Below are 115343 nucleotides of genomic sequence, written 5' to 3'. Positions count from 1 at the left end.
ATTCTTGAATTCTGGATTGGAAGAATAGGTGTATGGCCAATACTACTTGTTGTGGTATATGAGATAAATAAATTAAATTCAGTTATTTCAAAAAGAAATAGTAATTAGATGATAAATTATACAAATCACCACCCCACTAAAAACTTTATTTTTTTTATTTTTTTTATTATTAATTTTAATTAATTTTAGATACAATATTTATCAATATTTAATCAATATCATAGATTATATCAAAGTATAAATTCATTTAAATACATATCATAACTATTTTTATTAAAAATTAAAAACTACAGCTACATGTACTTAAATTATTATTTGAAAAAATAAAGAATTAAAAAAAAAGAAGAGGAAGATTAGGAAAAAAAAATATTTTTATTCTTCAGAGTATGTTTCTCCAGGATCAAGAATTACAGTATATGTACCTGCAGCTTTTTCTGAAACCATATCAGCAAACAATTCAGGATCTTGTGCTATTGCATCGAATGTATTATAATGCATAGGAATTACAATACGTACATTTAACCATTTAGCTGCAATTGCTGCATCTTCAGGTCCCATTGTAAATCTATCACCAATTGGAAGCAATGCAATGTCAGGTTTGTAAATATCACCAATAACTGTTTTCATATCACCAAAAAGTCCTGTATCTCCTGCAAAGTAGATTTTCTTTCCATTTTCAAGTGTTATTATATATCCTATTGCAGATCCTCCTACTTCTGCATTTTCTGTAAAGTCAAGTGAAGATGTATGTTTTGCATCTACCATTGAAATATTTACAAGATCATTAATTGATACAGTTCCACCAATATTCATTCCTATAGCTTCAAGTCCCTGTTTTTGTATGAAGTTTGCAATTTCATGTGTTCCTATGATAAGTGCTGATGAATTATTTGCAATTTCCATTGCATCACCAAAGTGGTCTGAATGTCCATGTGTTATTAGTATTACATCAGGATTTATTAGCTCTACTGGTGTTAAACATTTTTCATTTCCACTTATAAATGGGTCTATTAATATTTTAAGTCCTTCTTGTGTTGTTATCTGGAATGCTGAATGTCCATAATATTTAATATCCATAATAAATCACCTAATATTTTATATTATAATTATTTTTTTCATTATTTTGTTTTATATGTTGTTTTCTTCTATTATTTTTAATGTATTTTGACAGCCATCATATTTCATAAATTCTTTGTGTTGTTTTTCATCTACTTTTATTGTATCTAGTTTTTTTAGTGTTTCATTTATTGTTGTTTTTAGTTGATCTTTATTATTTATATCTAGTGTTTGTGTTATATTATATGGCTTTATTCTTTCTATATTTTTTTGTTGTTCTATATGATTTTTTAGTGGTATTAGTATGTTGGGTTTTGCTATTGATATTAATTCCATTGTTGTTGTGTGTCCTGCAAGTGCAACTGTTAAATCAGAAAGTTTCATCCATTCAACTAAGTTGTATGTAAACTGTTTTATTATAACATTATTACTCCTAACTTTACATTTAAATTCATCAGGATTTATTTCAAAACCAGTGAACATGTAAATATAATCAACATCAAGTGTGTGGGCTATATCACACATATTTTCTATTAATATTTTACCAAAATCACTTCCACCAATTGTTACAACAATAACTTTAGCATCAACACCAACACCATATTTACGACGTAAATCATCTTTTGTGAGTGTTTCATCATGATATATGAGTGATCCTATAAAATGTGTTTTATCTTCAAGTTTCCTGGGTACATCAACAGATCCTGGAATGTCAGGTATTAGTATTGCATCTGCTAGTTTTGAAATTCCCAGGATTAGTTTTTTAATAAATTTTTCAAGGTATTTTATGTATCTTTTATCTGTTGAATTTGAAAATCCAAATTCCAGGTCATTTGTTATAATATAGCATGGCTTTTTTAGTATTTTTGAAACAAATACAGCTCCATAGTCTGAATCTGTAATAATAATGTCAGGGTTTGTTTTTTTAATTATCTTATATTCTTCAATTAAGGATTTTATAAAGGTAAATGGTATGTCTTTTGATTTTGATACTGTTTTTTCAATATCAATTTCCCCATCTTCTCCTTGGAAGTTCATTGCAGGAATTGGATATACTTCTTCATTGTTTTTATGTATGAAATGCAAGCCTGCATTATAGCTTGCAAATATTGTTTCATGTCCATGTTTTTTTAGAATCTTTGATAGTGTAAGACTTCTTGATGCATGTCCTATTCCTACCCCACATGTTATTATTAGTATCTTCATTGACTATTTTTCCTTGAAATTATTGTTTTAATATTATTATATTTTTGTTTTTTATTTACTAAATAGATTTTATTTATATACTAAAAAAATAAGTAATACTTTTATGTGGATTTTAAGCTAAATTGTAATACTTTATATAAAAAGTAATACTAAATATAATATTAGTAATACAAAATAGGAGGTGTAAAAAAGATGAACATAATAAAAGATCAAAAAGGACAATCAGCAGCAGAATACATACTACTATTTGGAGGAGTAATAATAATAGCATTAGTAGCACTACAAATATATTCAAACTACTTCAGCCAATCACAAAACTTCACAGCAAAAGAAGATGCACAACAAATACGAAACAACCTAACAAACAAAACAACAACACCATGAAAATAATAAAAGACCAAAAAGCACAAATAAGCATAGAAGTAATACTAATAGTTACAACAGTACTTATTATAATACTAGTAGTTGCAAACTTCACAATAAACTACTACACAACAATAGCAACAAATACAAAAACAATACTAAATACAACACACAATTCAATCATAAATAAAATATAAAAAAAAAGTAATAGTAGATAAAAAAAGGGAATTAAAAAAAAAGAAGATAAAAAAAAATCCTAGTCTGATATAATAACACCATCTTGTGTAATTTCACCTTTACGAATACGAGTAGATGAAATAGGAATATTATCATCAGCTAAAACCCATTTAATAACAACAATATCAAGTAACTTAAGACCATTTTCATGACGAATCTTATTAATATAAACAGCAGATTCCTCAGTCTCCTCACTTACAACAATAGCATCAAGATTTGCATCAATATCAGCAGTACCCATAGCATCATTAATTTCAATAATAGTATAATTATTATCATAATCTTTGATAGCTTCTTTTACATTTTTAATTCTTTTTTCACAACACTCAACATTATGTGACTTTCTTGATGCAAATGCATCAGATGAAACGCCTATTAAGACATTTTCTGCCATGTCAAAAGCTGTTTTAATTAACTGTTCATGTCCCTTGTGAAACTTATCAAAAGTTCCACCAACTGCAATCTTATTGTAAGTATAATCCATATAATAATCCTCAAATTTTACATAATTATTTTTCCTAAATATAATATCTCTTTTTAATATAATAAAAAAACTATCCCTAAAAAAAGTGTAAAAATTAATAAAAAAAATAAAAAAATTAGAAAAAGAAAAAGAAAATTCCCATTAGCATGCACCACAACCATAGCATTTATCCTCCTCACACCATGGAGTAATCTGGGAATTTAACATCTTATCATATTCACGTCTTAAATACTTATCTGTAATTCCAACATCTATTTCATGCCATGGAAGCTTACCATTATCTTTAGCTTTCACCTCATTAATCTTAGATGCAAGCTTATACCAATCCTTAAATTTAAGCTGATCTCCTATTTTAAGAATCTTATTCATCTCAGCACCACCATTTGATAGAACATACTGCATTGTAGCTTTCCTGAGTGACTCCTTCTTATATCTATATTTTAGACGTGATGAATATCTTTTATATTTTTCAAAAATATCATCATAATCAAAGCCCATATACTGCAGTGGAGTATGAGGCTTTGGAATAAGAGGATTAACACTAGTTTTAATAGTATTATATCTGACACCACGACCTACAATATTACGAAGGAAATTAACAAGATCCATAACATCCTCTGTTGTCTCACCAGGAGTACCTAAAAGAAGATACATCTTCACCTTAAATTTAAGATCAATAGCACGATCAACAGTTGAAATAATTTCCTCATCACTCATTGGCTTATTAAGCTTTAATCTCTGAGACATAGTAGTTTCAGGTGCAATGGTAATAGTTTTAAGACCATTACTTTTTAGTATTTCAAGAAGCTCATCAGATACTGATTCCACACGAAGAGAAGGTGTAACAACATTAAATCCTTCCTCAGAAAGATTCCATACAAGATCCTCAATACGACTATAATCACTTACAGCCTCACCAAGAAGTGCTACTCTATTTTGTCCCGTTGCATGACGACACTTAAGTGCTGTGTCAATGAGTGTATCCATGTCAACTTCACGACGTGGCCTGTACATACATCCACTCATACAAAAACGACATCCACGACTACATCCACGTGATACTTCAAGAAGAAATGTATCACTACCAAATGCTGGTGTGAATTTATCATTGTCTGTTTTTGTTACAATCTGATATATTGGCCTCCATGCATCCTTCATTGATTTTATCTGCTGTTTTTTTGCAGGATAGCCTGGCTTATATACACCAGGAATGTCAAGAAGATCAAAAATATCAGCCCTTGGATCGTTTGTATCACTACATACATCGATCACATTATCAAGGACAACTTCTGCATCACCTACTATGAATATGTCAACAAATTCAGAGATAGGAAGTGGATTTGATGTAGCACATGGTCCACCTGCAATTACAAGTGGATCTTTAGCTCTTCTATTTTTTGATTCTAGAGGAATATTACTTCGCTTTAACATGTCAATCATGTTAAGATAGTCTTCTTCAAATTGTAGTGTGAAACTTACAATGTCAAATTCTGATAAGTTTGATCTTGTCTCAATACTTTTTGTCTGTGGATATATTACACGTTCACAATAGATATCCTCACGTGCATTAAGAAAGTCATATATTATCTGATATCCCATTGATGACATTGCAACACGATATACATTTGGATAACATGATGCAAAGCGTGTTATTACCTTTCTTGGATTTTTAATAACAGTATTATATTCTTCTATCAAAAATTAAATCCTCCACTCATTTTTTGTATTCTAAATTATTTTATTATATCTTTTATTTTAAATGATTTTAATGCTATTTTTTTTAATATTTTCTTTAAGTTTTCTTTTTCAGTTGTATCAAGTTCACGTATTACTTCTGCTTCCCATTTTTCCTCTAAGTCTTGCATAAATATTGCAACTTCATGTCCTCTGGGTGTTAGTGATACATATTTTTTTCGTCTGTTGTTATCATCAACTTCTCTTTGTATAAATCCTTTATCTTCCAGTTTTCGTACACTTCTTGCTATTGTTCCTTCTGTTAGGTAGAATTCTCCGGCAAGTTCATGTTGTGTTATGTTACCATCAAAGTGTAGTTTCATAAGTAGTGGAAATTCACTTGCTGATAGATTATATGGCTTTAGTACTTGATTCATCCATATGTTATGTTGTCTTATTGTTGTTGAAAAAAGAAAACTTACATGTAGGTTATTTTCATCTTTTTCATTTATATTTTTCATTTTATCACTTTAAAGAAAATTTTTGGTTATTATATTATTTATATATTAAAACACCACTTTTTTAGATAAAAAATATTCATTATTATTTTTATATTTATATTTTTTCTATCTTTTATTTTATTGTAATATTTTATTTTCTACTACTAATGTGTAATTTATTAAATTATCTATAACTTAGTAAAAAATAGTAGTTTTTTTTAAAAAAATAAAAAGAGTGGATTTGGGTGGTTAAATTGAGTTATTTAGCATTCATCTGGTGCTTTTCCTTCAAATTTTTGAAGTTTATTCATGTAGTATTTAAAGAGTATTGCTGCTACTACTGATCCGAGTACTCCTGCCATACCCATTGATAGATATGCTCCTATTTGTCCCATTCCAAGTACGAATACAAATAAGTATAAAAATACTAGTACAAATACTGCTTCTCTTAGAATTGTAAGTATGAGTGATATTGTTCCTTTTCCTATTCCTTGGAATGTAAATGCACAGCATAATCCTACAGGTACACCAATTAAAAATACAAGTAATACACGTAGTGCTTCAGTTACTAGTGCATTGAGTGATGCTGTTGCTGCTGAATAACTAAATAGCATTGCAATTTGTGGTGCAAAGATTGCCATTAATGCTACAATTACTATTACTATAGACATTGATAGTTTTATTGCATATTTACATACAAATTCAACTCTTTTAAAGTCACGTGCTCCATATGCTACTCCTGCAACTGTAATTGCTGCTGTTGCAATTCCTACTGGGAACATCATTCCTACCTGTATTATACTAAATGCTGCTGTGAATGCTGCAATTACATCTGTTGATGCTACCATTGCAAGTACTGCATTCATTACAATTGATATGAGTGAGATAATTACTTGTTCTACACTTCCTGGTACTGCTACTGCAATGATTTCTTTGATAATTTTTGGACTGAATTTAAATTGGTCACGTCCTACATCAACATATGTATCTTTTTTAACTAAAATCCAGTAAAGCATTAGGACTGTTGCAACAAGTGCTGATAATACTGTTGCTATTGCTGCTCCTGCTACTCCTAGATTTAGTACATATATGAATATTGGATCTATTATTATGTTTAATATACCTGTTATTACAAGTGCTTTTGTTGCACGATTTACATCTCCTTCTGCTCTTAGTTGACTTGAAAGTACTCCATTGAATATGAGTGTAAATCCTCCAATAATGATGATTGTTGCATAGTCTGTTGCAAGTTTAAGTACACTTTCTGCTCCCATAAGAAGTAGTAATTGTTTTAGTAGTGGCATGAGTATTATTGGTATTATTATTGATAGTGCCAGGGCTATTAGTATTGAATGTATTGCACTATTTGATGCGTTTTGTTTATCTTTTGCTCCGATGTATCGTGATATGAGGGAGTTTGCTCCTGCTCCAAATCCATTTCCTATTCCACCTATTATGATAAATATTGGTGCTACAAATCCTATTGCAGCTAGTGGATCTGCTCCTAGTCCTGCTACCCATACTCTATCTACCATGTTATATATCATGTTTAGTACAAGTGTAAATATCATAGGCCATGCTATGGTTTTTAGTGCTACTTTTGGATCTCCTCGTATTACATCTACTTTAGTTGTGTCATCATTTTCATTTTGATGCAATCTTTCACCTCTCCTTTTGTTTTATATTTTGTTGTGTTTTTCTCTTTTTTTGTTAAAATAAAAAAAATTATTAGTATTGTAAATATATTTTATTTAATTTGTTTTTTGAAAAATTTCAATATTTATTTAAAATTACTTAAAATAATTATAATTGTAAATACAATTATTTAATATGTAAATAGTTGCATATGCAACTGTTGTTAGTAATAGTTAATTAAGTTATAATATATAAAAGTTACTACTAAAAAAAATATAAAAAAAAGAAGAAAAAAATTAAATTGAAGCTCCCTCAAAGGCTTCAATTTTTCTGATATAATACTTAAATGCTACAATTGCAACAATACCACCCATAAGACCACCAAGAGTCATACAAAGATAAACACCAATAGCACCAAGATGCATCACATCAACAAGAATAAATAATGCAATAAGAACAAATACAACCTCACGAAGAATTGTTAAGATAAGTGAAATCATACCACGTCCAATAGCCTGAAATACAAATGCACAACAAATACCTGCAGGAACAGTTAATATAAACAATGCAAGAATTCTTAAAACATCACAAACTAATCCATTAAATGCACCAGGAGATGAATATGAAAAGATCATTGCAATTTGAGGTGCAAAAATTTCAATAACAATAAATACAACAACCACAAGAATCATTGAAAGCTTTATTGAATAATTACACACAAAATCAACACGCCTAATATCACGTGCACCATATGCAACACCTGCAACAGTAATTGCTGCAGTAGCAATACCAAGAGGAATCATCATAGCAATATCAACAATACTCCAAGCTGCAGTATATGCTGCAATAACCTCAGTTGTAGCAATTACTGCAAGAGTAGCATTAATCATAATAGCAACACTTGACATTATAACTTCCTCAACAGTACCAGGAATTGCAACAGAAATAATTTCACGTATAATTGTAGGTGAAAACTTAAAATAACTACCCTCCACATTAACATATGTATCTTTTTTAACTAAAATCCAGTAAAACATAAGAACTGTTGCAACAAGTGCAGATAATATCGTTGCAATAGCAGCACCACGAACTCCAAGATTAAAAGTATAGATAAAAATAGGATCAATAGCCATATTAAGAACACCAGTAATTATAAGAGCACGTGATGCACGCTTAATATCACCTTCAGCCCTTAGCTGACTTGAAAGAATACCATTAAGTACCAATGTAAATGAACCTAAAATAATAATAGTTGCATAATCTGATGCATAAGATAAAACATTACCTGCACCCATCATAACAAGTAAATCACCAAGAAATGGCAAAAGCAAAAGTGGAATTAATATTGATATAACAATACCAATAAGAATCGAATGAATTGCACTATTTGATGCATTATCCTTATCTTTTGCACCAATATATCGTGAAATAACAGAATTTGCACCAGATCCAAAACCATTACCAATACCACTAATCATCATAAAGATAGGTAAAATAAAACCAATAGCAGCAAGAGGACCTGCACCAAGACCTGCAACCCATATTCTATCAACAAGATTATAAACCATGTTAAGAACAAGTGTAAAAATTAATGGCCAGGCAAGCTTTTTAAGTGCAACTTTAGGATCACCACGTATCATTTCAATATTTGAATTACTAGCTTCTACATTCTCCAATATATCACCTGAAAAATAATAGTTTTATAATTTTATAAACTTTTTTTGTGTTTTTAATTTATATCTTTAAGTTAACATTAAAATAATTTTATATATAATTGAAGAAAAAATAAATCTATTTTTATGTAAAAATAAACAAATATAATACTATATTGATTTTAAGAAAAAAAACTATTAAAAAGGAATATAATAAATTTTAAGGAAAGGAATATAACATGCAATATGGAGCACAAAGAGTATCTGATATAAACTTATCACAAGTAAGAAAAATGTTTGAACAAGCATCACCAACAGCAATAAATCTTGCACTTGGAGAACCAGACTTTGACACACCAAAACACATAATAGATGCACTAAAAAATGCACTAGATGAAGGATATACACATTATTCACAAAACAAAGGAGAAGTAAAACTAAGAGAAACAATTGTAGATAAACTAAAAAAAGACAATAACATCAACACAACAGCAGATAATGTAATACTAACAGTAGGTGCAAGTGAAGCATTATATTCAACAGTAAATGCACTCATAGATCCAAAAGATGATGTGCTAATACCAGATCCAGGATTTCTATCATACAGGGAAGTTGTAAAAATAGCAGGAGCAAATCCAGTAGCACTAAAAACAAGTGCAGAAAATGGATTTAACACAACACTTGATGATGTAGAAAATACAGTAACAGAAAATACAAAAGCAATGATTATCAACTCACCAGCAAATCCAACAGGATCTGTAATGCCAAAAGATGAAATAAAAGCAATAGCAGAATTTGCAGATGAAAATGATATTATAATAATATCAGATGAAATCTATGAAAAAATCATATATGATAAAAAACACTACAGCTTCCAAGCATATACAGACAATGCAGTTACAATAAATGGATTTTCAAAAGCATATGCAATGACAGGACTAAGAGTAGGATATTTATCTGCATGTAGTGAAATAATAGATGAAGTACTTAAAGTACATCAATATAACGTTGCATGTATTGACACAGCAACACAAATTGCAGCAACAGAAGCATTAACAGGTCCACAACAATGTGTATCTGATATGACAAGTGAGTTTAGAAAAAGACGTGATCTTGTTGTTGATTCATTATATGATATGGGTGTTGAATGTATTCGTCCTGATGGTGCATTTTATGTATTTTTCAAACAAGACAATCCTGATGAATTCATACAAAAAGCATTAAAAGAAGATGTTGTACTTGTAAATGGTAATGCATTTGGAGAAATGGGTGAAGGATATATAAGATTATCCTATGCACAAAGCTATGAAAACCTACAAACTGCAATGGAACGTCTTGCAAAAATAGCATAGATAATCCATACACACCTTTTTTTCTATTTTTTTTACTCTTTTTTTTAATTCCATCCTACAAGCTTATCTGATATTTCACCAAGTTTATGTATTATATCATCTGTAAGAGCTATATTTTCATTGTATGTATCTATTTTATCTTGATATAATGCAACTAGTGGCATACATTCATCAAAAAAGTCACTGTCTATGTATTGTGATCTGTAGAATTTAAGTGTTCTCTGATTTGATGCTAATTGTTTTTTAATATGGGAGATGTACTGGCTTAATGCATCAATTTCTGCTATTGCATCAGATCTTATTTGTACATAGTTCTGGTATACCTCATCAATGTTTTCTTTGAAATAATCTGATAGTTCATCTTCTGTTACTTCAAAATCTTCCATACTTTCTTTGAAGAAATGTACTAGGTTTTCATAAAAATCTGCATATCCCTGTTTTGCTCTTTGAAGTTCTTGTTGTTCTTTTTTTATTAATTCTAGTTGTTTGGTTTCTTCTGCTATTTTTTGTTTAATTTCTTCTTTTGCTTTTAGTAAAAATGTATTTTGATCTGACACTTTAATTTCTCCCCTTTTTTATTGTTTTAGTTTTTAAATTTTATTTTATTCTAATTATTATGTTTATAGTATTGTAAATAAAAAAATTTTCATAAAAATTGTTTGGAAAATAAAATTTATTATTAAGAAATTAAAGTGTAATATTTATATAAAAATTAAAATTAAAAATTAGTTAAAAGTTTTTTAAGCGCCGAGGCCGGGATTCGAACCCGGGTGGAGATCTCTCCAGTGGCTTAGCAGGCCACCGCCGTACCAGGCTGGGCCACCTCGACATTTACAATTGAAAACAAGTATATAATAGTTTATCTATTTTAGTATATATATTTTATGGTTTTAATAATAAAAATACTACCATTTTTTTTAGTAGCATGTAAATGGATGGACATACCTTATAAAGATAAGTTATCTAAATTCGTAACTCCACCCCGCTGATCCCTGAACATCAGCTGTCTAAAACAGAGCTGCTTCTTTCCAGACCTGACCCGTTCAATTAGTTAAGATAGTTGAATTTAACCCTCCAGTTAAACTCCTACCACCACTAATCCCAGGGGACGAAACTTCTACATTACAAAAATAGGCTTAAAATTACTTAATATGCCTCTCCAAATACTTCGGTCGCTCCGTATAGAGGATTTGAGCTTACAAGAGACCACTAACCTCCCGACCTAGCTTATTAGTAATATATATGTTAATATTTATATACTTTGTTGTTATTAACAACATATAAAAAAATTATGAAATCGAATAATAACTGAAAATAATTGCTATAAATCATTAAAAATAGTTAATAAATAATTAAAGAGGTGATTAAGTAAAAAAAGAGGAAAATATGTTTAAAGGTGAGATTATATTAATTAATCTCTATTTAGATCTTTAACCTCTTTAATAAACAATTCTAGAACTTCATCTCTTAAACCTTCAACAAATTTTAGAGAACCTGCAACTTCGTGTCCTCCACCATCAGCTCCTGCCTGTGGAAGTTCTTGTTGTATTTTTGTAATTACATTGTTTAAGTTAAAGTCAAAATCATTTTTAATAACTTCTGTTGCTCTAAGTACAGCAAAATCAGGACCATTTGCAAGTGTCATGATAGGCTGATCTTCACCTTTTTGTTGTACAATCTTATCATGTACATAACCTGTTGTTTTACCAGGTGCAGGATATGTGAATTTATGAGCATATTTTTCAACATCTAATCTGTTAAGTTGAATACCATTATCAAAGAATACTGTTTCAACATTAGGGAATGCTGCTTTAAGTTGAGTGTCAACTCTTTTATCTGATTCTGCCATTAATATGTCAACTAACTCTTCTTGACGTTCTTTTTCTTCAAGACCAAGTAGAGTATTCATAATTCCACGACCATTATTAAATCTTAGGAAGTATGCTTCAAAGTCAACACATGTTGCTATACGATCTAAATCATCACGTGAATAACCTTCTTCTTTTGCAATTTCAAGATACTGGTCAACTTCACTACATTCTGCATGATCACCAACTGCTGCTATTGCAGGGAAATGTCTGATTTTATCACGAATATCAGGATTTATCATACCTGCAAGTTCTACTGCTAGTGCTCCTGCTGTAAGTTGTGAATCTCCACCTACAAGGTATGGATTTACATGTATATCTACATAATCATCAATAAGTGCACGTCCATCTTCAACTTCACCAGGATAGTGATGATCTACAACAACAGATTCAATTCCAAATACTTTTGAATGTCTTAATGCTGCTACATCTTCTTCTGTTGAACCATTATCAAGTAGTACAAGAAGTGGTAGTTTTTGTCCGTGACGTTCTTGATCTTCAAGTGCAAATGATAAATCTTTTACAACATCTTCAAGTTCATAAAATGGTGCTTTACTTGGTGATCTTTTAAAGAAGTGCCATTCTGCATCTGCATCATTACTTTCTTCGCGTAATAATGGAAGTACAGCTTGTTCTACTGCAATACCAGAACATATACCATCAGCATCAGCATGGTGGCGTACAAGAATTGATCTTCCATCATAGATTGCACGTCTAATTGCCTTTGCAGCTTTTGCAAGTTTTGGTCTTAGTTTATCTAGTACTTCACTTTCAATCATTACAGATGTATCTGGTGATTCAGATTTCTTATCTACTGCAAGATCTATAGATTTTCTAAGTTCTTCAGCTTCATCATCATCAAGTTTTTCAATGGATTCTGATTCTATCTGAATTTTACCACTGTGTAGTGATACTTCACCTAGAATTTCTACAACATCATCTACTTCAAGTTCAGGATACATTCTTACACCAGGCTCATTAAATGCTGCAGCCCATGTAATGTCTGTTTCATCACGTACTGTAAAGATTGTAGGTCCACTTGTTTGTTGAATCTGGATGATTTCACCATTAATTGCTATGTTACGACCTATTATATCTTCTGATAAGTCTTCAATTTTTGTCTTTTTAATGTTACGTTTTACTGTAATTGTTTCATAGTCATTACCATATTTGGTTTTGGAATATCCAAGATCTACATCCATCTTACCTTTGTGTGGCTTGATTTCTGATATTTTTACAACAACCTTGTCTCCAACTTTTTCTTTTGGATTACGGGTTCTTAGAAGTCCATATACACTTTTACTTAGACTTACAAAAAATCCATATTTTTCCACTCTAGTAATGACTCCTTCATAGTCACTTCCAATTTCAAGATCTTCAATTTGACATGAAGGATTTAATACATACACGATAGGCTTTGTATATGTATCGTTAGATTTACTCATATTTTAACTCCCGTGTGGTTTGAAATTATTCATTAGATAAAAAAAAAGAATTTTTTCCCAATTTTTTTTATCTTCTATAATTTTACCATTGATTTTAATTATATGTATATGAAAATTTTTTTTTATCTCCATCTAGTATTAAATTAAACTATTTTAAGAGTATTTCTTTTAATTTTCATATAAACTTTTATTTTAAATATTAATTAAAACATTTATTATTTATGTTTCTTTTAATTAAAATAATTAAATAAAATATTTATAAAAACAATTAACTATTAAAAAACTATTAAAATATACTTTAATTGCTAAAAAGAGTTAAAAGGAGGTTATTTTAGTTTTAAAATAAAAAAAATAATAGAAAAAAAGAAAGATGTGAAGAAAATTTGAAAAATTTATTCCTCACACATTTTATGAATTATATAATTTACAAATATCTGTAAATGGACACATATCATGTCTTGGTGATATAGGTTTGCAGATATTCTGACCAAACTGTACCATTAAATCATTAATAGGAATCCAGTACTCCTGGGGTATCATCTCACATAGTACTGCCTCTGTAAGTTCTGGTTCATCAGTTTTAACAAGACCTAGACGATTTGATATTCTGTGAACATGTACATCTACAGGTATTGCATCTTTTTGAAATCCAAATACAAGAACACAGTTTGCAGTTTTACGTCCTACACCTGGAAGTTTAATAAGTTCATCAACAGTATCTGGTACTATACCATCATAGTCTTCAAGTAATATCTGTGATACTTCCTTGATACGTTTTGCTTTTACATTATAGAAACCTGCTGATTTTATGAGTTTTGCAATTTCATCAACTGGTGCATTTGCTATATCTTCCATTGTAGGATATATACTTAGAAGTTCTTCTGTTGCCTTATCTGTATTTTCATCACGTGTTCTCTGGGATAGTATGGTTCGAACAAGTACTTCATATGCTGAAAGATGAGAAAATGTACGTCTTTGAAAGATAGATTCAAGTGTATCTATGATACGTTTTATATCATCAACTGTGAAGTCTCCCATATATTTTTCATAAGTCATTAATTAACACAACCTCTTTATTGTGATATTTTATGCATTACTTCAAGGAAGTTAGGGAATGATATATCATAGCATGCTGCATCTTTTATTGTGATATTTCCAATTTTAAGTCCCAGTACATAAAATGCCATTACCATACGATGATCAAGGTGTGAGTTAACAACTCCTCCTGTTGGATTTCCTTTAATTATTATTCCATCCTGGAATTCCTCTACTTCAACTCCTACATTTTCAAGTTCTATTGCACAGTTATGTACACGGTCTGTTTCTTTAAATCTTGCATGTTCTACACCACTAATTTTTGATGTTCCATCTGCTGCTGCCATTAGTATTGCAACTGTAGGAAGAAGATCTGGTGCATTAGATAGGTTTATGTCAAATGCTCTGAGATTTCCATTACTTTTTATGTGAATGTCCATTTCATTAACATCTACTGTTGCACCCATTTTCTTGATTATGTCAACTATTAGTTTATCTCCCTGCATTGAGTTTTTGTAGAGATTTTTAATTGTTATATCTGACTTCATTAGTGCTGCTGCTGCAATTATGTATGATGCTGATGAGTAATCTCCTTCAATTGTATAGTCTGTACATTCATATTTTTGTGGTTCTATGTAGTATGATGAGTATTCTGGCTCATTTGATGTGTCATATTCAAATTGTATTCCGAACTTTGCCATTACAGAGAGTGTCATTTTAACGTATGGTTTTGATACAAATTTTCCACGTACATTTAATGTTACAGGATTTTTAGAGTATGCTGCTGCCATTAGTATTGATGATATAAATTGACTACTTACATCACCTTTTATGTCTGTTTCTCCACCATCAAATCCACCTTTTACAATTATTGGTGGTGTTCCATTGTTTTGTGCTGAGTATATCATTACACCTAGATTTTCTAGTGCATCTATAAGATCTGCCATTGGTCTTTTTCTTAGTGATTCATCACCTGTAAATACTGTGAAGTTTGCTCTTGGTGCTATTGCTGCAATACTACTTAGTATTCTTATTGATGTTCCTGAGTTTTTAACATCTATTATATCATCTGGTGTTCTTATATATCCTGCTGTTCCTTGTACTATACATTTATCTGGAAATCTCTGGAAAAGTGCTCCAAGTTTTTCACATGCTTCAAGGGTTGCAAGAGTATCTTCTGAATATAGGGGATCACGTAGTACTGATTCACCTTCTGCTAGTGCTGCTGCAATAAAGGCTCTGTGTGAGTAGCTTTTTGATGCTGGTGCTTTTATTGTACCTGTTATTTGGTCAACTTTTTTTACTTCTAAATCCATAACTATCTAAACTCCTAATTATTTATTTATGTTGGATTTTTATTAAAATTATTTTTTTATTAGTGGAAAAATAGAAAAAAATTTTAATTCCTAAAAAAAAGAGAAAAGTTTGAAAAAAAGGGGAAATATGATGTGTATTTGTATTATATTTTTATTTGAAGTTTAATGCTTCAGTTTATATAATACTATTTCCCATTTTTTATTGTTTATTTTTGTACTTCAAGTATTACATTCATGTTTGGTGTTTTTAGTATATCTACAACTTCTCCTGTTTCACTGAGAAGTTCTGATTTTTTGGTGATATGCTCATCTGTAAATCTTATACCATCTACATCTACATATCCATTATCTTCAAGTTGTTGTGCAATAACTGATGCATCAGTTGATTGGATGTAGCTGATAATTTTCTTAGCATCACCTTTAAATTCTGGTCCTATAACACTCATAACAGGTTCTACTTCTATAACTTTCTCTTGTAGGTCTGGTTTTCCTTCAAATACAGCCATATTTTCTACACGATTTGTATTTTTAATATCATCAACTGTAGCTTCTACTTTATCAATATCTTGTGTGTAGATATTTACAGTTGTAAGTGGCTGATTTAGTGCTATTCCATGTGATGATTTATAACGTCTAAGTTCATCTATAATATCAATTGCATAGCTTCCAATAAGTTCTATATCATCTGATATTAATTCTTCATTAATTTCTGGCCATCCACCTATATGAAGATCTTCAGAAGTATTTCCAAGATATCCATTTACACTATCTGCAAAGAACGGTGTAATTGGTGCCATAAGTTTTAGTACTGTTTCTATTGTATGTTTGAGTGTGTATTTTGCATCTGCTGTTGTGTCAAGTTCATCATATAATCTGTATTTTACAGCTTCTATGTATTCATCACAGAAGTCATGCCATACAAAGTCATATATTGCCTGTTCTGCTTTTGCAAAGTTGTATTCTTCAAATGCATTTGTTACTGTTTTATTTAAACGGTTAAGTTTTGAAAGTAGCCATCTGTCTATGATATTATTTGATGTAAGTTCATCTGGTGTTTCATCATCAAGGTTCATGCTGATAAATCTGAATGCATTCCAGAATTTACGTAGGAATTTATATGCATGTTTTATATCTTTCCATCCAAATGGTACATCAGATCCAGGTGTACTGTTTGCAGCCCAGAGTCTTAGTGCATCTGCACCATATTCTTCTATTACTTCCTCTGGTGCAATTACATTTCCTAGTGATTTACTCATTTTATGTCCATCTTCACCAAATACCATACCATTTACCATGATTTCATCAAATGGTTTTTCATCAGTTAATGCATAACATCTAAGAATAGTATAAAATGCCCATGTTCTTATAATGTCATGTCCTTGTGGTCTTAGTGTTGCAGGGTAGATATTTTCCCATCCAGGATTTGGCCAGTCTGCAATTGTAAGTGGTGTAATTGAGCTGTCCATCCATGTATCTAGTACATCTTCTTCTGGTGTGAAGTGTGTACATCCACAGCTACATGCATGATCTGGCTGATCTACTGTTGGATCTACAGGTAGTTGTTCTTCACTTGGAAGTACAACATTGTGACAATCATCACAGTACCATACAGGTATAGGGGTTGCAAAGATTCTTTGTCTTGATATACACCAGTCCCAGTCCATGGAGTTTGTCCAGTTTTCAAGTCTTTGATACATATGTTCTGGTACCCAACGCATAGCTTTTGCCTGTTCTATGATGTCTTCACTCATCTTACTTGCTGCTACAAACCATTGTTTTTTGGTCATTATTTCAATTGGAGTTTTACATCTCCAACATAGTCCTACATTTTGATCTACATCTTCTTGTTTTATTAGATATCCTAGATCTGTAAGATCTTCAATTATTGCAGCACGACATTCTTTTATTGCCATTCCTGAGTATTTTCCTGCAACTTCTTCCATGTTTCCTTTTTCATCAATTGCATTGATAACATCAAGATCATAACGTGTTACCCATTCAACGTCTGTTTTATCCCCAAATGTACAGATCATTACAGCACCTGTACCATATTCTGGGTCTACTGATTCATCAGTTATTACTTTTACTTGACGTTCATATATTGGAAGTGTTAGTGTTTTTCCATGAAGATAGGTGTATCTTTCATCGTCAGGATGTACAACTACTGCTACACATGCACAGAGTAGTTCTGGTCTTGTTGTTGCAATTGTTACATTTCCATCTCCATCTGTTGATGGGAAGTTTACATAGTTTAGTTTTGTTGTATTATCTGAATATTCTACTTCTGCAAATGCTATTGCTGTTTCACAACGTGGACACCAGTTAATTGGGTGAATATCCTGGTATATCATGTCTTGATCATATAATTTAAGGAATGATAGTTGTGTTCTCATCTTATTTTCATCAAGCATGGTGATGTATTCATGATCCCAGTCCTGGGAGTACCCCATTTTCTGCATTTGTATTTGCATTTTTTCAATGTTTTCATGTGTTAGGTCAATACAGTATTTTCTGAATGTTTCACGTGATACATCGTTCTTTTTGATGTCATGTATTTCTTCTACTTTTACCTCAGTTGGTAGTCCATGACAGTCCCATCCTTGTGGAAATAGTACATCATAGTTGTTCATACGTTTATATCTTGCAATTATATCCATGTAAACCCAGTTTAGTACGTGTCCCATGTGAAGTTTACCTGTTGGATATGGTGGTGGTGTATCTATGATGTATGTTGGTTTTGTTCCATCACCAATAAATCTGTAAAGATTCTTTTTCTGCCATAAAGTTTGTAATTCATCTTCCTGACTATGATCATAGTCTTTTGGAATCTCATTATTACTCATTTAATGTATGTCTCCTAAATTATATTGTATAAAAAAGAAAAAGTTGTAATTTTTTTTATGTTTCTTTTTTTGTAAAAAAATTTTAATTATAATATTATTAAAAAATACTACAATTTTATTGTTTTTATTATCTAAGTATTATTTATGTTAAAAATAGAATATAATTTTTTTACTTTTTTTTATTAATTTAAAATAAAAAAAGGTCGTTTATAATATATAAATATTATTTAAACAATTTTTAAATGTGATTAAATTATTTTTTATTTTTATTAGTTTTAACTAAATTTTAGTATGAAAGCTATGAAACATATATAAAGAATGTATTATAATATAATAATTAATAAATTATGTGAAACTAGTAATTTACTAAAATAACTTTAAATATATTATTTTACTTAAATTACTTTTTTTTGATTAATTTATACACTAGATTTGAATTTAAATATGAAAGAAATAAATTTTCTTTTATTTATCATATAATATCATAGCATGAAAAATGCTAATAAATTACGTTATTATGAAAAAATGAGTTAAATTAATAACAAAACAATAATATTCAACTAGTAACATCAGTAAATACAATTTAAACTCAAAAATTAATAATAAAATTGTAATTTATAAAATTTTTTTTGATTTGAATGAAAAATAGTAGTTAAGATACAATCCTAGAGTGATAACTGGGACGTATTTTAATAGTTTATCATCCTATTAGAAAATACTTATTTAAAATTTTAGAATAATACTTAAAAAAATTAAAGGAAAAAAAATATGGAAATCTTTTTCACTACTTTTTAAAGATTTTAACCATATTTTTCTTATTATTTTTTTTAAATACTGGTTTTTTTAAATATAATCTACTTTTTTTTGAATTTTCCAACTTTTAATACTATTTAAACATGAAAACTTTCAAGATTTATATAATCTACATTTTTTTAGTAAATAATTTACAACTACAGCTATTTACTTGTTTTAAATTAAATTAAAGAAATACTAGAAGACCTTTTTTTAAATAGAAATGTTGTTTTATCTTAATTTTTAATATAAAATTACAAATCATATAAATAAAATTATTCAAAAAATTAAACTCCTTTTATTTTTATAAAAATAGAAAATACCCCCCCATTAGTGTTTAAATAAGAATCAATTAGTTATAAATTTAAATAATTAATCTACTTTTAATAAATTTGTTTTTAAAATAAAATTGATAGATAAAAAATAGTATTTTTAAAAAGTAATTGATTAATATTAATATAAAACTAAAAATAAATTATATTATATTATATTAAAATTTTTTTCAATGTATTTAATCTAAAGAAAATTAAGTATTTAATTTGAGCAAAAAATTTTTTTATATGAAAAAATTATTTAATTGGAATGTTAAATATTATGAAACTTGATAGAAGAAGTTTTATTTCTTTTATCTGCATATTATTATTTTTCATAACAATTACAGCAGTAAATGCTCAAAATATAGATAATATTCAAGATGATACAATTTCACATCAAAACAACAGTAGTTATCAAATAAATACAAATGCTGATGTGAAAAACACTACTTTATCATCTGATAAAATTAATAAACAACAGATAAGAGAGATAAAACAAAACAAAAAAGGAGGACATGATGTATCAAGCTATGATGAACTATATAATACGATTGAAGATATAAAAATAAATTCAAATGAAAATGCAGAAACAATAAATCTTAATCCTGGTAATTATAATATTACAAAGACAATTAACTGGGGAAACACTACACACACAACAAAGACACTTACAATAAATGCAAACAATATAATACTAGATGGTAATAAAGCATACAGATTTATAACAGTTACAAATGGATATACACTACATCTTGAAAATATCACAGTAAATAACTGTAGAGCAGAAAATGGTTCTGTAATAATAAATCATGGAAATACAACAATTAACAATTCAAATTTCACAGATAATATCATTGAAAACAGTGAACGCTATGGTAGTGGTATGGTTATAATCAATACAGGATGTATGAATGTTACAAATTCAAATTTCAGAAATAACACAGAATATTGCAATGGTGGAAGTAGTCAGCAATTTGGTGGAGGAGTAGCATATAATCTTGGAAATATGTCTTATAAATCCTCAAATTTCACAGATAATACTGGTCTTACAGGTGGAGTAAACTTCAACTATGGATATATGCTTATTGTTGATTGTAACTTTGATAGAAATAAGGCAATTGTAAATAAAACCTTAAAACGTGGTGGAGAAGGTGGAGTAAACTTTAATCATGGATTTTCAACTATGATAATAAAATCATCAAACTTCACAAATAACCAGGCACGTAGTGGTGGTGTAAATCATAATACTGGAAATATGACAATAATTACTTCAAACTTCCATGGAAATTCTGTAACACGTGAAGGTGGAGTAAACTATAATGATATATCATTAAGTAGTAATGGAACATTAAATATTACAGATTCAAACTTCACAAACAACAATGCAACAACAAGTGGTGGAGTAAACTTTATAATGCGAAATTCAACAGCAATAATTACAAATTCAAACTTCACAAATAACACAGCTATAAAATATGGTGGAGTATTATACATACAAAATGCCACAGTAGATGTGATAAATTCAACATTTACATCAAATGCACAAAATGCTGGTGTTATATATGATTTTCTTGACAAGAAATGTAATATAATAAATTCAACATTTAAAAATAATACTGCAGAAAAATATGGAAGTGCAATTTACAACTATGATAATAATCTTATAATTAATGGATCTACATTTATTGACAACTTTGATTGTTTTAATACAACAATATTTTCAGCAGAACATATTACAATAATAAATACCACAATTAACAATACAATAAAACTTGACTATCCATTTGATATGCTGACAATACACTCACCAATAGTACTTAAAAAAATAGATATGTCTGAACTTGTATCATTCTATCCTGAAGAAAGTAAAATTATTGGAACAATTAATGAAACTAGTAAAGTAGTATCAATAAATTATACATTTAAAACTGCAGGTAGAAATACTGTGAAAATTGAATATCCATCATATAATACATGTGATATTAATGTAGTATATACAACTAAATCTGATGATCTTAAGATCAATATTGATGAAATAGGACAACTTAAAAGATATAGTGATGAAAATATAATAGTTTCAGGAAATATTACAAACAATGGACAACTACTAGATCATGAAATAGAAGCTACAATATTTATTGATGATGGTGCATATGAAAATGTGAAAGTTATAGATGGAAAATTTAATACATCACTTAATATATCATTTTTTGATCCTTCAGAATATAAAATTAGTGTAGTTATTAACAATTTAGATCAAAAGATATGTGAAGATACATACTTTGAGATAATAAGACGTGATTTAACAATTAATATTACACCTAATAGTCCAAAGGTAATGAATATAGTTGACATAAAAGTTGACCTTATTGATGAAGATGGAGGAAAAATAAAAGAAGATGGTGGATTTGTAATTTATAAAATTAATGGTAAAACAATAAAAGATGAAAATGGAAATACATTAAAAACTGAGGTTATAAATTCATCAAGCCGATATAAATATCAACTACCAAACAATATAGGATGTGGAGTATATGATATTGTTGTAACATATATTGGTGATAGATGCTATAATACAACAAAATCAACAGAACAATTTACACTAAAAAGATTAACAATTGAGGATATAAAACTTACAGATATTACAACAAAAGCATATGACATGACAAATATTAACATAGTAGTTAATGATATTAAAGCAAAACAATTAGTTGGAAATACTAAGGTTGTCATTAAGTTAAATAATAAAACATTTACAGATTATACAATGCAAAATGGAGTACTTAATGTTACACTTAATACTGCTAAATTACAGCTTAAAAACTATACATTAACATTTAAATTTGCAAAAAATTCATTCTATGACTATAAAGAGCAAAATATTAATCTTTGCATTGTTGAACGTAATATTAAAATGAATATTGATGTAAATAATCCTAAAACAACACAGAATTTATCTTTAAATGTAACAATTGATGATGCAGGACGTACATTAAATGAGGGATTTGTAATATTTAAAATTAATGGTAAAACATTAAAAGATGAAAATGGTAGAACAATCACAGTTGATGTTAAAAACAATACTGCACAACTAAATTACATTCTAACATCAGCATATAATGCAGGTAGTGTAAATATAAGTGCTCATTACAGGGCTAAAAATTACATCCAGGAAAATCAGACAGTTAAAACAAGTATCATAAAATCAGACCTTGATGATGTTTCAATACAAATTGATACACCAAAAGGTGAAAATACAACACTTAACATTACATTATGTGATGAAGTTGGAAAACAAATTACAACAAACAGTAAAATTGCCATAAAAATTAATGGTAAAACACAAAATACAACAACAATAGTTGATGGTAAAATAAGACTCAACCTTAATACATGTAATATGAAGTCTGGAAATCATACAATTTCCTTAATTGTTGGTGAAAACAGGCTTTATAATATGAAAAGATTTGAAATACCATTAACAATAAAATAATATAAAAAAAAATAGTAGTAGATGAGGGGATTCTATTATGGAATTTCCTCTAATAAATACTCCTCCCCCCCTAATTTAAGTTCTTTATTTTTTTCCTATCTGACAACACTTTCAATAGTATTGCGTATAATTTCTAGTGTTTCATTATTTGGTGTTGGTTTATAGTTTTCTTCAATATTTTGGGCATAGATGTGTGTGTTGTCTATGAAGTTGTCAAGAATTTCCTGTGTTATCTTATTGTGATGTTCTCCATATCCTAGCTTGTCAAGATAGATTGCATTTAGTATTTGTTCAAATTGTTTATTTACAGGTATGCTGAGAACTGGCTTTTTAAGTGTTAATGCTTCTGTTATAAATGAAAATCCACCATTTGTTATTACACACCTTGCATCTTTAAGATCATTAAATAATACTTCTTCTGAAAATGATCTGAAGATTAAATTTTCATCTTCTTCATCTTTATGGAAGCCATAGATTATGAATTTTCTATTTTTATTTTTCTTTAGAAGTTCTATAAGTTCATGATTTGAATCACTTGTCTGATATACAAGGATATGATCTTTAATTTCAGGCTTTAATGATGAAATTTCCTCACGTACTAATGGTTGTATATACTGTACATCTCCACTGTCATCTTTTAGTGGGGGATAGAAGTATGAATAGATTAGTGTTTTATTTGCATTTTGAATAAATGCATGAACTACAGCTTCTGCAAATATACGATCTTTCATGTAACGTTTAGGTACTGAATATTTAGCCTCAGTTAGCACATGCATATTATCTACACTAACAAGTGGAATGTGTAGTATGTGTGAGAGCATATTTGCATAGAATTCAAAGTCTGATACTACAACATCTGGTTTAAATATATGTGCAAGTTTATACATTTTATTCATATTTTCTTGAAGATCTGATGGTACATCTTTCATGTTATATGCAAATGTCTTCTTATTTCGCACAGTATTATTTTCATATACTGTGTTAAATCCATTAATTTCATAGACATTTTCAAATTTAGAGTCAAGGTATTTATATGCTCTATCACTTGCAAATACAATAAGATCATATCCCTCCATTATAAGGTATTTTATCACTATTGCACTTCGTATTGCATGTCCTAGTCCTTCACCACAAAGTGAATATAGTATGCGTGGTTTTCTTGTAAGTTTCTTTTCATGATCAAAGCTATAATCTAGTTCTTCTAATGTCACTTTTTCACCTATTAATTGTTTTGTTGTACTTTTTGCATATTTTAGTGTTAAACTTTTTATTCCTTCCTCTTCAAGTCTTCGTGTTGAAACAAGCAATCTTGGATTTGAAAGTACCTTGAAATTTCCCATCTGTGCAATTCTTTCAATATAATCTGTATCTTCTCCAAAATCAATACTTTCATCAAATCCATCTGCTTTTTTATGTAATGATTTATATGTTAATATTCCATAACATCCTGCACCATGTGGTTTTATCTCTGATATTGCACGTGTCATATAATTTGCAAGAGAATGTGATAGTTCATTTATAAATCCCTTCTCAAGTGGTACAATTTGTGTTATTGCAATTGCAAGATCATCTTCTATAAATTCATCTATTGCCTGTGTTATATAGTTATCTGTTAGTACTGAATCTGCATCTAGAAATATTAGAAATTCTCCAGTTGCAACTTCAGCTCCCCTGTTTCGTCCTACTGCTGGAAGTCCTCCATCTACAACAATACAATCATATTGTTTTGCAATTTCTACTGTTTTATCTGATGAAAATGCATCTGCTACTATTACTTCTATGTCATCGTTATAGTCTTGTCTTTTTATACTTTTAAGTAGATTTTCAATGTAGTCTTCTTCATTGTATGTTGGAATTATTATACTCACATTCATTGTTAAATCACCCATAAAGAAAAATAAGAAATGAAATATATCTTTTTGTTTTTTAATTTGTTTATCTAATTTATAAGTATGTTATTTTTAATTATAAAATATTAATATTTACAATTAATACTTTTTTTATGAAAACAAAAGTATAATGTTTAAAAATATAAATTTATAGTAAAATATTAAATATAAAAGCTTAAATAAAAATAATAAAGTTGTATTTTATTAAAAAAGATTATGAAAGAATTTAAAAGTTAATTATAATTTAATTAAAACTTTTTATTTTAAAATAAAAAAAAATATTAATTAATTTCAAAATAAAAACAAAATTATTCAATTAAATATATATTATAGCTTTTATATATTATAGATATAATAAGAAATTTTAAGGAGGATAATAATTTATGTCAGAATTACCAATCGCACCAGTTGGAAGAATAATCAAAAATGCAGGTGCTGTAAGAGTAAGTGAAGATGCTAAAGTAGAATTAAAAAAAATACTTGAAGAAATTGGAGAAAAAATAAGTGAAGACGCTGTAGCTTTAACAAAACATGCTGGAAGAAAAACAGTGAAAGCTAGCGACATAGAACTTGCTTTATAAGCCTTTTTCAATAGTAAATTTTAAAATTAAAAAATACACTACTTTTTCTTTTTTTATCTTTTTTAAATTTAACATGGCTTTTACCCCCCCCCCCGAGTTTATAAACCTTATTTTAAAAATTAAGACCTATTATTTCTTTTTAATTAAATTATTGATATAAAACTCTTTTAAATTTGAAATTAATATATTAAATTAAATTTTTTATCTAAATTTAACTAAACTTTACTTTAAAATTAATTAAACATGAAATTAATAATTTTTATAGGTAAATACTTCTTTTTTTATTAAAAATACCTATTTAAAAGAAAAAAAATTAAAATTACTTAAAAAATAGTTAAATTAAACTTTATTTTTTATTTTAAAAGGTTAATATTTAGAAAATCACTAAAATATGTGAAAATAGTAAAGAAAAAAATTCACAAAAAAATAGGATATGAAAATACACCACCAGAAAAAATCAAAAAAAACCACTCAACAACTACATAAAATAAACAACAAAACAATTAAAAATTATATAAAAACATGATAAAACACATCAAATAATAAAATATAAAAATAAAATAAATCAACCAACCACAAATTATGAAATAATATTAAAATATGATATAGATGTAACTTTTAAAAAAAGATAAAAAAAGGAGATTGAAATGTAGAATCTCATCATAATTCATAGCCATACTTTTGAATCTGTCTTTGTTTCATAGTAGGATTTGATTAGATGAAATTCTTAGATTATTTCCTGTTTATATGTCTCTTTAATTGATTTTTTATCTTCATCAGATAATTCGTATAATTCAAATACATTATCATCAATTTCATCACTTAGTTTAATAATTTTATTTTTAAGACTATTAAGCTTACTTAAACTTTTAGTAAATTCATTTTCTAATAATTCAGTATCTTCTCTATTCTTAATTTTGGTTTTATTTTTTATTTTTTTAAAAAATTCATTAAAATCTAAATTATAATATTTTTTTAAAGAAGAATTTGTATCTAAGTTAATATTAGTATTATAATAATTATTTAACCATTTTATAAAAGAATTTTGTTCTTTAATAAAATCTGCAGTAAATAACATGATATTATCAACTAAATCAACAAAGACTTCTTGATCATCTAATGAAATTTCTTTTATAGGCAAATATTTCAAATCATTAACATACTTACTATCCTTAATAACAGCATGCGATGTTAAATTCAAATACTTTCTCATGAATTTAGAATTTAAAATAGCTAATATATATTTTAAATTAAATTGCATTGAAATTAATTCTAATTCTTCAAGACTTCTTTTGTTTGGATTAGAAAAATTATTTCTTGCCTTATTAATACTTCTATTTTCAACTCCTTTAAGATAATGATGTAAAGTTAGTACATAACATGAATCATTACAAATCATCTTTTCTTCATCATAAATATAATTTTTACCAATTTTTCCAACAATTAATTTAGGATTAATATATAATTCAGGAAATGTTTTTCTATATATGTTATCTGGAACTCTTTCTGTTCCCCACTCTAAATATCTGATTTTATTAATTCCATAAGGTCTTAAATCTTTATTTTCAACATAAGGTTTATTATATATTTCATCTTGAACTTCTGATAATACATCATCTTTTTTAAATTTTAAATTATAACTATTACTACTATGAGGTTGTAAACCTTTAGTAACTAAACAAATTTCCGATAATAACTTTGAATTTTTTGAAAACTTATCTAATTCATAATCTTCAAATCTAAATATCTTTTGAGGATCTGTTGTATTTTCTAATTTGATCATATTATCAAATTCACAATCATGTAAAATTCTTTCAGTAGGAAGATTATCTGATTTTTTATCATCAACTGTTAAAATAATATTTTTAACATTGGCATTTTTAAATAATTTAATATTTGGAAAAAAATCTATTTTTTTAAAATGAAAATTATCAAATATATATTTTTTTGATTCTTCTGAAAATTCAGATAAAGCATATGAATCAGATATTAAGAAAGAAAGTTCTCCTCTTTCTTTTAATAAATGAAGACCCTTTTCTATAAAAGCCACATAATAATCCCATTTTTCTTTTAAAGTTACATATTCAGTAGAAGTATTTAAATATGCTCGTTGTTTTTGATATTCTTCATCTTTTAAACCAGCTTTTATATAAGGAGGATTTCCAATTACAACATCAAAACCACCATCATTTATAATTTCATCAAATTCTTTCTCCCAATTAAAAGCATTATTTCCAACAATATTTTTATCACTTATTAAAGAATTACCACATTTTATATTATTATCCAAATTAGGTAACTTAAATCCTTTTTCTAATTTAAAAGAAGTAGCTAACTTAAGAAATAAAGATAATTTAGTTAATTCAACTGACTCTCTATTAAGATCAACACCATATATGTTATTTTTAACAATAGCCTTACGATTTTCTAAATTATCAAAATGACGATATAAAGTCATATCATTCTCAAATTTATTTCTATGTAGAACTTCATGAATCTTAAAAAGTACATCTACTGATTTATTAAGAAATGCACCACTTCCACATGCTGGATCTAAAATTTTAATATTCTTTAATTTTTCATCTAATAAATCCAATTCTCCAGATTCTTTATATTCATCAATTAATTCATCTATACTTTGAGCATTTCCACTTTTACTAAGTTGAGATACTATTGCATTTTTACACATATAATCAGTAACATATTCTGAAGTATAATAAATTCCATTTGAAGTTTGTATATCATTTTCTTTTTCTAAATTTTTTTTAAGTTCATCAATATCTTTAAGACTACTTTCAAAAATATGTCCAAGTATGTTTACATCAAGTTCAGATTCAAAATCAAAAGATGAAATTATAAGTAAATTTTTAAAAATAGGATTTAAATCTTTATATTTTTTCACTTCAACATTATCATATTGAAAACCATGATTTTTATAACAACCTTCAAAAAATTCTTCCTGATCCCTTACTAAATCTCTAATATTTAATTTATTTACTAACTTTTCTTCAAAAAGAACTCCACCAAACTCACTTATATTTCTGTATTCGTTTCCCTCATATATAGTTTCAAATAACTCATTAAGTTCCTTCCACAATTTATTTTTACTTATAGTTCTTCTGGATAAAGGATTAATTAGAGTTTCAGTTGTAAGAAATGGATCCAGAATTTTTAAGTCTTCTGCAAAACATATGAATAAATATCTATTTAAAATTAATTGTGCGTAATAAATTTTATCATTTAAAGAGAGAGAAAATTCTTCAGAATTTGCATTGAAATATTCTAATTCTCTAATAATCATTAATCTTGTTTCACTAAATAATTCATAAAACTTATCTTCAAATTTTTCCTGAATAACTTTTGTCTCTTTTAAAAGTGTTTCTGGTATTTTTTTATCAATTAAAGAAAATTTACTAAAAATAAGTAAAAATATTTTAAGATTATGTGGATCTGTTAGACATTCAAAATCAAATGAAATATACTTTTCTGTAGCAGATGCATAAATTAATCTAAATTCATTATAATTTGATACAAAAGACCATTTAATTTCTTCATTTTTATTTGCATAAATTGTCACCTGATCAATTGCACTCCGTTTTCCATTGTATCTCTTCTCAATATCAGTTTTTGACCCTTTTAATTCACAAACAACATAATCTTCATTATCTTTTTTAAATATTATATCAGGACGCTGCCTATCACTTTGAGTTCCTTCAGTTATATAATCATCAGAAGTATAACCAAGAATTTGATGCAAAATAATTTCATAAAATTTAGGATAATTATTTTCTTCATTTATGAGTTCTTTATTATTTAATTTTTTTAACCATTTTTGTATAGCATTTTCAATTTCTTCTGTAATTATTAAATTATCCTCATAATCTTCCAAGTATTCTTCTATTAGTTTATCATCAAAAATATGATTTTTTATAGTTCCAACACACATTTTATTCAATTCTCAAAAAAGTTAGTTTTTTAGTCATACTTTGTATTTCTTGAAATATATATTAGTACTTGATTAAGGAAAGAAATAATCGAATTTTAAAAAGAGCAATATCATGAAAAAAAATAGGAAAAAAGAATGTGGGGCGGATAATCATCTATAATTCATAGCCATACTTTTGAATCTGTCTTTGTTTCATAGTAGGATTTTCAAGATAACTATAAAAATCCCACGTCATAAATGTCAAATCACATTTTCCCTCATATAACTTGAAAACTTCCTGAATAATTTCCTTATCAGACTTTGTTGAATTAATTGTATAAATTGTCTTATCACCATCATGTATGACACATGTTACATTTAAACCTGACATATCAACATCTTGTGTCTGATTAATAACAGTTAATGTATGATCAACAGGATCACTACCACCAACTTCAATTATCACACCAAGAAGCAGGATAAATCCCATAATAACAACAGGGTTAATAAATTTAACATAATTGAAATTTCCACCCATAAAGTAAATTATCAGCATTGCAAAAATACCAATAAGAAATGGCTGAGAATAAATACCACCATCAAAAAGACCAATAATCATAACAATCAATGCAACAGATGCAATATAACGTGAAAACCTGCCAATTTTTGAAATTGCAACAACACCAAGAATATATGATATAACCACAACAGGTATAACAACCAAACTATAAGGCAAGCTATATCGTAGAATTGATGTTGCAGTATTAATATGGGATGGTACAAATGCAGATGCAACATAACCTAAAACAGACTTATAAAGATGAGAATGCATAGGACTTGTAGTACTTGTTGTATCCTTCATTGATGTAAGAATTGTAAAATATGACACACCATAACTATTTCTAATTAAAATCTCAATAAAAAGACCAAAAAGTGCACATATAAACATTATAACAATCAAATATGCAATATACTTAAAATAATAATTGCCACTTTTATTAAATTTAGCATTAAATCTATCACTATTTTGAAGTATTGGTATGATAATAAAAACACTACCAAGAAGTGTTAGAAACATCACAGTCTTACCCTCAGATGACCCCTCAAGAAGAGGCCAAAGAAGTGATGTAACAAAGCTATCAAGAAAATCTGTCATAAGAATAAAAGCTGCAATGACAATAAGCAAAACTCCAAAAATGGCAGACTTATCTTTTATTAATTTTCTAAAATCCATAAAAATTAAATCACCAACCCCATGATTATATTTTTTTTAATTAATAATTCTATTTCTAAAATAATATAAATATTTTAAGTTTTTTAAAACAATAAAACAAAAAGAGTAAAAAAAAATAAAAAAAGTTTTGGGAGGTTAATATTAAATTAAAAAAAATCCTATTTTGATAAGTTAAGCATACGTTCAATTCCAATACGTGCTTTTGCTGCAATATCTTCATCTACTGTTATAAGGAATTTTTCCTCAAGCAGTGCATCTCGTATTTTTTCAAGTGTTATAAGTTTCATTGTAAGACAGAATGCATCAGCTCTAAGTGGTATAAATTCCTTATCTGGATTTTCACGTTTAAGTCGTGTTACAAGGTCTATTTCTGTACCAATTACAAGCTGTTTTATTTCTGGATCTTTTGCAAGTCTTACCATTCCACCTGTACTTTCAACATAATCTGCAAGTTCTTTTATATCTTCATTACATTCAGGATGTACTACAATTTTTGCATCAGGATATTCACGACGAGCATTTTCAATATCTTCTGGTTTAAACATTGTATGTACATAACAATGTCCATCTTCTGGTACAATTATTGCATCTTTACCTGCTGCTTTTGCAGAATATACTCCGAGGTTGTGATCTGGAGCAAAGATGAAATTATCTGAATTTAAACTTGATACTACTTTTGCTGCATTTGCTGATGTACATACTATGTCTGCTTCACTTTTTGTTTCAGCACGACTATTTACATATAATACAACTTCACAGTCTGGATTTTCCTCTTTTGCCTGTTTTAGTTCTTCTAGTGAAACCATATCTGCCATTTGACAGTTTGCCCTGTTATCTGGTAGTAGTACTTTTTTATCTGGACATATTATAGCAGCTGTTTCTGCCATAAAGTTAACACCACAAAATACTATTATATCACTATCATCTATTTCACTTGCTTTAAGACAAAGTTCAAGTGAATCACCAATAAAATCAGCTACTTCCTGTATTTCTTTTGGTTGATAGTTATGTGCCAGTATTATGGCATTTTTATCTTCTTTTAATTGTTTAATTTCTTTTATAATTTCATCAGTCATCTAACCTCACCCATTATAAATTTTATAGTTAGTATTTAAAGTTTTGTAGTATATATTATATTAAATAATTGCATCATCTAGTATGCTTTGACATTCACATTTAAATTTTTCATCTGTTTTTTCAATTGTTTTTGTTAGTAATTGAAGTAAATTTTCACTACACAACTTCATTGTCTCAGTAATTTCTGTCATTGTAAGCTTATCTTCTGTTGTTGCTGCTGTATCATCTGTTACTGCACAAATACTTGCATAACACATCTGTTTTTCACGTGCAAGTACAATTTCAGGACATAATGTCATTCCTACAACTTTTCCACCAATTAGTCTGTAGAAGTCAATTTCTGCTTTTGTTTCAAATCTTGGTCCATCAATTACAATATATACACCATATGGATGTACATCACCACAACTTATAAGATTGCTACGTAAATCTTTACAAAATGGCATGGTACAGTCAATATGTACAACTTCCTCATCAAAGAATGTGTTATTTCGTCCATGTGTAAAGTCTATGAAGTTATCAGCAATTAGAATATCACCCGGTATAATGTTTGTATCTAGTGATCCTACTGCATTTGTTGCAAATACCTTATTTACTCCGATCATATCTAGTGCTTCTATGTTTGCACGGTAGTTTATCTTATGTGGTGGCATACTATGTCCTTTACTGTGTCGTGGCATGTATGCTACCTGTTTTGATCCCATTTCTATTATTGATATTTCAGGTGATGTGCCATACTTTGTATCTATGGTTTTTCTTTCAACTACATCGTATGTGTCAAGTAATGAATCTGTACCTGTTCCACCTATAATTCCTATCATATTATTCACCACTGTTAAATTAGTTTAATATCTGATAATTATTTTATAATTTAATTTCTTTTATAGTTTTATCAGATCTAATTTTATATTAGTCAATTATTTGTGTAATATTTTAAATTAACTTTAATTTAGATTATTGCATCATCTAGTATGCTTTGACATTCACATACATAGTCTGTGTCAGTTTTCTTAATTGCAGATGCTATTAAATTTATTAGTCTTTCACTAGCCTCATCCATTGCCTCACTTACCTCTGATATTGTAAGTTTTGTTGGTGATATTGAAGCTGCATAGTTACTTATTACACATACACTTGCATAACACATCTGTTTTTCACGTGCAAGTATAACTTCAGGTGTTAATGTCATTCCTACAACTTTTCCACCTATTAGTCTGTAGAAATCAATTTCAGCTTTTGTTTCAAATCTTGGTCCTTGTGTTGAAATATATACACCATATGGATGTACATCTCCACTACTTGTAAGGTTAGATCGTAGGTCATCACAAAATGGCTTGGTAGCATCAATATGTACAACTTCCTCATCAAAGAATGTGTTATTTCGTCCATGTGTGAAGTCTATGAAGTTATCAGCAATTAGGATGTCACCAGGTTTTATGTTTGTATCTAGTGATCCTACTGCATTTGTTGCAAATACCTTATTTACACCAAGCATATCAAGTGCTTCTATGTTTGCACGATAATTTATCTTGTGTGGTGGCACACTATGTCCTTTGCTGTGTCGTGGCATGTATGCAACTTTTTTTGATTCAACTTCAATTATTGATATTTCAGGAGATTTTCCATACTTTGTATCTATGGTTTTTGTTTCAATTGTATCATAATTGTCAAGTATTGATTTTGTTCCTGTTCCACCTATTAGACCTATCATATTATACCTACCCATACCTAATTTTTAATTTTTTATAAATCTATCCTTTTATTACACCAAGTGGTTTAAGTTGTGCTACAAGGTTACTTATACCTGTTTTATCTGCAACTTTTACTACTTCATCAACATCCTTATATGCACCTGGTGCTTCTTCTGCAATTACAGGCTGTGATGTTGACTTAATAAGTATTCCTTTATCATTTAATGATTTTGTAACTTCCTCTGGTGTAAATTCACGTTTTGCACCTGAACGACTAAGTACACGTCCTGCTCCATGTGCTGTTGAACCAAATGTTTCATCCATTGCAGTTTGTGTACCTGAAAGTACATATGATGCTGTTCCCATTGTACCTGGTATTATTACAGGCTGTCCTACACTACGATATTCTTCAGGAATTTCCTCACGTCCTGGTCCAAATGCTCTTGTTGCACCTTTTCTGTGAACATATACTGTTTTTTCAACTTTTCCAACTTGATGTTTTTCTTTTTTAATTATGTTATGTGCTACATCATAGAGAAGATTAAGTCCTAGTGATTCTGCATCTTGTTTTAGTACATTTTCAAAAGACTCACGTACCCAGTGTTGGATCATTTGTCTGTTTGCCCATGCATAGTTTGCACCTGCTGCCATTGCTTTAAGATAGTTTTGTCCTTCATCAGAGTCTATTGGTGCACATGCAAGTTGTCTGTCTGGTATATTCATTTGTAGTTTTTTTGCAATTTTATCCATGTCACGTAGGCTATCTGCACATATCTGGTATCCACATCCACGTGATCCTGTATGGATAAGTACTACTACTTGATCTTTTTGAAGTCCGAAGGTTTTTGCAACTTCTTCATCATAGATATCTCCAACTGCTTGTATTTCAAGGAAATGATTTCCACTTCCAAGTGATCCTAGTTGTGGTATTGCTCGTCTTTTTGCCTTTGTTGATACTTTATCAGGATCTGCTGATTCCATACATCCATTTTCTTCTATAAATTTAAGATCTTCATCCCATCCATATCCATTTTCAATAGCCCATTTTGCACCGTTTATTAGTACATCATCCACCTGTTTTTCTTTGATATGTGTTATTCCATTACTTCCAAGACCTGATGGTACCATGTGGAAGAGTTCATCTATTAGATCTTTCATGTATGGTTTTATGTCATCTTTTGTGAGGTTTGTTTTAAGAAGTCTTACTCCACAGTTTATATCAAATCCTACACCACCTGGACTTATAACTCCATTGTTTGATGCAAATGCTGCAACTCCACCTATTGGAAATCCATATCCAAAGTGAATATCAGGCAATCCTATTGATCTTTTCTGTATTCCTTCAAGTGCTGCTACATTTGCTACTTGTTCTATTGCTCCATCTGATATATTTTTTACTGATTCATCATCTAGATATAATCTTGCTGGTGCTCTCATATCTTTTCTTGTTGATGATGGAACTTCATATACACAATCACGTACTTTTACTAAGTCATCTTTTGAAACCATTATTTTTCATTCCTCTTAAAATTTATTTTTTTATTATTATAATTTTTTTTTAAATAATTTGTAATCTATTAATTAATTTAAATTTTCTATTTTTTTTTATCAAATTATATTATATAAATAAATCTATGTTTAAAATTATATTTTTAATTTATGATTATTTATTATGAATAATCACTATAAAATATCTCTAAGAAATTAGTATTTTTATGAAAAAGAGAATATTATTAAAAAAAGGGGTGGTGTGGTGGTGAATATATCTTCTTATAAATCTAGTATGAATTTTATATGAACATTATTATCGTCCATGTTAACTTTCATTAGGTGGTATGTTATTGCTTTTACTTCTGTTTTATAGTTGTATATTGTTGTGTCATAGATGTCACCTAACATGTCAGCTTTTAGTGTGTATTGTGATGTTTCAGGATCTTGTGTTATTTTAACATCATAATCTGCTGGCATGTAGTTATCACAGCTTAGATTTATTAGTAGTTCTGTAACCCAGTCATAAAGAAGTCCATATTCATCTTCTGCATTTATTGTTAGTGATTTTTCTATTTTTGGTTGTATTTTATCATAATCACTTATAAGATTTAATGTTGCTTGTGCTGATTTTATAAATGCATCTTCTAGACTATCAGCTTCTACTTCAACTCCAATGTCTGCTGTTGTATCAAAGTATTTAAAATTATTTCTCATAATTAAATATATCTATTTTTTGATAATATTAAATTCAACTTTTATTTTTCATCATCATCGTTATCTCTTTTTGTATATAACTTAAGATATGAATCATTGAAAAATATGAATATAACAATCCATGTGATAATACATAGTAGTAATAGAATTATGGTTGATATCATAGTATTTAGTATTTTTAATAGTTTCATATATTTAATATATTATAAAAAAAAAGTTTTAAAAGAAAGAATATTAATTGAGGGTGGTGAATATAATAAAACATTGTATTTAAATTAAATATGTGCTTGTTAATTTAATTATTTATCTTATCTTCTAGTTGTTTGTTTATTATTTCTTTGTCAAATCTTAATGCTACATATCTTGAGTTTCCCTTCTGTCCAAGTCCTGTATATGTAGTATCTATTAATCGTAGAAATTCTAGTTTATTTATTATTCGATTGTATGTTGCATAGCTTATCTTATTTTTACGATTATATTTTTCATATAATTTTCCTGATGTTATATTTTTATCTTTAAGTGAACTTATAAAGTAAAGCATACTTGCTTCTTGTTGTGAAAGATTTTCCAGTACATATTCAATTGACATACTATCTGCTGAATTTATTGCCTTTGTAACATCATCATCTGTTATTGTTTTTGATGCCCTGATTTCTGCATTGTTTCCACTCATACAAAGTAAGTCAATTCCAAGACGTAGATCTCCACTACTATATGTATAATCTATTATTTCATCAACTAATTCATCACTTATTACTGTTGGATAGAAACCTAGCTTTATTCGTTCTTTAAGAATCATTGACATTTCATCGTATGTATAGGGGCTAAAATGTATTTCATTTGCATTAAATATTGATCCTACATTTTTATCAAGTACGTGTCTGAATTCAACATCTGATAGTATTGCAAAGATGGCTGTTTTTACATTTGGATATGATTCATATGCACGTAGTATATCATAGAATACCTCACTTATCACATTTTTTGAAAATAGGTGATTTATATCATCAAGTGCTACAATAAGTGCCATGTTTTTTTGTGATAATTCATTCATTATACTGTTATATATTCGTGCAAATGGAACTCCAGTTTCAGGTGGTGTGTGTCCAAAGACTTTCTTATATATTTGTGAGAATATGTCAAACTTTGTAGAATGAAGCTGTGAATTTATATGTATACATACTATTTTATTTGAATAGTTATATTCTACACTTTCAAATAACTTCTTTACTGCTGTTGTCTTTCCTGTTGCAGGAGGTCCAAGTATAAGGTTATTTATTGCTTTTCCTCCTTGAAGTAGAAGTCGTATGGAGAGTGCCATTTCACGAATTTGTCCATCACGAAGCTTGAAATTTTCTGGTATATAGTCAGGATTAAACACTGTTACATCCTTAAATACTGTTTCATCATATAGTAGTATGTCATTTATATTATCTTGATTCATATTCTCATCCACCTCTTATTTTTTGTATTTAATATAATAGTTAATAATTAATTAAGATTCTCATTTTTAATTAACATTTATCTAATATTATGAAATAAAAGGAGGGTAAAATCCACAGATAAAAATTAGTTTTAAAAAAAAATATTAAATAATTGGGGAGGGGGAGATATTTTTTTTGTAATGTTTCTATACTGGTATTATATTTATCCAGCTTCCAAGCATAAATGATATAAATGATATGAACATTGCTATTTTCATGTAACTTGAAACTTTATGAAGATTTTCTTTTGAATAATCACTTAGTGCCATTTTAGCTGATATTAAAAATAGAATATCAGCAAATACTACAACAACAAGGTAGTCTATGTCAAATACTCCTGTTGTATATAGAAATGGTGTTAGTATACATGCAATTATATTTAAAATTACAGCAACTATTACTGCACTTTTTTGTCCATATTTTATTGGAAATGTATTTGCACCAGCTTGACGATCTCCTATTATATCTTCTGTATCTTTTATTATTTCACGAGATAATGTCATGATAAATGCAAATACTGCAAGATAAAATCCTAGATTTACATCAGAAACTATTACTCCTGCATATATAAATGTAATAGCAGTAAGTAGTGCAACTGTTATATTACCAATTAGTATACGTTTTTTAAAATCATATGCATATAGTATCATTAATATATCACATATTACTACAACTGCTACAATTTCAGTAGATATTGTAAATGATAGAATGATTGAGATTATAAAAAGTATTATACTATAATATAGTGCATGTTCTCTTTTTATACGACCTGATGGTATTGCCCTATCTGGCCTGTTTATCTTATCAATTTCAAAGTCAAAGTAGTCATTTATTACATTTCCTGCACCTGTTGCAATAAATACTAGTATACAGCCTATTAATACATTTGCTGTAAATTGTTTGTCAATAATTGCCATTAGTATTACTGCAACTACTGCCATGAAAGCATTGCCTGGTCTTAGAATTTCAATATAGGCATTCAAGGTATTACTTCACCACCCTTATTTATTTTTAGGATTAATTTTCATTTTATATCCATAATAGAATAAATAGATTGAATTTTATTTTCTTATATATTAATATTAATGTTTGTAGTTACTCTTTTATATTAACAATTCATGTTTATAAATATAAAAACTAAAAAAAATTTATTTTATCTAAAAATTTAGGCATTAGTTAGGAAATTCATATTTTTAAAAGTATTAATTTTTTTTTATGAGTTATAATATAACATATAATATGGAAGAGGAAAAATCTTCTTTATAAATATTAAATTACAAAAAACTAGTAAATTTTATTGTAATTCTAATTTTTATTTATGTAGAATAAATACATAACTTTATATTAAATAAGATATATAATTAAATAATAACTAATTTTTAACATACTTAAAACTGTGAGCGAATGAGTTATCTCACTCATTAAGGAGTTTTAAATTAGAATATTTTTTATTATATATAAAATATTTTATTAATAGGTCATTTAATCAGCCAAGCAAGATTATATAACATAAATCTTTATGGAAAATTCTCACTTTCCCATTAAAAATTGAAATATATAATATTTACTTGTAATGGATGGTTAAAAGCCAGATGATAATGGAGGACATTAAATGGCAAATTCAGTATATGTAAAATTTGAAGTACCAAAAGAAATAGCTGATAAAGTTTACGAAGCTTTAGAAGTAGCAAGAGATACAGGAAAAATAGGAAAAGGAACAAACGAAGTAACAAAAAACATTGAAAGAAACAATGTTGCTTTAGCTGTTATCGCAGAAGACATCGAACCAGCTGAAATCGTTGCACACTTACCTATCCTTGCAGAAGAAAAAGAAATTCCTTACGTATATCTTCCAACCAAAGATGAATTAGGAGAAGCTGCTGGACTTAACGTGGGCACAGCATCTGCATGTATCATCGATGCTGGTGAAGGTCAAGAACTCGTTAACGAAATAGTTGAAAAAGTCGCAGAACTCAAAAACTAATTTAGATTGGCAGAAATAATTTAACACAAAAATATTTTTATAATTAAAATTTTTTTTTATTCTAAAAATTTTTTTTAAAATAATATAATTATTATATTAAGATAATAATTCACTATATTAGAAAATAAGAATTTATTTATATTATATTTTTTAAATTAAAACAACCCAATCAAAACAATATAAGGTGATTATATGGAAGACGGTACTCCAGCAGAAGTTATTGAAGTTTTAAAAAGAACAGGAATGACTGGAGAAGTAATGCAAGTAAAATGCAGAATACTTGATGGAAGAGATAAAGGACGAATACTCACTAGAAACGTTATGGGTGCTATTAAAGAAGGCGACATTTTAATGTTACTAGATACAATAAGAGAAGCTAAAGAAATCAGAACTCCTTAGATTGAGTTTATGATTTTTATTATTTTTTTATTGTAATTGTGAATATTCATACAACAATTATTTAATAAAGGAGTTTGAATATGAGAAATTGTTCATTTTGTGGAAAAGAAATGCCAGAAGGTACAGGAAAAATGTTTGTACGTAAAGATGGTTCAATTTCTTTCTTCTGCAGCAGCAAATGTGAAAAAAACAATAAACTTGGAAGAGTTCCAAGAAAAGTTAAGTGGGTTAAACAATGAGACAAAGAACTTTTACCATGTTAAAACCTGATGCAGTTAAAAGAAGATTAACTGGAGAAATCTTAGCTAGATTTGAAAAACGTGGTATTAAAATAGTAGCAGCTAAAACTCTCATGATTTCTGATGATCTTGCAAAAACACACTATGGTGAACACAGTGACAAACCATTCTTTGGTGATTTAATATCATACATCACAAGTGGACCAGTATTTGCAATGGTATTAGAAGGCGATGATGTAATAAGTATGGTAAGAAAAATGGTTGGTGCAACCAATCCAAAAGAAGCAGATGTTGGTACAATCCGTGGAGATTATGCAATCGACTTAGGACGTAACGTAATACACGCTTCAGATTCCGAAGCATCAGCAGAAAGAGAAATTAATTTATTCTTCGATGAATCAGAATTCTGTGATTATGAATTACCTGATGAAGATATAATATATGAATAAGAGCCATTTAAGAAATTTTTTCTTTTATTTGCTCTTTTTTGCTATTATTAGTTTATCAATGTAGATGATAAATGATAGGATATTAAATAAAATATAAGTTTTAGTCCAATAAAACTTCAAAATCCAAATTTTATTTTAATTTACGCGTAAAAAAAATAATATCTTAACATTTCTTTTTATTGGTAAAAACTTTTAGACTTAATAATTTAATATGCTTGAAATTTAGAATTGGACAAGATTCTACATTTTATAGAAATAATAATAGTAAAAGTATTTTCAGAGAATATTTTTTTATTTGAAATAAAGAATATTTTATAAAAAAAAGTATTGAAAATTAAATATTTTTTAGTAAAATTCAACATAATACATCTAGATAATAGGTATATTTTATGATTTGAATATTATTCTAAGATTTTAGATAAGATGAATTCATAACTAAGTTTATAAAGGACATGTTTTTTTATAGGAGATAAGAAAAATGAAGACTAGATCACCTATTGTATCTGTTTTAGGTCATGTAGACCATGGAAAAACTACTCTTCTTGATCATATCAGAGGTAGTACTATTGCAGCAAAAGAAGCAGGTGGTATAACACAGCATATTGGTGCAACAGAAATTCCAATGGAAGTTATTTCATCAATTTGTGGTCAATACCTTGAAAAGATGAATGTTACAGAAAATATACCAGGTCTATTTTTTATAGATACACCAGGACATGAAGCTTTTACAACACTACGTAAACGTGGTGGATCACTAGCAGATTTAGCTATTCTTATATTAGATGTTACTGAAGGATTTAAGCCTCAAACATATGAAGCTTTAAATATTCTTAAATCATCAAAAACACCGTTTGTTGTAGCAGCAAACAAGATTGATAAAATACCTAGGTGGAAGTCTACAAATACTAAGTCTTTCACAGAAAGTATGAAAAACCAGGATAGTGACGTAATATTTGAACTAGACCAGAAACTCTATGAAATTGTTGGAACCCTCCACCAGGAAGGTTTTGAATCTGAAAGATTTGATAGAGTAAGTAACTTTGCAAGTCAAATTACTATAGTTCCAATTAGTGCATATACTGGTGAAGGTTTAACAGAACTTTTAACTATGCTTCTAGGACTTGCATATCAATATCTTAGAGAACAGCTTCAAATTAGTGAAGATGCTCCTGCTGCAGGAACAGTACTTGAAATTAAAGAAGAAAAAGGTCTAGGATTAACTATTGATACTATCATATACGATGGTCTTTTAAATAAAAATGATCGTATTATGATGTTAACAAAAGATAATCGTGCAATATCTACAAAGATAAGATCACTGCTAAAACCTAAGCCTCTTGAGGAAATCAGAGAATCAAAGACAATGTTTGAAAAAACAGATGAAATTGTAGCAGCAGCAGGTGTGAAAATTGTAGCACCCCATGTTGATGATGTAGTATCTGGTTCTCCACTAAAAGTTGCAAACGTAGATGATGATAAAGTAGAAGATGAATTGCTCTCTGAAGTTGATAACATACGTATTCAAACAAATGATGTTGGTATTATTGTTAAAGCAGATACTCTTGGTTCTTTAGAAGCACTTGTTAATATCCTTGATGCAAAAGATATTCCTATTAAATCTGCAGAAATTGGTGATATATCACGTCGTGATATAATTAATGCATCAATAATGTATGAAGAAGATAAGAAATATGGAGTAGTTGTAGGATTTAATGTAAGTATTCTACCATCAGCAGAAGAAGAACTTAATAATCAAGAAATTAAGGTATTCCAAGATAAGGTAATTTATCAGTTAACTGAAGACTACCTTGAATGGGTAAATACTGCTAAAGAACGTCAAAAAGAGAAGAAATTAGCATCAATTATCAGACCTTCCAAGATAAGAATCATACCAAAGCTTGTATTTAGGCACAGTAAACCTGCAATTGCTGGTGTTGAAATTATGTCAGGAATTATACAAACAGGTGTAGATCTTATAAATGATAAAGGTGTTGTTGTAGGTTCTGTTGAAAGTATGGAAGATAATGGAGAAAATCTTTCAAAAGCATCAAGAGGATCACAAGTTGCTATGGCAATAAAAGATGCTGTATTTGAAAAAGACTTCGAAGAAGGCGATGTATTGTATGTTGACATGTCAGAGCAGAACTTCTTTGCTATAGAAGATGAATTTAAATCAAAACTTCTAGATGATGAAATTCATACAATGGATGAACTTAAAGAAATCAAACAACAATCAGAAGATCCTAACTGGGGAAGTATTAACACTGATTGGAGTGAACTTGATACTTTAGATGAAGATGAATATGAAGACTTTTTTGAATAGATAAAAAAAGTTTTATACAATAACCAAAAATTATAGTAGTTTTATTTTAAGTAGAAAAACTACTCTAAAAAAAATTTTACTTAAAACCAAAAAAAGATTATAAGGAGACATATAATGGTATACAAAGTAGTAGTATCAGATGAAGATGTAACTTACCAATTAGAACTTGAAGGAAACGACGCAAAAGTTGTAAACGGTCTTAAAATCGGAGATGAATTCAACGGTGGAATTCTCGGTCTTAAAGGTTACAAATTAGAAATTACAGGTGGTAGTGACAAAAACGGTTTCCCAATGAAAGCAGACGTTGACGGAACAAGAAGATTCAAAAGTCTCGTAAGCGGTGGAACAGGATTTAAACCTACCAAAAAAGGATTAAGAAGAAGAAAAACAGTACGTGGAAACACAATTGCTGATGATATATCCCAAATAAATGTTAAAGTTTCACAAAGAGGAGAACAAACCTTAACTGAAATCTTTGCAGAACCTGAAGAAGAACAAGAAGAATAAATATGAAATTTCAACTCTCTAACTAATAATAGTTATGAGCTTGGATTTTTATATTTAATTAATTGGAGGTGTAACTTATGAAAGTACAATCCGAAATTAACATTGGATTAGTAGGTCACGTTGATCATGGTAAAACAACATTAACTAAAGCTTTATCTGGAATTTGGACAGACACACATAGTGAAGAAGCTAAAAGAGGAATTTCAATAAGACTTGGTTATGCTGATATTACATTCAGACAATGTCCTGAATGTGAAGCACCGCAATGTTACACTACAAAAGAAACTTGTGAAGTATGTGGTTCTGAAACAGAAGTACTTAGAAAAGTATCATTTGTTGATTCACCAGGACACGAAACACTTATGGCTACAATGCTCTCTGGTGCTGCAATTATGGATGGTGCAATCCTTGTAATAGGAGCAAATGAACCATGTCCACAGCCACAGACAAAAGAGCACCTAATGGCTTTAGATGTTATTGGTGTAAAAAATGTTATTGTTGTCCAAAACAAGGTTGATACTGTAACTAAGGAAAAAGCAATAGAAAACTACCATGAAATTAAGGAGTTTGTAAAAGGAACATGTGCTGATGGTGTACCAATCATACCTATATCAGCTCAACAAGGTGCAAATATTGATATTCTTATTGAAACAATACAGCAATACATAAAAACACCTGAAAGATCACTAAGTAAAGATCCAAAACTTTACATTGCAAGATCATTTGATATTAACAAACCTGGAACAACACCTAAAAAAATTAATGGTGGTATTATTGGAGGATCTCTTGTACAGGGAAAACTTAAAGTTGGAGATGAAATCGAAATTAAACCAGGTATTCAGGTTAAACACAAAGGTAAATCTGAATGGAAGAGTTTAACATCAACAATCACAGGTCTTGAAGCTGCTGATAACTTTGTTGATGAAGTTCAACCTGGAGGATTAATTGGTGTAGCATTACAACTTGACCCATCACTTACAAAGGCAGATTCACTTTCAGGATCTATAGCAGGAAAACCTGGAACATTACCAGATACAATCATGGAATTTACTATGGAAACATTCCTCCTTGATCGTGTTGTTGGTACAAGAAATGAAACAGATGTTGAACCTATAAGATCATCTGAAAACTTAATGATAAACATTGGTACAACCACAACTGTTGGACTTGTAAGTAGTGCAAGAAAAAACATGGTTGATGTACAACTAAGACTTCCTGTATGTGCAGAAGAAGGTCAACGTGTTGCATTAAGTCGTCGTGTAGGGGCAAGATGGAGGCTTATTGGTTATGGTATCATCAAAATATAAGGCAGTAGTTGATACAAATTTTTGATGATGATGTTTCAGCTAAATATTGATGTTGCAGATCAACTAAAGAGTATCTTGCCATCATATTATGATTTAGTTGTTCCATCCATTGTAATTGATGAATTAACTACACTTAAAAAGAAATCTAAGGGTAAAAATAAACTTGCAGCATCTGTAGCATTACAGATTGCAAAGTGTGATCCATTTACTGTTGATGAAATTGATAGAAATGGTGAACATGTAGATAATGTACTTCTTAAATACTGCAATGTGGGAGATGTATTGTGTACTAACGATAGGAATCTTAAAATGCGTGCAAAAAAAAGAGGTATTAATGTAGTTTATTTAAGACAGCATAGATTTCTTGAAGTTGATGGATATCTTAAGTAGATATAAGACTTTAAGTTTAAAATTATAAGAAATTTGGAATTAAAATATAGATTATTTGGAGGAAATATACTATGAATCTTTGGAAAGATATAAATTCAGGATCAGATGTACCTGATGAAATTACAGTAGTTGTAGAAATTCCTACAGGATCACGTAATAAATATGAATATGATAAAGATAAAGAAGCTTTTGCTCTTGATCGTGTATTATTCTCACCATTCCACTATCCTGCAGAATATGGTTTTATGCCAAAAACACTCTGGGACGATGGAGACCCATTTGATGTACTTGTAATTATGGATCAACCAACATTCCCTGGATGTATTATTGAAGCTAGACCTATTGGAATTATGAGAATGATTGACCAAGGAGATAGTGATGATAAACTTCTTGCAGTACCTCTTGAAGATCCAAGATTTGAAGGTATTGATGATATTTCACAACTACCAGAACATTACCTTAAAGAAATTGAACATTTCTTCAGCCAATATAAAGCATTAGAAAACAAAACTGTTGAAATTAATGGCTGGGAAGACAGTAGTGCTGCAAAAGATGCTGTAATGCATGCTATCGAACTTTATAAAGAAAAATATGAATAAATAAAAAAATTTTACTGAGGTTAATAAAGTGTACGAAATAGTAACCATTGAAGATACAGTAAGAGTTCCACCTAGTATGTTTGATCAGCCATTTGATGAAGTTGCAGCTGAAATTCTTAATAGGAAATATGTTGGAGAAGTTGATAAAAATCTTGGTATACTTGTAATAGTTACTGATGTTCTTGAACATGATGAGGGACGTGTTGTTATCGGTGATGGAGCAGCATTTTATCATGTAAAATTCAATGCATTATTCTATAAACCTATGTTACATGAAATTGTTGATGGAGAAGTTATTGAAATTATAGAATTCGGTGCATTTGTAAGAATTGGTCCTATGGATGGACTTGTACACGTTTCACAGATCACAAATGATTACATTACATATGATATGAAACGTGGAGCTTTAGTTGCAAATGAAACTGATAAATCTCTTGATGAAACTAACTTTGTAAGAGCAAGAATTGTAGCTCTTAGTATGAAAGGTAACTCAACAAAAGATTGTAAAATTGGTCTAACAATGAGACAGCCAGGTCTTGGTCGTTTCGAATGGATTGAAGAAGAAAAACTTAAAAATTTTAATGAAGAAGTATGAACCTAGTTAAATGAGGGAATTATTATGGCGGCTGAAAGAGCATGTCAAAGATGTAAATATATCTCATATGAAAAGCAATGTCCTTTATGTGGGGAAGAAACATCTAGTGATTGGAGTGGACTTATTGTTGTAACTGATCCAGAAAACTCAATGTTAGCTAAAGAAGTAGATATTGAAACTCCTGGCAGATATGCATTAAAAGTCAGTAAATAAATTTAAATAAAAATTTTAGGGAGATATAATCTGTGCTAAAACTACCAAAATCTCTTAGAGGAGAATTAAAAGAACCTTTAGGTGAGTTGCACAAATCTATTGATTTAATCAAAGATCCACTAAAAAAACAATTATCAGAAGATAAGCTTATAATTAGTATAGGTGATGTTACATCTAGAAATCTTGTTGAAATGCAAATGCATCCTCAGATATGTATTATTGATAACTTGATTGAAAGAGAACCTGTACAAAATAACTTAGATCATACAGATAATATAGTATATGTAAATAACCCTGCAGGGTATTTAACTGAAGAATTAGATGAAGCAATAGATAATGCTTTAAATAATGCTAGTAGTGATAATCGTATAATTATCATTGTAGATGGAGAAGAAGATTTGGCAGTTTTACCTTGCGTATTAAAAGCACCAAGCGACACTCTTATTCTTTATGGACAACCTAAAGAAGGTGTTGTAATGCTTAAAGTTGATGAAGCCTTTGATAAGGTTGAAAATTTTTATAAACAATTAATTAATGAATAGTGATAATATGGATATAAATGTAATTAATCGTAAAGAAAATCCTTTACTCAATAGGATTGAAATTGAATTTGAATGCGAATACCCAGAAGAAGGAACACCAAAATTATTAGATGTAAAACACAAACTTGTTGCTATGGAAGACTCATCTAATGATCTCCTCGTGGTGGACACAATGAAGCCTAGTTATGGAGTTTCTAAAGCTGAAGGTTTTGCAAAAATTTACGACTCTGTTGAAAAACTCAACGAAATCGAACCAGCAGCTGTTATAAGCAAAAACGAAGAACCTGAAGTTGAAGAAGTAGAAGAAGAAGCAGAAGAATAAGCTTAGATATTAGGGAGATTATTTAAATGTCAAAAAAATACGAATTATATGAAGTTAAAGACGGTAAAATCGTGAGAAAAAATCCTGAATGTGTAAGATGTTCACACGGTATTTTCATGGCAGATCACGGTGACAGATACGCATGTGGTCGTTGTGGATACACACAATGGAAAAATGAATAAGCATAATTAGTTTTAATGTTTATTTTTTATTTAATTTTTTTTTTAAGTGATTTTGTATTTTGGAAAGGTTTATTAAATATATTTTATAAATATAATATTAGATATTAAGAGTTGATTTTATTATTAACTATTAATTATTCATAAACACAAATCTAAAAATACATAAATCCAAAAAAAAAATTTTCTTTTCACCACCAAATACTTTTTTATTTTTACTTTTAAAATTTTATTTATAATTTTAGTATATATTCCATGGCTTTTTTTTAGAAACATTTAAAGATTAATAGAAATATAAGTTTTATATGAAGTAATTATTATTTTTTTTAATATAAAAATTTAGATTACATTTTTTAGGAATTTTAATTATATAAATTATTTTTTTAAATTAAATAAAAACTTTTAGGAATTGATTTTTTATGGATGACTTTTTAAGAGCTGGACGTTTTGATGAAAAGATGACTGATGATGCTGCTGCATTTTCAACATCTATTGAGTTTGATCAGAGAATTTTTGAAGAAGATGTAAAAACTAACCGTGCACATACTACTATGCTTATGGAAGAAGGAATAATTCCAGAAGATGCTGGTGTTAAAATTATTAATGCATTAAATAAACTTGAAAGTGAAGGTCTTAGTGCACTTAATATTGATCCTAGCTTTGAGGATATTCACATGGCTATTGAAGACTATGTAACAAATCTTGTGGGAAAAGAAGCAGGATTTATGCATACAGCAAAAAGTAGAAATGACCAGGTATGTACAGATATACGTCTTAAACTAAAAAGTGAAATTGAAAATACAACCAAAAATATAAAACAATTTATCACAACAATAGTTGAAATGGCAAAAGAAAACCTTGACACACTTTTCATTGCATACACACACCTTCAACATGCACAACCTACAACATTTGCACACCACCTAATGGCATATGCAAATGAACTAAGACGTGATTGTGAAAGATTCTATGATACATATAAACGTGTAGATATAAGTCCACTTGGTGCTGCAGCACTTACAACAACAGGATTTCCAATTAATCGTCAAAGAACAGCAGAGCTATTAGGATTTAGTGAAGTAATGGATAACTCAATTGACTCTGTAAGTAGTCGTGACTTTGTTGCAGAAGCAGCATTTGACTATGCAATGCTTGCAACAACACTTGGAAAAATAGCAGATGAAATTGTAATATGGAGTAGTTATGAATTTAGAATGGTTGAATGTTCAAATGCATATTCATCTACATCATCAATTATGCCACAAAAGAAAAACCCTGATATTGCAGAACTTGCACGTGGAAAAAGTACAGTAGCATATGGAGAACTTATGACAATACTAAGTATGCTTAAAGCAATACCTCACAGCTACAACCGTGACTTACAAGAACTTACACCACATCTATGGAATACAGTAGATAATACTAATGATATTCTTAAAATTGTACATGGTATGGTTGCAACACTTACAATTAATAAAGAAAGAACAAAACAGCTTGCATCTGCAAACTTTGCAACAGCAACAGAACTAGCAGATATTATGGTACGTGAAAAAAATCTTCCATTTAGAAGTGCACATACAATTGTTGGAAAAATTGTATCAGATTCAATAGAGAAAGGTATTACAACAGAAGATATTGATAATGAATTTGTAAATAAAGTGTCTGAGGAAATTCTTGGTGAACCTATAGAACTTGGTGAGGATCTTATACGTCAAGCACTTGATCCTGCATTAAATGTAAAATCAAGAACAGTAAAAGGTGGATGTGCACCATCTGCTGTACGTGATGCAATAGATAACATGGAAAAATTCTTAAATGAATAAAAAAAAGGGAAAATTTGGGAGTGGATGTTTTGACAAATCTTGAAAGATATGGATATACAATCCTTGTAATTTTAGGATTGCTTATATTAATTTATCCAAACTTAGCTGCATACATTATAGGTCTTATACTTATAGCATATGGTGTTCTTGAATTAATTAAATAGTTCTAATTAAATCTAGAGCTTCACCAGGTTCTAGTATACCAGCACGTGTTTCACGTAGAACTCTTTGTATTGAAAATGACCTGTATTGTGGATGATTCTTATGAACTTCAACAATAAGTGGACATCCATATCCTTTTATTTTTTTAACATCATAGTTGATGATTACATTTTTAATCTCAGTTTTCTCCATTCTAAAGAGTGCTGGTAGATTTATTCTCATTAGAGAATCTTTTTTTACTACAGATTGTGAACCTGTAGATAGTAGATCTCCATAGATCATACATGATATATTTAGATCACGTGTTTTTTGTGTTATTACATCTTCAATGTGTGATGAACAACGTCCACATGGATGTATTTTACCTGATAGTGCATCATTTATTATATCTGACATGTCAGTTTTCAGGTATTCATGTTTTATGCCTATTTTTTCAACTAAATTATCAATGTTACGATGGAATTGTTTTGGCAGTACTATTGTTCCTGGATCTACTGTCATTGGATGTATATTAAATCCTACAGCTTTTGAAAGAAGAGTTGAAAAACTACTATCAACACCACCAGATAATGCAACTACAACGTCTGCTCCATCTACTGGTTTTCTGTCTATGTTTTCTTTTATGTAATTTGCAACTATGGTATTGTCATATGCTCTTTGTGCTTTAAGTGTGAGTAGTTCATAGATATTTTCAAATACTTCCATGTATTTATCATCTATTGTGCCGTTTTGCATCATCTTTTTTAGATGTTTTAGTGATAGATTCATCTGATATTCTTTAAGCATTATATCTGTATATGATACTACATGGACAGATTTAACGCCAAGATCTTCTTTAAGTTTTCCTACTACCCATCCACCTTTTCCTATTACTATTGATTTTTCTGGTCTATCTGGTGTTATTATTGTAAGTTCATCGTCTTTATATTGTATGTCTTTTATTTCTACATCAACTTGTTCATGGTTGATTTGTTGTCTTATTTGTGTTATTTTTTCTATTATTTCATCTTTACTATACATTGCAAATTATTCCCTTTTTTTTATATTTTAATTTTTTTCATATATTTTTATCTTATTTATCTGTGTTGAGTTACTTGAATATATTTCATGATATCCATCTATATGTGTTAGGTTTGATGTTGAATCTATGTAGTATGTTGCATTTATTGAATTTAATGTCTCATTAAATGAGTCGTTGTTTGCCTCAACTACCCTTGGTATTGTTGTGTATGTGTATTTTTTTAGATACCAGCTAAATGCTACTCCTCGATCTGATGATATGTTGTGTTGTGTGTAGTTTTCATCGTAGTTTTGAAGCCAGTTTGCTGCATCTTTTTCATCTGTTGTATGTTCATTTGGATGTGCTAGTGATGTGATGTAGCTTGTATTTATTAGTGTTAATATTATTAGTAGTACTGCTATTATTTTTGTTGCATTTTTTATGTTTAGTTTTGGTATTTCAACTATTGTTTTTATCATGAAGTATACTACAGGTATGAATACTGCCATTATGTATCTGTCAACTTTTACTGGATGATAGGAATGCATTATTATGAAAACTCCCATTAATATAAACATAGATATATCCATATCATTAAATTTACTTCGAAACTTCTTACATAATAAGATCACTACTGCAAGGAAAAGTACTTCTGATATTATATAAGATACATGAGTGTATGAAATTATACATACAATAGCTAAAAGTGTACATATTGCTATAATGATTTTATCAGATCTGCTAAATTCACATCTATCTTTAAAGAGTGGATAAAATACAGATACAACACCTACAGCTGCAAGTGCCATGATAACATATGAAAGAATTGTTGGCATATTAGATACACAAGTTAGTGTAGCATCATATGTAGATGATACATACATTGATGTTAAAAGCTGTGGCATATTCTGGATATAATACAATGGATTTGGATCATATCCAATATTTACACTTGATACCTGACTACTTTTTGACACCTCAATAAACTGGCTAATAAATGGAATTCTTCCCTGATTTATAAGATATGCAGCAGCAATAACACCACCACATAAAAGCATGAAAGCCACTAACTTTATAACCTTCTTCTTTGTTGCCTGTTTTTTAAATTTATCAATATTCATAACAAAATATCTAAGAATTACAAATAAGATAAATCCTTCAGTATAACGTGTGAAAAATGCACATATAAAGCATATAAATGCAACATAGAAGTATTTAAAATCATAGTCAAGTGCATAGATTGTAAAAAGTATTGCCCATATTGCAAATGATAATGCTGGAAGATCACATGAACCACTAACAGCCCATGTTACAACAACAGAAAGCATTCCAAAAAACATACTTCCCATAAATGATATAAAAGGTGTATATCGTCTTATGAAAAGCAGGTATATTCCAACAAGAAGTGCAATAAAAAGCAATCCTGAAACACAAAACAAACTTAACTCTGATATAAATCCCATTCTAAATGGTATTGCAACAAGAAGAGAAAGTACTGGTGGAAGTGCAAGTTGACTTCCAATATTAATATTTGAAAATAACATTGCATTTTGAAGATATACAAATATATCCCAGTAATTAACACCAATAATATTTTGCATACATACAAGAATTGATGTATATATGACAGAACATACAAAAACAACAGCTAGCATATTTTTCTTAGTATTTAGTTTTTCAAACATTTATTATTTCTCCTCTGTCATATTGCTAAATAAGTTATCTGTATAGTTTCTATATTCACTACTTCTAAATTGTGACTGATTATGATCTTCTAGGTAGTTATTTTGATAGATTGCAACAGTTCCTTTTTCATAGATCTTTGAAAATCCAGGAAAAGTCATATTTTTATCTGTATTTGTTGTCTGAATATAGTATGATGCTGCACTATGTGTTGAATTTTCACATAACATAAACTTTGAAAACTCGGCAAGTCCATCTGGTGTGTCTGATTCTGGTACTCCTCTTTGAATATATAAGTTAAGATACCATGTAACAGCAGGCCAGTTATCTGAATATATAATTGTTGAATTGTTATAATTGCCATGATTTTCATTAAACCAGTTACATGCATCATCAATATCTGAGTACTGATTTTCAGTTGGTATACTTTGTGTAAATGAAAGTGCATTAACTACTAAAAATATAACAGCACATATAGATATGATTGTTGATATTTTAGGTTTTAGAGATATTTTTGAATCTATAAATTCATAAATACAACTAATAGCATTAATTATGAAATATGCAATAAATGGAAGTGCTGTTATGAAGTATCTGTCATTTTTTGTATAAATTACAGACTGGAAAACCACATATACAAACAACAGTAGTATCATCATAAAATCATAGTCAAGATATTTAATATCATAGCCTCTAAGAACATAGTATAATATTAAAAGTGCAACCATGAATATAATAGATGACATAAGATATGATACACCACATATTGTTATAAAACATACAATAAACAATACAGCTGCAAGAATTGTTAATGTGATATTTTTCTTTGTTGCAAATTTAATATCTGATGTATATACAGTTTTGATAATCTTGTAAAATACAGCTGCAATTCCTGCCACCATAAGTATAATGTAAAGTGTTGATAGTATTGTTGGAATATTTCCCATTGGATTTATAAGTGCATTAAATGTTGCACCACGTGGTATTGTACTTGCAAGATAGTTTGGTATATGATTTATATAATACCATGAATCTGGTAGAAATCCTGCATCCATCACCTTAACATTTGATACTGTACCACTAAATTGTCCAAGAAATGGAAATGGTGTACCAAGTGTTTTATTAAACTGATTTAAAAACCATACTATACTTACTACTCCAATAACTGCTCCAACTATAATATCCTTAATCTTTGCCATATCAAGCTTATTTACGAGGATATAAAATATTATTGCAAAAAGCATTACACCTGCTGTATATCTTGAAAGAAATGAATAAGCTGCAATAGGAAACATCAAATAGTAAAACTTAGAATTACCACCAGCTGCCTTTAGTAGTAGGTAAATTGTAAGTATTGTACCTGTTGTTCCTATAATATCATTACCACCAATTGCTGCCCATGAATAGAGAAGTGTAAATGTGGCATAGATCATACTTCCAAGAAGTGATGTTAGATTTGAAAACTTAAATCTTAAAATAAGATATACACCAATAACACCTATGATATAAAAGAGTGCATCAAGATTAAATATTGCCTCTGAATATGTATGTCCTGCAAGTAAAAATAACTTAGCAATCATCATAGGAAATACTGGAGCAATACTTGGAACATCACCCCATCCCATCTTTGCGAAGTTACGACCATTTTCAAGATATAGAAAACTATCCCAATTTGCAACTCCTACATGGTATTGCATAAGTAATTTAGGAATAGTTATTAAAAGTAGTATAGATAATAATATGAAAACATATAAAATATTTGATTTATTATTACATATAAACTCCTTATATTTGTTAGTCATATAAAATAAAACTCCTATATTGTGAAAAATTCCATGATTGAAAATAAATTAGAATTCTTCTTTTTATAATATATTTATATGTTTGTAATTAGAATTATATTTTTAAAAAATTTATATAAAAAAAAGAGAAGAAAGGGGGAGATGAGATACGAAAAAAAACTATAATGTTCTATTTACTTTATTATAAGTGGTATCATCACAGTTTTTGAGTTGTAGTAGCTGTTTTCACCAAGTATTATTGTCATATTATAGTTTCCCTCTTTCATGTTGTGTGTATCGATTGTTGTGTCAAGTATGCCATTGTTTATTATTGTTGTTATTTTATCATCTACCATTCCACTGCTTATTGTTGTTGAATTTACCTTTTTACCATTTATCTTAATTACTACCTTTGTAGTTCCAACTAATGGTTTTTCTGTTATGTCTTTTATCTGTGTTTTTATTGTTGTATCATCACCTTTTTGTGTTACTACTTCTTTAATGTCAAGATCTTCAATGTCTGTTTTTGTTAATATGAGTGTTGAATTTGCCTGTGTTGAATATTTACTATTTACATACATAAGTGATAGTGTATAGTTTTTAGCACTCATTGCTGGAAGTTGATATATACCATCTACTATGCCATCTGTAACATCAAATTTAATAACATTTCCACTTGCATCTTTTTGCACAACACCATTAATTTTAAGTGTTACAGATCCATTAAGAAGAGTTCCATCTGTATCTTTCACTGTTGCATGTATTGGTAGTTTTCCCATTTGTATGTGTTGTTGTATTATCAATGTTTAATATTGCATTTCTTTTTATGATTGTTAGTGTTGTTGGAATTCTATATACATCTTCATATCTATTATTTGATGATATTGCCATGTTTATTGTGTATTTTTTTGCTGAGAAATTAGCTGTATCTAATATGACATCGAGTTTTCCATTTTTAATTTCCTGCCTTATTTGTGTTCTTCCATTAATTCTGATAATTACAGTGTTTTCACCTTTAAGGAAGTTTCCAAATTCATCAGTTAATGTCATCTTAATTTTAGCATTTTCATTTACTTTAACTCTAATAGGACCTAGTTGGTTGTCACCAAGTTTTGTTTTCACTAGATTTAAAGTCTTATTTGCACTTTGTGTATTATAGTTTTCACTTATATATTTAACTTCAAGATTATATACTCCACATCCAAGTACAGTTTTATTATCAAAGTTATATAGATTATAGCTAAGTTTTGCACATCCATCTACCACTGCAACTTTAAGTGTTTTACTACTATTATATTGTTCTTTTATGGTTTTTCCATTGATTTTAAATATTATGAATCCATCATTTACAGTGTTATTTTTACTATCTTTAATAAATACTTCAACATTAAGTTTTCCTGCAGATTTAGTTTCATTAATATTCATAATTTCCATGCTAACATTATCTTTAAGCACATCAACTGTGAGAGTTATATTATTTCCCATAAGTATTGGATAGTTAATATTTACTGTTTTAACTCCTACATCTTTAAATGTATAATTAACTGCTACTGTTTTATTTGCATCTGGTGTTGTTTGATTAATTACACTACCATTATATGTGAAGTTTACAACTGTAGTATTTTCCAGATCTTTTATTAATAGTGGAGATGTTAGTTTTATGGGATTAATTGATGAGTTAAGTTTATTTGAAAGTGTGCTATTTTTATTGTTGTTGTATTTAATCCTTTTATCCATATAGCTGAATTATCATTTGCATAATTATTAATAAATACTGAATTTTCAATATACAACAGACTATTTAATGAAGTATAAGATATTATAGCTCCACCATTTGATGTTGCAACATTGCCTGTGAAATTTGAGTTGTTAATTGTTAAGTTAGCACCATCATTATAGTTTGCTCCACCACATACTGCCTTGTTAGTTATGAAATTTGAATTTTCTATTGTTAAATTATTTCTATTATAGTTTACTCCACCATATACTGCATTATTGCTTGTGAAGTTTGAAGATACAATTATAAGATTACTATTTTGGTTATAATTTACACCACCATTAGCATCTGCTGAGTTATTTGTGAAGCCTGAATTATTAATTGTTAAATTACTTCCATAGTTATAGTTTACTCCACCACTTTTTGCATTATTTAAGGTGAAGATTGAAGTATCTATTGTTATATTACCTTTATTGTTATAGTTTACTCCACCACTTGTTGCAGTATTTGATGTAAAGCTTGATATGTTTATTGTTAATGTAGCATTTGCATAGTTATAATTTACACCACCTGAACTTGCATTGTTATTGTTGAAGTTTGATGTGGTAATTGTTAAAGTTCCATTGTTAAGATTTACTCCTCCACGTTTTGCATTATTGCTTGTGAAGTTTGAAGATACAATTGCTAAAGTAGCATTTGCATAGTTATAATTCACACCACCATTAGCTGATGCTTTATTTGTGTTGAAGTTTGAATTTGTAATTGTCATATTAGCTTTGTTATAGTTTACTGCTCCATCTGTTGCATTGTTATTTGTAAAGTTTGAGTTATCTATTGTTGTAATACCATTATTGTTATAATTTACAGCCCCATACATAGCAGTATTATGTGAAAAACTTGAAGTATATATTGTTAAATTACCATATGAATTATAATTTATTGCACCTGAATCTTCTGCAGTATTAGATGTGAAATTGGAATTTCTTATTGTTAAAGTAGCACCATTTTGGTTATAATTTATACCTCCTACTGTTGCATTGTTACAATTAAAATTTGAATTTTCAATACTTAAATTACCCATTTCATTACAATTTACTCCACCATAGGTAGCAGTATTATCTGAGAAGTTTGAATTTTCAATCACAGTATTTCCAAGAACATTACAATTTACTCCACTACAATTTGCATTGTTTTTATTGAAGTTTGAGTTGTTTATTGTAATGTTACCATCAGTATTATAATTTACTCCACCAAATTCTGTAGCATTATTATCTGTAAAGTTTGAATTATTTATTGATATAATACCTGCTTCATTATAGTTTACTCCACCACATCCTGTAGCATTATTGTCTATGAAATTTGAATTTTCAATAATTAAAGTACCATTATTGTTATAATTTATTCCACCATTATGTGTTGAAAAAGTTGATGTGATATTTGAGTCAATAATTTTTAAAATACCAAATAGATTATTGTTAACTCCACCTGAATTTGATGCACTGCCTGTTATGTATGATTTTATTATTGATACATTTCCAAGATAGTTGGTATTTACTCCACCACCAAAATCTGCTACATTATCATTGAAGTTTGAATTTTCAATAATTAAATTACCATTACTATTATAGTTTACTCCACCATTTTCTGTTGCATAGTTATCTGTGAAGTTTGATGAATTAATTGTCAGATTACCAGCATCATTGTAGTTTACTGCTCCACGTGTTGCATTGTTTGTGTTAAAATTTGAGTTTTCAATTTTAACTGTTCCTTTATTATTTATCACTGATCCATTTGTTGAATTATTATAAATTGGTATTGTCCTTGTCCATCTAGTGTTTGTTTGTTTCCATTGATTGTGAGTGTTTTTGTTGTTTTTGTATTCATCCAGTTTATTGTTTTTGTTATATCGTAGTTTCCTGGGTTTAGATTTATTGTTTCCTCATTGTTTGTTGAGTTTGCCTTGATGTCTTCTATTTTATTGTAGAGTTCTTCATAGTTATTTACATCTATTGCTTGTTTTGTTTGTTTTTGGTTTGTATTTATCTTACTATCACTACTTTTTTTATCTTTATTTGCAGTTGTTATGTCAGGTTGTGATAATTGATGTGTACTATCTTCACTATATGTGTATATTGTTGTATCATCTACATTATCTGTTGCATTTACTGCACATATTATTGTTATAAAAAACAGTAGAATAATAATGAATGAAATTAACTTATTATTAGTATTATTTTTCATAATTATCCTCTTAAATTATTAAATTCTTATTTATTTTAATTATTTTATTTTAAATGCTTAAAATAATGTATAATTAATATGTTATACTATTATATATATCTATTTTTAATGTATTAATAACTTAAAAGTAGTATTATTAAATACGAACAACTGTATTTGTGAAATATTTCAAAAAAAGGGGATAAAAATAGGGAGATTATATATAAAGGTTATTTTTTTTAGTCTTTTAGTGCTATATCCATTACTGTGAATTTCTTTGTGTCTTCTTTTGGCTTGTTTTCAAATCCTACATTTAATGTGAAGTTGAAATCTTTTTCTATTACATCATTTAGTTCATCAAATGCAAAGTTTAGTTTTTGATTCATAAGCTCATCAATCTTATCAAAGATCATCTTATATGCAGTACAGTGTGGATCTACACAGCTTACCTGGTGTTTTTCATCCATTACAAGTGCATTGTATGGACATCCTCCACGACAGTAGTCTATGTGTTTGCAGTCATGACACTTTTCATCTACAAATTCCTTGTATTGTTTGAGTAGTTTTTCAGCTTTACTGTCCATAAGCTCTTCATATGATGGAGCATCTGATATGTGTCCTATTTTAAAATCTGGCATGTCAACAAAACGATAGCATGGATAGATACTTCCATCAGGTCCTATTGCAAAGGTTGAATCCATACAATCTACATATGTACATACACATCCCTTTTTTCTTAATACTCCCTTGCAGAGATGATCAATATTTTTAAGCTCAACAGTATCTGCAATATCCAGGTATTCATCAAGCAAGTAAAGCATTAACTCCCCATAATCTTCAGGATCAAGTGCAAAATTATCACTCTTATGACTTTTTATTGAACTTAATGCTGGGTGGATCTTCATGTTAAGATGATTATCTTTAAAGAAATTAAATATTTCCTCTTTATGTTTTATTGAGAAATTTGTAAATGTACTAATAAAACTTACATTTAATCCATTTTCTTTTGCTATTTCATATCCATGCATGGTCTTATCATAGTAGTCAACTCCTCTTTGAATATCATTAAACCGGCGAGGTCCATCAAGACTACTTCCCACTGGAATGTCATATTTCTTAAAAAGCTTTGCTATTTTTTCATCCATCAACCATAAATTTGTCTGTATTGCATATGCAGGATATAGATCACTTAACTCATCTGCAATTGCCCCTAGTGCATATTCATAGAATTCATATCCTGCAAGTAATGGTTCTCCTCCATGAAATGTAAATGTTGTTGGTTCACTTTTAAAATTCTTAAGCCAATTTATTATATCATCAACTGTATCTTTTGTCATTATCTGTGATGTTTGCTCAGAACTCCAGCAGTAGCTACAATTTGCAGGACATCCCATTGTTGGTATAATCATTACATGCATCTATATAAACTCTCCCATTAAATCTATTTTTTTTATATTAAATTATTGTTCTTCTTCAAGGTAGTAGTATTCACCTTTCTGTTTTTGTTCCCTATCAAGGAAGCTGTCATATTTATTTACTCTTGGTCTGTTTGTTTCCTTATCACGTCTAAATGTTATTTTTACATCACTAAGGAATTTGTTCATTGCATCACGAAGATGTATTGGTGCTGTTGCTTTTCCTTCAACTCCTGACTGTCCATAAAATACCATTGCACGATCTGATACATAGTCAATAAATACAATATCGTGGTCAATAATAATTGCTGCTTTATCATCACGTGTTACGATATGTTTTATTGCCTTTGCAACTTTAAGTCTTTGTTCTACATCAAGGAATGCTGTAGGTTCATCAAGAAGATATACATCAGCATCTTCAGATAATGTTACAGCTGTTGCAAGTCTTTGAAGTTCCCCACCTGATAGTTTACTTACTTGTTTATCAAGTATTTTGTCAAGATCAAATGGTTTTAAGATATCAGTTCTGAAAAGGTTTGTTGTATATCCTTTAGCATTCATGTAGAGGAAATCTTCTACTGTTCCATCAAAGTCTGTTTGTATGTATTGTGGTTTATATCCAATATCTATTTTTTCTTTAATTTCACCATTATCTGGTTTTTCTATTCCTGCAAGAAGTTTTGCATATGTTGTTTTACCAATACCATTTGGTCCAAATGCTGTTATTACCTGACTTTCTGGTATTTCTCCACCTTCAACTTCAAGATTAAAGTTTTTAAATTCTTTTGAAAAATCAGTATATTCTGTTATAATTTCTGATTCAACTAACTGGTTAGGTGGTCTTATCTCAAATTTAATTGGTTGATCACGTATTCTTATGTTTTCTTCTGCTAGGAATCCTTTTACATATGCATTTATTCCTACACGTACACCTTTAAGATTTGATACTACACCATATCCTCCTTCTTGTCCATACATTACATGAACATAGTCACTCATAGCATCTACTGTTGCAAGGTCGTGTTCAATTACAAGTACACTACGTTTTTCCTCAGTTAGGTCACGTATTACCTCTATTGTATTTAGTCTTTGTTTTACATCAAGCCAGGAGGTAGGTTCATCTATGTAGTAGAAGTCTGCATCTTTAAGTACTGCTGCTGCTATTGCTATTCTTTGAAGTTCTCCACCTGATAGATTTTTTATTTCACGATCTACAATATTTGTAAGTTCTAGTTTTTCTACAACTTCATCGTATTTGTTTCTTTGATCTACACCTTCAAGTAGTGTTTTTACATTTCCCTGTGTTACTTTTGGAAGAAGATCTACCATTTGTGGTTTATATGCAAGTTTTACATCTCCATTGCTTAGTTTTTTAAAGTAGCTTTGAAGTTGTGATCCTTTAAAGTGTTCTATTACATTATCCCATGTTGCCTCTTCATCGTATCTTCCAAAGTTTGGTATTATCTGTCCTGATAAGATGTTTAGTATTGTTGATTTTCCTATACCATTTGGTCCTAGAAGTCCTACTACTGATGATTCTTCTATTTTTGGCATACCAAATAATTCAAAACTATTTTGTCCATATCTATGTATTGGTTCTTCATCTAATTGTTCTGGTAAGTTGATGATGTTTATTGCATTAAATACACACCTATTTACACAGATTCCGCATCCTTGACATAATTCTTCTGATATTACTGGTTTTTTATCTTCACTTATAACTATTGTGTCTTCTTCCATCCTTACTCCTGGACAGTATTCTATACACATGTAGTTACATTTTTTTGGTTGACATTTACTTTTATCTAATATTGCAATTCGACTCAAAAAATAACCCCTATTTGTGTTTCATTATTAAAATAATATTAAAAGTTCTTCTTTTTATTTAAATCATTAATTTTATCGATCTATAAGAAAAATAAAATAGTAGTTGATAAAAAATGATTTATTAATATATACTATTTATGTTATTCTAACTATTTAATTTTTAAAAATAAATTAAATAATATCTTAAAACTTTAAAAATTTCAATTAAAATCAATTAGCTTTATTTTATCTTTAAAATAAGTATTATTTGATTAATTTTAATATTATAAATAATACTTTGTTTTAATGTCTTATTTGATATATAATTTTTTTGATTTAAAATAAAAAGCTTTAAATAATTTAATATTAATATAATTTAATATCATATTAGTTCCTATTTATTAAATAGGCCTTGAAATCAGATATTTTAATATGAAAAAAATTTAAAGGAGTCCTTATAAATGAATAAATTACCTTTAGCACCCATGGGAAGAATATTAGCAGATGCTGGTGCACAAAGATCAACAAAAAACGCAAAAATTGAACTTTCAGAGTGCTTAGCAGAAATTGGACATGAAATTGCTGAAGAATCAGTGAAAATTGCTGAACATTCAGGAAGAAAAACAGTTAAAGCTGAAGATATTGAATTAGCTTTAAAAATGAAATTTTAAATTGCCTTTTTTTAATCTTTGATGGTATTTTTATCTAAAAAAATACCTTTTATAATATTTTTTTAATTTATACTACTTTTTTTGGAAATTTATCTAATTGGTTAGATTTAAGACTACTTTTTTTAATTTTACATATATAAATAAAAACAAGTTTTTTTTTCATGAAAGAAAAAAATATAAAATAAAAGTATTTATTTTTTTTAATTTATCTTTTATTTTCCTATTGTATTAGTTTTTTTATGGGTGGTTAGTTTACTTTTTTTAATTTATAATATATTGTTATGAATTTAGGTTTTACTAATTTCATAGTAATAAAAAAAATAAAAATAAAAAATTTACATTACTACTGATACTACTATTGCTGCAACAAGTAATATTCCACATGCATACATTAATGCTTTTTCTGCTTTTTCTTTGATGCTATTCATATAAACTTCCTCCTTTTATTATTTTATGCTTTTAATGATTTTGGCGTATAAATTGGATGTGTTTCATATACATACATATAAAATGCTCCTAAAATAATAAGTGGAAGCATACATATGTTAAGTAGTAGTTTTCCTGTTTGTTTTATTATTTTATTCATATTTACCACCTTTACATTTTTGATTTGATTTCTATTTTCTGTTTATTAAAAATAGAAAAAGTAAAATTTATTTTTTTTTTAATTTTTATTTACACATTTTGATACAACATAAACAATACCTATACCCCCTTAGGTATTACCTTTTCAATAAAAAAAAGACAACCCTAACTTAGAAAATATATAAGTTAAATGTTGTATAATGCCCACTTGTAGTTTTTTTTATTTTAATTCATAAAGTATCTTAGATATTTTTGTGAATAGATAATGTAATCATAGTTTATACCATTGAATCTCTTCATTATTTTTGACATGAAGTTCATTTTAATTTCCCCCTTTTTTTATTTAGTTTTTCAATGATTTTGGCGTATAAATTGGATGTGTTTCATATACATACATATAAAATGCTCCTAAAATAATAAGTGGAAGCATACATATGTTAAGTAGTAGTTTTCCTGTTTGTTTTATTATTTTATTCATTTATATCACCTACACTTTTTTTTGATTTAAATTCTATTTCCTATTTATGAAAAATAGAAAAGTATTCTTTAATTTTTTTAATTTTTATTTACACATTTTGATACAACATAAACAATACCTATACCCCCTTAGGTATTATCTTTTCAATAAAAAAAGACAACCCCTAACTTAGAGAATATGTAAGTTAAATGTTGTATTATGCCATTACTATTTTTTTTATAACTATTTTTTTATTTATTTAACAATAGTATATGATGAATTCCAATTTAACATTTTGGTGTATAAATTGGATGTCTTTCATATACATACATATAAAATCCTACCATTGCAACAATTGGAAGCATTACGATACTACCTAATATATTTTTAATGTTACCTGTTATATTCATTTATATCACCTTATGTATATTTTATGTTTAGTTTCTTTAATTTCTCAGATTAAAGTCTTATTTTACTTATACCCCTATAGGTACATTTCATTTTTCATTAAAAAAATTCTCATCAAAAAATAACATCCCCATAATGCCTTTTTTATCAGAGACTACGGTTGCTTTCAAGTTTTTTTTAATGTGTATCATGTCATGTTAAATGATACATCTGTACCTATACCCCTTAAGGTATAATAAATAATTTAACACTTATACTATATAAAGGTAATGACCCTCAAATCGCCGAAAATAAAGCAAATCGGAGAGTTATACAAAAAAATTTAATAAAAAAAAATTAAGAAAAATACAAAAAATATGAAGATTTAAAAAATAAAGAAAAATGAAATAAAATACAAAAAAACAACAATAAAAAAAATCAAAAAAAGGGAGGGGAAAATATTATAATTTAATAATTAAATTCTTGAATAATAATCTATAATCTTAGATAAGTCCTCAATAGCCTCAGAACTATCACCCTTATCAATTGCATCTTTAACACAATGATTCATATGTCCTTCAAGAATAATACTTCCAACCTTATTAAGAGCTGATTTTGCAGCATTAACCTGCATAAGAATATCCTCACATGGAACATCCTTTTCAATCATACGATCAATAGCAGCAACTTGTCCTTCAATCTTTCTAAGACGTCTGTGAAGATTGTCCAAATCCATACATTGCTTCATAAAATATACAACTCCATAAAAAAAAATTCTATTTTAACTATAAAATATCATCTTTATTAATTTCTTTAATACCAGATGGACTACCAATAATAACTTTATCTACAAGATTTGTGAAAATACCATTTTCAACAACACCAGGAAGAATATTTAATTCTTTTTCAAGTTTTTGAGGATTACGTATAGAATCAAATTTAGTATCTACAATAAAGTTACCATTATCTGTTATTACAGGACCATCTTTTTGAACTCCCATCCTAAGTTCAGGTTTTCCACCCATATCAATAAGACTTTCTTTTACAATACGAAGTGCTTCAGGAATTATTTCAATAGGTACAGGGAATTCACCTAACTGTTTAACCATTTTACTATCATCAACAATTACAATAAACTTTTTAGCAGAACTATCAACGAGTTTTTCTAGGGTATGTGCTGCTCCTCCACCTTTAATTAAGTTAAGATTTTCATCTACTTCATCTGCACCATCTACTGCAACATCAATATCATATTCATCAAGAGTTGTGGTGTTAATTCCTGCTTCTCTTGCAATAATTAATGACTGATATGATGTAGGAATACCAAGAATATTTAATTCTTCATTTTTAATTCTTTCACCTAAATGTCTAATAAAGTAGTGTGTTGTTGATCCTGTTCCAAGACCTACAATCTGTCCATCTTTAATTAGATCTGCAGCTTTTTTTCCAACATTTTCTTTTAAAATATTTTTTGACATGTTAATAAAATCCCCTCAAATAATTTTTTCATAGTTTTAATTGTTTAGTTTTAAAACTCTTTTACTATTATTTACTTTTGAATAAAAATATATTTATCTTTATAGTATAATTTTCCAAGAAAAATTGATAAAAAATCAAATTTTCTAATGACTAAGTATTACTTCTGTTAAATCATTACTACATTTACATGAAAGTTTTGGACCAATTTCCTCAATTTTACATGTATCATCATCATATAATCCTTCAGGATGACATATATCATAGTTTTCACATTCTTCATCACAATCCTGAGATCTGAATATTATTGTTGAACCATGATATGCTTTTTTTGATGCAATTGCTGTTCTTATTGTTGCAGGTTTAACTTCTACTGTCTGTACACGATTATCTTTATGTACAGAGCATTTATGTGTTACACGACGTACATCTACAATTTCATATTTACGTCCTTTTTCTAAGTTTAAGCATACATTTTTAAATCTGCAACTTTCACACTTTTTAGCTCCACCATTAAATGTGAATACTAATCCTTTTTTTGCTAAATTTGTACCTATTAATGTTATCATCTAAATTAAATCCTCCATTATATTACTTTTGTTTTATGTGCAATATTTTCTGCAGCTTGGCGTGTTAATCCTCTATCACCAAGTATGGTGTATCTTTCTTTACGTATCTGGTGTGCTTTTAGTAATGCTTCTATTATATATTCATCATCTATGCCTAGATCTTTAGCATTTACTGGTGCTCCAACATCTTTTAGTGTTGAACGTATTGATTTCCAATCTCCACCTTGAAGATACATCATCATTATTGTTCCAACACCACATTGTTCTCCATGAAGTGCTGGTTTTGGAGCAATTATATCTAGTGCATGGCTAAATTTATGTTCAGAGCCACTTGCAGGTCGACTATTTCCTGCAATACTCATTGCAATACCACTACTTATTAGTGCTTTTATTATAACATCAGCACTTTCTATATTTTTTAGTTTCATAATGTCTGCTTGTTCTATTAGTTTTGTTGCAGTTAGTGTTGATAGTGCTGCTGCTGAATCACTAAATGGTTCATTTATTAGTTTATGTGCTAGTTTCCAGTCCTCTACTGCTGTTAGATTTGATATTATATCTGCATATCCTGAAACTAGAAATCTGTATGGTGCTTGTGCAATTATCTGTGTATCTGCAACTACTGCAAATGGTGCATCTGCCTTTAGTGATACTGTACCATTTTCATTTTTTATTGATGCACGTGATGATACAATTCCATCGTGTGCTGCTGATGTTGGTACACTTATGAGTGGTATTTTATTTTGAGTTGCTGCCATTTTAGATACATCAATTACTTTTCCTCCACCAACACCAATTATAGCATCTGCATTTTTTGATTGTTCTGTTACAGTTTTTACTGTTTGTTGTGAACCTTTTTTAATTATGATCTGTGTAACATCAAAGTTTACATCCTCTAGTAGTTCTACAGCATGATCTGCTGCTATTTTCTTAGTTGTAGGTCCTGTTATTACTACTACTTCTTTTTTGTTATCTAGAAGTTTTTCACATAATTTTGGTAGTTTTTCTATTGCACCTGCTCCTGTGTGGATTTCTCTGGGTAATTGAACATCTCTAAAATCCATGACTAGTAACACTCCATATTTTCTTTAGGTTATAATTTTTTTTTATTAAATTTTTTTTATTAAAGTCATTGACCTATTGTTGTTATTTATGTTTGTTTTTTTAATTAAGAATATTTATTATATAAATAGGATTTCATTTTAAGATCTTAATTAGTCAATTAAATTGGATGTTGTTTTTAAAATGAGTTAAAAAATTCTTTTTATTTTGTGGTGTTTAGTGTATCTATTTAAGTTATAGTATTAATTAAATATTTGTTTTTAATTTATATATACCTTTTCAACACATAAATTTAGGTCTGACTAAAAATTGTATAATTTTTTTAAAGAATCATTAAAATAGTTTAAAAAAAGTAAAGTATAATAGATAAAATATGCAATGCAATAAATTCTAAAAAATAATTTTCAATTAGTATTAATTATTTTAAACTAAGGTTTAAATACTTAAACATTAATACTATTGTTTATAAGACAGAAGTAAACCCAAAAAGGAAATTTAAAAATCGCGTTTCAAAAAAATTTCCTAAAAAAAAATATGAAGTTTACAAATGTTATATATTAATTAATTATGGAGATAAAAAAATGACTGAAATGAAAAAATTACTTGCTGAAGTAATTGGAAGTTTCATATTAGTATTCTTTGGTACAGCATCAGTTGTATTAACCTTACTTATTAATGGAGGTCCAACAACAACAAGTATATACAATTTAGGAATAACAATGCCAGACTGGATTGGTATTGGTTTAGCATTCGGACTCGCATTAGTAGTAGCAATTTATGCTTTTGGTTCAGTATCAGGAGCACACTTTAACCCAGCTGTAACAATAGCTTTATGGGTAGGAAAAAGATTCCCTGGAAAAGATGTAATTCCATACGTTATTGCACAAGTTGTAGGATCATTCATTGCATCAGCAGCACTTCTTGCAATAATTGGACCTGTAGCAGCAACAAAAGGAGTACTCGGATCTGTAGGAGCATTCGGAGATATAAGTTGGATAGGAATATTCATAGCTGAATTCCTTGGTACATTCTTACTTATGTATGTAATTATGGCAACAGCAGTAAATCCAAAAACAACTGCAGCAGATGCAGCATTATCAATTGGACTTGTACTTGCAGGTATCGTAATTTCACTAGGTAACTTCTCAGGATGTGGAGTAAACCCAGCACGTGCACTCACACCTATGGTATTAAATCAAATAGTAACAGGTGCAAGTGCACTTAACCTATATCCAATATACTTAATTGCACCAATACTTGGAGCAATAGTAGCAGTATACTTATATGATTACTTCCATGAAGAAACACCAGCATAAACGCAAAAAAAAGAAGAACTAACATTTAAAAATAAATATTTGGGATAAATAAATAATTAAGATATTTACAACAATATCTTCTAAATTAAACCCCTTTTTTTAAACTCTTCTTTTTTACTTTTAACTACTTTTTTTTAAATTATAATTCTTAATTCTAATTTTTAACAATAAAATTTTTTCAAAAAAATAGCATACACTCCTCTTTTTTCATAAAATAAATTCTTTTTTTTTATATAAAAATATTATTCTAAAATCATCAAAAAAAAGTAAAAATTAGGGTGGGGATATTATTTAAATTTCACATAAATCTAGTAGTCTACCTGTGATATGAGTTGCATAATTTCTGCTGCTTTCATACCAGAAATATTCATAGTTTTTAATGCCTTAATTGTAGCTGTAGATAAGTTAAGATTGGTCATTACAATATTTTCTGTAACATACTTTTTAAATACATCATAGTTTTGCTGTGAACCTAAAGCTGTAATTAAAGCTGCACGAACAGGCATAAGTTTTTCATCAACAACACCTGCTAAATCCTCAATTGCCTCATTGTTTGCTTCAACCATCTGTTTTTGTAGAACTCGACCAATATCATTTTGTGTAAAACTTTTTTCAAGCTCTGTAATTAAGTATTCATCTACAACTTCATTATCTTTATAATCTTTTTTAAGTTTCTTATCTTTTTTATATGTTTCAACAAAGTCATCAAAAAATGCATCAATTGTATTTTCCTTATAATCAAATAATTCTTCAATTGTTGAAATTAAAACACTACTTGCATATTTTTTTGTATTATCCTTACTTATCATAGTTAAGTTTCCTTTTTAATTACATTTAATTATATTATAGTTTTATTTTTTAATTTTTATATTATTTATATCAATTATATCAATATACAACTTTTTTTAATTAAAAATTATAAATATCATATTATAAGTCCATATGTGAATGGATTAAGATTTTAGATAGAAAATAATAATAATGGAAATGAAATAATGGATGAAAATAAAATAAATAAATACGTCATAATCATGGCTATATTATCCTCTTTCACAGTGGCATTTACATCAAATGCAATATCAGTTGCACTACCAATGATTGGAAGTGAATTTCATCTAAGTAACATACTTCAAAACTGGATTGTTAATATTTACTTACTAATTATTGCAGCAGTAGGTGTACCACTTGGAAGGGTAGCCTCAAAATATGGACTTAACAGGACACTAAGAATCGGAATAATAATATATATAATAGGAGCAGTACTATCTGGTATTGCAATGAACATAGAATTCCTATTTGCATCAAGAATAATACAGGCAATAGGATCAGCAGTACTATTTGTAAATGTAATGTCAATAATTACCCAGCAAATACCACCACAAAAACGTGGACAGGCAATAGGACTTAATGTAACAGGTGTATACATTGGACTTAGCCTTGCACCAACAGTAAGTGGAATTATTGTACATAACATGACATGGAGAATAATATTCTACATAACAATACCACTTGCAATAATTGCATACTACCTACTTTATGCAGTTAAAAAAGAATGGATTACAGATCCACATGCATCACTTGACATAAAAGGATCATTACTTTTTATTGCAGCAATGATAGTGTTAATGTATGGATTTACAATACTTAATGAAACACTTGGAGTTATACTTGTAATAATAAGCTTATTGATGTTTGTAGTATTTGCAAAATATGAACTAAACTACACTCATCCTATATATGAAATAAGACTATTTAAAAATAAAACATACACAGCATCAAATATAGCATCACTTATTAGTTATTTTGCAACATTTGTTGTAATATACATTCTAAACTATCACTTCCAATACATACAAGGACTTGATAGTCAAACAACAGGTATAATTCTTATAATTACACCACTTCTTATGGCAATAGTTTCACCAATATCAGGACGTATATCTGATAAAGTAATACCTCAAATTATTGCAGCAATTGGAATGGTACTTGTAACTATTGCAATGTTTATATTTATCTTCATAGACACTGTACCATTTTATGCAATTATAGTTGCAATGATACTTCAAGGAGTAGGATTTGGACTCTTCTCCTCACCAAATAATAATGTAATAATGAGTAGTGTTGATAAAAAATATGCAGCAACAGCATCAGCATCACTTTCAACTGTACGAACTGTAGGACAATCATTTAGTCTTGGACTACTATCTTTAATATTTGCATTTATTATGGGAAATGTTCCAATAGTTCCTGCAAACTATCCACTACTAATTGAAAGTTCACAAGTTACAATGATCATATCAACAATACTATGTATAATTGCAGTAGTACTATCACTCAGTGGATTTAAACATGCAAAAGTAGATGAAAACTAAAAAAAAATAACCACCCTTTACATCTCCTCCTCTTTATGAAATTTATTATAAAAACTACTATTTTTTTGGAGGATACATAAATTAATTTAAAATCATTCTACATAATAAGTAATAAGAAAGTGAACTTTTATGGTAGGTGATTATTTTTTGACTTTAGAGGGTCTTTTAAATATTGATTTTAATAATCTTGAACTTATATTTGATATGATAAATATTGATATTATAATTAAGGTTTTAATTGTTGTTATTATTCCCATTATTTTATGTGAAGTTATTAAGCATTTTATTGTTGATTTTCATAAGAAGGTTGACTTATTTAGTGATGAGAATATTTCATCTATTGTTAAAATTCTTCGTATTATAACTATTGTTGTTATTGTATTATCTGTTCTTGATGTGTTTGGTATTAATATTACAACTTTATTTGTAAGTCTTGGATTTTTAACTGTTGGTGGATCACTTATTACACGTGATATTTTATCAAATCTTATTGCTGGTTTTAGTATTATTGCCGAGAAAAGATTTAAAGTTGGAGATGTAATTGAAGTTGATAAATATAAAGGAACAGTCCAGAAGATTGGATTTAAGTCTGTTGAGCTTTTATCTAAAAATGAAGTTGTTATTATTCCAAATATTATATTTTCACAAAAAGCATATATTAACCATACAGCAAATGGTTGTTTTATGCAGCGTATGAAGTTTTCATTATCTAAAAATGATCATCTTAATGATAATCTTAAAATTATAAGAGAAGTTATTGAATCAAATGATAATGTCTTAAAAGATTTTGATTATAAGTTGTATGTTCGAAGTTTTGATAATGAAAAGGTCGACATTACAGCTGTTCTTCCAATTAGTGATGTTGACATGCGAAAAACTATTGTATCTGAGCTTCTTGGTGAGATTTATCTTAAAGTTGACCATAGTCAGGATAATGATGATTACTAAAAAAAATGAGTCTAATTTTTTTCATATTGGAAAGGAGATATTAAGGGTGTTAAAGCTTGGAGTTTTCTTTTTTTTACTTTAACACCCCTCTTTTTATATATTTTTAAGTTTATTTTTTTGCGGAGAGAAAGTTTTATTTTTAAGTTAATTATTTATTTTAGTCATAATGGATGAGTTTTATTTCTGTTTTTTCTTTGCCTGATTTATCATTTAGAAGTTCTGCGAAGTATATTCCTACTTTTGGTTCTTTTTGAAGTAGGTCTTTTGTGTTACTTCCAAAGTCTTGAAATACATCTGTTTGCATGTGGTTTTCTAGTGCTTCTTTTGTTTCCCATTTTTCTAGGATTTTAAGTTGTTGATTTTCTACATCTTCAACCATGTTATATGCTATGTTTCCTTTGTGTGTTCGACTTTCTGTTATTATGTCGTCTGCCATATTGATGATTTCATCTTTTTTGTCTTCTTTTGGTATTAGTGTTGCATTTACTATAATCATTATATCATCTCTAAAATAATTTACTAAAACTTAGAAAATAATTTATACTTGATTTTATTTATAGTTAACTTGAATAATTTTATTTTTAATAAATTTTACTTTAAAATTATAAAATAAAATTGAAATAAGTAAAAATACATAAAAATTAACCACAACATATAGATAAAACACTATATGATTTAGGAGTTTAAGTGGGAGGATTTAATTTAAAAGAAAACCCTCCTAAAATAAATAATTCATTGTAATATAAACTCTAAAATATAAAATAACAACTCTATTGTTAAATTATATTCTCCAAGGATTTCCCTCCCTTTAGTGAATTTTAGTAAATTCTTCATCATTAATAATTAAATTTCTACTATCAGTTAATAAATTTAAATTTTCAACTACCTTCTTTGAATTATATGCAGAATTTCCAGAATAGCAAAATGTAATACTATTAATGCTACTGAAATTAAGATTATCAAAACAAACACTTATTGATGAATTAGTAAGATGAACCTTATCAAGTAATGTTTTTGAATTAATCTTAAGTGCATAATTTCCACCATATATTGGTAGTTTTGTATTATTTGCCTTTATATCTATAAAAACCATAAATTTATCACCAACCATATAGGTAGAGTTTAAAATTTCAACAATAATATCCTGTTTTATAATCTTTAATTTTGTATTAGCACTACAACCATTATACATGTTATTTTCACCATATATAACATCAAATCTATATTCACTATTTACAAAATCATATGGTATCATATATGTAAATTCACCAATACCACCTGTAATATTAACATATATCTTTTTACCATCTGAATTTGTAAGTGTTTTTTTATTGATCTTTAATACAACCCTACCCTTAATTACAGGATTATTATTTTCATCAACCAAGTATATCTTAAATTTTGTTTTAACACCTGGTGTAATTTTAATATTTTCTTGAAGATGCAATTTAGTTTTTAACTTTACAATATAGAGTTTTGATGAATTTCTCAAAACATCATAATCTTTTATATCACATACCACATCAAGCCTATTTTCCTGATTTTTTATAGAAGTTGAAATATTATAATTTAAAACTATAACATTACCATCTGTTGTGTATCTTATTACTCCTGGTATTGTTTTTGAATTTAATTTAAAGACTGATTTTACTTTAATATTACCTGCATTTATGTTTTCAACTCTTGCTGTGATATTAACATTACCACCTGCATTTGAATAAATATCATCAAATACTATGTATGGCTTTTCTATATTGTGTGTTAGAATAATTGTATTGTTATTTAATTGTTCATCTTCTATTTTTATTGTTGTTGTAATATTTCCAATATCTTCAATACATATGTCAGGTTTAATTGTTATTGTTTCATTTGAAATAATTTGATTGTAAGTGTATGTTTTTCTAGTTTTTCTATCTTTTGATGCTAAATCTAGGCTAATATTTATGTTATATCCAACTCCACCAGTATTTTGTATTTGAAAATCACATACTTTATCTCCATATCTGTATTGTGTTGGTGTTACTTTAATGATGTAATTTGGAGCTTTATATTTGATATTACATGTTGTAGTTGATGTATTTTTAACAAATCGCATATCACAGCTTAATTTTATCATGACATCTGTAGGATTTTTTGCATATGCTTTTATCATCAGTGCTCTATTTTCACCTGGTGTTAGTTTTTCAATAATCCAGGAGTTTTCATCTAATTTATGGGATGTATCTATTACATCTAGATTTTGTGCTATGACATCATATATTGTTATGTTATGTAGTGTTTTATTGTTTTGATTTTCAACTATTATGCTATATTTTATTTCATCTTTAAGATTAAATTCATCATCTGCTACTATTTTGATATGATATGATGGGGATATAATTGCAGTTGTTTTATTTATCTTATATGAATTAAAGTTTATATCATCACAGTATTCTATTGTTAATGGTAGTACTCCTACATAATCTATGTTTTTATTTAGCTGGTATGTTGAATTTGTAATAGTTGCTGTGTCTATTATAATTCCATTATAGCTTATCTTTATTGTTCCTGTTGTAATTGTTGTGTTATATACTGGATTTGTCATAACTGTTATGTTTGCTGTAATATTTTCATCTGCCATATATTCATCTTTAATGTCAAGTTTTATTGTTGTATTTGTAAGATTATTTCCAATATATGTGTTATCTACTACTACATTAAATGTAGAGCAATTCCCATAAAATAGGTTTAATGCCTTATTATCTTTAAATAGGTTATTTTCTACATTGGTAGTTTTTGATGTATCATATATTAGTGCCTGGTTTTTAACTATATTTCTATAGAAGGTATTGTTTTGTATGTAAATCTGGGAATTTATGTTGTTTATTGCTATATTTTTTATGTTATTTTCTGAGATATTGGAGTTTTTTATTTCCACATCATTAAAGTTTGCATCAAGTAGTATGTCGATAATATTTTGGCATATCTGTGAATTTATTATACTACTTTTTGTTGTTTTAATTAATGCTCCATTTGTGTTTTTATTTGATTTTATTGTGGAATTTATTATTTCTATGTTTGATTGTGAATTTATTAGTGCTAATGTATTGGTGTTATCTGTTATATTTGAGTTTTCTATTGTTATTTGTTGTGTCCTATAGTTTGAATAGATCATTGAATCTATTGCATTATTTGATGTGAAGTTTGTATTGTTTATTGTTATAAGTTTTGCATCACTACTATAGATACAGCTTCCATTTTCTGCTGTGTTATTTATGAAATTTGAGTTGTTAATTGTTATATGGGCATTGTTAAAGTCTGTTTTTAAGTTAAATATTGCTCCACCATATACTGCTGTGTTGTTTATAAATGTTGAATTGTTTATTTCTAGATTTCCATTGTTGTTTATTGCACCACCACCAAGTATGGATAGTGATGATATTTTGTTGTTTTGAAATATTACATTGTTGAGTGTTAAATTTCCCATGTTATAAATGGCAGAATAGGTGTTATCATATGTATTTGATATTGTCATATTATTTAGTGTTAGATTTGTGTTACGTCCTGTTTTTAGAAATACATTCGTATCTGATCCATTTATTGTACATCCATGTCCATTTATTATGAGATTTGGTAGTTTTTTATTTTCATCATGCATCCATCTTATATCATTATTTATTGTGTAGTTATCTTTTTTGAGATTTATTTCATATGTTGTTATGTTTGAATTTTTAATGTTGTCTATTTCATTTGAAAGTTGTGTGTATGTTTGAACATCTATTGTGGTTGTTGTTGTATTTTCCTGGGCTATGCTTGTATTGGTGCATATTATAATTGTTAAAATTATGAGTGTTAGTATTATTTTTTTATTCATTACCTTTCCTATAACACCTCTTTTTAAAAATATTTTATTTAATCAATGTATTTTTTAAACATTGATTAATTTTTATTTATAATTTTATACTATTTATAATTAATTACCTAAAAATTAGACAAAATAAAATAAATATTACTTAATTGTATTGTAAAATTGAATAGGTAGCTTTAAATAATATTAAAATAATATATTTTAACACAATATTAACCTCCTATAACATGAAAACAAAGCAATATCCACACCAGATATTGAAAATTAACCACCAAAGAAATTAAGTTTAATATATAAAAAATAATAATCACCCTATTTTAAAAACAGATCTAAAAAACAAAACTAATCCCCCAACTAATGGATGCTTAAGCCCCCATAAATTATATAAAAAAAATTAATTTTAGAAAGATTAGATCCAAAAAAAATGAGAATATTAATTTTTACTAAAATTTCAAAAAAAAGACAATAAATGAATTATAAAATATTTTATAAAAAAAAATAAAATAAAATAAAAAATTAAAAAACTAATATACATTATTTAAAAAAGGATGATACTATGTCAAAACTAGCATTAGGAATGATGAGACTACCACTAACAGATAAAGATGATGTAAAAAGTATAGATCAAAAAGAAGTAAATAGGATGGTAGATCTATGCATGGAAAGTGGTCTTAATTATTTTGATACAGCATACTACTACCATGATGAAATGAGTGAAGTTGCACTAAGAAAGGGAGTAATTGAAAGATATCCTCGTGAGGATGTAATAATTGCAGATAAACTTCCAATCTACATGAATCCTAAAGAAGAAGAACTTGAAGGATTATTTAACAACCAACTTGAACGCTTAAATATAGACTACTTCGACTACTACATGCTTCACAATGTAAGTGGACTATCAGAGGATGGGTATCTTAAAGCAGATTCCTTTGGATTTGTAAATAAAATGAAAAAAGAAGGAAAAATTAAAAAATTGGGAATATCCACACATGCAAATGCAGAATACATTGAAAATATTCTAAAACATCACCCAGAGATAGAATTTGTACAACTACAAATCAACTACCTTGACTGGGAATCAAATGAAAACATACAAGCACGCAAATGCTATGAAGTAGCACGTAAATACGACAAAGAAGTTATAGTTATGGAACCACTAAAAGGTGGATTTCTAGTTGATGTACCAGAAGATGCTCAAAAACTAATGAAAGAACATAATGGTGAAGATCCAATAAAATGGGCTTTAAGATTTGTAGCAGAACTTGAAGGAGTATCATATGTACTTTCAGGTGCAGGAAATACACAACAACTTAAAAAAAATATTGAAATATTCAAAGACATAAAACCATTAACAGATGAAGAACATAAAATAATAGATGAAGTTGTAAAAATTATAAACAGTAAAATAACAGTTGATTGTACAGCATGTAACTACTGTTTAAGTTCATGTGTTAAAAATATTAACATACCAAAATTATTTAGTATGTACAACCATGAAATGATACAAAATATTGACTTATATACAGCAACAGGAAATGCATATACAAACTATGCAAAAATAGAAGGAAATGGTATTGCATCAGATTGTATTGGATGTGGAAAATGTATGGATGTATGTCCACAACAACTTGACATACCAGGCTATCTTAAAGATGTTGCAAAAAGATTTGAAATACCACTCTATGGATTTGGAAGTGAAGAAGAAGCAAAAGAAGAATAGATTATAATATAATAATCTATCCTTATATTCACCACCCTAATATTTTTCTTTTTTTTTATTATTTTTTTATGATTCAAATGTATTTGTAACTTTTATGAGATATGATGGAATATCTATATTTTGAGGACAATAGTCTATACACTTCATGCATCTGATACATTCAGATGGTTTAACATTAGGCTGTGATATATAGTTTCGATAATACATTGCAATTGAATGTTTATGATTAAGTAGCTTTTGTGTATTATAGAGGCTGAAATACTTAGCTATATTAATGCCAACAGGACAATGATCTAGACAATAGCCACACATTGTACATGGAATTTCAATAGTTTTAAGTATTATATCACGTACTTTATCTATTATCTTATATTTTTCAGTATTCATTGGTGTGAAGTTATCAATTGTATGCATATTTTCATTAACTTCATCAAGGTTTCTCATTCCACTAAGCATCATGACCACATTATCAAGACTATAATTAAAATCAAATGCCCATGATGTAATTGATTTATCTGCATCATATTCTTTGAAAAGTTCTACTCCTTTTTGTGGTATGTTTACTAGTGATCCTCCCTTAAGTGGTTCCATCACAATTACTGGTAAATCATACTTACATGCAATATCATAGCATGCTTTTGCCTGGATATTTGCATCTTGCCAGTCTAAGTAATTTAGTTGAAGCTGTATAAATTCAATTTCAGGATGAGCTTTTAGTATTTTATCAAGAAACTCTGGTGTGTCATGTGATGATATTCCAATATGTTTTATCTTTCCCTGTTTTTTCATCTCTTTTATGAAATTAAATGAGTCAATTTCTGTAAATTTCTTCATATGTTTTGTTGATACGTTATGAAGCAGGTAGTAGTCAAAGTAGTCAACTCCCACTTTTTGTAGTTGTTCATCAAAGATTCTTTGCATATCCTCTTCACATTCAAGGTCAAATATTGGCATTTTATCTGCTATCTTATATGAATTTCGAGGATATCGATCTACTAAGGTTTTCTTTAGTACCTTTTCACTACATCCTTTATGGTAGATGTATGCTGTATCAAAGTAGTTGAAACCATGATCCATAAATGTATCAATCATTTCTGTGAATTTATCGATGTTTATTGTTTTAAGATCATCTTCATCATCTACTGGTAGTCTCATAAGTCCAAAGCCTAATGGTTTTATATCTTTAAATATGTCTTGAATATTAACACACACTCCTATTTAATTATATTATTCTGCTGTGACATCCTGTAATATTACAGCTTCCACATGATCCACTACACCCAATTGGATATCCACCTGTAATATTCATGTTATTTATCATATCTACTGCATCTTTAAGTTGTAATATTTCATCATCACTTAGTGGTTTTATGTCTTTGGATATTTTAATTAATTTTTCAACTTGACTACTGCTTTGTATTTTAAAGTGTAGTTGTTTTGTATTTTCTAGTGTTATTGCAAATCTATAAGCCCACATATCTGGTGTTTGTCTATTATAGTTTTGTAGTGTTTTTTTAATATTTTCTGGAAGATTTAGTAGTTTGTTTGATTTTAGTGGATTTTCAACTGTTACATTAAGGTTATGTTTTATTGCTACTTCATATGACTTTTTTGATTCTATGGTGTTGTTGTAGTAGTCAAGGTAGTTTATTTGAAGTTGTATAAAGTTAAATATGTCATTTTTTGTTAGTATTTCATCTAGTTTTTCTGATCCCATGTGTGGTATTATTGTTATGTTTTTTATTTTATCTTCTTGTTTTTTGATGAAATGTTTTATGTCTATATTTTCATCTTCCATGTATATGTCAGGTACTTGGTAGTTGTAGAAGTAATCTGTGTTTGCCAAATCTAGTTGTTTTTGAAATATTTCATTAAGCTGGTCTTGGTCTTTTATTGTTGTTATTGGTAGTTTTTGTGTTATTTTATATTCATGTAGATCTTGTTTTATTTGTTGTTTTTTTAGTTTTGATATGTCAAGTATTATATCTTCATCTTTGATTTGTTTTAGTATTTTATCTATCTGGTTATTTGGTAGTTTTTCTATTTCAAAGGCTAGTTTCATTTAATCACCCTATGGTGTTGTGTGAAGTGGTATAAAAAAAATTTTTATCTATTGTATTTATTTTTGTTTTTCATGTTTTAATTATTGTTATTTTATAATACCTTTTTATAATAAGTTATTACCCCGATATTATCATATGATCAATTATTCATATAATAAATTAACATATGAGCATATTTTCATTTAAAAATAACTAATTTTAGTTCTATATTAATTTAACTTATAGTCTATACCCGTATAGGGTTATATTAAGTTTATATAGTATATTAAATAAATTACATTGTAGGAAGTTAATTATATTTATAAAAAAAGATTTTTATGATTTTTTTTAAATGTAAATTGATAAAGTTTTAAAAAAAAACATTAAGGAGGTGAAAATGTCATGCACATACCGGATGGATTAATACCAATGGGAACACCCCTAATAATTACAACAATAATTGTAATAATAGCATTAGTTGCAATACTACTAAAATCAAAATCAAACCTAACAGAAAGACAAATACCACAAATAGCACTACTAATTGTAGCAGCAGTAATTGTACAAATGATAGAACTACCACTGCCAGTTGCAGCATGTGTTCATGTATCACTCATAACAATAATCACATTATATGATTTCAAATCATCAGTTATTGTATATACATTTGTAACAATAATACAGGCAATACTAATTGGTGAAGGAGGAGTATCAACACTAGGATTAAACCTACTTAACCTTGCAATACTTGCACCAATATTTGCAAAAGGACTCTTCATGCTTGTTGAAAAATTCAATAAAACAGCAGCAATAGCAGTATCAGCATTTGGTACAATAACATTACTTGGTGTTGTAGCATCAGTTGAATATGCACTAGCAGGAGTATATCCAATAAGCTTTGCATTTATGACAATAGTACCTGTTGAAGCACTTGTAGGAGTACTTGAAGCAGTAGTAACTGTAATTATAATGAAAGCATTAAAAACAATGAAACCAGAACTTGTACCAGTACTTGATGAATAGATACAACAAAAAAAATTAATACTTAGATGACGACTAAGAAGTGGAATTATATTTAGTCTGATAAGTTTTAATGAGAAACCTTAGAAAATAAAAAAAAGATAACCACCCTTTCATATAAAATATATTAATATAACCTCCAATCCATCACCTCCATATCTCTCAAAAAAAAATTTAACCTACTTATTTTATTATAAATAACTTATAAATAATTTAAATAGTAAATTTACTATTTTATTTTATAAATTAAAAACTAATTTCTTTTTATTGATTAATATGACAAATGAAATTTATTGTTCAAATTGTGCACATAAAAATAGTGCAAATAGTATTTTCTGTGAAAGTTGTGGTGAAATTCTTAGAAATACCAATCTTCTCAACATAAATCAGCAAATAAATACAATAGATGAACTATTTAATGAAGAAAAACAAAGAAGTCTTAATGATTTCATACTAACTCTTGAAATATATGAAATAATAATCCAAAACATCATAGAAAATGGACAAAATAACATCATATATAAACGTAACATGACAACATTTCAACGAGTAAAAGAGATAGCAAAAGCATATACAATAGTTACAACAAAAGAAGATGAAAAAAGCTATGGAGAATACCTATTTAACATAATAAAAGTTGACAACAACTTTGATAGTGCCCAACAAATAGCAACACTACTTCATGAACTAACACACTTTCTATTTAATGAAATAATAAAACAAATACTAATGTATATCTGGAATATTAAATCATCATCAATGCTTGATGCATATATTCAAACTATAACATCAATACCACAAATACTACTTATTAGTGAATACTGTGCAAGTTCAACAGAACGTGAATTTCTAGATGAAAAATATGTATCATTTTCATCATTTAACTCAATATGTCATGATATTAACTACGATGAGGACATCATAAAAAAAGCATTAATAATAGGAAAACCAATGAGTGAAAGTATAATAAACATACTAAATAACTTCATAGATAAACAACTAAAAATACAGATAAAAAAGGAATTTATTAAAAATAATACAAAAGCAAATATGAAGCCAATATGTATTAATGATGAAGTAATTCCAAACTTTCCAATATTTCGTAATGTAAATCTTATGAATCTTATATGTGAAAGCTATGAAATAACAAATGAAGAAGAGATACATGAGAAAATAGTAAACTATGAAAAAATAGTTAAAAATATTGAAAAACAAAGAATTGAAAATCTAAAAAAACAGGAAGAATATAATATTGAATTATGAAATTAATACTTTGATTTTAATTCCATATCAATTTCTTCTACATCCTCATCAAAGCTTCTGAGAAGATATTCAAGTGTTGTTTGGAGTGAAAATTTAAAAAACTGTGTATCAAAACTATTATATGCTACATTAAATAGTTTTTCAAGTTCATCTATTTGTATTGAATACTTAGTTAGGATATTTTGCATATATTTTAGTGATGATGCATTTATAATACCATTACTGTTTTCTTTTATTAAATATCCCATGTTAATGTTTGCTATAAATCTTTTAAGAAGTGCAATTATCCATTTTCTTTTTTTATCTGCACGTTCATAGAAGTATGCTTCAACATCAAAACAAATAAGATACTTCTCTAAATTACCTGAATTTAGATATATGTCTTTCATATTTTTAAGATATTTAGGTATAATATCATCATATGTTAAAGTTACATCTAAAAATTCATCAACATTAACATCATCTGATATTAATTTTTGACTATAATTTTCATTATCTGTGATATTTGATTCAATTAAATTATTAAATTCCTTGATATCATCAACACCACAATCTTTTATAAACAAATCATATAAAAGAACCTCATAATATTCATCAAGCATAACACTACCCATATCTGTTAGTGAAAATGAAGTATCACTACCATTATTATCATCTTCTAAATTTGCATCTTCTGATAACTTAATAAAACCCTCATCAATAAGATCTGCTATTGCCTCATTAAGATTAACATTATAATCATATACCTTTTGTGAATCAATAACATTCTTATTTCGAATTGATGAAAGAAGAAGAATTTTAAAAAACTTAAAATTAAGCCTATTTTCTTCAATTTTAGATTCATAAACCTCTTTAAGTGTTTTATCATCAGTTGATTTAACTGTTGAATTAAATGCAATTTTCTCAACAGTATTATCTTCATTAATTTTAAGCATATCACCTGGAAGAATATCTTCTAAGTCAACTGCAGCCATCAAATCCATAAATGAAATCTTTGGAATAAATTCACTACCACACTTGCTACAGTATTTATCAATTAAAAGAAGTTCACAACCACAATTATCACATGTGACTTTTGCAGATGGCTGATTATAAAGATATAATATAAGATCCATATTAAATGATATATCACCATTATATGCCTTTTTATCTGCAACATCTGAAACTAGAAAATTTAAACGTTTATTTATATCACTTAAACGAATTTTCTCTGATAATACCTCATAGTTAAGTTTAGATTTAATAAGATATCCATCAGTTTCTGTTAATCCATTTTCTTCAAGACAACTTCTAAAATAGTTAGACAGATCAGTTTTTCCTGTAAGATCATTTAAAAAAGATATTGCATCATTAATTGAAGTCATAAAATCCAGATTTCCCCGTAAAGTTTTTAATAAAAAAAATTATATTCTTAGATTATTTAATATTTGTAATTTCAAGTTAATATATTATAAAAAAAAGGAGTAGAGGATGTAGAAAATAATACTCATTAAAGATTGAAAAATTGAGTTGTATTTTCTGTTACCTGATGTGCTAGAGTTTGTGCATCCATATTCATTTGTTTTGCAATAACCTCTAAAATATGTGGCAGATATTTTGGTTCATTTCTACTTTTATCTTTACCTTTAAGATTAAGATCTCTTGGAATGAGAAATGGTCCATCAGTTTCAATCATTAATCTTTCAGGTGGAATAACACGTATTGCCTTAAGCAGGTCACTATTTCGTCTTTCATCACATATCCATCCTGTCACACCAATATAACAGCCAAGATCAAGGTAGTCTTCTGCTTCATATTTTGTACCTGTAAAACAATGAACAACAGATCTTTTTGCAACACTTCTATGTTTACGTAAAATCTTTGCAAAATCATCATATGCTTCACGATCATGTAAAAATAGTGGCATGTTAAGTTCTTCTGCAAGCTCTACCTGTTTTTCAAACCATTTACGCTGTACATTTTGTGGTGAATAGTTACGATTATAGTCAAGACCACATTCACCAATTGCAACAACAGATGGTTTCTCAGCTAAAGAACGTAGTGTATCAATGGTGTTCTCATCACACATCTTAGCATCATGTGGATGTACACCACATGTTGAATAAAGTATGCCTGGATATTTCTGTGCATATTGTGCTGCTTTTATACTTGATGGGATACTGCTTCCTGTTATTATTGACTTTGTAACTCCCACATCTTTTGCATTGTTAATTACATCTTCTCTATCTTTATCATATGATTTATGCATTAAGTTAAGACCAATATCTATAAGTTCCATGTATATAACATCTATTTTTATAAAAAAATATATTTTTTTATTTATAACAAAGATAATAATTATATTAAATTAGGAAAAAAATAAATTCCTAAAAAAAATAAAGTAGTGTGGAAAATATGAAAAAATTAAATATTGTAGTAATAATGGGTGGTATTTCAACAGAACGTGAAATATCACTCAGTGGTGGAGCAATAGTAGTAGAAAATATTGACACAACAAAGTATAATGTATATGAACTTATAGTTGATGAGCCAATGGATGTAGTCAATAAGATGCCAGATGATGTTGACTTTGCACTTATTATACTTCATGGTAAATTTGGTGAAGATGGAACAATTCAGGCAATGCTTGAGGCTATGAATATAAAGTATTCAGGATGTGATGTGCTAACAAGTGCTCTTTGTATGAATAAGAATATGACAAAAAAGATACTTAAAAGTGCATCAATTCCAACAGCCAAATGGATTCACATAAAAAATGGTGATGTAATTAACTATGATGCAATTGATACGATAGGATATCCTGTTATTGTAAAGCCATGTAATGGTGGACCTAGTGTTGCAACATTTAAAGTAGATAAAAAAGAGGACATAGCCGATGCGCTAAATAAGGCATTAAGTGTTGATGAATCTATCTTAGTTGAAGAATATCTAGATGGTGAGGAGTATACATCATTTATAGTTGATGGTGAAGTACTTCCAACAATTAAGATAACATCACAGGCAGGATTTTTTGACTATGAATCAAAGTATTCAGATGATGAAAATATAGCAGCAAAAGAAGAAGTAGTACAACTAGATGATGCTCTTCAAAAACAATTAAATGATACATCAATTGCCTGTTGGAATGCATTTAATTGTCGTGGATATGTACGTGTTGATTTTATACTGCATAATGGTATATTTTATACTCTTGAATTAAATACACTTCCTGGTATGAGTCAGGCAAGTTTAATACCAAAGAGTGCAAAAGCATGTGGAATTAACTACACACAACTAATTGACAGGCTTATTGAATCATCACTATGAAAAGAAAATTAGAAAAAATATGTTATGAATAAAAAGTAGTTATTAATTATAAAGTTAAAATAATTTAAAAAAAAAAGTAAAAAAATGAGATATAAGAGGGGTTTATAATTTTTCATCACGAAGATCTATTGTATCTTCAAGGTCAGGACCTGTTGATATGATAGTAATTGGAACTCCTACATCTTTTTCTATATCTTCAATATAGTCACGTGCTTCTTGTGATAAATCTTCATATTTATTTACTTTTGCACATTCTGGATATAATCTGTCAATACATGTAAGTGCTATTTGTGTTGCTCCATTAATCATACAGGATCTTTTTGCAAACTCTTTATCAAAGAGTCCTACTCTTCTTTTACGTCCTGTTACAACACCATATTCTTCAAGTCCAAGTTTTTCTGCTTCTTCTGGTGAAATTTCTGTTGGGAATGGTCCTTCTCCTACACGTGTAATGTATGCTTTAAATATTACAACTACTTCATCAATTTTTGTAGGTCCTACACCAACATCAGCTGCTGCTGTACTTGCACAGGTATCTTTACTTGTTACAAATGGATATGTTCCATAGTATAATGAAAGTCCAAATCCTTGTGATCCTTCAATAAATACATTTTTACCTTCATCTATTGCCTGATTTACAATTGATGGTACATCTGCAACATAATCTGCAACTTCATCAACATCTTTTGCATAGTCAATTTTACGGTTGATTCTATCTGCATTTGCAGGTCCACATCCACTACCTGTTGTTCCTATTTTTTCAGATAAGTATTTTGATGCTTTATCAGATTCAATGTGATCTTCTGTAATTATTGCACAGTTTGAATCCATGTATGTTCTACCTTCAAGGCTGTATTTACTAAGATAGTCTAGTTCATGTTTAAATACTTCAGGATTTACTAGAACTCCAGCACCTATTAATAATTGTGCATCAGTATTAAAGAAACCAGATGGTACAAGTCTTAATCCATATTTTTCACCGTTGTGTTCTACTGAGTGACCAGCATTTGGTCCTACTCCTGCTCTTGCAATTATTTCTGGTTTATCTTTGGTACAAAAGTAAGTGATACATTTTCCTTTACCTTCGTCACCCCATTGTCCCCCGACTAATATGGTACATGTCATATTTTATATCTCCTTTATCTAATCCTTATAAAATTTTATATTATAATAGTTCATTAAATTTGAAAAAATTGAAATATTATAATTTTTCATTTAATTTTATTTATACCTTTAATTAAAGGTTATTTACTTATATATTTATTTATACAATTTAATAAAAACTTTTCTATAATAATTTAATAATAAAAAAAGAAAAGTATATGAAAAAAAGTTAACTAAGTATTTATCCTAGTTATTATAACTACTATCTACAACATCACTATCTTCATCATCATCTGATGTTACATCACATTCTTGTGTAAAATCATATAATAGTTCTTTATTTTCAATTATAAATTTAAGTTCTTCAATTGAATTTGCAACATCCACATGATTAAATTCAGAAAGTGTATGTAGTGTCTTAAATCTATCAGCACTTAATTGTTTTTCATTATTTAATGAATTTTTCACATCACCTAGTATGTTTCGTATCTCCTTGTTGATCTTTATTTGTTCTTTAAGATCATTGTTATATTCAACAAGTACCTGGTTTTCATTAAATAACTTGTTATTTTCAGATCTGAGATATTCAATTGTCACATCTTTTGTTGTGATAACTTCATCTTTTTGAGATCTTAAATTATTTAATTCATCATATTTTGATGATCTGAGGTGTTGAATTTCACTATCTTTATTTCTAATTACATTATCTTTATCTGCAATAGTTTTATCTTTAGATTTAAGTTGACTTCTAAGATTTCTTAGTTCATCTTTCTGTTTTTGATATGAATCTCTGTAGAATTTAAAACTATTACTTAAACTTAGTATTTTCTGACCTAATTTTGACATAAATATCTAAAGTCCCAATCCTTATTCTAATTAATAATTATATATGTTAACTAGATTATTTAATTTTTAATAAAAAAATACATACACACTTTTTTTTATATAATTTTAATAAATTTTCTTATACTTTTAAAAGATAAAGAAAAGATAAATATTAATTAAATAAAACATCTAAAATATAAGATGGAAAAAAATAATTATTATTATAAAATAAATAAATGAGGATTTACTAATGGAATATGACTATTTAATTGTTGGATCAGGACTCTTTGGTTCAGTATTTGCACATGAAATGAATAAGATTGGAAAAAAATGTCTAGTAATTGAAAAAAGAAGTACAATTGGTGGAAATATCTACACACAAAAAGAGGAAAACATCAATGTACACAAATATGGAGCACACATCTTCCACACATCAGATGAAGAAGTATGGAATTATGTAAATCAATTCATTAAATTTAACAGATTTACAAACTCACCAATTGCAAACTATAAAGGTGAACTATACAACCTACCATTTAACATGAACACATTCTATAAACTCTGGAAGACAAAAACACCAGCAGAAGCTAAAGAAATAATAGAAGCAGAAAAAGAAGAATATAAAACAGAAAATCCAGCAAATCTTGAAGAACAAGCAATAAATCTTGTAGGACCTACAATATATAAAATTCTAATTAAAGGATATACAGAAAAACAATGGGGAAAACCATGTAATGAACTTCCATCATTCATTATTAAAAGACTACCTGTAAGATTTACATACGACAACAACTACTTCAACGACCTATACCAGGGAATTCCACTAGATGGATATACAGAACTTATTGAAAAACTTCTTGATGGAATTGAAGTTAAAACAGATGTAAACTACTTTGATGACAAAGAAAAATGGGATGCAATAGCAGATAAAGTACTCTTTACAGGAATGATAGATGAATACTACAACTACTGCTATGGTGAACTTGAATATCGTGGACTTGAATTTAAAAGTGAAACTAAAGACATAGAAAACTACCAGGGAAATGCTGTTGTAAACTATACAGAAGCAGAAATTCCATATACACGTATAATTGAACATAAACACTTTGAAGATAGTAAGTCTGATAAGACAATTATAACATATGAATATCCAAAAACCTGGACTAAAGGTGAGGAAGCATATTATCCTGTAAATGATGATAAAAACTCACAGTTATATGAAAAATATGCAAAACTAGCAGATGATGAAGATAAAATCATCTTTGGTGGAAGACTTGGAATGTATAAATACATGAACATGGATCAGGTAATAAAAGAAGCATTAAATACAGTAAAAGAAGAACAACAATAAATAGTTGAGAAAATATGGGGATGTAGAAATAATGGTTGCAGTATCTGTAATAATGCCAGTATATAAGGCTGAAGAATTTCTTGAAAATACAATAGAAAACTTCACAAAACAAACACTACATGATGTAGAACTAATCTGTGTTAATGATGGATCAACAGATAAGTCAGCTGAAATACTAGATAAACTATCAAAAAAATATGATTTTATACATGTGATAAATCAGGAAAATCAGGGATCAGGATATGCCGAAACAATGGAATTGCAAATGCATGTGGTGAATATATTGCATTTCTTGATGCAGATGACATATTCATAGATAATGATGCACTAGAGAAGATGTATAACTATGGATGTGAACATGATGCAAATATAGTATGTGCAGATCTTATGCGTGTGAGTCTTGATGGTGAAATTGAGGAAAACTTCAACTACAAGGATAATAACTACCTTAAATGTAATGAGTATGGATCTGTAAAATCACAGGATTATGGTATGCCATGGGCATTTTATAAAAATATATTTAAACGCACCTATCTTGAAGAACATAACATTGTATTTCCAGATCTTGCACGTGGACAGGATCCTGTTTTCATGGCAGAAGCACTTGTAAATACTGATAAAATCTACACAGTACCAACTACACTTTATGGATATAACTATGCAGCAAATGGTGGTGCAAATGCAAAAGTAAATAGTTATCCTAAAAAATATGACTATATGATGCACTTTAAGATGACAATTGACATACTAAGTCGTGCTGGATTTGTCAGATCTGCTGTTAAATATAAAAATCAATTAATAACATTTCTGTCTCTTAATCGTAATTGTGATGATCATGAATTAATTGAAATTATACATGACATCTTTGAAGATGAAGATACACCATATTTTGAAAGTCATGATGAAGAATTAATATATCTACGCTTTATGATACTTAACCATGACAATGCAAAAGAGTTATATGAAGAATACTGGCCAATAAAACGTCATATACGTAAAGTTGTACGTAAATATGATGATAACATACTTATGCATCCACTTATTGTAAATAGTTACATGAAACTTGACTCACAAGTTAACTAAAACACCACCTACAACCTCCTCCCCCCTTTTTTCTACTTCTTTTTTTTTAATATTTTTTCATAAACAACTTTCAACTCTACTTCATAAATACTATTATCTTATATAGGAAATTTTTTAATAATTTAAATAATATAAATAAATATTAACTAAAAATAAAAAAAATAATAAATTTCTTTTTCTAATTTATTTATTTTTCAGTAATATTGGGGAGAAAACATAGATGGTGGAAGTTTCTGTTATAATGCCCATATATGAGGCAGAAGAATTTCTTGAAGATACAATTGAAAACTTTGCAAGACAAACTATTAAAGATGTAGAATTAATATGTATCAATGATGGATCAACTGATAATTCACTTGAAATTCTAAAACAACAAGCAAAAAAGTATGACTTTATAAAAGTCTTAAACCAGGAAAATCAGGGATCAGGAAGTGCCCGAAACAATGGAATAGCAAATGCATGTGGTGAATATATTGCATTTCTTGATGCAGATGACAGATACATGGATAATGATGCATTGAAAATAATGTATGAATATGGACATAAAAATGATGCAAATATAGTATGTGCAAATCTTGAACGTATCACACAAAACATGAAAAAAGTGGACAATTTTAATTATGATAAAAATAATTACACAAAATTTAATGAATATGAATGTCTTAATTCAACAGACTATGGTATACCATGGGCATTTTATAAAAATATATTCAAACGTGAATTTATAGATGAAAATAACATTAAATTCCCAGATCTTCTACGTGGACAAGACCCTGTATTTATGGCAGAAGCACTAGCATGTAGTGATAAGATATATACAACACCAATAACACTATATGGATACAACTATATGACAAATGGTGGAACAAATGCAAAAGTAGATAGTTACACAAAAAAGTATGACTATATGATGCATTTTAAGATGACAATTGACATACTTGAAGATAATGGATTTTATGACCTGGCAGGACGTTACAAAGATCAGCTGGTAATATTTTTATCACTTAATCGTAACAGATCAGATGATGAATTACTTAAAATTGTACATGAAATCTTTGAAGATGGAAATAATACATTCTTTGAGATGCAAAATGAGGAAATGATCTATCTAAGACTATGTATTATAAATAAAGACGATGAAGATGCACTATTTAATGAATTTCAGACAATTAAAAGAGCTCTTCTTGAAGTTACACAGATGCACACCTACTTCCCTGATGCTATGATTATACGAAAATATGTGGAAGTTGAAAAGCTTATTAACTCTAAAAGTGCTGATGATATAATGAAACAACAAAGACAACTAAACTTTGAGGTTTCAAATTCATCAAGTTGGAAAGTTACAAAGCCACTACGTAAAACTAAAAGTATGACAATTAAAGTACTAAAGAAAATTAAACATACCCTGGTGAAATTATGGTAAAAGTATCAGTTGTAATGCCTGTATATAATGTGGAAAAATATCTTCGTCAAAGTCTTGATACAATAGTAAATCAGACACTGGAGGATATTGAAATTATCTGTATAAATGATGGATCACCTGATAATTCACTTGATATTCTTAATGAATATGCAGCAAAAGATCCAAGAATTACTGTTGTAAGTCAGGAAAATGGTGGTCATGCTGTTGCAACAAATCGTGGAATTGACATGGCAACTGGTGAATATCTCTTCTTAATGGATTCTGATGATATTCTTGAACTTAATGCACTAGAAGATACATATAATATTGCAACACAAAAAGATGTTGACTTTGTACTATTTAAGGCAATAAACTATGATGATGAACAAGATAAATACTATGAAGCTGAAAATTACAGTATGAACATGGTAGCCCACCGTGTAAAGGATCAAATATTTAGCTATGAGGATGTAAAAGATCTTATATTTAAGATAACTGTAACACCATGGAGTAAGCTTTATAATCGTAAGTTTATTGAAGATAATCATATCAGATTCCCTGAGGGTCTTGTATTTGATGATAATGTATTTTTCTGGAAAGTACTTTTCAGTGCTAAGAGAATCTACTTCCATCCTGAATTTTTATTTAAAAGAAGATGGTATGCAACATCATCAACAACAGCAGGAGATCGTCGCTTTATTGACTCAATAGATATATTTAATCTTGTATGGGATGTGTTCCGTGAATATGGAGTATTTGAAGAACATAAAGAAACACTTTACAATAAAAAGGTTTTCCTTGCAAATATGAGATTTAAGAAAATTAAGGATGAATTTAAAGAAGAATACTACCAGTATATGAGAGAAGACTTCATTAAGGTATTGGATAATGAAGAACTCTATAGTGATTTTATTGCAAATCTCACATATAAAAATAAGAAGATCTTTGAACAAGTCCTAATAACACAGTCTGCTGAGGAATTTATACTATGCAGATCAACATATGATATGCTAAATTCAGATAGCTGGAAGATAACACGACCACTAAGAAAAGCAAAAGATGTAGCAAAGAAAGCATATCATAAAATAGTATAATGCTGAAATATTTAACTTTTCCCCCCCCCCTCATCATTTTTACATTTTTTTTAATTGGTGTAGTTTCATACATTTTTTTATATTTTCTCTTATTTTATGTAAAAATATTAATTTTAAAGATAACATACATAATTATTAATAGAAAAATTTCTTTAGATAAAATAAAATTTACAATTTATACTAAAAAAAATATATAAAGGGGAATCAAATTTTGGATTTTGAAATAAAATATAAAGATGCAATGGGAAGAATAGGAAAATTTAAAACACCACATGGAACAGTTACAACACCAGCACTTATGCCTGTTGTACATCCTGGAAAACAAACAATAGATGTTGAAAAACTAGGAGCTGAAATTGTAATAACAAACTCCTACATCATCTACAAAAATGAAGAACTTAAAAAGAAAGCATTAGAGGAAGGAGTACACAGCTTAATTAACTTCCCACACACTATTGAAACAGACTCAGGATCATTCCAACTATCTGTATATGGTGATATTGATATTTCAAATGAAGAAGTTATAAAATTTCAAGAAGCAATAAAAACAGATATAGGAACATCACTTGATATTCCAACAGCACCATATGTAAGTCGTGAACAAGCAGAAGAAGATCTTGAAATTACAATTCAAAGAGCAAAAGAAGCAATGGATGTACGTGAAGATCTCATATTAAACAGTGTAGTGCAGGGATCAACATATCCTGATTTAAGATTAAAATGTGCACAGGAAATTGCAAAAAATGATGCAGACATCTATCCTATTGGTGCTGTTGTACCACTTATGGAAATGTATAGATATGCAGATCTTGTTGATGCTGTAATGTATTCAATACGAGGACTTCCTGAAGATAAACCAAGACATCTTATGGGTGCAGGACATCCAATGGTATTTGCACTTGCAGTTGCAATGGGATGTGACCTCTTTGATAGTGCAGCATATGTATTATATGCAAATAAGAATCGTTTCATGATGCCTGATGGAACACTACGTCTTGAAGATCTAGTAGAAATGCCATGTAGCTGTCGTGTATGTAGTGAATATACACCTGATGATCTACGTGCAATGGATCAGGAAGAACGTACAAAACTTATAGCAGAACATAATCTACGTGTAAGTTTTGCAGAAATCAGACGTATAAGACAGGCAATTGTTGATGGAGAATTAATGAAACTTGTAGAGCTAAGATGTCGTGCACATCCATTCCTACTTGATGGACTACGTCAACTTAAAATGTATCAGGAAGATATGGAAAAACTAAATCCAAGCAGTAAAAAATCAGCATTCTTCTATACAGGAGAAGAATCACTATCACGTCCTGAAGTACTAAGACATAAAAAACAACTTGAAAATATAAAACCAGAAAGTGAAAATCTCATAATACTTCCACATACAAGAAAACCATACACCAAGTATCTTAACAAGGAATATATTAAAAAATACACACAAAAAATTGCATCATACTATACAAATAACAAGGAAGTCCTAGACTATAGAGGTGCTGATGTTGTTGTTGCAGATATTCCATTTGGAATCATACCACTTGGTGTTGATGAATTCTATCCACTTGCACAAAATGAATCACCATCAATACATGATGAAACATCAAAACAATTCATAAAAGATGCAATAGAAACTTACATCACAAAATATGAAAATGTATTAATACATAAAAAGATCATTGAAAAATTTGATCTTGAAATTGATGGATTTGAAATAATTGAAGATGAACTACAACTTGCAGATGCAAAAATAAGTGACTTTGATAGATTACGACAGATTGCAGACTACCAGTTTGGATCAGGTTGTGGTGAAGCACTCTTTGGATGTGATCCTGACAAAATTAAGATTGAAAAAAGTCGTAAAACTGGAAAAATCAGACATGTATTTGAAGGTAATGAAAACATTGTAAATATGCGTGCAAATGATGGATTCCTTATATTATCTGATCTTGGTGCAATAAGACTACATGAATATCTTGATGCTCCACAAAAACGTGTTGTAATAACCCGTGATGTTGAAGAATATGCACTTAAAGGAAAATCTGTATTTAATAAGTTTGTAATAAGTTGTGATGAAGATATTCGTCGTAATGATGAAGTATTAATTGTAAATGAAGATGATGAACTTCTAGCATTTGGTAAATCACTTCTTGCAAGCTATGAAATAAATGATTTTAACTCAGCACAAGCAATAAAAACACGTAAATGGAAAAATAAAAAACAATAAAAATAAAAAGTATAATTATTAGAGGGTGGTTGTTTTATGTCTAAAACAGAATTAAAAGTAAAATCAATAAGAAATGGAACAGTAATTGATCATATTAAAAAAAATCGTGCACTTAACATACTAAGTATGCTTAACTTACCTGATGATGAAACATCAATAATGGTAGCAATCAATGTTGAATCACCAGATATGGAACGTAAAGATATTATAAAAATTGAAGGACGAGAATTATCACAAGAAGAAGTTGATAAACTCGTACTTCTTGCACCTAAAGCTACAGTTAATATTATACGTGACTATGAAATTGTTAAAAAATCACAACTTAAACTTAATGATGACATCCATGATGTTGTAAAATGCAGTAATCCTAACTGTATTACAAATTCAAATGAACCTATTGAAAACATATTCCATGTTGAAAGTAAAGAACCAATACTTCTAAAATGCAGATATTGTGAAAGAAACATGGACTATGATGATATAGAATCACAATTCTAAAAAAAAGATGTGCTATGATAATTAATGAAAAAATAACAATTGATACACAAGATTCTGTTGAACTTGTAAATATTACAGATATGATAGATGATATTATATCTGAAAATAATATTGAAAATGGCCTTATTAATATTCAAACAACACATACAACATCAAATATTATAATTAATGAAGATGAAGAAGGTCTTAAATATGATTTTATCAACTTTATTAAAAATATCATACCTGATGGTAATTATAGACATGACATGATTGATAATAATGCAAAAAGTCATCTTATGAGTATGATAGTTGGATGTCAAAGTCAAACACTCACAATTGTTGATGGAAAATTATCACTTGGCATATGGCAGTCAATATTTTTCCTTGAAGTTGACGGTCCAAGATGTAATCGTTGTATTAATGTAACAATAATAACACAGTAGTGGATTTAACTTCCACATACATTTTACCTTTTTTTGAAATTATACTCTTTTTTTTATAAAATTCTATTTAGATTTTGGTGGTGAATATTTTACAATGAAAATAACAGATCCTAACCTACTTCCAGGAAAGCCTGGTGTTTATATAATGCATGATGAAGATGATGAAATTATCTATGTTGGAAAGGCTAAAAATCTTAAAAAACGTGTACGTAGCTACTTTAAAGATGAAGAAAAACTTGATCATCCAAAGACTAGAATTTTAATGAAGCACTTTTCATATCTTGAATATATTCTTACAGATACAGAAAAAGAGGCATTGATTCTTGAAGCTACACTTATTAAAAAACATACACCACACTATAATATCAGACTTAAAGATGGAAAACAATATCCATTTATTAAGATAACAAATGAAGAGTATCCTCGTATCTTTCTTACACGTCGTATCTATGATGATAAAGCATCATATTTTGGACCATATCCTAATGCTACAAAGGCACGTGAATTTATTGATTTTATAAATAAAAACTTCCAAATTAGAACATGCAAACACATGGATGGACCATGTCTTAACTACCAGATAAAGCAGTGTTCAGCACCATGTATTAATGCAATATCATATGATGAATACATGGAAAATATTGAATATGCAAAACAACTTCTAGGTGGAAAATACGTAGAAATTATTCAAAAATTAGAATCAGATATGCATGAAAGTTCAAAGAATATGGAATTTGAAAAGGCTGCAATACTTCGTGATCAGATAGATACAATAAAAGTAACACTTGAAAAACAAAATATTCAAATTACACAGGATTTAAACCAGGATATTATAGCAATAGAACATAACACACACCAGGCAAGTGTTGTAATACTATCAGTACGTGGAGGAAAAACCAGCCGTAAAGATGACCTAACACTAAAACAAATAGATGGATTAACTGATCAACAAATACTAACAGAATTCATAAAACAATACTACATCACAGCACCCATTGCTGATATGATAATAGTAGAACATAAATTTGAAGATCAGGAAGTAATAAATGAATGGCTTAATCAGAAACATACATCAAATGTTGAAATAAAAATAGCAGAAGATGAACACTACCAGAAACTAATAAATATTGCAAAGAAAAATGCAAAAATAAGCCTAAATGAAAATACAAAAAAAGAAGACAACCCACTTCTTATGCTTAAAGCATATCTTAACCTTAAAAAACTACCATATAGGATTGAAGCATTTGATATATCAAATATATCAGGAATACATGCTGTTGCATCAATGGTAGTATTTGAAGATGGAAAGCCAAATAAGAGCATGTATCGTAAATTTAAGATGCAAACACTAGGACCTAATGATTTTGCAATGATGAAAGAAGTACTAACACGCAGATACAGTTATGTTACAGATGAAAATCTTAAAGAAAACAGCACAGAATCACTTGATATAAAGCCGGATTTAGTGTTAATTGATGGTGGAAAAGGACAACTTGCAATGGCAGTTGAAGTATTTAATGAACTAGAAATTAAAGATGTAGCACTACTTGGTCTTGCTAAGAAATTTGAAGAAGTATATATCCCTGGACGTAGTGATCCCATAATACTTCCACGTAAATCATCAGCACTAAGACTTCTCCAGTATGTACGTGATGAATCACACCGCTTTGCAATAACATATCATAGAACACTACGTAAAAATGCCTTTCTTAAATCAGAACTTGATGAAATACCAGGAGTAGGACCTAAAAGAAAACAAGCACTTATGCTACATTTTGGAAGCCTTGATGCAATAAAAGATGCAACGCCTGATGAAATACTAAAAGTTGATAAGATAAATGAAAAACTTGCATATACAATATATGATACATTACATAAAAATTAATTAAAATAAAGGGTATAAGATGTGGAGGAGAAGTTAATTTTCAGCATTACTGCGTAGTTTTGCTGTTTTTTCATTTCCATAAGGACAGATATAAAGACACATTCCACATGCAACAGGATGACCATCATCACGTCTTTGCTTTAAGTACTCACCACATGCAACTGGATCATATGATTTTCTAGGATCTTGATCATCACATATTGCATTACCAGGACATGCATTAACACATAACTTACAATCACCACAGAGAGAATCTTGTTCATCTTTGATGTAATCTTTTAAATCTGCATTTGTAAGTATTGTAACCCATGTAAGTCTTGGACCAAATTCTTTTGTTATCATAAGATTATTTTTTCCAAGCCATCCAATATGTGCAATATTTGCACTTGCCTTATTACTAAATGGCATCTTAAGGTTAACTTCATCAGAATCACCACTAACATCAAGTACAATAGCATCAAAACCTTGTTTTTTTATAAAATCTGCAATTTTATCTGCTATTTTTGCAGCTCTTTGATGAGAATTAAAGTATTCATCAAGATAATCCTGTGCTATTTTATCATCATTATAACTTAGTGGTATTGATTCTATTATATCATGATCCATGAGATGTCCTACAACGATTGCATATGGATATTTACATATGTCATCTCCATATGTCTCAATTAGTCTTTCTTTATCCTCCATTAAATGTGCAACACCACAGATGTCTGTAAGATTTTCTGTATATTGCATTATATCCATAAAATAATCACCACATTAATTTTGATATATATTTTAGTTCGTATTATTTTATCTAATTTGGTGTAAATCCTATGATAAGTGTTCCAAGTTTTCTTTCACTAGATAAATTGAATCTATCACGGATATAATGGTCAGTTTCAGTTGATGGAACTCCAACAATAAGACTTTCAACAGTACTTTCAAGATCTTTATCTGTTATAAAGCTACTATCTTCACCTTCAAATACAAAGAACTGTTTTTCACCTACTGCTGTTGGATCTGAATATGTTACAAAGTTATCTGATATAAAGTATGCTGTTGGATCTCCCTTGAGATATTCAATTTCATCTTCATCATATACCATTTCACCAATAATCTTACCACTTTCTGTTCTTAGTGTTAATGCTGAACTTTCACCTGTTAGTTGATCTCCTGGTTCATAGTCAAATTCCTTAATTATTACAATTGCCTCTTGTTTATCTAGTGCTTCTTGAAGACCTTTATTTAGAAATGGAACAACCTCATCAAGACGTTTCATTTCATATGCTAGAACATCACGTTTCATATCATCATCCATAAGTTCTGCAACAACAACATGATCTTCATTTCTCATAATATCCAGTATTTCATAATCTTTTGTCATTATCATATCCTCCTTTTTTTCATTGTTAATAGCTAGATAATATTATTAAATATTATTTTTAATAAAGATATATGTAATTAAAGAATAATTTATTATGAAATTAATATTTTTTTAAAACATATTTTATTTGTAGTAATTATATAAAATCAGAAAATAAGATTATAATAGAAGAATTTTTTAGGAGTGAGAAAATTAAAATGAAAGCAATAAGTATAATTGCAAGTCCAAGAAAAAATGGGAATTGCTCAAAAATAGTCGAAACAATGACAAAAACAATCAAAGAAAATGGTGGACAAAACACAGTATACTATGTTGATGATTTAAATATAAAAGGATGTCAGGGTTGTGGAGGATGCAGAAATCCTGAAAAACCATCAAAATGTGTAATTAAAGATGATTTCAGAATGATAATGGATCAATTCGATAATGATGCTGATGCAATTATCTTTGCTGCACCAAACTACTTTGGAGAAATAAATGCACAAGGTCATATCTTCATGGACAGATTCTACTCCATGACAAAATCCACACCAAACATGCTTACAGGCAATAAGAAAGCAGCAGTAATCTTCACATACGGTGCAACAAGCGGATACTACGATGAATATATCAATAAAAGAGCAAAACTCTTTGAATCAATAGGATTTAAACTTGAAGCAGTACTATCAGCAGGAGAAGGTAAGCCAAATAGTGGAAATGCAGATGATGTACTAAAACAAGCACAAGAAATAGCATTAAAACTAATGCAATAATTTAATTTACCTCCCCCTTCACCACCCACTTTTAAAAAGGTGATATGTTATGTTAAATATAAAAGAAAAACTTGCATCAATACCACCATATAAGCTAATGATAATATCATGTATAATAACAATAATAGTACTGGGAATACCATTATTTATATTTGTATACTCAATATGAAAAAAAAAAAATAAAATATAATCTAAAATAAATACTTACTTTTTTTTAACTTATTTTAAAATTAACATCCTATTTTATTAGAAATATCATATAAAACTATCAATTAATTAACTCAAAAAATAAGGAGAAATTAGTAATGGTTGATGAAAAAGAATCAGATATCCACTATTTTGGAGAAAATCCACCACCAAATAAAGAAAATGTAAATTCTAATAATAATTCTAATGAAAATAATAACCCTCAAAGAAACAATAACATTCCTAATGGAAATAACAACCAAACTAAAAACAATAAAAATCCTGATGGAAATAATAATTCTAAAAGAAACAATAAACAAGTAAATAATACTAATCAAAATGGAAATAATACTCCTGTAAAAGTTAGAAATAAACTTAGAGATGATAGTTTAACAAATGAAGAGAAATTTGAAGTTCTCATTGATGAACATGAAAAATTAGAATCAAGAGTTCAACTTTTAATTTTTGTTGTAATTATTTTAGTTATTGTAATTGCAGTATTAATTTATTTATTAATACCATATTTCCGTCTTGAAATGGGTATTTATTCATATGCACATTCATATTACTAAAAAAAATATTATATAAAAAAAAGAGTATTTAAATGAAGAAGTTTAGATATTAATGATTCTAATTATCTTCTCCTTCTTCATCTAGACTGTAGTCATATTTTTCTTCAAGATGCACATCTTTTATAAGATATAGTCCACTGTCATATCCAAACTCTTTTTGAGCATCATCAATTACAACCCGTCTGTCATACATTGGCCCGTCTAATACTAGTGTTTCTGCTTCTCCACCTTCAAATGCTATGTGGATTCCATATTTCTTATTTAGTTCTACTAGTTCATCTAGTGCTTGTTTTGTTATTTTTCGTCCTAGCCATTTTTCATCTAGTCCATATGCTGCTACTGCTGTTAGTATTACATCAAAGCCTAGGTCAATTATTTCATTCATATATTCTAGTGGATCTTGATGCCATAGTGGTGCTACTGATTTAAGTCCTAGTTTTTCACAGATATTGTCTATTCTTGACTTCTGATATACTGATTCTATTGCTCCTGAATATACACATTCAACTCCTTTATCTTTTAGGCGTGTTAGTGTTTTTTCAAGGTCATCTAGTTCTTCTTCTTTTACTCCATCTGTTGCAACTTCTATTACTGGTAATTCCATTGCTGCTGCTGTGTAGTCTACCATATCTATTGCTGGTACATGAAACATGTATGATTGATCATTTCTTGATACCATTGTTAGTAGTGCATATATTTCATCACCATTTTGTTGTGCATGATATAGTGCCATTGTACTGTCTTTTCCACCTGAATATAGTATAACTGATTTCATATTATCTTATTTCCCCATTATATAAAAGTTCATTATTAATTTATGATTTTTATTTTATAAAAAATTATATTAATTGAAAAAATAAGGTTTTTTTTTGATAAGTATTCTAAAAAGAGGTGTTGTGTAATTAATATAAATAAAAAGAATTATTGAAAAAAAAGAATAAAAAAAATTAAGAAAGTGGATTAATATCCCTTATTATCAAAGGTGTTTTATTTCCTCTGTTTTGGTCTGAATTTTGGAGCTTTACGTTTAGGTGCTCCTTTTGTTTCATCCACTTTTCTTCTTTTTGGTTCAGATTTTGATCTTAATTTAGGCATTTTTATTGACTTTTTAGATTTTGGTTCTTCACCATCATCTTTTTGTTTTTGTCTTTCTTTAAGATCTTCATCTGTTAATTGTTTGAAGTTTCTATTTGATCCTAGATTTTGTTTTTTACTATTTTCAAATGATTCATCATTAAATATATCTATTGAATCACGTGATGGCTGATTTTTCTGTGTACTGAATTTACGTCTTTGTGATGCTGGTACTGATTTTCTTTTAATTTGTTCACGTGTTGATTCTTTAGATTTTTTAGATTTTTTAAACATTGAAAATAGTGAATCTATAAAGAATCCTACAATTGCAACTATAACTCCAAGAACTGCTGCAATTATTACAACATCTGTCTGGTTTGGTATGATGTCATTTACAACTTTAACTTGATCTTCTGTAGGTCCTGTTACATTGTGTATTATAACACCATTATCTGTTATTGCATTCATTATCTTTGTAACATTATTTGCATCAACTGTTGCATTTGCATCCATTGATGTGTATCTTAGATGAATATAGTTTTCAGATCCAAATACAGCATAGATACTATTTAGTACTGATTGTGGGTCACCATTTTCTTTTATTTTTACAAAGTATGTGTTGTTTTCTCCCATATCTGTAACTTCATCGATTGCATCATTACTATTTTGGAGAACTGAGAGGAAACGTGACTCAGACGATGGTGAATCAAATTCTTCATCCATTCGTATTTCAATACCTGTATATGCTACATTATTTACACCAGAAATTGATGATATATTTTCTATTGTTTGAGTTATATTTCTATTTGTTGATAAGCCCATACTAATTTCATCTGTACCTTCAACATTTTCTTCTATTATTGTACGACTAAAATCTGGTATATCATCTACAATTGGTGAAAGCAGGAAGGCTCCACCTACTGCTCCTACTATAAATCCTAGTAGAATTACAGAGATTAGATTTTTCTTACCAAGATATGGTGTTAGAAGAGCTGTTGAAAATACAAATATCATAGCAATAACGAACAATATCAACATTATTATTATTGTTAATGCATCCATATTATTAATCCACTCTTAATTTATTTAAAGAAATTTATTTTAAAAATTTACTAGATAAACTCCTTTTTCCTAAAAAAAAAATTAATTTAATTTTTAAAAAATTTATTCATTAATTATCTATATTAAATATACTATTAGTATTTTATTATATAAAATAATGAAAAATATAACATACATTAATATTAAAAAGTAACTATATTATTTAATATAAAGCAAATAAAATTGATTTACTTTAGAAATTATATAAATATAAGAATTTTTCAATTAATATAAAAAAAAATACAATAGAGGTATATTTAGATGAAAGAATTACTTAAAAAATTATCAGAATCATGTGGAATTTCTGGATTTGAAGAAAATGTACGTGAAATAATCAAAGATGAACTTGATGGTAAAGTTGACTCAATGGAAACAGACATCATGGGAAATGTAATTACAACACACAAAGGTGTAGAAGGAAAACCTTCAGTAATGCTTGCATCACACATGGATGAAATTGGTCTTATGGTAAGCTACATTGATGATGAAGGATTTATCAGATTTGTAAAAATCGGTGGAATTAACGATCAAATGCTTCTTAACCAACAAGTATACATACAAACAGAAGATGGAGAAGTTCCAGGAGTTATTGGATCAAAACCTCCTCACATTACATCAGCAGAAGAAGCTAAAAAAATCATCCCATACCAGAATATGTTCATAGACATCGGTGCAAATTCAAAAGAACAAGCAGAAGAACTTGTATCTGTAGGTGATGCTATTGTATTCCATACAGAATTCAGAGAATGTCTTAATGATCTTGTAATGGGTAAAGCATTAGATAACAGAGTAGGCTGTGCTGTAATGGTTGAAGTTATGAAACAGCTTGATGATGTTGATGCAACAGTATATGGTGTAGGTACAGTACAAGAAGAAGTAGGTCTTAAAGGTGCTAAAACATCAGCATTTAAATTAAATCCTGACATGGCAATTGCTCTTGATGTTACAATTTCAGGAGATCATCCTGGTGTAAAACCTGAAGATGCATCTGTAAAAGCTGGTAAAGGACCTGTAATATCACTTGCTGATGCTAGTGGTCGTGGACTTATAACACATCCTATGATGAAAAAATTATTAATTGAAGCAGCAGAAGCAGCAGATATTGAATACCAAGTTGAAGTTGGAGATGGTGGTACAACAGATGCTACAGCAATCCATCTTACACGTGAAGGTATTGCAACAGCTACACTTTCAAGTGCATCAAGATACATACACACACCTACAAGTGTTGTAAATATGAAAGATGTTGAAGATACTGTAAAACTTATTGTTGAATTCTTAAAAAGATTATAAGAAATTCAATTTATTTCTTCCCCACCATTTTTTACTTTTCATAAAACTATTTCTAAAATAAATACATGAATATTAAATCTAGCTTTAATTAAACTAATAATTTAAACATTACATTCACTTATTTAATAATGAATATTATGATTTAGCAAAGCTCCCTAAATAAAGATTATATACTACCTACTAGCCATATATAATATTATTATGAAATCAAAAATTATGGAATTATTCACAACAACTGGACGAGTTATTACATCACCTGATGAATTATTCTATCTTAAAAATCAAGATGAAGACAAGATGGGAATAGCCATAAGTGTTGTCTTTCAGATTTTATTAGGTATAATAATAGGATTAATAACACAATGTATATCCTTTGGAATAATTGTTGCAATTGCTTTTATTATTATGACATTAATTGGCAACATTACAAATACCATATTTATAATGATATTTACACGTCTATTTGGTGCAAAAGGTGGATTTATGCAAACATTTAATATGATATCATACACCTCAGCTATTGATCTTGTTACAATAGTTACACTTGCACTATCAACATTTAAGCCACTAATTCTAGTAGCACTACTATTTGTTCCATTATGGAAGCTAGTAATTCAAATAACTGCTGTAAATACAATATATAACATTGGATATGTACGCTCATTTTTATGTTGTAATGGATTTTTAGCAATAATTGCAATAATCATCATGGGGTTGATCTAGTATGGTTAGTGATAAAAAAATGGGTATAGTTGTAATATTAGTAATTTTAGCATCAATATGTCTATGTTCATATCATGTGATAAATGACAATGTAATGGATGATAAGCCAACATATAAAATTGACACATTAGATGCAGGCAATATTACAAATGAAACACCAATAACAACAGTTAACTTAAATATTAACCAAGAAGTTGGTGGATGTCAAATAAAATTTGCAGATACAGATACAATCTATAGTATAAACACGACTAATACAAACAACAGTAATGATTCAATGAATGTAACACATAACATAAATGGTGACCAATTAAATATGGATGTTAACTCAAATAAGGATGAAATTATAACACTAAGTAGCAAATACCACTACAATATCAATGCTAAATGTAATGTTGGTGGACTTAGCTATGATGTAAGTAAAAATGCTCATATTAACGAGTTAAATTCAACTATAACACTAGGTGGATGTGACATACATCTTAATGGTGGAGTAATAGATAACATCAACAGCCAGGTTACACTTGGTGGAGTTAATATTATTGGTAATATGCCAGGTACACTTAATGTAAATTCAACAATTGGTATTGGTGGATTAAATATAAACCAGACAAAAGCAGACTATAATATACATTCAAATATTGATCTTGGTGGAGTTAATATGAACACACCAAATAAACAAAGTACTAATCAAGTATTTGACTTTAAAACACCTAACTATGACAATAGTGAAAACAAAATAAACTTAAATAGTAATATACAACTTGGTGGACTAAACATTGGATAAAAATATAATTATCCACACACATATATGAGTTATTATTTTTTTAACTCACAAACTTTCTTTTTTTTAAAATCTAAATCTCTTTTATTTTTATATTATTTACTTTTATATACTTTTAAAACTAAAACTTAATATATACTTTTAATCCATTATTTTGGATAATTTCTTTAGTTAATTTTAACATAAAAAAACTAAAACCCATAGATGGATTATATTGTAAATCAAATGAGGAGAGACATAAACGTGGATATAATTAACTTTCTAACACGCCAGTCTCATAAGCCTCTGATATTAATTCCAATCATACTAATGGTTCTATCACTCCTATACATCGGAGTTTTCGGACTAAATGAAGGAGTAGATCTTAAAGGAGGAACATTAGTAACATTAGAAGTAGATGAATCTACATCACAGGCAGCCTTAACAAGTGATCTTGAATCAAAACTTGGAATAAGTAATATTGATGTATCAATAAGTGGAAAAACTGCAACAGTAGAAATTCCAGATGACGTCAACCAGGTAACATTTGAAGATAAAATGGCAGGCTCATATAAAATAATGAGTTTTAAAAGTGTAGGAGCTCTTCTTACATCAGCTGCTATGGAACAGATAATCTATGCATTAGCATTTGCATTTATCTTTATGGCAGTAACAGTATTTTTCGTATTTAGAGATCCTGTACCATCAGCAGCTATTATATTATCTGCTGTATGTAACCTTTCAATTGCAGTAGGAGGTATGTCAATATTTGGTATACCAATTTCTGTTGCAAGTGTAGGTGCTCTTTTAATGCTTATAGGGTATGGTGTAGATACAGATATTCTTCTAACAACACGTCTTCTAAAACGTCGTGAAGGAACACTTGATGAACGTGCAGAAGGAGCATGTAAGACAGGTTTAACACTTACAATTACAGCATTAATTTCAATGATTGTATTGTTTATTGTTGTTAAATTATTCATACCTGCAGCATCAGTTCTTGAAGAAATATCTGCTGTACTAATTCTTGGATTAGTATCAGATTTATTATCCACATGGCTTATGAACTTCGGTATATTAAAATGGCACGTAGAACACAGAGGTGGTAGACATTAATCAGACCACTAAAGCATTTCTAAAAAAACCAAGAACAATACTTCTTGCAGTACTACTTATTGCAAGTATAGTTTCTGTTGGAGTCTTTGGAATACAAGAAGGACTTGACCTTGCAGGAGGATCAATGATACAACTGCACCTTCAAGAACCAGTAGATCAAGACACAATGACAACAGTAACATCAGTTCTTGATAAAAGGCTTAACGCCTTTGGTATTAGTGATGTAAAAGTACGTCAAAGTGGAGATCAGGATGTTATTGTGGAAATAGCAGGGGTCAAGCCCGAGGAAGTACAAAACATCATAAGTACACCTGGTAAATTTGAAGCAAAAATAAATGGACAAACAGCACTTACAGGTGCTGATATTCAAACAGTATCATCTGCTGAAGTTAAAGGTAACAGATGGTCTGTACCATTTAGTGTAAATGTTGATGCAGCAAATAAATTTGCACAAGTTGCACAAGGACAAGCTGGTGCAAAGGTAGAAATGTACCTTGATGATGAACTTATATCATCACCAGAACTTGATGCTGGACTTGCAAATGGAGCAGCATCTACAGATATTGAAGTTTCAGGTGGAGAACAATCAAAAGAAAAAGCACAAGAGAAAGCAACAGATATACACACAGTTTTAGAATCAGGGGCACTTCCTGTAAAACTTGAAATTAGTGGAGTAAACAGTGTATCAGCAGAGCTTGGTTCACAATTTGAACTTGGTACAATTATTGCAGGTCTTCTTGCACTTGCTGCTATTGTAGTTGTAATTTCTCTAAAATATAAATCACCAAATCTTGTAATTCCAATCGTTGTTACAAGCGTATCTGAGGTAATTATTGTTCTTGGATTTGCATCAATAACACATTGGAACCTGGATTTAGCTGCAATTGCCGGTATCATTGCATCGATTGGTACAGGAGTAGACGACCAAATTGTAATGACAGATGAAGTACTTGCAAGAGCAGATAGAAGTAATCGTAAAAACATAGTTAAAACAAGAATTAAGCATGCATTCTTCATTGTATATGCATCAGCTGGAACTCTTGTAGCTGCTATGCTTCCACTTGCATATATTGGATTTTCAAGAGGTGCAACAGGTATTGGTATGTTAACAGGTTTCGCTGTAACAACAGTAGTTGGTGTACTTGTAGGTATCTTTATTACAAGACCTGTATTTGCAGATTACATGGAAACATTCCTTGTAAAATCACCAAAAAGTGAAATGGCTGCAATGTCAGCAACAGGAAATACAGATAAAGAAAATAAACCTAAGAAAAATAAGAAAAAAGGTAGAAAAACCATTGCAAGAGAAGAAGCAGAAAAAGAAAGAAAGAAAAATAAAAGATTCTAGATATTGATCTTTCAATCTTTTCACATCACCACCTTTTCTTATTTTATTTTTTTAAAATTAAATATCTCTTTTTATTACTAAAATTTCTCTAAAAATATTAAATTTAAAGTAAATTCTAAATATTAAAAAAAACTTATTTTATAATATATGTTAAATAAAGATCATCCAAGATACAAATCATTAGTTTATCGTGAAAAAATAGTAGACGCACATAAAAATGGAATACTTGCAGATTCAGGTATGATAGCACATGGACGTGGTGAAACATTTGACTACCTAATAGGTGAGAAAACCACAGAAAATTCAAAAAATACAATAGATGCAGCTGCATGCTACCTATTGTGTGCTGAGAATGCTGTACTATCTGTTAATGGTAATACAACAGCACTTGTTGCAGAGGATGTTGCAAAACTTGCAAATCTACTTGACATACCTGTTGAAATTAACCTCTATTACAGAACTGATGAAAGAGTAGCAAACATCTCAAAAGTTTATGAAGATCTTGGTGTTAAAAAGATTCTTGGAACAAATGATGATGAATTTATTGATACTCCAGATCTTAATGGTCCAAGATCACCTGTAAGTATTGATGGAATAAGTAAGGCAGATGTTATATTTATACCACTTGAAGATGGAGATCGTGCAGAAAAATTAACAATTAACAATCATAAAACAACAATAAGTGTTGATCTTAACCCACTTTCAAGAACTGCACAAACATCAACAGTAACAATTGTAGATAACATTGTACGTGTAATGCCACAACTAATAAGTGCAGTTGAAAAATACATGGATATGGATAAAGAAGAACTACAGATGAAAATTGATTCATTTAACAACAAAGATAACCTTAAAAATGCAATAGATGATATAATTACAAGATTTAACTAGATGGGAGAGTTTATTAAGTGAAGGTATATGGAATAACAGGCTTGCCAGGTTCAGGAAAGAGTATAATCTCACGTATAGCAAAAAAAGAAAATATCTATACAATAAGTATGGGTGATGTAATACGTAAAGAAGCTGAGCTAAGAAATTGTTCACCTGGAACTGCTGCTGTGAATTTACGAAAAAAGTATGGAAATAATGTTGTAGCAGACAGGTGTGTTAAACATATACAAACCCATGCAAAAAACAGTAGATATCGTAAGAAAACACAGGTTAAAAAGATCCATAATAAAAATAAAAACAAAGCTCCAAGAAAGTATAAAAAGATAGAACAAGACGTCTATATGATAGAAGGAATTAGAAGTCCACAGGAAGTTAAGTATTTTAAGAAATTCTTTAAAAACTTCAAAGTAATAGCTATACATTCAAATCCAGAGGCAAGATTTAACAGACTAAAACGTCGTAAAAGAAGTGATGATTCAGCAGAATATAAAGACTTCCTTGAAAGAGACAGACGTGAACTTAAATTTGGAATTGGTGAAGTTATTGCACTTGCCGATTACATGCTTATAAATGAAGGACCAATACAAGTATTTAAAAATAATGTGAGAGCACTGATTGTAAATGAAATCAAACCTAAAAATCAACAACAACGAAAAATCAAGCCTAAAGGCAAAGGTAAGCCTAAGGGCAAAGCTAAACAAAACAGAAAGCCAAAAAAAGGTAGAAAGCAGTATAAGAAATATGAGCCAAGACGACCTGGAAATAAACAAGTTAAACGATGATATACTATGTGCATGTGGTGATATAACACTACTTACTAGAATATCTGAGCTTATCAAATCAACAGATTCAGTAGATCTTGCACGTCTTATATTAAGATCCAATACCAATGATGATACAATTAAGTTTTATATAAATAAACAATCAGCATATAATAATCATTTTAATATGTCAGATGAGGATCTCTCTGTACTTGGAGATATTGAAGTTGAAATAGTAACAGATTCACCAGATGATGTTATCAATTGGATCATCACCTAACCACCTTTGAGAAAAATTACATATGGAAAAATCGCATTTAATTGATGTGATTTCCATTATTCTTTTTAAAACTCTATTTTTTAAATAATAAATGATTAGATTACATATATTAATAAAAATAGATAGATATAATTATAATATAATTTTTTTATTTTAACACAAAAAAAAATAAGCAAACCAAATTTAAAGGAGGACTAATGGTTTGGCAAATCTAAAATATAGTATATCAAAGTTAATTGGGAAATTAACATATCTAGTATTAAAAGTTATGCCTACAGGTGGAAAAGCATATCCTGGGTATTTATACCTTAAAAATATGGGAGTTGAAAATCTTAACATGCTCATTAAAGATCAAATCAGGGATGGATCAATTCTTATTACAGGTACAAATGGTAAAACAACAACTACCACCATGATTATTGAACTTTTTAATAGATTCTATGACATAACAAAAAGTGTGGATAACAATACAATCTATGCACTTACTACAGCTATACTTGCTAAGAAATCTGACATTGGAATATTTGAATATGGTATACGTGATATTGAACATGGACAGCCACAAAATGTTCAAAGTCAAGTAAAACCTATGGGTGTTATATATACAAATATTTCACGTGAACATACACAGGTTCTTGGTGTTAAAAAGTTATTTAAAGACTATGTGAAAGCTAAAAATATGCTCTCTGAGGGAATGCATGGTGGCATTATTATTACAAATGCTGATGATCCAAATACAACATATATTGGATGTGAAAGACAAAAAGATGAAAATCATGTAATATATTATGGATTTGATGTAGATAACATAACTGATGAATCAATTGGTGATGTAGCATGTCCATATTGTGACAAACCCTTAACATATACACATAACTTTATGAATCAAAGAGGTAAATACTCATGTGAATGTGGATTTAGAAGAGTTGAACCTGACATAAAAGTAACAAGTGTTGAAATTACAACCACAAACATGAACATAAAAATAGAAGGAGAAGTTTATAACAGAACACTTGATGATAAAATCAGTGTAGATGTAGAATATAAACTACCACTCTTTGGAACATACAATATATACAATGTACTAGCAGCAACAACAGCCTATGCTGCATTTACAAGCAGAGTTGATCAACTAAAAGATGACCTTGAAAGTTATTTTGATTCATTAAGTTTCAGTATCCTACCTCCTGGAAGATTTGAAGTAGTGGAACTTGCAAATAAAAAAGTGGGAATTGGACAGGGAGACAATGGAGATGCACTTAATGCAAATGTAAACTTTATGAAACAAATCATAAATGGTAATGACTTTGAATTTATCTATACAACAGCAGATGAAAATGAAGAAGAAATCTTTAAAGATCACATGCATGTAATTAAAAATTCAAAACCAACACATATTAGTGTAATGCCAGGTCGTGTATCAACTGATGCAGCACGCAAATACTATGATGAAATAGAAAAAACTGGACTTAATTGTGATTTCACATCTGTTGAATATGACTTTGAAAAAAGAGTTGATGCAATTATAGATTTAATTAAAAAATCAGAATATGAATATGTAATTGTTACAGGGTGTGGAGAAGAACAAGTTGTATGGGATGAAGTAAAAAACAGACTTAAAAAACAATAAAGTCTTTCTATTTTTCCTCTCCTTCCCTATTACAACTCTCTTTTTATTTTTAATTTTATACTTATTTTTTTATAGTTTTGATACGGCAATTTTTGTATTTTCCATAAATTCATCAAGATCTTCTGATGATATAGAAAATGCCTTAATAACATTTGCACCTTTAAGTTGTATAAGATTTGTTAATATTGACAGTGATCTTTCAGCACCAGATTTCTTAAATGTTGTAAATACAACAACATCCTTACCCTTAAAATCTGTATTATCTATTATTTCATAGATTGCAGGTGCAATATCAGCACCCCATACTGGTGATCCAATATATATCTTATCATAACCTGTAAGATCAACACTTTCAGGTTCAATCTTTGTCCTATTTTGTACAATTTTATCAAATGCAAAGCTGATATATGCAGATAGTCCTGAACGTATTGTTAGATCATTTATCTCAAATTCATCAGCACCTACCTTTTTTGCTATTTGACGTGCAACATATCGTGTTTTTCCAGTTCTTGAATAATAAATTATAGCCTCAGACACCAATAACATCCCCCTTTTACTTATTTTCTTAGTGCATCAAGTGTTAATTTTTTAACATCAGTATCTTTTGTTGCAATAGCAAATGATCTGAGAATATTTCCACCTTTTGCCTTAATTTCAGAATTCATAATATCAAGTGTTGGCTTATCTCCACTTGACATCATTGTTGCAAATGTTATAACATTACAATCTGTAAAATCATTTTCTGCTATAAATTTTCGCACAGCAGGTGTAGGTTTTGATGCCCATACAGGACCTCCAATGTAGATTGTCTCGTAGTCTGCTAGATTTACATCATCATATTTAATATCTGTATCTGCATTTCTCATTGCATCTACTGCTGCTTTCATATACATTATAGATCCATCCCTATTTTTTTGATCTTTAACTTCTATGAGTTTTGCACCAAGTTCATCAGATATTGTTTGTGCTACAATTTCTGTTTGTTGTGTTCTTGAATAATAAACTACTAAGTCTGTCATAACATTTCATCTCCCCATTAATTATTATTATAGTTAGTATTTATAGTATATCTACTTTTATTTAATTTATGGGAATAGTCCAGCATTTCTAAGTCCATCTTTTTCATCAAAGCCAAACATGATGTTCATGTTTTGTATTGCCTGTCCTGATGCTCCTTTTACAAGGTTATCTATTGCTGCTATTACTACAAGTTGTCCTACATCATCAACACTTATTGCACCTATTTGGCAGTTGTTTGATCCACGTACACTTGCAAGTAGTGGAAGTTTATTATCTTTAAGTACTTGTGTGAATGGTTCATCTTTATAGTATTCAGCATATAAGTTGTATACATCTTCTGCTGATACATCATCTTTAAGGAAGCTGTGATTTGTTGTTAGTATTCCACGTGTTACAGGTACAAGGTGTGGTGTAAATGATACTTTTACATCTCCACTTCCAAAGTTATGAAGTTGTTCACGTATTTCTGGTGTGTGTCTGTGACTTGCAATAGCATATGGTTTTATGTTATCTGCACATACAGGATAGTGTGTGGTTTGTGATGGATTTACTCCTGCTCCACTTACTCCTGTTTTACTGTCAATTACAATTCTGTCTACTAATTCATTTTCTACTATTGGTAGACTTGATAGTATTGCACCTGTTGGGAAACATCCAGGATTTGCAATTAAGTCTGCATCTTTTATTAGTTCACGGTTTATTTCTGGAAGTCCAAATACAGCTTCAAGTTCTGGGTGGATATGTTCTATATTGTACCATTTTTCATATACTTTTGGATCTGAAAATCTGAAATCTCCACTTAGATCTATTACTTTTGATCCATTATCTAAAAATTGTGGTACAAGCTTCATTGATGCTCCATGTGGAAGTGCACTGAAAACTACATCTGCATCTACCTGTGTTGGTTCTGGATTTGAAAATTGTAGGTCTACATCTTCTAGGTTTGGATGTAGTGCTGATACATCTACTCCTTCATTTTTACGGCTTGTAACATATTTTATGTTTACTTTTGGGTGGTTGATGAGTAGTCTCATTAGTTCTCCACCTGTATATCCACTTGCTCCTATGATTGCTACATCAATTTTACTCATAATTATTAATTCTCCACTTATAGTTTTTTTTCTATTTAAATTTATTACATAAAATTCCCATATTTATAGATATTTTGCAACGTTTTTAAAATGTGTCTTTGCTACTTTATCTAATATTTCCTTATTTATATCTTTAGGTTGTTGTTTTTTTATGTTAATATTATATCTTTCATCTAATTGTTTTAAAATTTTCTCATAATGATATTTTGCAATTATACTTGCAGCTGCAACTGGTGTGTATCTTTCAGCATTTGATTGTTGCACTACATTTATTTTATCATCTACATTAAGATAGTCATTCATCTTTTTGTAGTCAAATTTATCAACAATAACTAGTGTGTTGTCTGTATTTTCCATTTTAGCTAGTAGTTGTGTTATACATTTTGAGTGAATATGTGCAAGCATATGATTAAGGTTTTTTCCCTCGGATTTAAATTTATTATATAACTTGTTGTAGCTGAAGGGCTTTAGTGCTATTAGTTCATAGTTTATGCCTATTTTTTCAATTTCATGATAGAGTGTAAATATCTGATTTTTTGATAGTTTTTTGCTGTCTTTTACACCAATTTTTCTAAGTTGTATATTTTCATGATTTGATGTAGAGGTAGCACATACAACTAGTGGTCCATACCATTCACCTTTTCCTGTTTCATCAGATCCTATTGTATTTGAGTAGTTTTCTATGTTAAGTTTATTATCTTGTGTGCTTGTTTTATTTTTAGGTGTGGTTACTTTTGGATCACTACATAGGTAGCGTCTTTCATTTAAAATAAGACTAAGTATATCGAGTGTTTTTTTATTTTCATTATATACTAGCTTTGCTGAATTATACAGTATTAGTACTATTCCTTCATCATTTATACGTACTGCTTCATATTGGTGTGGTTTTTGATGATTTAGATGTTTTGTAAGTGTGTTAAATCTTTCAATTTCATAGTCATTTAATTTGACAGATTTCATAAATTAGCTCCCATTAAAATAAAATTATTTAATTATATAAAAAAAAGTGTGTGTATTTCATAAAAAAAGGTAAGTATCTAAAAAAAGAGAAGAAAGTAAAAAAAAGGATGTAAATTTATCCCCCCCTTTTTATTCTCGTACCATTGTTCCAATTCCATGTTTTGTGAAGATTTCAAGAAGTATTGAATGGTTAAGTCTTCCATCAAGAATATGTGCTGTTTTTACACCGTTTTCAACAGCATTAATACATGTTTCAATTTTTGGAATCATACCACCTGCAATTGTACCATCTTTTATTAGTTCACGAAGTTCATCTGTTCTTATACGACGTATAAGACTTTCAGGATCATCAGGATCTGCAAGAAGTCCTGGAACATCAGTGAGAATTATGAGTTTTTCTGCATCTATAGCTGATGCAATTGAACCTGCAACAGTATCAGCATTTAAGTTAAGTGAATTACCTTCCTTATCAATACCAATAGGTGATATTACAGGGATGTAGTCATTTGATGTTAGATCATCAACAAGTTTTGTGTTAATTTTATCAATTTTTCCTACATATCCAAGGTCTACTTCTAGTACTTCACCATTGTCATGTTTAACTTTTGTTGGTTCTTTCTTGGATGATTCAACAAGGAATGAATCCTTACCTGTTATACCAAGACTTTTACCACCATGGAGACATATTTTTGACATGATTTCTGTGTTGATTTTTCCTACAAGTACCATTTTAATAATATCCATGGTTTCTGCATCTGTAACTCTTAGACCATTGATAAATTTAGGTTCTTTTCCTACTTTATCCATTGATCTTGAAATTTCAGGTCCTCCACCATGAACAACAAGAGGTTGCATTCCAACGTATTTGAGAAGTACTGTGTCTCTTGCTGTTGAACTCATAGCATTTTCATCAATCATTGCATGTCCACCATACTTAATCATGATCTTCTTGTCATGAAACTTCTTAATGTATGGTAATGCTTCTATTAAAACATCTGTAATATTTATTTGTTCTTCATCTACCATTATAAATCATTTCCATTTATCTATATTTTAAAATCTTAGTATATCTATTTTATGTTGTATATTCAGCATTTATTTTAACATAATCATATGTTAGGTCACATCCATAAGCAACAGCTGTGCTATCTCCATCATTAAGACTTACATTTATTCGGATGTCCTTATTTTTCATTATTGCCTCAGCATTTTCAAGAATTGCAGGATCTTCATATGTCATTACAACTCCACAATCTACAATTGTAGCCTTATTTTCACCTGCTATTAGTGAAATACTTACCTCATCAGGGTCAAAATCTACTCCTGAATATCCCATTGCTGTAATGATACGACCCCAGTTTGGATCTGCACCAAAGATTGCTGATTTTACAAGACTTGATGATACTACACTACGTGCTACTGTAATTGCATCATCTTCACTTCTTGCTCCACTACATTCAACTTCAAGGAAGTGTTTTGCACCTTCTCCATCTTTTGCAATTTGTTTTGCAAGACTTTGACATACATAGTCTAGTGCTTCTTTAAAGTTATCATCAACTTCTCCTTTAACTTCATTTGTAGACATTAATATTACTGTATCGTTTGTACTTTGATCACCATCTACAACTACCATGTTAAATGAACGTTTTACACTTTCACGTAGCATAGCTTCAAGTTGATCTCTTGGTACTTCAAGGTCTGTTGTTATAAATCCAAGCATTGTACCCATATTAGGTGCTATCATTCCTGATCCTTTACATAATCCTGCTACCCTAAATTTAGTACCATCTTCAAGTTGACCTTCTACTGCACATTCTTTACGTACTGTATCTGTTGTAAGAATAGCATCAGCTGCATTATTTGCAACTTCACGATTGTTGTCAAGACTTTCAAGTGACTTTATTGCAATAGGCTCTAGTATATCCATTGGCATTTGACGTCCAATAACACCAGTTGATGCAACAGCAACATCTTCAACTTTTATGTCAAGATAGTCTGCTGCAATTTTTGCCATCTTATTTGCATTTTCAATACCTTGCTCTTTTGTGTAACAGTTTGCATTTCCACTATTTACAATAATTGCTGAGATATTTCCATCTGCAATATGTTTTCGTGTAACATCGATAGGTGCAGCATATACTTTATTTTTTGTATAAACTGCTGCTGCTGTGGAATTTTCATGATAAATTACCATTACACCGTATTTACCTTCACGGTATCCACTTACTTTAATACTTTTAATTGAACAAATTCCGTCTTCTAAAATTTTCATAAAAAAATTCACATCCTTATATCTAATTATTATTTATATCATTCATAAAATTTAAATTACATCATTAAAAAACTAAAATAACTAAAAATAATCGTTATTTAAAAAATAAAATATATTGTGTTTATAAAAATAAACTGACATGTTCTATAAAAAAAGAGAGGAGATTAAAGAAATCAATCATAAATGATTAATAAATTTAT

General features: G+C 28.7%; 106 protein-coding genes, 1 tRNA gene, 1 other RNA gene and 1 pseudogene (1 of these 109 running past the window's edge). 49 read left to right on the top strand and 60 right to left on the bottom strand.

Annotated elements, in window-relative coordinates:
• Positions 1 to 108: the final stretch of a TrkH family potassium uptake protein gene (locus MRZ80_RS00550; protein ID WP_292535162.1), read on the top strand. Its footprint begins 1398 nt before the window's first position; only the last 108 of its 1506 coding nucleotides appear in the window; the start codon falls outside the window, past its left edge; the stop codon is at positions 106 to 108.
• 264 nt (positions 109 to 372) lie between these two features.
• Here MRZ80_RS00550 and MRZ80_RS00545 read toward each other — a convergent pair whose 3' ends face one another.
• Together MRZ80_RS00545 and MRZ80_RS00540 are read right to left on the bottom strand one after the other, a co-directional pair.
• Positions 373 to 1077, bottom strand: a complete 705-nt coding sequence (locus MRZ80_RS00545; RefSeq protein ID WP_292535160.1) for a metal-dependent hydrolase — start codon at positions 1075 to 1077, stop codon at positions 373 to 375.
• 51 nt (positions 1078 to 1128) lie between these two features.
• Entirely contained in the window at positions 1129 to 2262 is a 1134-nt protein-coding gene (locus tag MRZ80_RS00540) for a UDP-N-acetylglucosamine--N-acetylmuramyl-(pentapeptide) pyrophosphoryl-undecaprenol N-acetylglucosamine transferase (RefSeq protein WP_292535158.1), read from the bottom strand.
• A 192-nt stretch (positions 2263 to 2454) separates the two neighbouring features.
• Between MRZ80_RS00540 and MRZ80_RS00535 the strand changes: the two genes are divergently transcribed.
• The gene (locus tag MRZ80_RS00535) at positions 2455 to 2646 is read left to right on the top strand and encodes a class III signal peptide-containing protein (protein WP_292535156.1); all 192 of its coding nucleotides are present in this window, start codon (positions 2455 to 2457) and stop codon (positions 2644 to 2646) included.
• Positions 2643 to 2822, top strand: a complete 180-nt coding sequence (locus tag MRZ80_RS00530) for a hypothetical protein (RefSeq protein WP_292535154.1) — start codon at positions 2643 to 2645, stop codon at positions 2820 to 2822. The genes MRZ80_RS00535 and MRZ80_RS00530 overlap by 4 nt, the downstream gene beginning before the upstream one ends.
• 59 nt (positions 2823 to 2881) lie before the next feature.
• On the opposite strand, the gene MRZ80_RS00525 is transcribed toward MRZ80_RS00530, so the two are convergent.
• The 5 genes from MRZ80_RS00525 to MRZ80_RS00505 all read right to left on the bottom strand — a co-directional run bounded on the left by MRZ80_RS00525 (position 2882) and on the right by MRZ80_RS00505 (position 8831).
• The gene (locus MRZ80_RS00525; protein WP_292535153.1) at positions 2882 to 3346 is read right to left on the bottom strand and encodes a phosphopantetheine adenylyltransferase; all 465 of its coding nucleotides are present in this window, start codon (positions 3344 to 3346) and stop codon (positions 2882 to 2884) included.
• A gap of 141 nt (positions 3347 to 3487) precedes the next feature.
• On the bottom strand, positions 3488 to 5044 hold the full coding sequence (locus tag MRZ80_RS00520; RefSeq protein ID WP_292535151.1) for a radical SAM protein: 1557 nt from the start codon (positions 5042 to 5044) through the stop codon (positions 3488 to 3490).
• A gap of 35 nt (positions 5045 to 5079) precedes the next feature.
• Positions 5080 to 5541, bottom strand: a complete 462-nt coding sequence (locus MRZ80_RS00515) for a MarR family transcriptional regulator (protein ID WP_292535149.1) — start codon at positions 5539 to 5541, stop codon at positions 5080 to 5082.
• 242 nt (positions 5542 to 5783) lie between these two features.
• The gene (locus MRZ80_RS00510) at positions 5784 to 7178 is read right to left on the bottom strand and encodes an MATE family efflux transporter (protein WP_292535147.1); all 1395 of its coding nucleotides are present in this window, start codon (positions 7176 to 7178) and stop codon (positions 5784 to 5786) included.
• Positions 7179 to 7451: 273 nt separating this feature from the next.
• The gene (locus MRZ80_RS00505; protein ID WP_292535145.1) at positions 7452 to 8831 is read right to left on the bottom strand and encodes an MATE family efflux transporter; all 1380 of its coding nucleotides are present in this window, start codon (positions 8829 to 8831) and stop codon (positions 7452 to 7454) included.
• 215 nt (positions 8832 to 9046) lie between these two features.
• Between MRZ80_RS00505 and MRZ80_RS00500 the strand changes: the two genes are divergently transcribed.
• Positions 9047 to 10159: a pyridoxal phosphate-dependent aminotransferase gene (locus MRZ80_RS00500; RefSeq protein WP_292535143.1), complete on the top strand. Its 1113-nt coding sequence runs from the start codon at positions 9047 to 9049 to the stop codon at positions 10157 to 10159.
• 44 nt (positions 10160 to 10203) lie between these two features.
• Here the strand turns inward: MRZ80_RS00500 and MRZ80_RS00495 are convergent, their stop codons facing one another.
• The 7 genes from MRZ80_RS00495 to MRZ80_RS00465 all read right to left on the bottom strand — a co-directional run bounded on the left by MRZ80_RS00495 (position 10204) and on the right by MRZ80_RS00465 (position 18666).
• Positions 10204 to 10716 carry a hypothetical protein gene (locus MRZ80_RS00495; RefSeq protein WP_292535141.1) on the bottom strand — a complete coding sequence of 171 codons (513 nt, stop codon included), beginning with the start codon at positions 10714 to 10716 and terminating at the stop codon, positions 10204 to 10206.
• 188 nt (positions 10717 to 10904) lie between these two features.
• Positions 10905 to 10988 (bottom strand) — tRNA-Ser (locus MRZ80_RS00490).
• 89 nt (positions 10989 to 11077) lie between these two features.
• An RNA gene (gene ffs, locus MRZ80_RS00485) (signal recognition particle sRNA) lies at positions 11078 to 11392 on the bottom strand.
• A gap of 178 nt (positions 11393 to 11570) precedes the next feature.
• Entirely contained in the window at positions 11571 to 13472 is a 1902-nt protein-coding gene (locus tag MRZ80_RS00480; RefSeq protein ID WP_292535139.1) for an OB-fold nucleic acid binding domain-containing protein, read from the bottom strand.
• A gap of 408 nt (positions 13473 to 13880) precedes the next feature.
• Positions 13881 to 14528 (bottom strand): endonuclease III, encoded by a 648-nt coding sequence (gene nth, locus MRZ80_RS00475; RefSeq protein ID WP_292535137.1) that lies wholly within the window; start codon positions 14526 to 14528, stop codon positions 13881 to 13883.
• Positions 14529 to 14545: 17 nt separating this feature from the next.
• The gene (gene aroA / locus MRZ80_RS00470) at positions 14546 to 15823 is read right to left on the bottom strand and encodes a 3-phosphoshikimate 1-carboxyvinyltransferase (RefSeq protein WP_292535135.1); all 1278 of its coding nucleotides are present in this window, start codon (positions 15821 to 15823) and stop codon (positions 14546 to 14548) included.
• 206 nt (positions 15824 to 16029) lie between these two features.
• Entirely contained in the window at positions 16030 to 18666 is a 2637-nt protein-coding gene (locus MRZ80_RS00465; protein WP_292535133.1) for a valine--tRNA ligase, read from the bottom strand.
• 1386 nt (positions 18667 to 20052) lie between these two features.
• Between MRZ80_RS00465 and MRZ80_RS00460 the strand changes: the two genes are divergently transcribed.
• The gene (locus tag MRZ80_RS00460; protein WP_292535132.1) at positions 20053 to 23265 is read left to right on the top strand and encodes a hypothetical protein; all 3213 of its coding nucleotides are present in this window, start codon (positions 20053 to 20055) and stop codon (positions 23263 to 23265) included.
• Positions 23266 to 23360: 95 nt separating this feature from the next.
• Here MRZ80_RS00460 and MRZ80_RS00455 read toward each other — a convergent pair whose 3' ends face one another.
• Complete coding sequence (locus MRZ80_RS00455) at positions 23361 to 25139, bottom strand: MJ1255/VC2487 family glycosyltransferase (RefSeq protein ID WP_292535130.1); 1779 nt, start codon at positions 25137 to 25139, stop codon at positions 23361 to 23363.
• A gap of 398 nt (positions 25140 to 25537) precedes the next feature.
• Here MRZ80_RS00455 and MRZ80_RS00450 point away from each other — a divergent pair, with 398 nt between their 5' ends.
• On the top strand, positions 25538 to 25735 hold the full coding sequence (locus MRZ80_RS00450; protein WP_292535128.1) for a histone family protein: 198 nt from the start codon (positions 25538 to 25540) through the stop codon (positions 25733 to 25735).
• Positions 25736 to 26462: 727 nt separating this feature from the next.
• Here the strand turns inward: MRZ80_RS00450 and MRZ80_RS00445 are convergent.
• The 10 genes from MRZ80_RS00445 to MRZ80_RS00400 form a co-directional block, all read right to left on the bottom strand.
• A complete protein-coding gene (locus tag MRZ80_RS00445; protein WP_292535127.1) occupies positions 26463 to 29681 on the bottom strand; it encodes a DNA methyltransferase in 3219 nt (1072 codons plus the stop codon).
• A 154-nt stretch (positions 29682 to 29835) separates the two neighbouring features.
• Positions 29836 to 30894: a hypothetical protein gene (locus MRZ80_RS00440; RefSeq protein WP_292535126.1), complete on the bottom strand. Its 1059-nt coding sequence runs from the start codon at positions 30892 to 30894 to the stop codon at positions 29836 to 29838.
• A gap of 158 nt (positions 30895 to 31052) precedes the next feature.
• A complete protein-coding gene (gene nadA, locus MRZ80_RS00435; protein WP_292535124.1) occupies positions 31053 to 31970 on the bottom strand; it encodes a quinolinate synthase NadA in 918 nt (305 codons plus the stop codon).
• Positions 31971 to 32030: 60 nt separating this feature from the next.
• Positions 32031 to 32792: an MTAP family purine nucleoside phosphorylase gene (locus MRZ80_RS00430; RefSeq protein ID WP_292535122.1), complete on the bottom strand. Its 762-nt coding sequence runs from the start codon at positions 32790 to 32792 to the stop codon at positions 32031 to 32033.
• A gap of 128 nt (positions 32793 to 32920) precedes the next feature.
• Complete coding sequence (locus MRZ80_RS00425; RefSeq protein WP_292535121.1) at positions 32921 to 33682, bottom strand: MTAP family purine nucleoside phosphorylase; 762 nt, start codon at positions 33680 to 33682, stop codon at positions 32921 to 32923.
• 40 nt (positions 33683 to 33722) lie between these two features.
• A complete protein-coding gene (locus MRZ80_RS00420) occupies positions 33723 to 35171 on the bottom strand; it encodes an RtcB family protein (protein WP_292535119.1) in 1449 nt (482 codons plus the stop codon).
• A gap of 261 nt (positions 35172 to 35432) precedes the next feature.
• Entirely contained in the window at positions 35433 to 35867 is a 435-nt protein-coding gene (locus MRZ80_RS00415; RefSeq protein WP_292535117.1) for an archease, read from the bottom strand.
• A gap of 41 nt (positions 35868 to 35908) precedes the next feature.
• Entirely contained in the window at positions 35909 to 36031 is a 123-nt protein-coding gene (locus MRZ80_RS00410) for a hypothetical protein (protein ID WP_292535115.1), read from the bottom strand.
• 131 nt (positions 36032 to 36162) lie between these two features.
• Positions 36163 to 37311: an ORC1-type DNA replication protein gene (locus MRZ80_RS00405; protein WP_292535113.1), complete on the bottom strand. Its 1149-nt coding sequence runs from the start codon at positions 37309 to 37311 to the stop codon at positions 36163 to 36165.
• Between the two features lie 186 nt (positions 37312 to 37497).
• Positions 37498 to 38334: a UbiA family prenyltransferase gene (locus MRZ80_RS00400; RefSeq protein ID WP_292535112.1), complete on the bottom strand. Its 837-nt coding sequence runs from the start codon at positions 38332 to 38334 to the stop codon at positions 37498 to 37500.
• A gap of 629 nt (positions 38335 to 38963) precedes the next feature.
• Here MRZ80_RS00400 and rpl7ae point away from each other — a divergent pair.
• From rpl7ae to MRZ80_RS00320, 16 genes are all read left to right on the top strand, one after another.
• A complete protein-coding gene (rpl7ae, locus tag MRZ80_RS00395) occupies positions 38964 to 39335 on the top strand; it encodes a 50S ribosomal protein L7Ae (protein ID WP_292535111.1) in 372 nt (123 codons plus the stop codon).
• 192 nt (positions 39336 to 39527) lie between these two features.
• Complete coding sequence (locus tag MRZ80_RS00390; protein ID WP_112124000.1) at positions 39528 to 39734, top strand: 30S ribosomal protein S28e; 207 nt, start codon at positions 39528 to 39530, stop codon at positions 39732 to 39734.
• An 80-nt stretch (positions 39735 to 39814) separates the two neighbouring features.
• A complete protein-coding gene (locus MRZ80_RS00385) occupies positions 39815 to 39973 on the top strand; it encodes a 50S ribosomal protein L24e (RefSeq protein ID WP_292535109.1) in 159 nt (52 codons plus the stop codon).
• Entirely contained in the window at positions 39970 to 40422 is a 453-nt protein-coding gene (ndk, locus tag MRZ80_RS00380; RefSeq protein ID WP_292535107.1) for a nucleoside-diphosphate kinase, read from the top strand. The genes MRZ80_RS00385 and ndk overlap by 4 nt, the downstream gene beginning before the upstream one ends.
• A gap of 478 nt (positions 40423 to 40900) precedes the next feature.
• Complete coding sequence (infB, locus tag MRZ80_RS00375) at positions 40901 to 42745, top strand: translation initiation factor IF-2 (RefSeq protein ID WP_292535105.1); 1845 nt, start codon at positions 40901 to 40903, stop codon at positions 42743 to 42745.
• 114 nt (positions 42746 to 42859) lie between these two features.
• Entirely contained in the window at positions 42860 to 43252 is a 393-nt protein-coding gene (locus tag MRZ80_RS00370; protein ID WP_292535103.1) for a 30S ribosomal protein S6e, read from the top strand.
• A gap of 77 nt (positions 43253 to 43329) precedes the next feature.
• A complete protein-coding gene (locus MRZ80_RS00365; RefSeq protein ID WP_292535101.1) occupies positions 43330 to 44559 on the top strand; it encodes a translation initiation factor IF-2 subunit gamma in 1230 nt (409 codons plus the stop codon).
• A gap of 24 nt (positions 44560 to 44583) precedes the next feature.
• The gene (locus tag MRZ80_RS00360) at positions 44584 to 44949 is read left to right on the top strand and encodes a PIN domain-containing protein (protein ID WP_292535217.1); all 366 of its coding nucleotides are present in this window, start codon (positions 44584 to 44586) and stop codon (positions 44947 to 44949) included.
• A 71-nt stretch (positions 44950 to 45020) separates the two neighbouring features.
• Positions 45021 to 45548: an inorganic diphosphatase gene (locus MRZ80_RS00355; protein ID WP_292535100.1), complete on the top strand. Its 528-nt coding sequence runs from the start codon at positions 45021 to 45023 to the stop codon at positions 45546 to 45548.
• Positions 45549 to 45585: 37 nt separating this feature from the next.
• Positions 45586 to 46143, top strand: coding sequence for a DNA-directed RNA polymerase (locus MRZ80_RS00350; RefSeq protein ID WP_292535215.1), 558 nt, complete (start codon positions 45586 to 45588; stop codon positions 46141 to 46143).
• A 24-nt stretch (positions 46144 to 46167) separates the two neighbouring features.
• Complete coding sequence (gene spt4 / locus MRZ80_RS00345; protein ID WP_292535099.1) at positions 46168 to 46356, top strand: transcription elongation factor subunit Spt4; 189 nt, start codon at positions 46168 to 46170, stop codon at positions 46354 to 46356.
• 32 nt (positions 46357 to 46388) lie between these two features.
• Positions 46389 to 46898 carry a DUF359 domain-containing protein gene (locus tag MRZ80_RS00340; protein WP_292535097.1) on the top strand — a complete coding sequence of 170 codons (510 nt, stop codon included), beginning with the start codon at positions 46389 to 46391 and terminating at the stop codon, positions 46896 to 46898.
• Positions 46899 to 46905: 7 nt separating this feature from the next.
• Positions 46906 to 47220, top strand: coding sequence for a 30S ribosomal protein S24e (locus MRZ80_RS00335; RefSeq protein WP_292535095.1), 315 nt, complete (start codon positions 46906 to 46908; stop codon positions 47218 to 47220).
• Positions 47221 to 47246: 26 nt separating this feature from the next.
• Positions 47247 to 47402 (top strand): 30S ribosomal protein S27ae, encoded by a 156-nt coding sequence (locus tag MRZ80_RS00330; RefSeq protein WP_011406218.1) that lies wholly within the window; start codon positions 47247 to 47249, stop codon positions 47400 to 47402.
• Positions 47403 to 47818: 416 nt separating this feature from the next.
• Complete coding sequence (argH, locus tag MRZ80_RS00325; protein ID WP_292535091.1) at positions 47819 to 49222, top strand: argininosuccinate lyase; 1404 nt, start codon at positions 47819 to 47821, stop codon at positions 49220 to 49222.
• 29 nt (positions 49223 to 49251) lie between these two features.
• Positions 49252 to 49386 (top strand): hypothetical protein, encoded by a 135-nt coding sequence (locus tag MRZ80_RS00320; RefSeq protein ID WP_292535090.1) that lies wholly within the window; start codon positions 49252 to 49254, stop codon positions 49384 to 49386.
• On the opposite strand, the gene MRZ80_RS00315 is transcribed toward MRZ80_RS00320, so the two are convergent.
• The 9 genes from MRZ80_RS00315 to MRZ80_RS00275 form a co-directional block, all read right to left on the bottom strand.
• Positions 49379 to 50404 (bottom strand): ATPase, encoded by a 1026-nt coding sequence (locus MRZ80_RS00315; protein ID WP_292535089.1) that lies wholly within the window; start codon positions 50402 to 50404, stop codon positions 49379 to 49381. The two genes, MRZ80_RS00320 and MRZ80_RS00315, sit on opposite strands and share 8 nt — an antisense overlap.
• Before the next feature lie 27 nt (positions 50405 to 50431).
• Positions 50432 to 52069, bottom strand: a complete 1638-nt coding sequence (locus MRZ80_RS00310) for a glycosyltransferase family 39 protein (RefSeq protein WP_292535088.1) — start codon at positions 52067 to 52069, stop codon at positions 50432 to 50434.
• Positions 52070 to 52072: 3 nt separating this feature from the next.
• Positions 52073 to 53869 carry a glycosyltransferase family 39 protein gene (locus MRZ80_RS00305; protein WP_292535086.1) on the bottom strand — a complete coding sequence of 599 codons (1797 nt, stop codon included), beginning with the start codon at positions 53867 to 53869 and terminating at the stop codon, positions 52073 to 52075.
• A gap of 173 nt (positions 53870 to 54042) precedes the next feature.
• On the bottom strand, positions 54043 to 54651 hold the full coding sequence (locus MRZ80_RS00300) for a hypothetical protein (RefSeq protein ID WP_292535085.1): 609 nt from the start codon (positions 54649 to 54651) through the stop codon (positions 54043 to 54045).
• Complete coding sequence (locus tag MRZ80_RS00295; RefSeq protein ID WP_292535084.1) at positions 54572 to 55585, bottom strand: hypothetical protein; 1014 nt, start codon at positions 55583 to 55585, stop codon at positions 54572 to 54574. The genes MRZ80_RS00300 and MRZ80_RS00295 overlap by 80 nt, the downstream gene beginning before the upstream one ends.
• The gene (locus tag MRZ80_RS00290; protein ID WP_292535082.1) at positions 55507 to 57348 is read right to left on the bottom strand and encodes a hypothetical protein; all 1842 of its coding nucleotides are present in this window, start codon (positions 57346 to 57348) and stop codon (positions 55507 to 55509) included. The genes MRZ80_RS00295 and MRZ80_RS00290 overlap by 79 nt, the downstream gene beginning before the upstream one ends.
• Positions 57345 to 57806, bottom strand: a complete 462-nt coding sequence (locus MRZ80_RS00285) for a hypothetical protein (protein ID WP_292535080.1) — start codon at positions 57804 to 57806, stop codon at positions 57345 to 57347. The genes MRZ80_RS00290 and MRZ80_RS00285 overlap by 4 nt, the downstream gene beginning before the upstream one ends.
• A 218-nt stretch (positions 57807 to 58024) precedes the next feature.
• Positions 58025 to 59203, bottom strand: a complete 1179-nt coding sequence (locus tag MRZ80_RS00280; RefSeq protein ID WP_292535078.1) for a TIGR04083 family peptide-modifying radical SAM enzyme — start codon at positions 59201 to 59203, stop codon at positions 58025 to 58027.
• 42 nt (positions 59204 to 59245) lie between these two features.
• Entirely contained in the window at positions 59246 to 61027 is a 1782-nt protein-coding gene (locus MRZ80_RS00275) for a ribosome biogenesis/translation initiation ATPase RLI (protein ID WP_292535076.1), read from the bottom strand.
• A gap of 440 nt (positions 61028 to 61467) precedes the next feature.
• Here MRZ80_RS00275 and MRZ80_RS00270 point away from each other — a divergent pair, with 440 nt between their 5' ends.
• On the top strand, positions 61468 to 61677 hold the full coding sequence (locus tag MRZ80_RS00270; protein WP_292535074.1) for a histone family protein: 210 nt from the start codon (positions 61468 to 61470) through the stop codon (positions 61675 to 61677).
• Between the two features lie 451 nt (positions 61678 to 62128).
• Here MRZ80_RS00270 and MRZ80_RS00265 read toward each other — a convergent pair whose 3' ends face one another.
• From MRZ80_RS00265 to MRZ80_RS00235, 7 genes are all read right to left on the bottom strand, one after another.
• Positions 62129 to 62263 (bottom strand): hypothetical protein, encoded by a 135-nt coding sequence (locus MRZ80_RS00265; protein WP_292535072.1) that lies wholly within the window; start codon positions 62261 to 62263, stop codon positions 62129 to 62131.
• Positions 62264 to 62605: 342 nt separating this feature from the next.
• Positions 62606 to 62740: a hypothetical protein gene (locus tag MRZ80_RS00260; protein ID WP_292535070.1), complete on the bottom strand. Its 135-nt coding sequence runs from the start codon at positions 62738 to 62740 to the stop codon at positions 62606 to 62608.
• 266 nt (positions 62741 to 63006) lie between these two features.
• The gene (locus tag MRZ80_RS00255; RefSeq protein ID WP_292535068.1) at positions 63007 to 63129 is read right to left on the bottom strand and encodes a hypothetical protein; all 123 of its coding nucleotides are present in this window, start codon (positions 63127 to 63129) and stop codon (positions 63007 to 63009) included.
• A 452-nt stretch (positions 63130 to 63581) separates the two neighbouring features.
• Complete coding sequence (locus tag MRZ80_RS00250; protein WP_292535066.1) at positions 63582 to 63854, bottom strand: metal-sensing transcriptional repressor; 273 nt, start codon at positions 63852 to 63854, stop codon at positions 63582 to 63584.
• A gap of 37 nt (positions 63855 to 63891) precedes the next feature.
• Positions 63892 to 64584, bottom strand: a complete 693-nt coding sequence (rpiA, locus tag MRZ80_RS00245; RefSeq protein WP_292535064.1) for a ribose-5-phosphate isomerase RpiA — start codon at positions 64582 to 64584, stop codon at positions 63892 to 63894.
• 144 nt (positions 64585 to 64728) lie between these two features.
• Entirely contained in the window at positions 64729 to 65151 is a 423-nt protein-coding gene (locus MRZ80_RS00240; protein WP_292535062.1) for a UPF0179 family protein, read from the bottom strand.
• Between the two features lie 17 nt (positions 65152 to 65168).
• On the bottom strand, positions 65169 to 66215 hold the full coding sequence (locus tag MRZ80_RS00235; RefSeq protein ID WP_292535060.1) for an NAD(P)-dependent glycerol-1-phosphate dehydrogenase: 1047 nt from the start codon (positions 66213 to 66215) through the stop codon (positions 65169 to 65171).
• A gap of 579 nt (positions 66216 to 66794) precedes the next feature.
• Between MRZ80_RS00235 and MRZ80_RS00230 the strand changes: the two genes are divergently transcribed.
• Complete coding sequence (locus MRZ80_RS00230; RefSeq protein WP_292535059.1) at positions 66795 to 67529, top strand: MIP/aquaporin family protein; 735 nt, start codon at positions 66795 to 66797, stop codon at positions 67527 to 67529.
• Positions 67530 to 67837: 308 nt separating this feature from the next.
• On the opposite strand, the gene MRZ80_RS00225 is transcribed toward MRZ80_RS00230, so the two are convergent.
• The gene (locus tag MRZ80_RS00225) at positions 67838 to 68338 is read right to left on the bottom strand and encodes a hypothetical protein (protein ID WP_292535057.1); all 501 of its coding nucleotides are present in this window, start codon (positions 68336 to 68338) and stop codon (positions 67838 to 67840) included.
• 186 nt (positions 68339 to 68524) lie between these two features.
• Here MRZ80_RS00225 and MRZ80_RS00220 point away from each other — a divergent pair, with 186 nt between their 5' ends.
• Together MRZ80_RS00220 and MRZ80_RS00215 are read left to right on the top strand one after the other, a co-directional pair.
• The gene (locus MRZ80_RS00220) at positions 68525 to 69901 is read left to right on the top strand and encodes an MFS transporter (RefSeq protein WP_292535055.1); all 1377 of its coding nucleotides are present in this window, start codon (positions 68525 to 68527) and stop codon (positions 69899 to 69901) included.
• Positions 69902 to 70048: 147 nt separating this feature from the next.
• Positions 70049 to 70849 carry a mechanosensitive ion channel domain-containing protein gene (locus MRZ80_RS00215; RefSeq protein ID WP_292535053.1) on the top strand — a complete coding sequence of 267 codons (801 nt, stop codon included), beginning with the start codon at positions 70049 to 70051 and terminating at the stop codon, positions 70847 to 70849.
• Between the two features lie 157 nt (positions 70850 to 71006).
• On the opposite strand, the gene MRZ80_RS00210 is transcribed toward MRZ80_RS00215, so the two are convergent.
• Together MRZ80_RS00210 and MRZ80_RS00205 are read right to left on the bottom strand one after the other, a co-directional pair.
• Positions 71007 to 71345, bottom strand: coding sequence for a putative quinol monooxygenase (locus MRZ80_RS00210; protein WP_292535052.1), 339 nt, complete (start codon positions 71343 to 71345; stop codon positions 71007 to 71009).
• Between the two features lie 312 nt (positions 71346 to 71657).
• Positions 71658 to 74702 (bottom strand): right-handed parallel beta-helix repeat-containing protein, encoded by a 3045-nt coding sequence (locus tag MRZ80_RS00205; RefSeq protein ID WP_292535051.1) that lies wholly within the window; start codon positions 74700 to 74702, stop codon positions 71658 to 71660.
• A gap of 550 nt (positions 74703 to 75252) precedes the next feature.
• Between MRZ80_RS00205 and MRZ80_RS00200 the strand changes: the two genes are divergently transcribed.
• Complete coding sequence (locus MRZ80_RS00200; RefSeq protein ID WP_292535050.1) at positions 75253 to 76416, top strand: aldo/keto reductase; 1164 nt, start codon at positions 75253 to 75255, stop codon at positions 76414 to 76416.
• 66 nt (positions 76417 to 76482) lie between these two features.
• On the opposite strand, the gene MRZ80_RS00195 is transcribed toward MRZ80_RS00200, so the two are convergent.
• Together MRZ80_RS00195 and MRZ80_RS00190 are read right to left on the bottom strand one after the other, a co-directional pair.
• Positions 76483 to 77628, bottom strand: coding sequence for an aldo/keto reductase (locus MRZ80_RS00195; RefSeq protein WP_292535048.1), 1146 nt, complete (start codon positions 77626 to 77628; stop codon positions 76483 to 76485).
• 10 nt (positions 77629 to 77638) lie between these two features.
• Entirely contained in the window at positions 77639 to 78478 is an 840-nt protein-coding gene (locus MRZ80_RS00190; RefSeq protein ID WP_292535046.1) for a hypothetical protein, read from the bottom strand.
• A 382-nt stretch (positions 78479 to 78860) separates the two neighbouring features.
• Here MRZ80_RS00190 and MRZ80_RS00185 point away from each other — a divergent pair, with 382 nt between their 5' ends.
• Together MRZ80_RS00185 and MRZ80_RS00180 are read left to right on the top strand one after the other, a co-directional pair.
• Positions 78861 to 79481, top strand: a complete 621-nt coding sequence (locus MRZ80_RS00185; protein ID WP_292535044.1) for an energy-coupling factor ABC transporter permease — start codon at positions 78861 to 78863, stop codon at positions 79479 to 79481.
• 273 nt (positions 79482 to 79754) lie between these two features.
• Positions 79755 to 80741 (top strand): zinc ribbon domain-containing protein, encoded by a 987-nt coding sequence (locus tag MRZ80_RS00180; RefSeq protein WP_292535043.1) that lies wholly within the window; start codon positions 79755 to 79757, stop codon positions 80739 to 80741.
• 2 nt (positions 80742 to 80743) lie between these two features.
• Here the strand turns inward: MRZ80_RS00180 and MRZ80_RS00175 are convergent, their stop codons facing one another.
• Both MRZ80_RS00175 and MRZ80_RS00170 read right to left on the bottom strand, forming a co-directional pair.
• A complete protein-coding gene (locus tag MRZ80_RS00175) occupies positions 80744 to 82105 on the bottom strand; it encodes a zinc ribbon domain-containing protein (protein WP_292535041.1) in 1362 nt (453 codons plus the stop codon).
• A gap of 125 nt (positions 82106 to 82230) precedes the next feature.
• The gene (locus MRZ80_RS00170) at positions 82231 to 83019 is read right to left on the bottom strand and encodes a TatD family hydrolase (RefSeq protein WP_292535040.1); all 789 of its coding nucleotides are present in this window, start codon (positions 83017 to 83019) and stop codon (positions 82231 to 82233) included.
• A gap of 116 nt (positions 83020 to 83135) precedes the next feature.
• On the opposite strand from MRZ80_RS00170, the gene MRZ80_RS00165 reads away from it, so the two are divergent.
• The gene (locus MRZ80_RS00165) at positions 83136 to 84047 is read left to right on the top strand and encodes a D-alanine--D-alanine ligase (RefSeq protein WP_292535038.1); all 912 of its coding nucleotides are present in this window, start codon (positions 83136 to 83138) and stop codon (positions 84045 to 84047) included.
• A gap of 102 nt (positions 84048 to 84149) precedes the next feature.
• On the opposite strand, the gene MRZ80_RS00160 is transcribed toward MRZ80_RS00165, so the two are convergent.
• Together MRZ80_RS00160 and MRZ80_RS00155 are read right to left on the bottom strand one after the other, a co-directional pair.
• Positions 84150 to 85172 (bottom strand): adenylosuccinate synthetase, encoded by a 1023-nt coding sequence (locus tag MRZ80_RS00160; RefSeq protein ID WP_292535036.1) that lies wholly within the window; start codon positions 85170 to 85172, stop codon positions 84150 to 84152.
• A gap of 225 nt (positions 85173 to 85397) precedes the next feature.
• Positions 85398 to 85997 carry a hypothetical protein gene (locus MRZ80_RS00155; protein WP_292535034.1) on the bottom strand — a complete coding sequence of 200 codons (600 nt, stop codon included), beginning with the start codon at positions 85995 to 85997 and terminating at the stop codon, positions 85398 to 85400.
• Positions 85998 to 86226: 229 nt separating this feature from the next.
• On the opposite strand from MRZ80_RS00155, the gene glf reads away from it, so the two are divergent.
• The 8 genes and pseudogenes from glf to uvrC all read left to right on the top strand — a co-directional run bounded on the left by glf (position 86227) and on the right by uvrC (position 95944).
• Positions 86227 to 87327 carry a UDP-galactopyranose mutase gene (gene glf / locus MRZ80_RS00150; RefSeq protein WP_292535032.1) on the top strand — a complete coding sequence of 367 codons (1101 nt, stop codon included), beginning with the start codon at positions 86227 to 86229 and terminating at the stop codon, positions 87325 to 87327.
• A 31-nt stretch (positions 87328 to 87358) separates the two neighbouring features.
• Positions 87359 to 88410: pseudogene (locus MRZ80_RS00140) on the top strand (glycosyltransferase family 2 protein).
• A gap of 220 nt (positions 88411 to 88630) precedes the next feature.
• Positions 88631 to 89833 carry a glycosyltransferase gene (locus MRZ80_RS00135; protein WP_292535028.1) on the top strand — a complete coding sequence of 401 codons (1203 nt, stop codon included), beginning with the start codon at positions 88631 to 88633 and terminating at the stop codon, positions 89831 to 89833.
• On the top strand, positions 89827 to 90906 hold the full coding sequence (locus MRZ80_RS00130) for a glycosyltransferase family 2 protein (RefSeq protein WP_292535026.1): 1080 nt from the start codon (positions 89827 to 89829) through the stop codon (positions 90904 to 90906). Before MRZ80_RS00135 ends, MRZ80_RS00130 begins: the two co-directional genes overlap by 7 nt.
• Positions 90907 to 91117: 211 nt before the next feature.
• Positions 91118 to 93136: a tRNA guanosine(15) transglycosylase TgtA gene (tgtA, locus tag MRZ80_RS00125; RefSeq protein ID WP_292535024.1), complete on the top strand. Its 2019-nt coding sequence runs from the start codon at positions 91118 to 91120 to the stop codon at positions 93134 to 93136.
• Positions 93137 to 93172: 36 nt separating this feature from the next.
• A complete protein-coding gene (gene pyrI, locus MRZ80_RS00120; protein ID WP_292535022.1) occupies positions 93173 to 93634 on the top strand; it encodes an aspartate carbamoyltransferase regulatory subunit in 462 nt (153 codons plus the stop codon).
• Between the two features lie 14 nt (positions 93635 to 93648).
• Positions 93649 to 94059 (top strand): secondary thiamine-phosphate synthase enzyme YjbQ, encoded by a 411-nt coding sequence (locus MRZ80_RS00115; protein WP_292535020.1) that lies wholly within the window; start codon positions 93649 to 93651, stop codon positions 94057 to 94059.
• Positions 94060 to 94153: 94 nt separating this feature from the next.
• On the top strand, positions 94154 to 95944 hold the full coding sequence (gene uvrC / locus MRZ80_RS00110; RefSeq protein WP_292535018.1) for an excinuclease ABC subunit UvrC: 1791 nt from the start codon (positions 94154 to 94156) through the stop codon (positions 95942 to 95944).
• 33 nt (positions 95945 to 95977) lie between these two features.
• On the opposite strand, the gene MRZ80_RS00105 is transcribed toward uvrC, so the two are convergent.
• A complete protein-coding gene (locus tag MRZ80_RS00105) occupies positions 95978 to 96688 on the bottom strand; it encodes a hypothetical protein (RefSeq protein ID WP_292535016.1) in 711 nt (236 codons plus the stop codon).
• A 52-nt stretch (positions 96689 to 96740) separates the two neighbouring features.
• Positions 96741 to 97310 carry a hypothetical protein gene (locus MRZ80_RS00100; RefSeq protein ID WP_292535014.1) on the bottom strand — a complete coding sequence of 190 codons (570 nt, stop codon included), beginning with the start codon at positions 97308 to 97310 and terminating at the stop codon, positions 96741 to 96743.
• A gap of 197 nt (positions 97311 to 97507) precedes the next feature.
• On the opposite strand from MRZ80_RS00100, the gene MRZ80_RS00095 reads away from it, so the two are divergent.
• Positions 97508 to 98062, top strand: coding sequence for a flavodoxin family protein (locus MRZ80_RS00095; RefSeq protein ID WP_292535012.1), 555 nt, complete (start codon positions 97508 to 97510; stop codon positions 98060 to 98062).
• A gap of 305 nt (positions 98063 to 98367) precedes the next feature.
• A complete protein-coding gene (locus MRZ80_RS00090; RefSeq protein WP_292535010.1) occupies positions 98368 to 98820 on the top strand; it encodes a hypothetical protein in 453 nt (150 codons plus the stop codon).
• A gap of 58 nt (positions 98821 to 98878) precedes the next feature.
• Here MRZ80_RS00090 and MRZ80_RS00085 read toward each other — a convergent pair whose 3' ends face one another.
• On the bottom strand, positions 98879 to 99595 hold the full coding sequence (locus MRZ80_RS00085) for a diphthine--ammonia ligase (RefSeq protein ID WP_292535008.1): 717 nt from the start codon (positions 99593 to 99595) through the stop codon (positions 98879 to 98881).
• Positions 99596 to 99807: 212 nt separating this feature from the next.
• Positions 99808 to 100956: a hypothetical protein gene (locus MRZ80_RS00080; protein WP_292535006.1), complete on the bottom strand. Its 1149-nt coding sequence runs from the start codon at positions 100954 to 100956 to the stop codon at positions 99808 to 99810.
• 300 nt (positions 100957 to 101256) lie between these two features.
• On the opposite strand from MRZ80_RS00080, the gene MRZ80_RS00075 reads away from it, so the two are divergent.
• From MRZ80_RS00075 to MRZ80_RS00035, 9 genes are all read left to right on the top strand, one after another.
• Positions 101257 to 102288, top strand: a complete 1032-nt coding sequence (locus MRZ80_RS00075; RefSeq protein WP_292535005.1) for a M42 family metallopeptidase — start codon at positions 101257 to 101259, stop codon at positions 102286 to 102288.
• Positions 102289 to 102504: 216 nt separating this feature from the next.
• Positions 102505 to 103011 carry a YIP1 family protein gene (locus tag MRZ80_RS00070; RefSeq protein WP_292535003.1) on the top strand — a complete coding sequence of 169 codons (507 nt, stop codon included), beginning with the start codon at positions 102505 to 102507 and terminating at the stop codon, positions 103009 to 103011.
• Between the two features lies 1 nt (position 103012).
• Entirely contained in the window at positions 103013 to 103798 is a 786-nt protein-coding gene (locus tag MRZ80_RS00065) for a hypothetical protein (protein WP_292535001.1), read from the top strand.
• Positions 103799 to 104038: 240 nt separating this feature from the next.
• The gene (locus MRZ80_RS00060; RefSeq protein WP_292535000.1) at positions 104039 to 104890 is read left to right on the top strand and encodes a protein translocase subunit SecF; all 852 of its coding nucleotides are present in this window, start codon (positions 104039 to 104041) and stop codon (positions 104888 to 104890) included.
• Positions 104877 to 106238, top strand: a complete 1362-nt coding sequence (locus MRZ80_RS00055; protein WP_292534998.1) for a preprotein translocase subunit SecD — start codon at positions 104877 to 104879, stop codon at positions 106236 to 106238. The genes MRZ80_RS00060 and MRZ80_RS00055 overlap by 14 nt, the downstream gene beginning before the upstream one ends.
• 147 nt (positions 106239 to 106385) lie before the next feature.
• Positions 106386 to 107129, top strand: a complete 744-nt coding sequence (locus tag MRZ80_RS00050) for a phosphopantothenate/pantothenate synthetase (RefSeq protein WP_292534997.1) — start codon at positions 106386 to 106388, stop codon at positions 107127 to 107129.
• A 17-nt stretch (positions 107130 to 107146) separates the two neighbouring features.
• Complete coding sequence (locus MRZ80_RS00045; protein ID WP_292534995.1) at positions 107147 to 107911, top strand: AAA family ATPase; 765 nt, start codon at positions 107147 to 107149, stop codon at positions 107909 to 107911.
• The gene (locus MRZ80_RS00040; protein WP_292535213.1) at positions 107862 to 108170 is read left to right on the top strand and encodes a hypothetical protein; all 309 of its coding nucleotides are present in this window, start codon (positions 107862 to 107864) and stop codon (positions 108168 to 108170) included. Before MRZ80_RS00045 ends, MRZ80_RS00040 begins: the two co-directional genes overlap by 50 nt.
• A gap of 202 nt (positions 108171 to 108372) precedes the next feature.
• A complete protein-coding gene (locus MRZ80_RS00035; protein ID WP_292534994.1) occupies positions 108373 to 109800 on the top strand; it encodes a Mur ligase family protein in 1428 nt (475 codons plus the stop codon).
• Between the two features lie 69 nt (positions 109801 to 109869).
• On the opposite strand, the gene MRZ80_RS00030 is transcribed toward MRZ80_RS00035, so the two are convergent.
• The 6 genes from MRZ80_RS00030 to argJ form a co-directional block, all read right to left on the bottom strand.
• A complete protein-coding gene (locus tag MRZ80_RS00030) occupies positions 109870 to 110337 on the bottom strand; it encodes a flavodoxin (RefSeq protein WP_292534992.1) in 468 nt (155 codons plus the stop codon).
• A gap of 20 nt (positions 110338 to 110357) precedes the next feature.
• Positions 110358 to 110819: a flavodoxin gene (locus MRZ80_RS00025; RefSeq protein WP_292534990.1), complete on the bottom strand. Its 462-nt coding sequence runs from the start codon at positions 110817 to 110819 to the stop codon at positions 110358 to 110360.
• A 66-nt stretch (positions 110820 to 110885) separates the two neighbouring features.
• Positions 110886 to 111911, bottom strand: a complete 1026-nt coding sequence (argC, locus tag MRZ80_RS00020) for an N-acetyl-gamma-glutamyl-phosphate reductase (protein ID WP_292534988.1) — start codon at positions 111909 to 111911, stop codon at positions 110886 to 110888.
• A 63-nt stretch (positions 111912 to 111974) separates the two neighbouring features.
• Positions 111975 to 112871, bottom strand: coding sequence for a ribonuclease HIII (locus MRZ80_RS00015; protein ID WP_292534986.1), 897 nt, complete (start codon positions 112869 to 112871; stop codon positions 111975 to 111977).
• Positions 112872 to 113000: 129 nt separating this feature from the next.
• Complete coding sequence (argB, locus tag MRZ80_RS00010; protein WP_292535212.1) at positions 113001 to 113879, bottom strand: acetylglutamate kinase; 879 nt, start codon at positions 113877 to 113879, stop codon at positions 113001 to 113003.
• Positions 113880 to 113946: 67 nt separating this feature from the next.
• Positions 113947 to 115143: a bifunctional ornithine acetyltransferase/N-acetylglutamate synthase gene (gene argJ / locus MRZ80_RS00005; protein WP_292534984.1), complete on the bottom strand. Its 1197-nt coding sequence runs from the start codon at positions 115141 to 115143 to the stop codon at positions 113947 to 113949.
• Positions 115144 to 115343 lie beyond the last annotated feature (200 nt).

Origin of the sequence: Methanosphaera sp., assembly GCF_022768985.1 — an archaeon.
In the GTDB taxonomy this organism is placed as follows: domain Archaea; phylum Methanobacteriota; class Methanobacteria; order Methanobacteriales; family Methanobacteriaceae; genus Methanosphaera.
The sequence above is the reverse complement of the archived record's forward strand: the minus strand, read 5'-3'. Positions and strand labels throughout refer to the sequence as shown.

Excerpts from the sequence above, each read along its gene's own strand:
- glf (WP_292535032.1), top strand. The coding sequence starts at position 86,227 with ATGGAATATGACTATTTAATTGTTGGATCAGGACTCTTTGGTTCAGTA.
- MRZ80_RS00070 (WP_292535003.1), top strand. The coding sequence starts at position 102,505 with ATGGAATTATTCACAACAACTGGACGAGTTATTACATCACCTGATGAA.
- MRZ80_RS00065 (WP_292535001.1), top strand. The coding sequence starts at position 103,013 with ATGGTTAGTGATAAAAAAATGGGTATAGTTGTAATATTAGTAATTTTA.
- MRZ80_RS00365 (WP_292535101.1), top strand. The coding sequence starts at position 43,330 with ATGAAAGTACAATCCGAAATTAACATTGGATTAGTAGGTCACGTTGAT.
- MRZ80_RS00270 (WP_292535074.1), top strand. The coding sequence starts at position 61,468 with ATGAATAAATTACCTTTAGCACCCATGGGAAGAATATTAGCAGATGCT.
- MRZ80_RS00050 (WP_292534997.1), top strand. The coding sequence starts at position 106,386 with ATGTTAAATAAAGATCATCCAAGATACAAATCATTAGTTTATCGTGAA.
- MRZ80_RS00445 (WP_292535127.1), bottom strand. The coding sequence starts at position 29,681 with ATGTGTGTTGGAACTATAAAAAATCATATTTTTGATGATAAACTAATA.
- MRZ80_RS00075 (WP_292535005.1), top strand. The coding sequence starts at position 101,257 with ATGAAAGAATTACTTAAAAAATTATCAGAATCATGTGGAATTTCTGGA.
- MRZ80_RS00135 (WP_292535028.1), top strand. The coding sequence starts at position 88,631 with ATGGTGGAAGTTTCTGTTATAATGCCCATATATGAGGCAGAAGAATTT.
- MRZ80_RS00530 (WP_292535154.1), top strand. The coding sequence starts at position 2,643 with ATGAAAATAATAAAAGACCAAAAAGCACAAATAAGCATAGAAGTAATA.
- MRZ80_RS00330 (WP_011406218.1), top strand. The coding sequence starts at position 47,247 with ATGTCAAAAAAATACGAATTATATGAAGTTAAAGACGGTAAAATCGTG.
- MRZ80_RS00235 (WP_292535060.1), bottom strand. The coding sequence starts at position 66,215 with ATGGATTTTAGAGATGTTCAATTACCCAGAGAAATCCACACAGGAGCA.
- MRZ80_RS00265 (WP_292535072.1), bottom strand. The coding sequence starts at position 62,263 with ATGAATAAAATAATAAAACAAACAGGAAAACTACTACTTAACATATGT.
- MRZ80_RS00540 (WP_292535158.1), bottom strand. The coding sequence starts at position 2,262 with ATGAAGATACTAATAATAACATGTGGGGTAGGAATAGGACATGCATCA.
- MRZ80_RS00370 (WP_292535103.1), top strand. The coding sequence starts at position 42,860 with ATGGTATACAAAGTAGTAGTATCAGATGAAGATGTAACTTACCAATTA.
- MRZ80_RS00230 (WP_292535059.1), top strand. The coding sequence starts at position 66,795 with ATGACTGAAATGAAAAAATTACTTGCTGAAGTAATTGGAAGTTTCATA.
- aroA (WP_292535135.1), bottom strand. The coding sequence starts at position 15,823 with ATGGATTTAGAAGTAAAAAAAGTTGACCAAATAACAGGTACAATAAAA.
- MRZ80_RS00315 (WP_292535089.1), bottom strand. The coding sequence starts at position 50,404 with ATGTATAGTAAAGATGAAATAATAGAAAAAATAACACAAATAAGACAA.
- argC (WP_292534988.1), bottom strand. The coding sequence starts at position 111,911 with ATGAGTAAAATTGATGTAGCAATCATAGGAGCAAGTGGATATACAGGT.
- MRZ80_RS00295 (WP_292535084.1), bottom strand. The coding sequence starts at position 55,585 with ATGGATAAAAGGATTAAATACAACAACAATAAAAATAGCACACTTTCA.
- MRZ80_RS00180 (WP_292535043.1), top strand. The coding sequence starts at position 79,755 with ATGACAAATGAAATTTATTGTTCAAATTGTGCACATAAAAATAGTGCA.
- MRZ80_RS00440 (WP_292535126.1), bottom strand. The coding sequence starts at position 30,894 with ATGGATTTTAGAAAATTAATAAAAGATAAGTCTGCCATTTTTGGAGTT.
- infB (WP_292535105.1), top strand. The coding sequence starts at position 40,901 with ATGAAGACTAGATCACCTATTGTATCTGTTTTAGGTCATGTAGACCAT.
- MRZ80_RS00095 (WP_292535012.1), top strand. The coding sequence starts at position 97,508 with ATGAAAGCAATAAGTATAATTGCAAGTCCAAGAAAAAATGGGAATTGC.
- rpl7ae (WP_292535111.1), top strand. The coding sequence starts at position 38,964 with ATGGCAAATTCAGTATATGTAAAATTTGAAGTACCAAAAGAAATAGCT.
- MRZ80_RS00185 (WP_292535044.1), top strand. The coding sequence starts at position 78,861 with ATGCACATACCGGATGGATTAATACCAATGGGAACACCCCTAATAATT.
- pyrI (WP_292535022.1), top strand. The coding sequence starts at position 93,173 with ATGTCTAAAACAGAATTAAAAGTAAAATCAATAAGAAATGGAACAGTA.
- MRZ80_RS00080 (WP_292535006.1), bottom strand. The coding sequence starts at position 100,956 with ATGGATGCATTAACAATAATAATAATGTTGATATTGTTCGTTATTGCT.
- spt4 (WP_292535099.1), top strand. The coding sequence starts at position 46,168 with ATGGCGGCTGAAAGAGCATGTCAAAGATGTAAATATATCTCATATGAA.
- MRZ80_RS00420 (WP_292535119.1), bottom strand. The coding sequence starts at position 35,171 with ATGGTTTCAAAAGATGACTTAGTAAAAGTACGTGATTGTGTATATGAA.
- MRZ80_RS00410 (WP_292535115.1), bottom strand. The coding sequence starts at position 36,031 with ATGATATCAACCATAATTCTATTACTACTATGTATTATCACATGGATT.
- MRZ80_RS00170 (WP_292535040.1), bottom strand. The coding sequence starts at position 83,019 with ATGGAACTTATAGATATTGGTCTTAACTTAATGCATAAATCATATGAT.
- MRZ80_RS00225 (WP_292535057.1), bottom strand. The coding sequence starts at position 68,338 with ATGATAAGTAAGGATAATACAAAAAAATATGCAAGTAGTGTTTTAATT.
- MRZ80_RS00460 (WP_292535132.1), top strand. The coding sequence starts at position 20,053 with ATGAAACTTGATAGAAGAAGTTTTATTTCTTTTATCTGCATATTATTA.
- MRZ80_RS00360 (WP_292535217.1), top strand. The coding sequence starts at position 44,584 with ATGATGATGTTTCAGCTAAATATTGATGTTGCAGATCAACTAAAGAGT.
- MRZ80_RS00285 (WP_292535080.1), bottom strand. The coding sequence starts at position 57,806 with ATGAAAAATAATACTAATAATAAGTTAATTTCATTCATTATTATTCTA.
- MRZ80_RS00385 (WP_292535109.1), top strand. The coding sequence starts at position 39,815 with ATGAGAAATTGTTCATTTTGTGGAAAAGAAATGCCAGAAGGTACAGGA.
- MRZ80_RS00305 (WP_292535086.1), bottom strand. The coding sequence starts at position 53,869 with ATGACTAACAAATATAAGGAGTTTATATGTAATAATAAATCAAATATT.
- MRZ80_RS00280 (WP_292535078.1), bottom strand. The coding sequence starts at position 59,203 with ATGCATGTAATGATTATACCAACAATGGGATGTCCTGCAAATTGTAGC.
- uvrC (WP_292535018.1), top strand. The coding sequence starts at position 94,154 with ATGAAAATAACAGATCCTAACCTACTTCCAGGAAAGCCTGGTGTTTAT.
- MRZ80_RS00465 (WP_292535133.1), bottom strand. The coding sequence starts at position 18,666 with ATGAGTAATAATGAGATTCCAAAAGACTATGATCATAGTCAGGAAGAT.
- MRZ80_RS00165 (WP_292535038.1), top strand. The coding sequence starts at position 83,136 with ATGAAAAAATTAAATATTGTAGTAATAATGGGTGGTATTTCAACAGAA.
- MRZ80_RS00500 (WP_292535143.1), top strand. The coding sequence starts at position 9,047 with ATGCAATATGGAGCACAAAGAGTATCTGATATAAACTTATCACAAGTA.
- MRZ80_RS00390 (WP_112124000.1), top strand. The coding sequence starts at position 39,528 with ATGGAAGACGGTACTCCAGCAGAAGTTATTGAAGTTTTAAAAAGAACA.
- ndk (WP_292535107.1), top strand. The coding sequence starts at position 39,970 with ATGAGACAAAGAACTTTTACCATGTTAAAACCTGATGCAGTTAAAAGA.
- MRZ80_RS00100 (WP_292535014.1), bottom strand. The coding sequence starts at position 97,310 with ATGACAAAAGATTATGAAATACTGGATATTATGAGAAATGAAGATCAT.
- MRZ80_RS00515 (WP_292535149.1), bottom strand. The coding sequence starts at position 5,541 with ATGAAAAATATAAATGAAAAAGATGAAAATAACCTACATGTAAGTTTT.
- nadA (WP_292535124.1), bottom strand. The coding sequence starts at position 31,970 with ATGACTGATGAAATTATAAAAGAAATTAAACAATTAAAAGAAGATAAA.
- MRZ80_RS00310 (WP_292535088.1), bottom strand. The coding sequence starts at position 52,069 with ATGTTTGAAAAACTAAATACTAAGAAAAATATGCTAGCTGTTGTTTTT.
- MRZ80_RS00450 (WP_292535128.1), top strand. The coding sequence starts at position 25,538 with ATGTCAGAATTACCAATCGCACCAGTTGGAAGAATAATCAAAAATGCA.
- MRZ80_RS00545 (WP_292535160.1), bottom strand. The coding sequence starts at position 1,077 with ATGGATATTAAATATTATGGACATTCAGCATTCCAGATAACAACACAA.
- MRZ80_RS00525 (WP_292535153.1), bottom strand. The coding sequence starts at position 3,346 with ATGGATTATACTTACAATAAGATTGCAGTTGGTGGAACTTTTGATAAG.
- nth (WP_292535137.1), bottom strand. The coding sequence starts at position 14,528 with ATGACTTATGAAAAATATATGGGAGACTTCACAGTTGATGATATAAAA.
- MRZ80_RS00455 (WP_292535130.1), bottom strand. The coding sequence starts at position 25,139 with ATGAATGTGAGTATAATAATTCCAACATACAATGAAGAAGACTACATT.
- MRZ80_RS00210 (WP_292535052.1), bottom strand. The coding sequence starts at position 71,345 with ATGATTATAGTAAATGCAACACTAATACCAAAAGAAGACAAAAAAGAT.
- MRZ80_RS00220 (WP_292535055.1), top strand. The coding sequence starts at position 68,525 with ATGGATGAAAATAAAATAAATAAATACGTCATAATCATGGCTATATTA.
- MRZ80_RS00355 (WP_292535100.1), top strand. The coding sequence starts at position 45,021 with ATGAATCTTTGGAAAGATATAAATTCAGGATCAGATGTACCTGATGAA.
- MRZ80_RS00405 (WP_292535113.1), bottom strand. The coding sequence starts at position 37,311 with ATGAATCAAGATAATATAAATGACATACTACTATATGATGAAACAGTA.
- MRZ80_RS00250 (WP_292535066.1), bottom strand. The coding sequence starts at position 63,854 with ATGAAGCAATGTATGGATTTGGACAATCTTCACAGACGTCTTAGAAAG.
- MRZ80_RS00130 (WP_292535026.1), top strand. The coding sequence starts at position 89,827 with ATGGTAAAAGTATCAGTTGTAATGCCTGTATATAATGTGGAAAAATAT.
- MRZ80_RS00115 (WP_292535020.1), top strand. The coding sequence starts at position 93,649 with ATGATAATTAATGAAAAAATAACAATTGATACACAAGATTCTGTTGAA.
- MRZ80_RS00205 (WP_292535051.1), bottom strand. The coding sequence starts at position 74,702 with ATGAATAAAAAAATAATACTAACACTCATAATTTTAACAATTATAATA.
- MRZ80_RS00535 (WP_292535156.1), top strand. The coding sequence starts at position 2,455 with ATGAACATAATAAAAGATCAAAAAGGACAATCAGCAGCAGAATACATA.
- MRZ80_RS00255 (WP_292535068.1), bottom strand. The coding sequence starts at position 63,129 with ATGAATATAACAGGTAACATTAAAAATATATTAGGTAGTATCGTAATG.
- argH (WP_292535091.1), top strand. The coding sequence starts at position 47,819 with ATGGATGACTTTTTAAGAGCTGGACGTTTTGATGAAAAGATGACTGAT.
- MRZ80_RS00025 (WP_292534990.1), bottom strand. The coding sequence starts at position 110,819 with ATGACAGACTTAGTAGTTTATTATTCAAGAACACAACAAACAGAAATT.
- MRZ80_RS00480 (WP_292535139.1), bottom strand. The coding sequence starts at position 13,472 with ATGAGTAAATCTAACGATACATATACAAAGCCTATCGTGTATGTATTA.
- MRZ80_RS00425 (WP_292535121.1), bottom strand. The coding sequence starts at position 33,682 with ATGATAGGTCTAATAGGTGGAACAGGAACAAAATCAATACTTGACAAT.
- MRZ80_RS00105 (WP_292535016.1), bottom strand. The coding sequence starts at position 96,688 with ATGGATATAATGCAATATACAGAAAATCTTACAGACATCTGTGGTGTT.
- MRZ80_RS00085 (WP_292535008.1), bottom strand. The coding sequence starts at position 99,595 with ATGAAATCAGTTATACTATATTCAGGTGGAAAAGACAGTACAATGGCA.
- MRZ80_RS00160 (WP_292535036.1), bottom strand. The coding sequence starts at position 85,172 with ATGACATGTACCATATTAGTCGGGGGACAATGGGGTGACGAAGGTAAA.
- MRZ80_RS00090 (WP_292535010.1), top strand. The coding sequence starts at position 98,368 with ATGGTTGATGAAAAAGAATCAGATATCCACTATTTTGGAGAAAATCCA.
- MRZ80_RS00415 (WP_292535117.1), bottom strand. The coding sequence starts at position 35,867 with ATGAGAAATAATTTTAAATACTTTGATACAACAGCAGACATTGGAGTT.
- MRZ80_RS00175 (WP_292535041.1), bottom strand. The coding sequence starts at position 82,105 with ATGACTTCAATTAATGATGCAATATCTTTTTTAAATGATCTTACAGGA.
- MRZ80_RS00335 (WP_292535095.1), top strand. The coding sequence starts at position 46,906 with ATGGATATAAATGTAATTAATCGTAAAGAAAATCCTTTACTCAATAGG.
- MRZ80_RS00190 (WP_292535046.1), bottom strand. The coding sequence starts at position 78,478 with ATGAAACTAGCCTTTGAAATAGAAAAACTACCAAATAACCAGATAGAT.
- MRZ80_RS00200 (WP_292535050.1), top strand. The coding sequence starts at position 75,253 with ATGTCAAAACTAGCATTAGGAATGATGAGACTACCACTAACAGATAAA.
- MRZ80_RS00260 (WP_292535070.1), bottom strand. The coding sequence starts at position 62,740 with ATGAATAAAATAATAAAACAAACAGGAAAACTACTACTTAACATATGT.
- MRZ80_RS00015 (WP_292534986.1), bottom strand. The coding sequence starts at position 112,871 with ATGAAATCTGTCAAATTAAATGACTATGAAATTGAAAGATTTAACACA.
- MRZ80_RS00240 (WP_292535062.1), bottom strand. The coding sequence starts at position 65,151 with ATGATAACATTAATAGGTACAAATTTAGCAAAAAAAGGATTAGTATTC.
- rpiA (WP_292535064.1), bottom strand. The coding sequence starts at position 64,584 with ATGTCAAAAAATATTTTAAAAGAAAATGTTGGAAAAAAAGCTGCAGAT.
- MRZ80_RS00430 (WP_292535122.1), bottom strand. The coding sequence starts at position 32,792 with ATGATAGGAATTATAGGTGGAACAGGTACAGATTCATTACTTGACACA.
- MRZ80_RS00155 (WP_292535034.1), bottom strand. The coding sequence starts at position 85,997 with ATGTCAAAATTAGGTCAGAAAATACTAAGTTTAAGTAATAGTTTTAAA.
- argJ (WP_292534984.1), bottom strand. The coding sequence starts at position 115,143 with ATGAAAATTTTAGAAGACGGAATTTGTTCAATTAAAAGTATTAAAGTA.